113 protein-coding genes, 1 tRNA gene, 1 pseudogene and 1 riboswitch (1 of these 116 cut by a window edge) are annotated in these 111,790 nt (G+C 60.7%); of the genes and pseudogenes, 63 read left to right on the top strand and 52 right to left on the bottom strand.

The window, feature by feature from the left end; translation table 11 throughout:
- From K3759_RS11975 to K3759_RS11950, 6 genes are all read left to right on the top strand, one after another.
- Positions 1-181 carry the 3' portion of a hypothetical protein gene (locus tag K3759_RS11975; protein ID WP_259982086.1) on the top strand. Its footprint begins 59 nt before the window's first position, so only the last 181 of its 240 coding nucleotides appear in the window; its start codon lies beyond the left edge, outside the window; it ends in the stop codon at positions 179-181.
- 327 nt (positions 182-508) lie between these two features.
- Positions 509-1,258 carry a ChaN family lipoprotein gene (locus tag K3759_RS11970; RefSeq protein WP_259982084.1) on the top strand — a complete coding sequence of 250 codons (750 nt, stop codon included), beginning with the start codon at positions 509-511 and terminating at the stop codon, positions 1,256-1,258.
- A 10-nt stretch (positions 1,259-1,268) separates the two neighbouring features.
- On the top strand, positions 1,269-1,586 hold the full coding sequence (locus tag K3759_RS11965) for an antibiotic biosynthesis monooxygenase (RefSeq protein WP_259982082.1): 318 nt from the start codon (positions 1,269-1,271) through the stop codon (positions 1,584-1,586).
- 159 nt (positions 1,587-1,745) lie between these two features.
- On the top strand, positions 1,746-1,922 hold the full coding sequence (locus K3759_RS11960) for a hypothetical protein (RefSeq protein ID WP_259982080.1): 177 nt from the start codon (positions 1,746-1,748) through the stop codon (positions 1,920-1,922).
- A gap of 5 nt (positions 1,923-1,927) precedes the next feature.
- On the top strand, positions 1,928-2,092 hold the full coding sequence (locus K3759_RS11955) for a hemin uptake protein HemP (protein WP_259985632.1): 165 nt from the start codon (positions 1,928-1,930) through the stop codon (positions 2,090-2,092).
- A gap of 121 nt (positions 2,093-2,213) precedes the next feature.
- The gene (locus K3759_RS11950) at positions 2,214-2,642 is read left to right on the top strand and encodes a YqaA family protein (RefSeq protein ID WP_259982078.1); all 429 of its coding nucleotides are present in this window, start codon (positions 2,214-2,216) and stop codon (positions 2,640-2,642) included.
- Between the two features lie 3 nt (positions 2,643-2,645).
- Here K3759_RS11950 and K3759_RS11945 read toward each other — a convergent pair whose 3' ends face one another.
- Positions 2,646-3,167 carry a cell wall hydrolase gene (locus K3759_RS11945; RefSeq protein ID WP_259982077.1) on the bottom strand — a complete coding sequence of 174 codons (522 nt, stop codon included), beginning with the start codon at positions 3,165-3,167 and terminating at the stop codon, positions 2,646-2,648.
- A 184-nt stretch (positions 3,168-3,351) separates the two neighbouring features.
- Between K3759_RS11945 and K3759_RS11940 the strand changes: the two genes are divergently transcribed.
- Complete coding sequence (locus K3759_RS11940; protein WP_259982075.1) at positions 3,352-4,041, top strand: GntR family transcriptional regulator; 690 nt, start codon at positions 3,352-3,354, stop codon at positions 4,039-4,041.
- Between the two features lie 34 nt (positions 4,042-4,075).
- On the opposite strand, the gene hutU is transcribed toward K3759_RS11940, so the two are convergent.
- Genes hutU through hutI form a run of 4 tightly spaced genes read right to left on the bottom strand, consistent with a single transcriptional unit; the run spans position 4,076 to position 9,295 of the window.
- Positions 4,076-5,743, bottom strand: a complete 1,668-nt coding sequence (hutU, locus tag K3759_RS11935; RefSeq protein ID WP_259982072.1) for a urocanate hydratase — start codon at positions 5,741-5,743, stop codon at positions 4,076-4,078.
- Positions 5,740-6,540 carry an N-formylglutamate deformylase gene (gene hutG, locus K3759_RS11930; protein WP_259985631.1) on the bottom strand — a complete coding sequence of 267 codons (801 nt, stop codon included), beginning with the start codon at positions 6,538-6,540 and terminating at the stop codon, positions 5,740-5,742. Before hutG ends, hutU begins: the two co-directional genes overlap by 4 nt.
- A gap of 11 nt (positions 6,541-6,551) precedes the next feature.
- Complete coding sequence (gene hutH, locus K3759_RS11925; RefSeq protein WP_259982070.1) at positions 6,552-8,090, bottom strand: histidine ammonia-lyase; 1,539 nt, start codon at positions 8,088-8,090, stop codon at positions 6,552-6,554.
- Positions 8,087-9,295, bottom strand: a complete 1,209-nt coding sequence (hutI, locus tag K3759_RS11920) for an imidazolonepropionase (protein ID WP_259982067.1) — start codon at positions 9,293-9,295, stop codon at positions 8,087-8,089. The genes hutH and hutI overlap by 4 nt, the downstream gene beginning before the upstream one ends.
- Before the next feature lie 86 nt (positions 9,296-9,381).
- On the opposite strand from hutI, the gene K3759_RS11915 reads away from it, so the two are divergent.
- From K3759_RS11915 to K3759_RS11900, 4 genes are all read left to right on the top strand, one after another.
- Positions 9,382-10,740 carry a formimidoylglutamate deiminase gene (locus tag K3759_RS11915; protein WP_259982066.1) on the top strand — a complete coding sequence of 453 codons (1,359 nt, stop codon included), beginning with the start codon at positions 9,382-9,384 and terminating at the stop codon, positions 10,738-10,740.
- 115 nt (positions 10,741-10,855) lie between these two features.
- Positions 10,856-11,074 (top strand): hypothetical protein, encoded by a 219-nt coding sequence (locus K3759_RS11910; RefSeq protein WP_067935872.1) that lies wholly within the window; start codon positions 10,856-10,858, stop codon positions 11,072-11,074.
- Positions 11,075-11,196: 122 nt separating this feature from the next.
- The gene (locus K3759_RS11905; protein WP_259982063.1) at positions 11,197-12,186 is read left to right on the top strand and encodes a glucokinase; all 990 of its coding nucleotides are present in this window, start codon (positions 11,197-11,199) and stop codon (positions 12,184-12,186) included.
- 47 nt (positions 12,187-12,233) lie between these two features.
- On the top strand, positions 12,234-13,511 hold the full coding sequence (locus K3759_RS11900; RefSeq protein WP_259982061.1) for a glycerate kinase: 1,278 nt from the start codon (positions 12,234-12,236) through the stop codon (positions 13,509-13,511).
- Between the two features lies 1 nt (position 13,512).
- Here the strand turns inward: K3759_RS11900 and K3759_RS11895 are convergent, their stop codons facing one another.
- From K3759_RS11895 to K3759_RS11865, 7 genes are all read right to left on the bottom strand, one after another.
- Positions 13,513-14,601: a Zn-dependent alcohol dehydrogenase gene (locus K3759_RS11895; RefSeq protein ID WP_259982059.1), complete on the bottom strand. Its 1,089-nt coding sequence runs from the start codon at positions 14,599-14,601 to the stop codon at positions 13,513-13,515.
- A gap of 72 nt (positions 14,602-14,673) precedes the next feature.
- Positions 14,674-15,894, bottom strand: a complete 1,221-nt coding sequence (locus K3759_RS11890; protein WP_259985630.1) for a TCR/Tet family MFS transporter — start codon at positions 15,892-15,894, stop codon at positions 14,674-14,676.
- A gap of 4 nt (positions 15,895-15,898) precedes the next feature.
- A complete protein-coding gene (locus K3759_RS11885; RefSeq protein WP_259982058.1) occupies positions 15,899-17,224 on the bottom strand; it encodes a lyase family protein in 1,326 nt (441 codons plus the stop codon).
- Positions 17,225-17,226: 2 nt separating this feature from the next.
- Positions 17,227-18,030, bottom strand: a complete 804-nt coding sequence (pcaD, locus tag K3759_RS11880; RefSeq protein ID WP_259982057.1) for a 3-oxoadipate enol-lactonase — start codon at positions 18,028-18,030, stop codon at positions 17,227-17,229.
- A gap of 144 nt (positions 18,031-18,174) precedes the next feature.
- The gene (locus K3759_RS11875) at positions 18,175-19,146 is read right to left on the bottom strand and encodes a threonine/serine dehydratase (protein WP_259982055.1); all 972 of its coding nucleotides are present in this window, start codon (positions 19,144-19,146) and stop codon (positions 18,175-18,177) included.
- Positions 19,143-19,964 carry an alpha/beta fold hydrolase gene (locus K3759_RS11870; RefSeq protein WP_259982054.1) on the bottom strand — a complete coding sequence of 274 codons (822 nt, stop codon included), beginning with the start codon at positions 19,962-19,964 and terminating at the stop codon, positions 19,143-19,145. The genes K3759_RS11875 and K3759_RS11870 overlap by 4 nt, the downstream gene beginning before the upstream one ends.
- Positions 19,964-20,650 (bottom strand): haloacid dehalogenase type II, encoded by a 687-nt coding sequence (locus tag K3759_RS11865; protein WP_259982052.1) that lies wholly within the window; start codon positions 20,648-20,650, stop codon positions 19,964-19,966. The genes K3759_RS11870 and K3759_RS11865 overlap by 1 nt, the downstream gene beginning before the upstream one ends.
- Positions 20,651-20,843: 193 nt before the next feature.
- Here K3759_RS11865 and K3759_RS11860 point away from each other — a divergent pair, with 193 nt between their 5' ends.
- Both K3759_RS11860 and K3759_RS11855 read left to right on the top strand, forming a co-directional pair.
- Complete coding sequence (locus K3759_RS11860; RefSeq protein WP_259982050.1) at positions 20,844-21,272, top strand: peptidylprolyl isomerase; 429 nt, start codon at positions 20,844-20,846, stop codon at positions 21,270-21,272.
- A gap of 109 nt (positions 21,273-21,381) precedes the next feature.
- The gene (locus K3759_RS11855; RefSeq protein ID WP_259982048.1) at positions 21,382-22,497 is read left to right on the top strand and encodes a class I SAM-dependent RNA methyltransferase; all 1,116 of its coding nucleotides are present in this window, start codon (positions 21,382-21,384) and stop codon (positions 22,495-22,497) included.
- Positions 22,498-22,684: 187 nt separating this feature from the next.
- Here K3759_RS11855 and K3759_RS11850 read toward each other — a convergent pair whose 3' ends face one another.
- Together K3759_RS11850 and fabB are read right to left on the bottom strand one after the other, a co-directional pair.
- A complete protein-coding gene (locus K3759_RS11850; RefSeq protein ID WP_259982046.1) occupies positions 22,685-23,476 on the bottom strand; it encodes an enoyl-ACP reductase in 792 nt (263 codons plus the stop codon).
- 9 nt (positions 23,477-23,485) lie between these two features.
- The gene (gene fabB, locus K3759_RS11845; protein WP_259982044.1) at positions 23,486-24,715 is read right to left on the bottom strand and encodes a beta-ketoacyl-ACP synthase I; all 1,230 of its coding nucleotides are present in this window, start codon (positions 24,713-24,715) and stop codon (positions 23,486-23,488) included.
- Between the two features lie 163 nt (positions 24,716-24,878).
- Here fabB and K3759_RS11840 point away from each other — a divergent pair, with 163 nt between their 5' ends.
- Together K3759_RS11840 and K3759_RS11835 are read left to right on the top strand one after the other, a co-directional pair.
- Complete coding sequence (locus K3759_RS11840; RefSeq protein WP_259982042.1) at positions 24,879-26,258, top strand: NAD-dependent succinate-semialdehyde dehydrogenase; 1,380 nt, start codon at positions 24,879-24,881, stop codon at positions 26,256-26,258.
- Between the two features lie 66 nt (positions 26,259-26,324).
- Positions 26,325-26,927: an SDR family oxidoreductase gene (locus tag K3759_RS11835; RefSeq protein ID WP_259982040.1), complete on the top strand. Its 603-nt coding sequence runs from the start codon at positions 26,325-26,327 to the stop codon at positions 26,925-26,927.
- Between the two features lie 63 nt (positions 26,928-26,990).
- Here the strand turns inward: K3759_RS11835 and fabA are convergent, their stop codons facing one another.
- Entirely contained in the window at positions 26,991-27,500 is a 510-nt protein-coding gene (fabA, locus tag K3759_RS11830) for a bifunctional 3-hydroxydecanoyl-ACP dehydratase/trans-2-decenoyl-ACP isomerase (RefSeq protein ID WP_259982039.1), read from the bottom strand.
- Positions 27,501-27,663: 163 nt separating this feature from the next.
- On the opposite strand from fabA, the gene irrA reads away from it, so the two are divergent.
- Positions 27,664-28,083 carry an iron response transcriptional regulator IrrA gene (gene irrA / locus K3759_RS11825; protein WP_040701812.1) on the top strand — a complete coding sequence of 140 codons (420 nt, stop codon included), beginning with the start codon at positions 27,664-27,666 and terminating at the stop codon, positions 28,081-28,083.
- A 35-nt stretch (positions 28,084-28,118) separates the two neighbouring features.
- Here irrA and K3759_RS11820 read toward each other — a convergent pair whose 3' ends face one another.
- The 4 genes from K3759_RS11820 to K3759_RS11805 form a co-directional block, all read right to left on the bottom strand.
- A complete protein-coding gene (locus K3759_RS11820) occupies positions 28,119-28,736 on the bottom strand; it encodes a class I SAM-dependent methyltransferase (RefSeq protein ID WP_259982037.1) in 618 nt (205 codons plus the stop codon).
- A gap of 1 nt (position 28,737) precedes the next feature.
- Positions 28,738-29,517, bottom strand: a complete 780-nt coding sequence (gene pssA, locus K3759_RS11815) for a CDP-diacylglycerol--serine O-phosphatidyltransferase (RefSeq protein ID WP_259982035.1) — start codon at positions 29,515-29,517, stop codon at positions 28,738-28,740.
- A gap of 10 nt (positions 29,518-29,527) precedes the next feature.
- Positions 29,528-30,220 (bottom strand): phosphatidylserine decarboxylase, encoded by a 693-nt coding sequence (locus K3759_RS11810; RefSeq protein ID WP_259982034.1) that lies wholly within the window; start codon positions 30,218-30,220, stop codon positions 29,528-29,530.
- 270 nt (positions 30,221-30,490) lie between these two features.
- Positions 30,491-31,360 (bottom strand): hypothetical protein, encoded by an 870-nt coding sequence (locus K3759_RS11805; protein ID WP_259982032.1) that lies wholly within the window; start codon positions 31,358-31,360, stop codon positions 30,491-30,493.
- Positions 31,361-31,482: 122 nt separating this feature from the next.
- On the opposite strand from K3759_RS11805, the gene miaB reads away from it, so the two are divergent.
- Entirely contained in the window at positions 31,483-32,787 is a 1,305-nt protein-coding gene (gene miaB, locus K3759_RS11800) for a tRNA (N6-isopentenyl adenosine(37)-C2)-methylthiotransferase MiaB (RefSeq protein ID WP_259982031.1), read from the top strand.
- Between the two features lie 57 nt (positions 32,788-32,844).
- Here the strand turns inward: miaB and K3759_RS11795 are convergent, their stop codons facing one another.
- Positions 32,845-33,189, bottom strand: a complete 345-nt coding sequence (locus K3759_RS11795; RefSeq protein WP_259982029.1) for a hypothetical protein — start codon at positions 33,187-33,189, stop codon at positions 32,845-32,847.
- A gap of 465 nt (positions 33,190-33,654) precedes the next feature.
- On the opposite strand from K3759_RS11795, the gene K3759_RS11790 reads away from it, so the two are divergent.
- The 7 genes from K3759_RS11790 (at position 33,655) to metK (ending at position 39,868) form a co-directional block, all read left to right on the top strand.
- Positions 33,655-34,182, top strand: coding sequence for an OmpA family protein (locus tag K3759_RS11790; RefSeq protein ID WP_409202518.1), 528 nt, complete (start codon positions 33,655-33,657; stop codon positions 34,180-34,182).
- Between the two features lie 13 nt (positions 34,183-34,195).
- Positions 34,196-34,519: a hypothetical protein gene (locus tag K3759_RS11785; protein WP_259982026.1), complete on the top strand. Its 324-nt coding sequence runs from the start codon at positions 34,196-34,198 to the stop codon at positions 34,517-34,519.
- Positions 34,520-34,666: 147 nt separating this feature from the next.
- On the top strand, positions 34,667-35,656 hold the full coding sequence (locus K3759_RS11780; protein WP_067627305.1) for a PhoH family protein: 990 nt from the start codon (positions 34,667-34,669) through the stop codon (positions 35,654-35,656).
- A complete protein-coding gene (gene ybeY / locus K3759_RS11775; protein ID WP_259982024.1) occupies positions 35,631-36,176 on the top strand; it encodes an rRNA maturation RNase YbeY in 546 nt (181 codons plus the stop codon). The genes K3759_RS11780 and ybeY overlap by 26 nt, the downstream gene beginning before the upstream one ends.
- Positions 36,177-36,203: 27 nt before the next feature.
- On the top strand, positions 36,204-37,106 hold the full coding sequence (locus K3759_RS11770; protein ID WP_259982022.1) for a hemolysin family protein: 903 nt from the start codon (positions 36,204-36,206) through the stop codon (positions 37,104-37,106).
- On the top strand, positions 37,103-38,602 hold the full coding sequence (gene lnt, locus K3759_RS11765) for an apolipoprotein N-acyltransferase (RefSeq protein ID WP_259982021.1): 1,500 nt from the start codon (positions 37,103-37,105) through the stop codon (positions 38,600-38,602). Before K3759_RS11770 ends, lnt begins: the two co-directional genes overlap by 4 nt.
- A 31-nt stretch (positions 38,603-38,633) precedes the next feature.
- Positions 38,634-38,682, top strand: a riboswitch (SAM-SAH riboswitch).
- A 4-nt stretch (positions 38,683-38,686) separates the two neighbouring features.
- Positions 38,687-39,868: a methionine adenosyltransferase gene (gene metK, locus K3759_RS11760; RefSeq protein WP_259982020.1), complete on the top strand. Its 1,182-nt coding sequence runs from the start codon at positions 38,687-38,689 to the stop codon at positions 39,866-39,868.
- A gap of 164 nt (positions 39,869-40,032) precedes the next feature.
- Here metK and K3759_RS11755 read toward each other — a convergent pair whose 3' ends face one another.
- The 5 genes from K3759_RS11755 to trmB all read right to left on the bottom strand — a co-directional run bounded on the left by K3759_RS11755 (position 40,033) and on the right by trmB (position 44,153).
- Positions 40,033-40,659, bottom strand: a complete 627-nt coding sequence (locus K3759_RS11755) for a LysE family translocator (RefSeq protein ID WP_259982018.1) — start codon at positions 40,657-40,659, stop codon at positions 40,033-40,035.
- Between the two features lie 201 nt (positions 40,660-40,860).
- Complete coding sequence (locus tag K3759_RS11750; RefSeq protein ID WP_259982014.1) at positions 40,861-41,496, bottom strand: d(CMP) kinase; 636 nt, start codon at positions 41,494-41,496, stop codon at positions 40,861-40,863.
- Complete coding sequence (locus K3759_RS11745) at positions 41,493-41,996, bottom strand: hypothetical protein (RefSeq protein WP_259982012.1); 504 nt, start codon at positions 41,994-41,996, stop codon at positions 41,493-41,495. Before K3759_RS11745 ends, K3759_RS11750 begins: the two co-directional genes overlap by 4 nt.
- A complete protein-coding gene (gene aroA, locus K3759_RS11740) occupies positions 41,993-43,345 on the bottom strand; it encodes a 3-phosphoshikimate 1-carboxyvinyltransferase (protein ID WP_259982010.1) in 1,353 nt (450 codons plus the stop codon). The genes K3759_RS11745 and aroA overlap by 4 nt, the downstream gene beginning before the upstream one ends.
- A gap of 106 nt (positions 43,346-43,451) precedes the next feature.
- Complete coding sequence (trmB, locus tag K3759_RS11735; RefSeq protein ID WP_259982008.1) at positions 43,452-44,153, bottom strand: tRNA (guanosine(46)-N7)-methyltransferase TrmB; 702 nt, start codon at positions 44,151-44,153, stop codon at positions 43,452-43,454.
- A gap of 130 nt (positions 44,154-44,283) precedes the next feature.
- Here trmB and K3759_RS11730 point away from each other — a divergent pair, with 130 nt between their 5' ends.
- From K3759_RS11730 to K3759_RS11710, 5 genes are all read left to right on the top strand, one after another.
- Positions 44,284-45,045, top strand: a complete 762-nt coding sequence (locus K3759_RS11730; RefSeq protein WP_259982007.1) for a response regulator — start codon at positions 44,284-44,286, stop codon at positions 45,043-45,045.
- Positions 45,046-45,639: 594 nt separating this feature from the next.
- Positions 45,640-47,304 carry a 30S ribosomal protein S1 gene (gene rpsA, locus K3759_RS11725; protein ID WP_259985629.1) on the top strand — a complete coding sequence of 555 codons (1,665 nt, stop codon included), beginning with the start codon at positions 45,640-45,642 and terminating at the stop codon, positions 47,302-47,304.
- A gap of 285 nt (positions 47,305-47,589) precedes the next feature.
- Positions 47,590-47,874, top strand: a complete 285-nt coding sequence (gene ihfB / locus K3759_RS11720; RefSeq protein ID WP_067626061.1) for an integration host factor subunit beta — start codon at positions 47,590-47,592, stop codon at positions 47,872-47,874.
- Entirely contained in the window at positions 47,874-48,224 is a 351-nt protein-coding gene (locus K3759_RS11715; RefSeq protein WP_259982006.1) for a lipopolysaccharide assembly protein LapA domain-containing protein, read from the top strand. Before ihfB ends, K3759_RS11715 begins: the two co-directional genes overlap by 1 nt.
- Before the next feature lie 9 nt (positions 48,225-48,233).
- Positions 48,234-48,881: a phosphoribosylanthranilate isomerase gene (locus tag K3759_RS11710; protein WP_259982004.1), complete on the top strand. Its 648-nt coding sequence runs from the start codon at positions 48,234-48,236 to the stop codon at positions 48,879-48,881.
- 78 nt (positions 48,882-48,959) lie between these two features.
- Here K3759_RS11710 and K3759_RS11705 read toward each other — a convergent pair whose 3' ends face one another.
- The 5 genes from K3759_RS11705 to K3759_RS11685 all read right to left on the bottom strand — a co-directional run bounded on the left by K3759_RS11705 (position 48,960) and on the right by K3759_RS11685 (position 54,504).
- Positions 48,960-50,456: a phosphomannomutase/phosphoglucomutase gene (locus K3759_RS11705; RefSeq protein ID WP_259982001.1), complete on the bottom strand. Its 1,497-nt coding sequence runs from the start codon at positions 50,454-50,456 to the stop codon at positions 48,960-48,962.
- A gap of 27 nt (positions 50,457-50,483) precedes the next feature.
- A complete protein-coding gene (kdsA, locus tag K3759_RS11700) occupies positions 50,484-51,317 on the bottom strand; it encodes a 3-deoxy-8-phosphooctulonate synthase (protein ID WP_259982000.1) in 834 nt (277 codons plus the stop codon).
- Positions 51,314-53,050: a capsule biosynthesis protein gene (locus K3759_RS11695; protein WP_259981999.1), complete on the bottom strand. Its 1,737-nt coding sequence runs from the start codon at positions 53,048-53,050 to the stop codon at positions 51,314-51,316. Before K3759_RS11695 ends, kdsA begins: the two co-directional genes overlap by 4 nt.
- The gene (locus K3759_RS11690) at positions 53,028-53,687 is read right to left on the bottom strand and encodes an ABC transporter ATP-binding protein (protein WP_259981997.1); all 660 of its coding nucleotides are present in this window, start codon (positions 53,685-53,687) and stop codon (positions 53,028-53,030) included. Before K3759_RS11690 ends, K3759_RS11695 begins: the two co-directional genes overlap by 23 nt.
- Before the next feature lie 223 nt (positions 53,688-53,910).
- Entirely contained in the window at positions 53,911-54,504 is a 594-nt protein-coding gene (locus K3759_RS11685; protein ID WP_259985628.1) for an acyl-homoserine-lactone synthase, read from the bottom strand.
- Positions 54,505-54,929: 425 nt separating this feature from the next.
- On the opposite strand from K3759_RS11685, the gene K3759_RS11680 reads away from it, so the two are divergent.
- Positions 54,930-56,405 (top strand): cell wall metabolism sensor histidine kinase WalK, encoded by a 1,476-nt coding sequence (locus tag K3759_RS11680; RefSeq protein WP_259981996.1) that lies wholly within the window; start codon positions 54,930-54,932, stop codon positions 56,403-56,405.
- 23 nt (positions 56,406-56,428) lie between these two features.
- Here K3759_RS11680 and K3759_RS11675 read toward each other — a convergent pair whose 3' ends face one another.
- Genes K3759_RS11675 through K3759_RS11665 form a run of 3 tightly spaced genes read right to left on the bottom strand, consistent with a single transcriptional unit; the run spans position 56,429 to position 58,702 of the window.
- The gene (locus tag K3759_RS11675) at positions 56,429-57,337 is read right to left on the bottom strand and encodes a cation diffusion facilitator family transporter (protein ID WP_259981995.1); all 909 of its coding nucleotides are present in this window, start codon (positions 57,335-57,337) and stop codon (positions 56,429-56,431) included.
- Positions 57,337-58,368, bottom strand: coding sequence for a permease (locus K3759_RS11670; RefSeq protein WP_259981994.1), 1,032 nt, complete (start codon positions 58,366-58,368; stop codon positions 57,337-57,339). Before K3759_RS11670 ends, K3759_RS11675 begins: the two co-directional genes overlap by 1 nt.
- Positions 58,361-58,702: a helix-turn-helix transcriptional regulator gene (locus tag K3759_RS11665; RefSeq protein WP_259981992.1), complete on the bottom strand. Its 342-nt coding sequence runs from the start codon at positions 58,700-58,702 to the stop codon at positions 58,361-58,363. The genes K3759_RS11670 and K3759_RS11665 overlap by 8 nt, the downstream gene beginning before the upstream one ends.
- A gap of 110 nt (positions 58,703-58,812) precedes the next feature.
- On the opposite strand from K3759_RS11665, the gene K3759_RS11660 reads away from it, so the two are divergent.
- Positions 58,813-59,412 (top strand): uracil-DNA glycosylase family protein, encoded by a 600-nt coding sequence (locus tag K3759_RS11660; RefSeq protein ID WP_259981990.1) that lies wholly within the window; start codon positions 58,813-58,815, stop codon positions 59,410-59,412.
- Positions 59,413-59,428: 16 nt separating this feature from the next.
- Positions 59,429-60,211 (top strand): SseB family protein, encoded by a 783-nt coding sequence (locus tag K3759_RS11655; RefSeq protein WP_259985627.1) that lies wholly within the window; start codon positions 59,429-59,431, stop codon positions 60,209-60,211.
- A gap of 76 nt (positions 60,212-60,287) precedes the next feature.
- On the opposite strand, the gene K3759_RS11650 is transcribed toward K3759_RS11655, so the two are convergent.
- Positions 60,288-60,890 (bottom strand): GcrA family cell cycle regulator, encoded by a 603-nt coding sequence (locus K3759_RS11650; protein ID WP_259981989.1) that lies wholly within the window; start codon positions 60,888-60,890, stop codon positions 60,288-60,290.
- Positions 60,891-61,253: 363 nt separating this feature from the next.
- Here K3759_RS11650 and K3759_RS11645 point away from each other — a divergent pair, with 363 nt between their 5' ends.
- The 3 genes from K3759_RS11645 (at position 61,254) to K3759_RS11635 (ending at position 64,438) form a co-directional block, all read left to right on the top strand.
- A complete protein-coding gene (locus K3759_RS11645) occupies positions 61,254-62,429 on the top strand; it encodes an aspartate aminotransferase family protein (protein WP_259981987.1) in 1,176 nt (391 codons plus the stop codon).
- A gap of 72 nt (positions 62,430-62,501) precedes the next feature.
- Positions 62,502-63,407: an ornithine carbamoyltransferase gene (argF, locus tag K3759_RS11640; protein WP_259981986.1), complete on the top strand. Its 906-nt coding sequence runs from the start codon at positions 62,502-62,504 to the stop codon at positions 63,405-63,407.
- Positions 63,404-64,438: a 2-dehydropantoate 2-reductase gene (locus K3759_RS11635; protein ID WP_259981983.1), complete on the top strand. Its 1,035-nt coding sequence runs from the start codon at positions 63,404-63,406 to the stop codon at positions 64,436-64,438. Before argF ends, K3759_RS11635 begins: the two co-directional genes overlap by 4 nt.
- 19 nt (positions 64,439-64,457) lie before the next feature.
- Here the strand turns inward: K3759_RS11635 and K3759_RS11630 are convergent, their stop codons facing one another.
- Both K3759_RS11630 and K3759_RS11625 read right to left on the bottom strand, forming a co-directional pair.
- Positions 64,458-65,939, bottom strand: a complete 1,482-nt coding sequence (locus tag K3759_RS11630; RefSeq protein WP_259981982.1) for an inorganic phosphate transporter — start codon at positions 65,937-65,939, stop codon at positions 64,458-64,460.
- 165 nt (positions 65,940-66,104) lie between these two features.
- Positions 66,105-66,566, bottom strand: a complete 462-nt coding sequence (locus K3759_RS11625) for an NUDIX hydrolase (protein WP_259981980.1) — start codon at positions 66,564-66,566, stop codon at positions 66,105-66,107.
- A 136-nt stretch (positions 66,567-66,702) separates the two neighbouring features.
- On the opposite strand from K3759_RS11625, the gene gndA reads away from it, so the two are divergent.
- Positions 66,703-68,151 (top strand): NADP-dependent phosphogluconate dehydrogenase, encoded by a 1,449-nt coding sequence (gene gndA / locus K3759_RS11620; protein WP_259981978.1) that lies wholly within the window; start codon positions 66,703-66,705, stop codon positions 68,149-68,151.
- Positions 68,152-68,326: 175 nt separating this feature from the next.
- Here gndA and truA read toward each other — a convergent pair whose 3' ends face one another.
- Positions 68,327-69,100 carry a tRNA pseudouridine(38-40) synthase TruA gene (gene truA, locus K3759_RS11615; protein WP_259981976.1) on the bottom strand — a complete coding sequence of 258 codons (774 nt, stop codon included), beginning with the start codon at positions 69,098-69,100 and terminating at the stop codon, positions 68,327-68,329.
- 89 nt (positions 69,101-69,189) lie between these two features.
- Here truA and K3759_RS11610 point away from each other — a divergent pair, with 89 nt between their 5' ends.
- Genes K3759_RS11610 through K3759_RS11600 form a run of 3 tightly spaced genes read left to right on the top strand, consistent with a single transcriptional unit; the run spans position 69,190 to position 72,082 of the window.
- Positions 69,190-70,617, top strand: a complete 1,428-nt coding sequence (locus K3759_RS11610; RefSeq protein ID WP_259981975.1) for a YcjX family protein — start codon at positions 69,190-69,192, stop codon at positions 70,615-70,617.
- Positions 70,614-71,078, top strand: coding sequence for a GNAT family N-acetyltransferase (locus K3759_RS11605; RefSeq protein ID WP_259981973.1), 465 nt, complete (start codon positions 70,614-70,616; stop codon positions 71,076-71,078). Before K3759_RS11610 ends, K3759_RS11605 begins: the two co-directional genes overlap by 4 nt.
- Complete coding sequence (locus K3759_RS11600) at positions 71,078-72,082, top strand: YcjF family protein (protein WP_259981971.1); 1,005 nt, start codon at positions 71,078-71,080, stop codon at positions 72,080-72,082. Before K3759_RS11605 ends, K3759_RS11600 begins: the two co-directional genes overlap by 1 nt.
- A gap of 4 nt (positions 72,083-72,086) precedes the next feature.
- On the opposite strand, the gene K3759_RS11595 is transcribed toward K3759_RS11600, so the two are convergent.
- Complete coding sequence (locus tag K3759_RS11595) at positions 72,087-72,866, bottom strand: sulfotransferase (protein WP_259981970.1); 780 nt, start codon at positions 72,864-72,866, stop codon at positions 72,087-72,089.
- Positions 72,867-73,014: 148 nt separating this feature from the next.
- Between K3759_RS11595 and K3759_RS11590 the strand changes: the two genes are divergently transcribed.
- Genes K3759_RS11590 through K3759_RS11575 form a run of 4 tightly spaced genes read left to right on the top strand, consistent with a single transcriptional unit; the run spans position 73,015 to position 78,287 of the window.
- Positions 73,015-75,063 carry an HAD-IIB family hydrolase gene (locus K3759_RS11590; protein ID WP_259981969.1) on the top strand — a complete coding sequence of 683 codons (2,049 nt, stop codon included), beginning with the start codon at positions 73,015-73,017 and terminating at the stop codon, positions 75,061-75,063.
- Positions 75,060-76,217: a glycosyltransferase gene (locus K3759_RS11585; protein ID WP_259981967.1), complete on the top strand. Its 1,158-nt coding sequence runs from the start codon at positions 75,060-75,062 to the stop codon at positions 76,215-76,217. Before K3759_RS11590 ends, K3759_RS11585 begins: the two co-directional genes overlap by 4 nt.
- Positions 76,189-77,133 (top strand): glycosyltransferase family 2 protein, encoded by a 945-nt coding sequence (locus K3759_RS11580; protein ID WP_259981965.1) that lies wholly within the window; start codon positions 76,189-76,191, stop codon positions 77,131-77,133. Before K3759_RS11585 ends, K3759_RS11580 begins: the two co-directional genes overlap by 29 nt.
- Positions 77,130-78,287 carry a glycosyltransferase gene (locus tag K3759_RS11575; RefSeq protein ID WP_259981964.1) on the top strand — a complete coding sequence of 386 codons (1,158 nt, stop codon included), beginning with the start codon at positions 77,130-77,132 and terminating at the stop codon, positions 78,285-78,287. Before K3759_RS11580 ends, K3759_RS11575 begins: the two co-directional genes overlap by 4 nt.
- On the opposite strand, the gene K3759_RS11570 is transcribed toward K3759_RS11575, so the two are convergent.
- Complete coding sequence (locus K3759_RS11570; protein WP_259981963.1) at positions 78,284-78,970, bottom strand: Crp/Fnr family transcriptional regulator; 687 nt, start codon at positions 78,968-78,970, stop codon at positions 78,284-78,286. The two genes, K3759_RS11575 and K3759_RS11570, sit on opposite strands and share 4 nt — an antisense overlap.
- Positions 78,971-79,407: 437 nt before the next feature.
- On the opposite strand from K3759_RS11570, the gene ileS reads away from it, so the two are divergent.
- The 3 genes from ileS (at position 79,408) to K3759_RS11555 (ending at position 83,293) form a co-directional block, all read left to right on the top strand.
- Positions 79,408-82,335 (top strand): isoleucine--tRNA ligase, encoded by a 2,928-nt coding sequence (gene ileS, locus K3759_RS11565; protein WP_259981961.1) that lies wholly within the window; start codon positions 79,408-79,410, stop codon positions 82,333-82,335.
- A complete protein-coding gene (locus K3759_RS11560) occupies positions 82,332-82,469 on the top strand; it encodes a hypothetical protein (protein WP_259981960.1) in 138 nt (45 codons plus the stop codon). The genes ileS and K3759_RS11560 overlap by 4 nt, the downstream gene beginning before the upstream one ends.
- 368 nt (positions 82,470-82,837) lie before the next feature.
- A complete protein-coding gene (locus K3759_RS11555; RefSeq protein ID WP_259981958.1) occupies positions 82,838-83,293 on the top strand; it encodes a methylated-DNA--[protein]-cysteine S-methyltransferase in 456 nt (151 codons plus the stop codon).
- Positions 83,294-83,308: 15 nt separating this feature from the next.
- Here the strand turns inward: K3759_RS11555 and K3759_RS11550 are convergent, their stop codons facing one another.
- On the bottom strand, positions 83,309-84,004 hold the full coding sequence (locus K3759_RS11550; protein ID WP_259981956.1) for a phosphatidylcholine/phosphatidylserine synthase: 696 nt from the start codon (positions 84,002-84,004) through the stop codon (positions 83,309-83,311).
- A gap of 269 nt (positions 84,005-84,273) precedes the next feature.
- Between K3759_RS11550 and rpmB the strand changes: the two genes are divergently transcribed.
- Both rpmB and K3759_RS11540 read left to right on the top strand, forming a co-directional pair.
- Positions 84,274-84,573: a 50S ribosomal protein L28 gene (rpmB, locus tag K3759_RS11545; RefSeq protein WP_067268014.1), complete on the top strand. Its 300-nt coding sequence runs from the start codon at positions 84,274-84,276 to the stop codon at positions 84,571-84,573.
- Positions 84,574-84,831: 258 nt separating this feature from the next.
- Positions 84,832-86,445, top strand: a complete 1,614-nt coding sequence (locus K3759_RS11540) for a BCCT family transporter (RefSeq protein WP_259981954.1) — start codon at positions 84,832-84,834, stop codon at positions 86,443-86,445.
- Positions 86,446-86,466: 21 nt separating this feature from the next.
- Here K3759_RS11540 and K3759_RS11535 read toward each other — a convergent pair whose 3' ends face one another.
- Positions 86,467-87,165: an NAD-dependent deacylase gene (locus K3759_RS11535; RefSeq protein WP_259981952.1), complete on the bottom strand. Its 699-nt coding sequence runs from the start codon at positions 87,163-87,165 to the stop codon at positions 86,467-86,469.
- 5 nt (positions 87,166-87,170) lie between these two features.
- Positions 87,171-88,154 (bottom strand): LysR family transcriptional regulator, encoded by a 984-nt coding sequence (locus tag K3759_RS11530; RefSeq protein ID WP_259981951.1) that lies wholly within the window; start codon positions 88,152-88,154, stop codon positions 87,171-87,173.
- Between the two features lie 191 nt (positions 88,155-88,345).
- Here K3759_RS11530 and K3759_RS11525 point away from each other — a divergent pair, with 191 nt between their 5' ends.
- The 9 genes and pseudogenes from K3759_RS11525 to K3759_RS11485 all read left to right on the top strand — a co-directional run bounded on the left by K3759_RS11525 (position 88,346) and on the right by K3759_RS11485 (position 93,710).
- Positions 88,346-89,221 (top strand): carbon-nitrogen hydrolase family protein, encoded by an 876-nt coding sequence (locus K3759_RS11525; protein ID WP_259981949.1) that lies wholly within the window; start codon positions 88,346-88,348, stop codon positions 89,219-89,221.
- An 81-nt stretch (positions 89,222-89,302) separates the two neighbouring features.
- The gene (gene infA, locus K3759_RS11520) at positions 89,303-89,521 is read left to right on the top strand and encodes a translation initiation factor IF-1 (RefSeq protein ID WP_005978431.1); all 219 of its coding nucleotides are present in this window, start codon (positions 89,303-89,305) and stop codon (positions 89,519-89,521) included.
- A gap of 89 nt (positions 89,522-89,610) precedes the next feature.
- The gene (locus tag K3759_RS11515) at positions 89,611-90,189 is read left to right on the top strand and encodes a nucleoside triphosphate pyrophosphatase (protein WP_259981948.1); all 579 of its coding nucleotides are present in this window, start codon (positions 89,611-89,613) and stop codon (positions 90,187-90,189) included.
- Positions 90,186-91,220 (top strand): ribonuclease E/G, encoded by a 1,035-nt coding sequence (locus K3759_RS11510; RefSeq protein ID WP_259981946.1) that lies wholly within the window; start codon positions 90,186-90,188, stop codon positions 91,218-91,220. The genes K3759_RS11515 and K3759_RS11510 overlap by 4 nt, the downstream gene beginning before the upstream one ends.
- Complete coding sequence (locus K3759_RS11505) at positions 91,217-91,408, top strand: DNA gyrase inhibitor YacG (RefSeq protein WP_259981944.1); 192 nt, start codon at positions 91,217-91,219, stop codon at positions 91,406-91,408. The genes K3759_RS11510 and K3759_RS11505 overlap by 4 nt, the downstream gene beginning before the upstream one ends.
- A 115-nt stretch (positions 91,409-91,523) precedes the next feature.
- Positions 91,524-91,598 (top strand) — tRNA-Phe (locus tag K3759_RS11500).
- Between the two features lie 254 nt (positions 91,599-91,852).
- Positions 91,853-92,527 (top strand): hypothetical protein, encoded by a 675-nt coding sequence (locus K3759_RS11495; RefSeq protein WP_259981941.1) that lies wholly within the window; start codon positions 91,853-91,855, stop codon positions 92,525-92,527.
- 265 nt (positions 92,528-92,792) lie between these two features.
- A pseudogene (locus K3759_RS11490) lies at positions 92,793-93,063 on the top strand (transposase); the annotation flags it as partial.
- A 392-nt stretch (positions 93,064-93,455) separates the two neighbouring features.
- Complete coding sequence (locus K3759_RS11485; RefSeq protein ID WP_259981940.1) at positions 93,456-93,710, top strand: hypothetical protein; 255 nt, start codon at positions 93,456-93,458, stop codon at positions 93,708-93,710.
- Between the two features lie 485 nt (positions 93,711-94,195).
- On the opposite strand, the gene K3759_RS11480 is transcribed toward K3759_RS11485, so the two are convergent.
- Positions 94,196-94,768, bottom strand: coding sequence for a DUF6647 family protein (locus K3759_RS11480; protein ID WP_259981939.1), 573 nt, complete (start codon positions 94,766-94,768; stop codon positions 94,196-94,198).
- A 67-nt stretch (positions 94,769-94,835) separates the two neighbouring features.
- Between K3759_RS11480 and K3759_RS11475 the strand changes: the two genes are divergently transcribed.
- On the top strand, positions 94,836-96,059 hold the full coding sequence (locus tag K3759_RS11475) for a winged helix-turn-helix domain-containing protein (protein WP_259981938.1): 1,224 nt from the start codon (positions 94,836-94,838) through the stop codon (positions 96,057-96,059).
- A 6-nt stretch (positions 96,060-96,065) separates the two neighbouring features.
- Here the strand turns inward: K3759_RS11475 and K3759_RS11470 are convergent, their stop codons facing one another.
- The 3 genes from K3759_RS11470 to K3759_RS11460 all read right to left on the bottom strand — a co-directional run bounded on the left by K3759_RS11470 (position 96,066) and on the right by K3759_RS11460 (position 99,998).
- Positions 96,066-97,124 (bottom strand): TRAP transporter substrate-binding protein, encoded by a 1,059-nt coding sequence (locus K3759_RS11470; protein ID WP_259981936.1) that lies wholly within the window; start codon positions 97,122-97,124, stop codon positions 96,066-96,068.
- A gap of 233 nt (positions 97,125-97,357) precedes the next feature.
- Positions 97,358-97,858 carry a cupin domain-containing protein gene (locus K3759_RS11465; protein WP_259981935.1) on the bottom strand — a complete coding sequence of 167 codons (501 nt, stop codon included), beginning with the start codon at positions 97,856-97,858 and terminating at the stop codon, positions 97,358-97,360.
- A 127-nt stretch (positions 97,859-97,985) separates the two neighbouring features.
- A complete protein-coding gene (locus K3759_RS11460; protein WP_259981933.1) occupies positions 97,986-99,998 on the bottom strand; it encodes a hypothetical protein in 2,013 nt (670 codons plus the stop codon).
- A gap of 87 nt (positions 99,999-100,085) precedes the next feature.
- Between K3759_RS11460 and K3759_RS11455 the strand changes: the two genes are divergently transcribed.
- The 4 genes from K3759_RS11455 (at position 100,086) to K3759_RS11440 (ending at position 104,180) form a co-directional block, all read left to right on the top strand.
- The gene (locus K3759_RS11455; RefSeq protein ID WP_259981932.1) at positions 100,086-101,174 is read left to right on the top strand and encodes a PLP-dependent cysteine synthase family protein; all 1,089 of its coding nucleotides are present in this window, start codon (positions 100,086-100,088) and stop codon (positions 101,172-101,174) included.
- Positions 101,175-101,282: 108 nt separating this feature from the next.
- The gene (locus K3759_RS11450) at positions 101,283-101,924 is read left to right on the top strand and encodes a DUF1326 domain-containing protein (protein ID WP_259981930.1); all 642 of its coding nucleotides are present in this window, start codon (positions 101,283-101,285) and stop codon (positions 101,922-101,924) included.
- A gap of 1 nt (position 101,925) precedes the next feature.
- On the top strand, positions 101,926-102,708 hold the full coding sequence (locus tag K3759_RS11445; protein ID WP_259981929.1) for a DUF2182 domain-containing protein: 783 nt from the start codon (positions 101,926-101,928) through the stop codon (positions 102,706-102,708).
- Between the two features lie 8 nt (positions 102,709-102,716).
- Positions 102,717-104,180, top strand: coding sequence for a pyridoxal-dependent decarboxylase (locus K3759_RS11440; protein WP_259981927.1), 1,464 nt, complete (start codon positions 102,717-102,719; stop codon positions 104,178-104,180).
- 385 nt (positions 104,181-104,565) lie between these two features.
- On the opposite strand, the gene K3759_RS11435 is transcribed toward K3759_RS11440, so the two are convergent.
- From K3759_RS11435 to K3759_RS11410, 6 genes are all read right to left on the bottom strand, one after another.
- The gene (locus tag K3759_RS11435; protein ID WP_259981926.1) at positions 104,566-105,378 is read right to left on the bottom strand and encodes a class II aldolase/adducin family protein; all 813 of its coding nucleotides are present in this window, start codon (positions 105,376-105,378) and stop codon (positions 104,566-104,568) included.
- A 165-nt stretch (positions 105,379-105,543) separates the two neighbouring features.
- Positions 105,544-106,806, bottom strand: coding sequence for a TRAP transporter large permease (locus tag K3759_RS11430; RefSeq protein ID WP_259981924.1), 1,263 nt, complete (start codon positions 106,804-106,806; stop codon positions 105,544-105,546).
- Positions 106,803-107,258 (bottom strand): TRAP transporter small permease, encoded by a 456-nt coding sequence (locus K3759_RS11425; RefSeq protein ID WP_259981923.1) that lies wholly within the window; start codon positions 107,256-107,258, stop codon positions 106,803-106,805. The genes K3759_RS11430 and K3759_RS11425 overlap by 4 nt, the downstream gene beginning before the upstream one ends.
- 134 nt (positions 107,259-107,392) lie before the next feature.
- Positions 107,393-108,550 (bottom strand): TRAP transporter substrate-binding protein, encoded by a 1,158-nt coding sequence (locus K3759_RS11420; protein WP_259981921.1) that lies wholly within the window; start codon positions 108,548-108,550, stop codon positions 107,393-107,395.
- A 63-nt stretch (positions 108,551-108,613) separates the two neighbouring features.
- A complete protein-coding gene (locus tag K3759_RS11415) occupies positions 108,614-109,519 on the bottom strand; it encodes a LysR family transcriptional regulator (RefSeq protein ID WP_259981919.1) in 906 nt (301 codons plus the stop codon).
- A gap of 417 nt (positions 109,520-109,936) precedes the next feature.
- A complete protein-coding gene (locus K3759_RS11410; protein WP_259981918.1) occupies positions 109,937-110,095 on the bottom strand; it encodes a YqaE/Pmp3 family membrane protein in 159 nt (52 codons plus the stop codon).
- A gap of 164 nt (positions 110,096-110,259) precedes the next feature.
- Between K3759_RS11410 and K3759_RS11405 the strand changes: the two genes are divergently transcribed.
- Positions 110,260-111,144, top strand: coding sequence for a mechanosensitive ion channel family protein (locus tag K3759_RS11405; RefSeq protein ID WP_259981916.1), 885 nt, complete (start codon positions 110,260-110,262; stop codon positions 111,142-111,144).
- Positions 111,145-111,790 lie beyond the last annotated feature (646 nt).

Here is a 111,790-nt window from a genome sequence, read left to right as displayed (position 1 = left end):
CGCAGGCATCCACGAGTTTCGGCGCTTTAAAAGCGAGGGCAAAGCGAACTATGGTCTGGTGTTTGACGAGGAAAGCGGCACCACCCATGTCAGTGGTATTGCCGAACATGAAGACCCGTTTGACCCAGACGATTTCGATCCGAACGACTATAATGACCCTGAGTTGAAGACGGACGCTTAAGGGGTGAAGTCCTAAGCTGAACCGTGCAGCCGTCTGCCAATAATCCCGGCTGTTTGGGGTTATTAACTGTGCGGCTGCCCAAAGTGACATCCCGTCGGTAGGGCCGTCGCGCGACTTGCAGGCGCTGATGTCGGGGCCATGCGCGGATGGACCTTCGACCTGCCTGACCAAAACGACATAGAGGCGCCCTTTCTAAACGTCTGCCGCGCGCGAGAGGTTATAACCGACAAAACAGTGTCGCGGGCCGATGGATGCAGGCTACACTTATAAGCACGCCTGCGGGGTCCTATACCCTTCCGCATTTTGTTTTTGCCTGAAAGGACGCCCATGCGCCTGATCGCTTTCTTGCTTTGCCTCGCGCTCCCCGCCGGGGCCGACCCCGGTCCTGAGATCGTGATTTTGGGCGAGGTGCATGACAACCCCCAAGCGCACATCAAACAGGCCGCTGCGCTGGAGGCGCTGCGCCCGACCGCTGTGGTGTTCGAGATGCTCACCGCCGAGGAAGCCGCCAAGGCCGATGCTGACCGCAGCCAGATCGCGCAGGCGTGGGAGGCAAGCGGCTGGCAAAACTTCGACATCTACGCGCCGATATTTGACGCCTTGGGCAGGGCGCGGATCATTGGCGCTGCTGCCCCGCGAGATGCGGTGCAGAGGGTTTATAGGGACGGGGCGGCTGCAATCTTCGGGCTAGAGGCCCGGCGCTTTGGCCTTGACCAACTGCTTCCCGAAGCCCAACTGGCCGCCCGGATCGACTTGCAGTTCGCAGCCCATTGCGAAGCCATGCCGCGCGAGATGATGGGCGGCATGGTCGCCGTGCAACGCTACCGCGATGCCACATTCGCGCGGGCTGCACTTGCGGCGTTGGAGACCTACGGCCCGCCCGTGGCCGTGATCACCGGCAACGGCCATGCGCGGACCGATTGGGGTATTCCGGCGCTCATCGCCCAAGCGGCGCCCGAGGTGACCACTCACGCCATCGGCTTTGTTGAGGCAGAGACGGACACGCCTTTTGACGAGACCCATGTTATTGCACCAACTCCACGGGAAAACCCCTGTAACGGCCTGAACAAGAACTAAAGGACAGGCCATGTATCTTGCCATGAACCGTTTCACCGTACTGCCCGAGAATGCCGCCGCCTTCGAAGAGCTTTGGCTAAACCGCGAAAGCCACCTGAAAGAAACGCCCGGTTTCGTGTCCTTTCACATGCTTAAGGGGCCAGAGGAGGAAGGGGCGATCCTCTATGCGTCACATACCGTTTGGGAAAGCGAAGCACAGTTTCGCGCTTGGACCACCAGCGACGCCTTTCGTGCGTCCCATGCGCGGGCGGGCCAAACCCGCAAGCTGCATGAAGGCTCGCCCCGGTTTGAGGGCTTTCGCGCCATTCAGAAGATCGAAGCCCCGTAAAGCGGGCGGGTCGGGGTTTTCTATACTTGACTAAAATAATCAGATTAAGTAGCCATTAGGGGAGCCCGGTATTTTCTCCGGGGACAAAGACTTTACGCCGCAACCGTCCAAGCCACCGTGCGTCGGAAGCCCGGATGTCAAAGGAAAGGAGCCCGCCCCGTGAGGACACCCGTGACCACGCCCGAGCCAATGGCCCATGCCCGGCTACAGACCCAATCCAACAACAGCTGGCGCGATATCGCGCTCTGCAGCAATGATCCTGCACCCTGCGATGGCTTTGGCCTTGAACATCTCATCGATTTGCAGCGCGCTTGCCGGATAGGGGAAGCAGTATGAGCCTGATGCAAAAACTTCCCGATCCGTCGCCCGCCCGTCCTCCGGTCGAAGAGGCCGTGCATGATGCGCGTGCCTTGGTGCCCAATGGGTCAACGGCCAATATCGTGTTGGACGGCCAGACCTATACGCTGCGCATCACCCGGGCGGGGAAATTGATCCTGACGAAGTAAGCCGCCCGGCACTCCCAAGGCGGCGCTCCAAAGGTGCGGCTGTGGCTTGCCCTGACGCTACGGCGTCATTACTGACGCGCCATGCCCGACCTCTTCGCCCTCACTGTCCTGCGCCGCTGACATGCTGGCCCTGCTGAGCCTGTTTTTCGCCGCGCTGCTGGCGGCAACGCTGATCCCTGCGCAGTCCGAAGCGCTGCTTCTTTGGCTGATGTACTCCGGTGCCCATGCGACCGCGCTGCTGTGGCTGGTGGCGACGCTAGGCAATGTTCTGGGGTCGGTGGTGAACTGGCTGCTGGGGCGCTACCTCAGCCATTTTGCCGATCACCGCTGGTTTCCCTTTTCGGGCAAACAGATGGCCCGCGCCTCGAATTGGTATCGGCGTTGGGGCTATTGGAGCCTGCTGGCCAGTTGGGTGCCGATCATTGGTGACCCGCTGACCTTGGCCGCAGGCATGCTGCGCGAGCCGCTTTGGCGCTTTTTGCTGATCGTCACCCTTGCCAAAGGCGGGCGCTATCTTGTGCTGATCCTGCTCGCGCGCGGCTATATGTGAGCGTCAGAGCGGCGTGATACCTTCAAGCGGGGGCAGCGGGTTGGGCGTGGTCACGAGGGCCGGGCGGCGCTTTTCGTAGAAAGCATTGCCACCCGCCGTCACCACATAATGCATGTTGTTGTAGTTGGCGTTATACCACGCGGCGTGGAAGAACTTGGCGCGGGTGACCTTGGGATGACGCTCGCCCTGAAGCACCGCCAACGCCGTGGCGCGGGCAAGCGGAGCAGAGCGGTCGTTCATCGGTTTGGTCATAACGCCCGGTGCGAATTGGTTTGGCTGGCCGACCACGCCGCAGACCGTATTAGGGAAGGCTTCGGAGTGGACGCGGTTCAACACCACGGTCCCTACGGCGACCATCCCATCACGGCTGGAGCGGTTGGATTCGAAATACATCGCGCGGGCCATACACTCCAACTCATCCCCCTGAACCGTGACCGCCTCGGTCTGTTTCGCACCGCAGGCGGCGAGCAGGCCAAGGCCCAGCATCAGGGCGGCGGTGCGGATTTTCGGGGGCTGAACGCGCATGGGCGGCCTTTCTGGATCAGGGGGCAGGTGGCGCGTAATTTTCCAGCAAAGGCGGGGCGAGGCAAGACCCGCGCCCGCGCTCAGGCGGTTTCTCTCCGGGCGGGGCGCGCGGGGGCGCTTGGGCTGACGATTGATCTAGTGTAATGCTTAATAAAACAGTCATGAACCCAGCAAGGCCGTTCTTATGAAAGTCACCTACCGGGATGTTAAAAGCGACATCCTGTCAAAGATCACCAAGGGCGAATGGCCTCTGGGCAGCCTTGTGCCCAATGAGGTTGATCTAGCCGAGACCTATGGCTGTGCCCGCGCGACGGTCAACCGCGCCATGCGCGAATTGGCGGACGAGGGGTTTATCGAACGCCGTCGCAAGGCCGGGACACGCGTGCGGATGGCCCCGGTGCGGCAGGCGCGCTTCGACATTCCGCTGGTCCGGGCAGAGATCGAAGAGAAGGGCGCTGATTATCGCTATTCGCTGGTTAGCCACGCGGTTGAGCCTGCGCCGGACTGGCTCCGCGCGCGGCTGAAACTGGGCGCGGGTGGTGAGGTGTTGCATCTGGTCTGCATGCATTACGCCGATGGCGATCCCTATCAATATGAGGATCGTTTTATTAACCTCGCCTGTCTGCCTCAGGCACGGGGCGAGGCGTTTGCGGACGTGGGGCCAAACGAATGGCTGATCTCGGCGATACCCTTTTCGGATGTAGAGATCAGCCTTTCGGCGGGCCTCGCCGATCAGCCGCTCAGCGAATACCTCGGCTGCGCCTTGGGCGATCCGGTTTTCACCGTCGAGCGGTCGACATGGTGGGAGGGGCAGGCGGTGACCTATGTGCGGCTGTCCTATCGCCCCGGTCACCGTCTGACGACCCGTTATTGATGCGCCGCCGCCCGAGGGCAGCGGCACATGGCGTTCAAAGGATGCCCGGCAGGTTCAGTCCATGTTCGCGCGCGCAATCGAGCGCATCGTCATAGCCCGCATCCGCATGGCGCATCACGCCCGTCGCCGGGTCGTTCCACAGCACCCGCTCGATCCGGCGGTCGGCGTCTTCGGACCCGTCACAGCAGATCACCATGCCCGAGTGTTGCGAGAAGCCCATGCCAACCCCGCCGCCGTGGTGCAGCGACACCCATGTGGCGCCCGACGCGGTGTTCAAAAGCGCGTTCAGCAGCGGCCAATCCGACACAGCGTCAGAACCGTCCCTCATCGCCTCCGTCTCGCGGTTGGGCGAGGCGACAGACCCGCTGTCGAGATGGTCGCGGCCAATCACCACCGGCGCGCTCAGCTCGCCATTTCGGACCATCTCATTGAAGGCCAGCCCCAGCCTGTGGCGCACGCCCAGACCCACCCAGCAGATCCGTGCAGGCAGACCTTGGAACGAGATACGTTCGCGGGCCATGTCGAGCCAGTTGTGCAGATGGGTGTCTTCGGACAGGATTTCCTTCACCTTGGCGTCGGTCTTGTAGATATCCTCTGGATCGCCCGAGAGTGCCGCCCAGCGGAACGGCCCCACACCGCGACAGAACAACGGGCGAATGTAGGCGGGGACGAAGCCGGGGAAATTAAAAGCGTTCTCCAACCCTTCCTCCAGCGCCATCTGGCGGATGTTGTTGCCGTAGTCGACCGTGGGGATGCCCGCGGCATGGAAATCGACCATCGCCTTGACCTGCACCTTCATCGAAGCGCGGGCGGCTTTTTCAACCGCTTTGGGATCGCTCTCGCGTTTCTCGCGCCATTCGCCCATCGTCCAGCCCTGCGGCAGGTAGCCGTTCACCGGGTCGTGGGCCGAGGTCTGGTCGGTCACGATATCGGGGCGGACTCCGCGTTTCACCAGTTCGGGGAAGACATCGGCGGCATTGCCCAGGAGGGCCACGGATTTCGCCTCTCCCGCTGCGGTCCAGCGGTCGATCATCGCCAGCGCCTCATCAAGGCTGTCGGTCTTTTCGTCGACGTAGCGGGTGCGCAGGCGGAAATCGATGCTGTCGGGGTTACACTCGACCGCCAGACAGCAGGCCCCGGCCATCACGGCGGCCAAAGGCTGCGCGCCGCCCATGCCGCCCAAACCCCCGGTGAGGATCCATTTGCCCTTGAGGTCGCCGCCATAGTGTTGGCGCCCTGCTTCGACAAAGGTCTCATAGGTGCCCTGCACGATGCCTTGCGAGCCGATGTAGATCCACGATCCGGCGGTCATCTGGCCGTACATCGCCAGACCCTTTTTATCGAGCTCGTTAAAGTGATCCCAATTGGCCCAATGCGGCACGAGGTTGGAGTTGGCGATCAACACGCGGGGCGCGTCTTTATGGGTTTGGAAGACACCCACGGGTTTGCCCGATTGCACGAGCAGCGTCTGGTCGTCCTCCAGCGCGCGCAGCGAGGCGACGATCTGGTCATAGTCCTTCCACGTCCGCGCCGCGCGACCGATGCCGCCATAGACGACCAGCTCATGCGGGTTCTCGGCCACGTCGGGGTGCAGGTTGTTCATCAGCATCCGCAGGGGCGCTTCGGTGAGCCAGCTTTTCGCCGAAAGCTCGGTGCCGGTGGCGGGATAGACGTCACGGGTGTTCTTGCGCGGATTGCTCATGCTGTGCCTTTCAAAGTCGGGGCCAGGGCGGCCAGAGTTGTCAGAATGTCGGTCAGGTGGACGCGCAGTCGCGCGGCTTTGTCGGGATCATAGGGCCAAGGCGGCGCCTCGGCGCCGAGGTAGCTGTTTTGCGCCAGTTCCATCTGGATCGCGTGGACCCCTTCGGCGGGGCGGCCATAGTGGCGCGTGGTCCAGCCGCCTTTGAAGCGCCCGTTGGTGACCGAGGTATAACCGGGCGCGGCGGCGCAGATCTTTTCAACAGCCGCTTCGATTTCAGGCGCGCAGGTGGTGCCGAGGTTCGTCCCGATGTTGAAATCGGGCAGCGGGCCGACAAAGAGGAACGGGATCAGCGAGCGGATCGAGTGGCAGTCATAGAGGATTGCGACCCCATACAGGTCGCGGACGCGGGCCAGTTCCGCCTCAAGCGCCGCATGATAGGGGGCGTGGAATGCTCGGCGGCGGGCCTTAACTTCGGCTGCGTCGGGCGGGGTGGTCCAAATGTCTTGCCCGTCGAAATCCGTCAGCGGCACCAGCCCGGTGGTGTTTTGGCCGGGGTAGAGCGATGCGCCCGACGGATCGCGGTTGGCGTCGATCACATAGCGGTGGAAGGTCGCGCGCACGGTGGTCGCGCCGGGCAGTAACCCTTCGTAAAGGTGATGGATATGCCAATCGGTATCCGCCAGTTCGCGCCCGCGCGGGTTCAGGTCATGGCGCACCGTGTCGGGCAGATCGGTGCCGGTATGCGGCAGGCCAAGCACGATGGGGCTGTCGCCGCGGGTGATCTCGACGGGTGTGATCTCAGCAGAGGTCATGTGGAAAGCTCCGGCATGTCGAGGGAGGCCGCGCGGGTGATCTCGCCTTCGGCCACCATCCGCGCCGCGCGTTCCAGATCGGGGGCGAGGTAGCGGTCCTCGTTCAGCGTCGCCACATCCTTGCGTACCCGCGATACCACACGTTGCAACGTTGCGCTGGTGGCCAGCGGCGCACGGAAGTCGATGCCCTGCGCCGCGCAGAGCAGTTCCACCCCGAGGATGCGGTTCAGGTTCTTGATCATCTGCCCCAACCGCCGCGCGCCATGGGCGGCCATGCTAACGTGGTCCTCTTGGTTGGCCGAAGTCGGCGTGCTGTCGGTGACGCAAGGATTGGCGAGGTGTTTGTTCTCGCTCATCAGCGCGGCGGTGGTGACCTCGGCGATCATATAGCCGCTGTTAAGGCCGGGGTTCGGCGTCAGGAAGGGCGGCAGGTTGAAGCTGAGCACCGGGTCGACGATCAGCGCCACGCGGCGCTGCGCGATGGCGCCGATCTCGGCCACGGCCAGCGCGATCATATCGGCGGCAAAGCCCACCGGTTCGGCATGGAAATTCCCGCCAGAGACGATCAGGTCTGCGCCCACAAGCACCAGCGGGTTGTCGGTGGCGGCATTGGCTTCGACCTCAAGCGTGCGGGCGGCCATGCGCAGCACGTCCATCGCCGCCCCGGTCACCTGCGGCTGGCATCGGATGCAGTAAGGGTCTTGGACGCGGGCATCATTCGCCACATGGCTTTCGCGGATTTCCGAGCCGTCGAGAAGGGCGCGCATGGTCTCGCCCGCCTCAATCTGCCCCCGGTGACCGCGCAGGGCGTGGATCTCCGGTTGCAGTGGCGCGGTGGAGCCCATGATGGCATCGGTCGACAGGGCCGAGATCACCAGCGCTGAATTTGCCGCCCGCCATGCGTCAAATAGCCCCGCCAGCGCGAAGGCGGTCGAGAATTGCGTGCCGTTGATCAGCGCCAGCCCTTCTTTCGGCCCGAACTCTAGCGGGGTGAGACCAGCGGCGGCCAGCGCCTCGCCGCCCGTCATGACGCGGCCCTCAAACTCTGCCTCGCCGTGGCCCATCATCGCAGCGGCCATATGCGCCAAGGGGGCCAGATCGCCCGATGCGCCGACCGAGCCTTGCGCGGGGATCACCGGGGTCACGCCACAGTCCAGCATGGCTTCGATCAGGTCCACGACCTCAAGCCGCACGCCCGAGGCACCGCGCCCAAGGCTCAGCAGTTTCAGCGCCATCAGGAGCCGCGCATGGCCGCGCGGGATCGCCGGGCCGACGCCGCAGCAGTGCGACAGAATCAGGTTGCGTTGCAGCGTGGCCGTGTCTTCCGAGGCGATCTTGACCGAGGCGAGTTTGCCGAAGCCGGTGTTCACGCCGTAGACGGCATCCGCGCCCGCCACCGCTTTGGCGATGCGCGCATGGGCCAGTTCAATTGCCGGGCGGCAGGCGGGGTCTAGCTTTACCGAAGCCTCTTCGCGGTAGACGCGGGCCAGGTCGTCCAAAGTGGCGGCGCCGGGGGTGAGGGTCAAGGTGGTCACGATTGGCCTCCGAAAATGCGAGAATGTAGCGGGTTGAAGCCGATGCGATAGGCAAGCTCGGCCGGGTGTTTGATGTTCCAGACCGCGAGGTCGGCGCACAGGCCGGGGCGGATCATGGCGCAATCGTCCAGCCCAAGCGCGCGGGCGGCGTGCTGCGTGGCACCGCGCAGCGCCTCTTCGGGTGTCATGCGGAACAGGGTGCAGCCCATGTTGAGCGTCAGCAGCAGCGAGTTCAGCGGCGAAGACCCGGGGTTTATATCCGTCGCCAGCGCCATCGGCACTCTGTGTTTGCGCAGCAGGTCAATTGGGGGCGCTTGGGTTTCGCGTAAAGTGTAGAAAGCACCGGGCAGGATGACCGCGACGGTGCCCGCCTCAGCCATCGCTTTCACGCCGTCTTCGTCAAGGTATTCGATATGATCCGCCGAGAGCGCGCCATAGGAGGCCGCGAGTTTTGCGCCGCCGAGGTTTGACAGCTGCTCGGCATGGAGTTTGACGGGCAGGCCCAGTTCCTGCGCCACGTCAAAGACCCGCGCGATCTGGGCGGGCTGAAAGGCAATGCCCTCACAGAACCCATCGACCGCATCGACCAGCCCTTCGGCATGGGCGGCACGCAGGGCGGGGATGCAGACCTCGTCGATATAGGCGTCGTCACGTCCTGCGTATTCGGCAGGCGTGGCATGGGCGCCGAGGAAGGTGGTGCGCACCCGGATCGGGCGCTGGTGGCCCACGGCGCGGGCGCTGCGGAGCATGCGCAGCTCGGTGTCGATATCCAGACCGTAACCGGATTTGATCTCGATCCCCGTGACGCCTTCGGCAATCAGCACATCGACGCGGCGCAGGGCATCGGCCAGCAGGTCGGCCTCACTGGCGGCGCGGGTCGCGGTGACCGTTGAAACGATGCCGCCCCCGGCGCGGGCGATGTCTTCGTAGCTCGCCCCCTCAAGGCGCATTTCGAACTCGCGCGCGCGGTCGCCGCCGTGGACGATATGGGTGTGGCAGTCGATCAGACCGGGGGTGACGAGGCGGTGGCCGAGCGATTCTGTCGGCTGGTCTCGGTAGGCGCGTGGCAGGTCAGCGCGCGGGCCGACCCATGCGATCTTGCTACCGGCAATCGCAATCGCCGCGTCCTCAACCAATCCATAGGGTTCTGCGCCCTCTAACGTCACTGCGGTAAGGTCGATCAAGACCCGGTCATGCTCTGTCATCTCTATCGCCTCCTCCTAAGGTTTCACTTTCCTAACGCGTTTTTAATTGCTATATGTCTATACATAAAAAACCGAAAGGCCGTCAAATGATTTTCGCCAAACACGCAAAACTGCCGCAGGGCTGGGCCCGTGACGTTCGGATTACGGTTGCCGAGGGGCGGATCGCTCAGGTTGAAACGGCGCAGTCGCCGCGTCCTGATGACACTCGCGTCGATACCCTGCTGCCCGCGCTCGCCAACCTGCACAGCCATAGCTTTCAACGCGCCATGGCCGGGATGACCGAGACGCGCATGGCCGGCAAAGACAGTTTCTGGACGTGGCGCGATCTGATGTATCGCTTCACCGCCCATCTCACGCCCACGCATATCGAAGCCATTGCCGCTTTTGTTTTCCTTGAGATGCAAGAAGCGGGCTATGCCAGCGTGGGCGAGTTTCATTATCTCCACCACCAGCCCGACGGCACGCCCTATGACGATTTGGGGGAGCTTTCGGCCCGGATCGCGGCAGCGGCGGCGCAAACCGGGATCGGCCTGACCCATCTGCCAGTGCTCTATACCTATGGCGGCGCGGGGCAGGTGCCATTGCAGCCGGGGCAGGCGCGTTTTGGCAACGGAGTGGACCGGTTCAACGCGCTGGTTGAGCGGGCGCAGCATGCGGTGGGCAACCTGCCCAACGACTGCCGCGTGGGCATCGCGCCGCATTCGCTGCGGGCTACGGCTCCGGCGGAACTGGCAGACGTGATTCAGGCACATCCCGATGTGCCGACGCATATCCACATCGCCGAACAGCCTAAAGAGGTTGCCGACGTTTCCGACTGGCTAGGCGCGCGTCCGGTGGAATGGTTGCTGGCAAATGCCGAAGTGAAAGAGAGATGGTGTCTGATCCATGCGACCCATATGACCGAAGCCGAAACCAATGCTTTGGCCCGTTCCGGCGCGGTCGCGGGGTTGTGCCCGGTGACGGAGGCGAACTTGGGCGATGGGCCATTCAACGGGCCGGGCTACCTCGCCGCCGGGGGGCGGTTTGGCATCGGGTCGGATTCCAACGTGTTGATTTCTCTAACAGAAGAGATGCGGACCTTGGAATATTCACAAAGGCTGCGCGATCTGGCGCGCAATGTAATGGTGGCGGGCGAAGGCTCGGTCGGTGAGGCACTTTATACCGGAGCCGCCCGCGGCGGGGCGCAGGCACTTGGCCGGGGGCGTGGCGAGATTGCGGTGGGCGAATGGGCGGATCTTACGGCCATCGACAGCCAAGACCCGGCGCTTTGTGCTCTGCGTCCGGATCAACTGCTCGACGGTCTGGCCTTCGCCGCCAAAGACCGGGTGGTGACCGATCTATGGTCCGCCGGTCGCCACGTCGTGTCGGGCGGACGGCACCGGCAGCGCGATGAGATCGTAGCGGGCTATCGCCGGGCGATGGCGGAGTTGATGGCGCTTTTGTGAAACCTTCCAGGCTCCGGGAACTTTGGCACGGTCCGCCGGGTTGGCCCTGTAACAAGGGCCGCGCGCGGCGTGGTGTTGCGCGGCACAGCCCGAAGCCAGCGAAAGGGAGCGGATCATGAGTCCACCAGACACAAATCTGAAAAAGCAGGAAAGCCGTCACAAATGGCCGTTGATCGGCATGGCGATCGTCGTGATTTTCGGCATCGGCATCATTGTTTTCTGGACCGGCGAAGAAGTCGCGACCGCCCCCGGCACCGAAGACGAGGTGATCGTCGACGACGGTACCGCGATTGAGGGCGACGATACGGCCACTGTGCCGGTTGCGCCTGATTGACCGACATCGACAGCACGAGTTACCAAGACCCGGAAGCCTCGGCTTGCGGGTCTTTTGTTGTTTGACCTTGGTCGCGCAGGCGGGCCATCCTGCACCGAAATCAAACGGGTTGGGGCAGACATATGTGGTATCTTGTAGGTGACATCGGCGGCACCAACCTGCGTCTGGCTGCGATGGGTAGTACAGGCGCCGTATTGCGCCGAAGCGAGCACTCCACCGAAGGTCAAACGACCCTGCCCGATGCCTGTGCCGCGCTTTGTGCAGAAATGGGCAGCCCCCCCGACGGTATGGTTGTCGCGGTGGCCGGGGTGGTGGTCGACGACCAAGTTCGCATGACCAACGCCAACCGCACAATCTCGCGTGGTGATCTGGCGCGGGCCTGCAAGATCGCACGTTCCGACGTGCTGCTCCTCAACGACTTCGAGGCGGCGGCGTGGTCCTTGGCCACGCTGGACGCGGCAAAGGTGACCTTTCTTCAGGGCGGCCCCGCGCCGCAGCCGGGGGCGCGGGTGATCATCGGGCCGGGGACGGGCTTGGGCGTGGGATCTTTGGTTTGGCAAGGTACGCGGCCCACGGCGGTGCCGGGCGAGGGGGGGCATCTGCGGCTTACCCCTCATAGCGCCGAGGAAGTGGCCTACTTCGAGGCTCTGATCGCGCTTTGGCCTGAGGTGCAGATGGGCGAGGCCTTGGCAGTTGAGGCCGAGGCGATCCTGTCGGGTACCGGGATGCCTCATTGGTATCGCGCCATCGCGAATGTCAGGGGCGAAGCGGCCAGGCTTGACGGGGCGGCGGCCATTTTCGCGGCGGCCAAGGCCAAGGAGGACATGAGCGCCTCTTGCGCGGTTGCCTTGATGGCGCAGTATCTCGGCGGGGTTGCAGGGGATCTGGGCTTGATCTTGGGCGCGCGTGGCGGGGTTTTCGTGACCGGTGGCGTGGCACAGCAGAACGCGTGGATTTTTGACGATGCCTTTCTCGCCGCCTTCAACGCGGGCGGGCGGCACAGCAAATGGCGCGAGGCGCTGCCCTTGGGCCTGTGCAATGACCCCGACTTTGGCCTGCTGGGTGCGCGCAACTGTCTGTTTGTGCATCAAGACCGGTCCCTGCCGGATTGACAGCAGGATCCGCGCCGCCATGATCGCCGCAGCAGCCGGAGTGCCCTATGTCCAACCTCAATGATCCAAAACGCCAGTTCTTGGCCGAGCTGTTCGACACCGCCGTCGCTGCCGCCGATCCGCGGCAAATCTTGAAGGACAGGCTGCCGCCGCCGCCCAAGGGCCGCACGGTGGTGATCGGCGCAGGCAAAGGAGCGGCGCAATTGGCGCAGGCCTTTGAGGTGTTCTGGCCGCATCCCTATGAAGGTGTCGTGGTCACGCGCTATGGCTACGGCGCGATCTGTGAGCGGATCAAGGTGCTGGAAGCCGCCCATCCGGTGCCCGATCAGGCCGGGGTAGAGGCAGCGCGGGCCTTGCAGGACGCAGTGCAGGGGCTAGGGCCAGAGGATCAGGTAATCGCGCTGATTTGCGGCGGTGGCTCGTCGCTTCTGCCCGCCCCACCCGAGGGGCTGACGCTGGAGAATTTGCAGGCCCTGAACTCTGCGCTTCTAGCCTCCGGCGCGCCGATCTCTGTCATGAACGACATTCGCAAGCAGTTCAGCACGGTCAACGGCGGGCGGCTGGCGGAGCTGGCCTATCCTGCGCAGGTGGTGAGCCTTGTCGTCTCGGATGTGCCGGGGGATGATCCCGGTGCCGTCGCCTCTGGCCCCACGGTGCCGGGGCGGCGGTCTGCGGCACAGGTGTTGGAGGAGGTTGCGGCGCGTGGGCTGGAATTGCCGTCTCGTTGCATGGCGTTTTTACGGGAAGCCGCGCAGCAGCCTGCGCAAGACGCGCCCAGCAACACGACCACGCATATCATTGCCTCTGCGGGCCTATCGCTCGCCGCCGCTGCCGAGGCGGCCCGCGCGCGAGGGGTGAACGCGTGGGTTCTCTCAGACGCGATCGAGGGCGAGGCGCGGGAGGTGGCGCTGGTGCATGCCGCCCTTGCCCGGCAGGCGCAGGAAAGCGGCTTTCCCCATCCTGCGCCACTGGTGCTGCTCTCGGGCGGTGAGACGACGGTGACCCTGCGCCATAAGGGACGCGGCGGACGCAACAGCGAATTTGCGCTTTCCTTGGCGCTGGCTGTCGAGGGGCTGGACGTGCTCACCGCCCTAGCAGCAGACACCGATGGTATCGACGGGTCAGAGGACAATGCGGGCGCATTTGTCGACGGCAACACGGCAGCCGCGATGCGCGCGGCAGGGGTGGACCCGCGCAGCGCGTTGCAGTGCAACGATGCCTTCGGGGCGTTCGAGGCGATAGATGCCCTGTTTCACACCGGCCCCACCGGGACCAATGTGAATGATTTCCGCGCCATTCTGATTGGCGATCTGCCGGAACGCTGACCTAGGGTTGATTGAACAGGATCACATTGCGCCGCGCGGCACCGGTCTTGGTGTCGGCAATCGCCTCGTTGATCTGATCCAGCCGCCAGCGCCCGGAGATCAGGCTGTCGAGTTGCAGACGGCCCTGAAGATAGAGGTCAACCATCCACGGGATATCCCGCTGGATCACCACATCGCCCATTTTCGAGCCGACCATGCCTTGCCCCAGGGCCGCAAGGACCACCGGTTCATAGCTGGCGCTTGCACCGCTATGGGGCATGCCGACCATGATCACCCGGCCCCCGGCGGCAAGGTAGCGCGGCGCGGTTTCATAGGCGGGGATCGCGCCCACGGTGACGATCACGGCATCCGCCCCACGCCCCATGGCTTTGAGTGCCGCACGCCATGGCTTGGCCTCGGTCGCCAGCACCGTGTCGGTCGCGCCGAATTCGCGGGCGATGGCAAGTTTGTCTTCGGTCATATCGACCGCCACAATCCGTCGTGCGCCAGCGATGCGCGCGCCTTGGATAGCGTTCAACCCGACGCCGCCTGCGCCGATCACCACCACATCTTGGCCCGCGCGCAGCCCCGCTGCATTGACCACAGCGCCGACACCGGTGATCACACCACAGGCGATCAAGCAAGCGGCCTCTTTGGGGATGTCATGCGAGATTTTCACGACCTGCGAGCGGTCTACCACCACCTTTTCCGCAAAACCGCCGGTGCTCATCGCCTGATAAAGCGGTGCCCCGTCTACGGTTTGCAGCGGCCCTTCGGGGGGCTGCGGTGTTTCGCAGATCGTTGGCCGGCCCGAGGCGCAGTTGGGGCAGCTTCCGCAGGCGCGGATCAGGGTCACCACCACGCTGTCGCCCTCGGCAAGGCCCTGTACATTCGGCCCCACCGCGCTGACGCGGCCTGCGGCTTCGTGACCGTAGACGGCAGGCAGGGCGCCGCCCCATCCGCCCTCGGCGAAAGAAATGTCGGAGTGGCAGATCGCCACGGCATCCAAACTCACTTCGACCTCACCCGGTAGCGGTGCGCGCAGGCGGATGTCTTCGACGCTCAGTGGCTTCTCAAAGGCATGGCAGACGGCGGCTTTTATGGTTTGCAATGGCCTGTCCCTTTCACTTGATTTCCAGCAGCCTGACCCGGATGGGCCGGGGGTGCAAGCCGGGGAAGCCGCTCAACGCGGCGAAGTGCCGCCCTGTGACGTAGGGGTAGGACGGCTGACAAAGATCACCAGCCCGCCAAGGGTCAGCAAAAGCGCCAGCAGAAAGGGCGCACCGGGCAGGTAGAGGGCGGCGCCGGGTGCGGTGAAATAGGCGAAGACCGCCGTCATCGTCAGGGGAGAGATGATCATTGCCAAGGCGGTCGAAGAGCTTAGCGCGCCATGCAACTCGCCTTGGGCATCGGCGCTGACGCGGGCCGACATGATGCCCTGCAGCGCCGGGGGGATCACACCAGCCAGCGCGGCAAGCGGGGTCATGATCAGCGCCCAAGTGCCTGAGGTCAACAAGGTGAGCGCAGCAAAGGCGGCAAGGGCAAAGAGGTGGCCCAAGATCACCGTGCCCCGCGCGCCAAGGCGGCGGATCACCGGGCCGATTAACGCACCTTGGACCAGCGCCATCTGCACACCGAAAAGGCCAAGCGAGACGCCGATCATCGTGGGCGACCAGCCGAAACGCTCTACGCCGAAATAGGCCCAGACCGCCGGGTATGCGGCAAAGCCCACATGGTAGATGAAATAGACAATGAGCATGCGACCAATGCCCGGCAGACGTCCAAGGGCGCGCAACGCGCCCAGCGGGTTGGCGCGGCGCCAGTCGAAGGCGCGGCGCTGCTTTCGCGGCAGGGTCTCGCGCAGAACTGCCCAGCCGAGGGCGGCATTGCCTGCCGCCAGCATCGCCGCTGCCCAGAAGGGCGCGCGGGTACCATATTCGCCAAGTATACCGCCCATCAACGGCCCAAGAACAAAACCCGCACCAAAGGCCGCACCAATCAACCCAAACCGCGCAGCGCGGTCCTGTGTAGAAGAAATATCGGCCATATAGGCCGAGGCAGTGGCATGTGTTGCCGCCGTCACACCGCCCACCAGTCGTCCGATCAACAGCAACCAGATGCTGCCCGCCAACGCCATAACGCCATAATCCAAGGTCATCACCACCAGCGCCAGCAGCAAGACCGGGCGGCGGCCAAAGCGGTCGGAAAGCCCACCCAGAACAGGGCCGAATAGGAACTGCATCGCGGCAAAGCCGGTGGCCAGAACCCCGCCCCATAGGGCGGCATCGCTCAGCCCACCACCCCGCACTTCGCGGATCAGATCAGGCATCACCGGCAGGATCAGACCAACGCCCATGGCATCAATCATCACCGTCAGAAGAATAAAGATCAGCGGCAGCGGCATCCGGTCAGATGTGGTCCGCGCGGGTGGCAAAGGCAAGGGCGTCGGCGGGGGCTTGGCCAAGCTGGGCCTCCGCGCGGAAGAGGTCGGGCGGCAGATCGGGATAATCCGCACGCGCCAGATCGGCCAGCGGCACGCGTTTGTCCAGCGCGTCAAGGCAGAGCGCCTTGGTGACGCGCTGCGCCTCGCAGCGGGGCATCTTTTCGGCCAGCGCAAAGCTTAGTGCTTCGGCGTGGATCAGACCCAGACCGGCCTCAAGCGCGTGATGCATTTGCAGCGGATGCGGGGTGATCCCGGCGCTGAGCCTTTTGGCATGTTGCAACGCTGAGGCGGTCCCGAGGCAGATTTGCGGCAGCGCCAGCCATTCGGCAAACCACGCCCCGCCATCGCGCTGATGTTGATGCGCCGATGCTGCCTGCAACGTCGCACGCAGACCGCCGTGCTGGTGGTTCAATGCCACCAGCGCCGAAGGCGACACCGGGTTTTGTTTTTGGGGCATGGTGGATGAGGCACCTGTCACCCCAAGTGCCAGTTCCTGCGTGTCGCTGTTGGTCAGCCCCAACAGCGCGTAACCCAAATGCGCCAGTGCCGCCATGACACGGCCTTGCCAGTCGACGATGCGCAGGATCGGGCTGCGATCGCTATGCCAGCTGCGTTTGGGATCATTCAGCCCGAGTGCGCGGGCGAGGTCGGCACGGGTTTTCGCCGGGTCGGGGCCAAGGGCCGAAGCCGTGCCTGCCGCACCTGAGAGTGACACCCAAAGCGTTGACCTGCGCAGGTCAGGCAGCGCCTCAAGCGCATCCATCAGCGGCATGCCCCATTCCGCCAGTACCGCTCCGAAAGATGTGGGCGTGGCATGCTGGCCATAGGTGCGTGCGGGCATGGGCAAATGCGCGTGGTCCTTGGCGGCTTTGGCCAGCGTCTTGATAATCTCACGCAGATCCGTCTCGGCCAGTAACAGGGCTTGGCGCAGGCGCAACATCAGTGCGGTGTCGATGATATCCTGCGAGGTGGCGCCCCAGTGGACGTATTGCGCGTGTTCAGGCGCCTGCATTTCTGAGCGGAACTGGTCGAGCAGGGCGGGCACGCTGACGCCGTTTTGCCCCGTCGCCTCGGCCAGCGAACCGGGATCGACGCGGATCTCGAGGCTAGCGCGGTGGATCGCGGCGGCGCTGAGTTCGGGGATCACGCCTTGGGCCCCTTGCACCTTAGCCAGCGCCCCTTCGACCAGCAGCATAGCACGCACGGCGGCGCTGTCAGTGAAAAGCCGCCCAGCCTCGCCACAGTCGAAAAGGCGCGCGTAAAGGGTGCTGTCAAAAACACTGGCGGCCATGTTTAGCCCTTCTGCTTAGGGATATGGCCAGTACTGACGAGGAAATCGTTCAGTATCTCGGCGTATTCTTGCGGTTGCTCGACGCAAGGCAGGTGCCCGGCACGGCGGATCAGCTTGAACTTGGAGGCCGGGATCAGGTCCATCAGCTCGCGCACCAGATCGGGCGGGGTGGAGCCGTCCTCGGACCCTGCGATGCCAAGCGCGGGCAGGCGCAGGCCGGATGTCGGGGTCATGAAATCACTGTGCGAGATCGCCGCCGAACAGCCCGCATAGCCCGCGTCGGGCTGGCGGGTGAGCATGTTGCGCCACAGCGCCAGTTCCGGCGTGGCGCGGAAATGTGCCGAGAACCAGCGCTCCATTACCGCATCTGCAAGGCTCTCGATGCCGCCCTGTTCCACCGCCGCGATCCGCTCAGCCCAGATGTCCCGGTTGCCGATCTTGGTGGCGGTGTTGCTCAGCACCAGCGCGCGGATCATGTCGAGGCGTTTGACAGCCAGTCCCTGCGCAATCATGCCGCCAATCGACAGGCCGACAAAAACGCAGTCGCGAACGTTGAGGTGGTCGAGCAGGCGTTCGGTATCGGTGATCAGCGAGCCCATAGAATAGGGCGCAGGCGGGCAGGACGACAGACCGTGGCCGCGTTTGTCAAAGCGAATGATGCGCAGGCCGGGGGCGAGCAGCGGCAGGATCGGATCCCACAGGCGCAAGTCGGTGCCAAGCGAATTGGCAAAGACAACGGGCGCGCCATCTTCCGGTCCGTCAACGCGGTAGTGGAGTTGCACCTCGCCGCTGTCGAATATCTGCATGGGGTATCTCCTTATGGCGCGCTGATTGCCATCATATCGTGCGAAGATAGAAGGTCAAAGACAGGAGGCTTTAGAACAGTTCCGCCCCCATAGGTCGGGCCTCGCCGACCTGCCCCCTCTCCAGGGGCGGCGCTGCCCTCGCTCTTATCTCAGCGTCTGCAAGGCCCGCGCAAACATGTCCGCGTCAACATTCCCGCCAGAGATCGTGACGATCACGTCGTCCCCCTCAATCTCATCCCCACGGAACAACGCTGCCGCCAGCGCCACCGCGCCGCCCGGTTCAGTCACCAGTTTCAGCCGGTTGAAGGCCTGCGCCATCGCCTGCAAAGCCTCATCGTCACTCACCACCAATCCGGGGCCGGCGAGCCGCTGCATGATCGGAAAGGTAAGATCACCCGGCTGAGGCGTCACGATGGCATCGCAGATCGATCCGAGGGGCCGGTCGTTGCCCACGATCTTGCCTTGCGCCAGTGATCGCGTGGCATCGTCAAAGCCTTCCGGCTCCGCCGGGCGCACGCGGAGGGTGGGGGCCTCGGCCTCTAGCGCCAGCGCGATGCCGGAGGTCAGACCGCCACCGCCACAGCAGACAATCACATCAGCGTTCTCGATCCCGGCCTCGGCTGCCTGCTGCGCAATTTCCAGCCCCGTGGTGCCTTGGCCCGCGATCACCTGCGGCTCGTCATAGGGTTTGATCAGTGTCAGGCCGCGCTCCTCCGCCAGTTTCGCGCCAATCTCTTCGCGGCTTTCCCCCGCGCGGTCATAGAGTACGACCTCGGCCCCATAGGCTCGGGTGTTGGCGATCTTCAGGCGCGGGCTGTCTTTGGGCATGATAATTACGGCGGGTGCACCGTGCATTTTCGACGCCAGCGCCACGCCCTGCGCGTGGTTGCCGCTGGAATAGGCGATGACACCCTTGGCACGCGCCTCTGGTGCAAGTGCTGACAGCGCCGACCATGCACCGCGAAACTTGAAGCTGCCGGTATGTTGCAGGCACTCCGGTTTGATCCAGACGCGACGGCCTGCGATCTCATCCAAAAAATGCGAGTTCAGCAGGGGCGTGCGCCGCACATGGCCCTCTGCGCGGGCGGCAGAGGCGCGGATCATGTCGATGTTCATTGCAATTGTCCTATCCATTCGTGCAGCGCGGCCAGCGCCTCGGGTTCGTCGAGAAACGGCACGTGACCGCGATCCGGTACTTCGGCAGTGATCATGTCAGGCCGCCGCGCCTGCATTTGCATCAGCGTTTCGCGGCTCAGTAAGGTCGAGTTTGCGCCCCTGATCGCAGCCAGTGGCAGGCCTTGAAGGGCGTCGAAAAACGGCCATAGATCGGGCGTCGGCTGGCCTGCGGTGGCAACCGCGTCGCGCAGGTGCGGGTCGTAGGTGATCCTTAACCCGTCTTCGGTCGCCGTGTAATGACGTTGCACCTCTTCCAGCCAGCGGCTTTCTGGTACGCCGCGAAACTCGGGGAAGGCACGGGCCATCGCGGCGGCGGCCTCTTCATAGGTCTTGGCGGCGGGGTTGCGGCCCAGATAGCCCATGATGAACTCGATGCCCTTGGCGTCAAGCTCGGGCCCGACGTCATTCAGCGCCACGCCCAGCAGGTGGTCATGGGCGACCATCGCCAGCCCCATCGCGTTAAGCCCGCCGCGCGAGGTGCCGATGATGGCGACCTGCTCCAACTCCAGATGCGCCAGCAGTTCCAGCACGTCGCGGCATTCGACTGGCAGCGCGTAATTCTTCCAATTCTTGTCAAAGTCCGAGCGTCCTCGGCCCCGGTAATCCATGCGGATCAAGCGATGTTCGGACAGATGCGGGGCGAGGTAGTCGAAATCCGCCCCGGTGCGGGTGAGGCCCGCAAGGCAGAGGATCGGCAGCCCGTCTCCTTCATCCGTGTAATACAGCGACAGCCCGTCGGAGGTGGTGAAACGTGCCATCAGAGGCCCGCCAGTGCAGGGATGCCGCTGAGGTCTCGCAACTGATGCGCAGGTTTCCATGGCAGCCTGTCCACCGGATCGCCGCCCCGGTTCACCCATGCGGTGGTGAACCCATAGCCCGTCGCCGCCGCCGCGTCCCAACCGTTGGACGAGACGAACAGCACTTCATCCTTAGCGCAGCCGTAGTGCTCTCCGACCAAATCATAAACCGAAGCGTGCGGTTTGAAGACGCCAACGCTTTCGACCGAGAGCGACACATCCAAGAGATCACTGATTCCCGCCGATTGCACAGCGCCGTCCAACATCGCAGGCGAGCCGTTCGACAGGATCGCAGTGTTCAGGCCGCCGTCTTTCAGCGCGCGCAGCATGGCGGGGACTTCCGCGAAGGCCTGAAGTTCCCAATAAAGCGCCAGCAAACGCTCGCGTAGAGCAGGGTCATCGGCCACGCCCAATTTCTCCAGCGACCAGTCGAGTCCCTCTTGGGTGACCTGCCAAAAATCATCATGCGCCCCGGTTACGGCGCGGAGCCATGAATATTGCAACTGCTTGAGGCGCCAGTGTTCTGCCAGTTGCGGCCATGTGTCGGCGATGGCGTCAAAGGCTGGCTCTTTGGCCGCTTCGCGGGCGGCGGCGGCCACGTCGAACAGGGTCCCATAGGCGTCGAAAACGCAGGTGGTGATAGGCATCTGACTGGCTCTCCCTTTCCATGTCGCGGCACAGTTGCACGCAGGCGCAGCGGCGAAAAGGGGCGAATTCCCCAATCGGCCAGGACTGGGGGTTTACTCTCAGGCGCACAATCTTCATGCTGTCGCGGAATTTGGAGCACCCGCGCAGATACGCGGCCTCCTTCCCTTTTCCCCTGACAAATTGGAGACGACAATGGCTGAGGTCAAATCCGGCGACACAGTACAGATTCACTATACCGGCACGCTACAAGACGGCACCACTTTTGACAGTTCTGAGGGTCGTGACCCGCTGGAATTCGTTGTGGGTTCGGGTCAGATCATCCCCGGTCTCGACAGCGCGCTGCCCGGCATGACCGAAGGCGACAAGAAGGTCGTTCAGGTGCCCAGCGAAGAAGCCTACGGCCCGGTGAACCCTGAGATGCGCCAGTCGGTGCCGCGCGACGGTATCCCAGCGGACATCCCGCTTGATCCCGGTACGCAGTTGCAGATGCAGACGCCCGAAGGTCAGGCGCTGCCCGTGACCGTCGTGGAAGTGGACGAGACCACCGTGACGCTCGACGCCAACCACCCGCTGGCGGGCAAAGACCTGCAGTTCGATATCGAACTGGTCAAAATCGCCTGAGCGATCTGACATTGCCTGCCGGGGGGGATGCCTCCCCGGTGGGCCTAGAAGACGCGATGCGCGTCTTTTTCCCCTCGCACCGCGCCGCGCAGGCGCTTATGCAGGGGCCATGGATACCCCAGATACATTCGAGATTTTCCTTGTCTGCCCGCCCGGGCTTGAGGATTTGCTCTGCGCCGAGGCGCAGGAAAAAGGCTTTGCCAAAGCGCAGGCCCAGCCCGGTGGCGTGACCGTTCAGGGCAGTTGGCCCGAGGTCTGGCGCGCGAACCTAGAGCTGCGCGGCGCGGGCCGGGTGCTGGCGCGGATCGGCGGGTTTATGGCCTTCCATCTGGCGCAGTTGGACAAGCGCTGCCGCAAGTTTCCCTTTGGTGACGTGCTGCGTGCCGATGTGCCGGTGAAGGTGCAGGTGACGTGCAAGGCGTCGAAGATTTACCACGCCGGGGCGGCGCAGCAGCGGGTCGAGACAGCCCTGCGCGAAAGCCACGGGATCACGGTAGATGCCGAGGCGGCCTTGGTGTTGAAGGTGCGGATTGACGATAACGCCGTGATGTTCAGCATCGATACTTCTGGCGAGGCGCTCCACAAGCGCGGGCATAAGGAAGCCGTGGGCAAGGCGCCGATGCGCGAGAATATGACGGCGCTGATGCTGCGGTCGTGCGGCTATGCGCCGGGGGAGCCGGTTGTTGATCCGATGTGTGGCTCGGGGACGTTTTTGATCGAAGCAGCGGAGATTGCGGCGGGGTTGAAGCCGGGGCGCAGTCGGAGCTTTGCTTTCGAGGAATTGGCGAGCTTTAATGCCGGGGTTTGGGAGCAGTTGCGCAGCGGTGGGGATGTATCGCCCCCGTCGGCGCGGTTCTACGGCTCGGATCGGGACGCAGGCGCGATCCGAATGAGCACGGCCAACGCCGAGCGTGCGGGTGTGGGGGCGTGGTGTCATTTCGCCTGTCACGGGGCAGGGGAGGTGCAGCCGCCCGAAGGCCCGCCCGGTCTGGTGATCGTGAACCCGCCTTATGGCGGGCGGATCGGGAATAAGAAGCTGCTTTATCCGCTCTATGGGACGCTGGGTGAAACACTGAAAACGCGGTTCCGGGGTTGGCGTGTGGGGCTGGTGACGTCAGAGCCGCCCTTGGCGCGGGCGACAGGGCTGCCGTGGAAGCCGCAGGGGCCGGCGATAGCGCATGGGGGGATGAAAATCTGGCTCTGGCAGACGGATGTGCTGCGATAAAGGATACCACCCCAGCCCGGAATCAAGCCGCAGGCGCCGGGCCATCGCCTGCCCGTCCCGGCGGGCTGGCGATTTGGTGAGGCTGGGCGGGAGCCTTCGAAGTCGTCCAAAGGCTGCACCATAAGGTGGCACAAAGCCACGTTGCCATCGCCACCCCACGGGCAGGCGATGGCCCTTAGTTCTAGACTTACAGGTGATCCGCCTGCGGCATCCCCAACACGTGGAAACCACCATCAACGCGGACGATCTCCCCCGTCGTGCAAGCGCCCGCATCAGACGCCAGATAGACCGCCGTGCCACCAACGGCCTCCAACGTCGCATTCGACCGCAAAGGTGCATTCTGATCCGTATGCTTATACGTCTTGCGCGCCCCGCCAATTGCGGCCCCCGCAAGCGTCTTCATCGGCCCCGGCGAAATCGCGTTCACACGGATCCCCTCCGGCCCCAGATCATTCGCCAGATAGCGCGTCGCACTTTCCAACGCCGCCTTGGCCACGCCCATCACATTGTAATTCGGCGTCACTCGGTTCGAGCCCATATAAGTCAGGGTCAACAAGGTGCCGCCGTTCTCCACCATCAACGGATGCGCCCGGCGCGCCACGTCGATGAAGGAATAGGCCGAGATGTCCATCGAGTTCTTAAAGTTCGCCCGGCTGGTGTTCAGAAACCGCCCCGTCAACTCGGATTTGTCCGAGAAAGCAATGGCATGCACGACGAAGTCAATCGTCGGCCAGCGCGCGCCCAACTCCTCGAAGGCGCGGTCGAGCGAGGCGTCATCGGTTACATCGACATCGACCATGAAGTCGGACCCGACACTCTGCGCCAGCGGCTCAAGACGCTTGCCAAAGGCCTCGCCCTGATAGGTGAAGGCCAGTTCGGCCCCGGCCTCGGCCATCGCCTTGGCGATGCCCCAAGCGATGGAGCGTTCATTGGCCACACCCATGATGAGGCCGCGTTTTCCTGCAAGCAATCCTGACATAACGCGCCCTCAGCCTTTATACTTCGACAGGATCATCGATCCATTGGTGCCACCAAACCCGAAGGAGTTGGTCATGACGGAATCGAGCCCCGCATTATCCACCCGCTCAAGCGCGATTTCCGACGGATCAAGCGCCGGGTCGAGGTTTTGCACATTGATCGACCGTGCGATGAAATCATTGTCCAGCATCAGCAGCGAGAAGATCGCCTCCAGCGCCCCCGCAGCGCCCTGCGCGTGGCCGGTCATCGACTTGGTAGAACTCACCGGTGGCGTGCTGCCTTTGCCGAAGACCCGGCGCACCGCTTCGATCTCGCCCACGTCGCCGACGGGGGTCGAGGTGCCATGGGCGTTGATATAGCCCACCTTGCGGCCCTCGGGCAGAGTCTCCAGCGCCAGACGCATCGCACGCTCGCCGCCCTCACCGGACGGGGCCACCATGTCATGCCCGTCGCTGGTGGCGGCATAGCCGGTCACCTCGGCATAAATTTTCGCTCCGCGCGCCAGCGCATGCTCAAGGTCTTCAAGCACCAGCATGCCGCCGCCGCCGGAGATCACAAAACCATCGCGGTCCGCGTCAAAGGCGCGGCTCGCCGTCTCGGGCGCGTCGTTATATTTGGACGACATCGCGCCCATCGCGTCAAAGAGGCAGGACAGCGTCCAGTCCAGTTCTTCGCCGCCGCCCGCAAACATCACGTCCTGCTTGCCCAACATGATCTGTTCAGCCGCGTTGCCGATGCAATGCAGCGAAGTGGAGCAGGCCGAGGTGATGGAATAGTTGATGCCCTTGATCTTGAAAGCGGTCGAGAGGTTCGCGCTGACGGTCGAGGACATGCACTTCGGCACCGCAAAAGGCCCGATCCGCTTGGTGGCCCCGGTGTCCTTGACGATGTTATGCGCGGCGAACATGGCGCTTGTCGACGGCCCGCCCGAGCCTGCCACCAGACCGGTGCGCGGGTTGCTGATCTGCTCTCCACTCAATCCCGCATCCTTGATCGCCTGATCCATGGCGACATAGGCATAGCCCGCGCCCGGACCCATGAAACGCAGGGTGCGCTTGTCAATGTGATCGGCCAGATTGATCTTGAGCGTCCCGGCCACGCGGCTGCGGAACCCGTGCTCTGCCATCTCCGGGCTGGCTTCGATCCCGGATGTGCCGTTTCTCAGTGCTTCAAGCACTTCTTCGGCGTTATTTCCGATGGATGAGACAATCCCCAACCCTGTGACGACGACGCGGCGCATGGGCAGCACTCCTTTGATTTTGCAGCCCCGGTGTATGCTACCACGCCCATACGGCGCAAGCGGTTTGCCGGGCCTGCGGGCGTGAAGTTCGCGGTCAAGGTTCTGTGATGGAACAGCCCCGCGGCAGGGGGTGTTGGCTTGGTGAGACATAAAGGAGATCAGAATGCCCGAGATAAAAACTGTAAACCCCGCCACGGAAGAAGTGCTCGACACCTATACAGTGATGTCCGAAGCCGATGCGACCCAAGCGGTCGAGGCCACTCATGAAGCTTTCAAAGAGTGGCGCAAACTGACACACGCCGAACGCGCGCCCTATCTCAAAAAGATCGCCGAAAAGCTGCGCGAGAATAAAGAAAGCCTGTCAGAGCTGATGACCCGCGAAGTTGGCAAGCTCTACAAAGATGGGCTCACTGAAGTCGAACTCTGTGCGCAGATCTTTGAATATACGGCTGAGAACGGCCCTGAGATGCTAAAGGACGAAGAGCGCAAACACGAGGGCGGCAAAAAACGAGGGGTCGTGACCTACCAGCCCATTGGCGTGATCTATCAGATCCAGCCGTGGAACTTCCCGCTTTATCAGCCCGTGCGGGTGCTGGCAGCGAACCTGATGACCGGCAATGGCTGCGTGCTGAAACACGCGGAAATCTGCACCGGCAGCGGGCTGCGCCTGAAAGAGCTGTGCGAAGAGGCAGGTCTGCCGAAGGATCTGTTTAACGTGATCGTTATCGACCACGATACATCGGACAAGCTGATTGCTCATAAGTTGGTGCGTGGCGTTACGATGACCGGCTCGGACAGCGCAGGTAGCCACATCGGGGCCGAAGCCGCGAAACATTTGAAGAAATCCGTACTCGAACTGGGGTCCAATGACGCCTATCTCGTGCTAGAGGATGCCGACATCGAGACAGCGGTGAAATTTTCGACCATGGGACGGCTCTATAACAACGGTCAGACCTGTGTCTCGGCCAAGCGCTTTATCGTGACCGAGAAGAATTACGACGCATTTGTCAGCGCCTATGTAGAGGCGATGAAGGCGATCCCGATGGGCGATCCGATGGATGACGACACGAAACTCGGGCCGCTGTCGAGCCAAGAGCAGTTCGAAACCGTGCGCGATCAGGTAAAAGAGAGCGTTAAGAAGGGGGCCAAAGTCCTCTGCGGGGGCGAAGCGCCAGACCGGACCGGTGCCTATTATCCGGCGACGGTTCTGGCCGAGGTCACACCGGGCATGCCAGCCTATGACGATGAGATCTTCGGCCCCGTCGCTTCGGTCATCCGGGCGAAGGATGACGAAGACGCGATGCGTATCGCCAATGACAGCCGCTATGGTCTCGGCGGCGGTATCTTTTGTACCGACGAAGAGCACGCCTTGCGACTGGCACGCGACGAATTCGACACCGGCATGGTGCGGATCAACAACTTCGGCGCAGCCGATCCGAATATGCCCTTCGGTGGGGTGAAAAACTCCGGCTACGGCCGTGAACACGGTGGCTTTGGCATGAAAGAATTCGTCAACGCCAAGTCAATCTTCCTGCCGTCCTAAACGGCAACTGATGAGCGGCCTTTTCCGCCGTTCATCGGTTTTACAATCAATTCCAAGAGGTTCTGGATGACTATGAATGTACTCGTTGCCGGTGCGACTGGCAAAACTGGGCACTTGCTCATCAGTGAGTTGAAAGACCGTGGGGCCAATCCGATCGCGCTGGTACGCGACGGCTCTGACACCTCGGTGCTGCCCGAAGGCACCGCGCTGCGGAAGGGCGATCTAACCAATTTGCAGGCGGGCGTTTGTGATGATGTGGATGTGGTGGTCTTCGCCGCTGGCTCAGGCGGCAGCACTGGGCCGGAGATGACTGAAAAGGTCGACCGTGAAGGTGCGCAGCATCTGGTCGATCTGGCGCGTAAAGCCAATGTAGATCGCTTTGTTATGCTGAGTTCCGTGGGTGCGGATAACCCGCCCGAGGATACGGAGATGACCCATTACCTCAAAGCCAAACAGGCGGCGGATGAGCATCTGATCGCCTCGGGTCTGACCTATTCTATCCTGCGCCCGGTGGCGCTGACCGATGATCCTAAAACCAACGCGATAAATTTGGGTGAGGGTGTCGACCAAGAAGGCGAAGCGCGGCGCGCCGATGTGGCCGCCGTGCTGGCTGAAGCGGCGGTGACGGATCGTCACGATGGCAAGGTTCAGGAAATGCAGACCCTCTAAGGGCGCATCAAAACGCAAAAGGGGGCCGCGCGGCCCCCTTTGTATTCCAGAAAGTCGGTTGGCTCAGCTTTCGCTCAGCGCCACTTTCATGTCTTTTACCTGATAGATCACCTCGCCATCGGCTTCGACAATGCCATCGGCCACACCCATCGTCAGGCGGCGGGTTTGGATCGCTTTGGTGAAATCAATTTTATAGGTCAGCATCTTGCGGTCAGGGCGCACCATGCCGGTCAGTTTCACTTCGCCCACGCCGAGCGCATAGCCGCGCCCCTGCCAGCCACGCCAGCCGAGGTTGAAACCGGTCAGTTGCCACAGACCGTCAAGGCCCAGACAGCCGGGCATGATCGGATTGCCGGGGAAGTGGCATTCGAAAAACCACAGGTCCGGGGTGATGTCGAATTCGGCGGTGATATGGCCCTTGCCATGGGCACCACCGTCGGCCGAGACATCGGTGATCCGGTCCATCATGAGCATCGGCGGGGCGGGAAGCTGCGCGTTACCGGGGCCGAAAAGCTCGCCGCGGGCGCATTTCAGCAGATCATCCTTGTCGAAACTCGTGGGGTAGTCGGCCATCCTGCGGCTCTCCTGCTGCTCTGTTATAACACCGGCCCCGTTTAGCACCGCGTCACCGCGTGCTGCAAGGGCCGCGCAAGGGCAGCTGCGACGATTGGCGCGAGGTTTTCAATTGAAAACCGGGGATTTCATCCTTTATATGGCTCTGAAAGGCAGGAAACTGATGTCCGAACAGGAACAAGAGGTCGGGACGCGCTGGCTGGCGCAGGCCGGACTACGCCCCACACGCCAACGTGTCACGCTGGCAAGCCTGCTGGTGGGCGATGGTCAAGACCGTCATGTAACGGCCGAAAGCCTGTTTGAGGCGGCCAAGGGGCAGGGCGAAGCCGTGTCGCTTGCAACGGTCTACAACACGCTGCGGGCGTTCTGCGATGCCGGGCTGCTGCAGGAAGTGACCGTTGATGGCTCCAAAAGCTATTTCGACACCAACACCCACGACCACCCGCATTTTTTCTGGGAAGACGACAGCAAGCTGACAGACGCGCCCTCAGAGCAATTGGTGATCGCGCAGCTTCCCGACGCGCCTGAGGGGGCCGAGATTGCTTCGGTTGATGTGGTAATCCGCCTGCGCCGGAAGTCTTAGGCGGCGGGGCATTGCACCCCACCGCAGGGCGCGGCTTAGCCGCGTTTGCGCAGCACCAGAAATGTCATCATGCCCATCGGTGGCAAGGCGCGTTCGTCTTCAAGCTGCAGCGCATCTTGCTGCAATACGGTTTCCATCTCAAAATCCGAATGCCAGCCGAGCGTATTGGCAAAAGGGGCGGAGACCTTCTCTAGGAAACCGAGCACACCTGTGGTGCGCATGAAGTGGTTTGCGATCACCACCTGACCGCCTGGCTTTAACACGCGGGCAATCTCTTCCATGACACGTTCCGGCTCGGGCACGACCGAAAGGACATGCATGGCGGCAATGGTGTCAAAGCTGGCGTCGGGGAAGTCGAGGTTGCGGGCATCCATTTGGCGCAGGTCGGCCACATGCTTTAGCCCTTCGCGAGTGACCCGCTGACGGGCTTTGGCGAGCATCTCGTCACTGAAATCAATCCCGGTGACCGACAGATGCGGCGCGTAGTGAGGCAGGGACAGGCCAGTACCGACGCCCACTTCAAGGACCGATCCGCTGCCCTTGTTGATATGGGCAACGACATGACGGCGACCGCCGCTGGTCAGCGCGCCAAAGGTCTTGTCGTAAATTGGCGCCCAGCGGGCATAGGATGTCTCAACCGCCTTGATATCCATCTTAAATCCTTTTGGTTTTATTCGTTTTCCTTGCCCGCAGCAGGCCCCAGATCACCATGCCGATATAGGCCACGCAGAGCACGACAAGCGTGGTCCAAGCATAGGTCGCCAGCGCTGCGGCAAAAATCGCCACGCCCACCAGCAGGTACTTCACATGGCGGCGGGAGACTTTGGTGGTCTTGAAGGACCACGTGGGAATGCGGCTGATCATCAGAAAGCCGATGAGCACCATATGCAGGCAAATTAACCAATCCGGCACGATGGGCCGATTGTGAAAGGCAAAAGAGGCGGTCATCGGCAGCAGCACCAACAGCGCGCCCGCCGGGGAGGGGATGCCAGTGAAAAACGAGCCGCTCTCGCCCACAGCGTCGCCATTCTTGGCCTTCTCGGCCTCGGCCTTGTCGTTCACGTTGAAGCGCGCAAGCCGCACCACGCAACAGACCGCATAGATCAGCACGGAAATCCATGCCGCGCTGCGCATATCTTGCAGCGCCCAGAAATAGAGGATCAGCGGCGGGGCCACGCCGAAGTTCAGGAAATCGGCCAGTGAGTCCAACTCAGCGCCCATCGGGCTGGATGAGCGCAACAGCCGTGCCAGCCGCCCGTCCAAACCATCCAGCACGCAGGCCAGAAGGATCAGTTGCACGGCCAGCACATAATTGCCCTGCACCCCAAACCTGATCGCTGAAAGCCCTGCACAGATCGCAGTGATCGTCAGAGCATTGGGAAGCAACTGGATCAGCGCAAGGTCTGCGCCGGTCTTTTCAGAAGGGGGGCGCATGGGGTCTATCCTAGAGGGGGGCGGTGTCGATCACCGGCTGTTTCAACTCGGCCAGCACGGTTTCCCCGGCGACCATGGTTTGCCCGATGCTGACCATTGGGTCCACGCCTTCGGGCAGGTAAACATCTAGCCGCGAGCCGAAGCGGATCAAGCCAAAGCGTTCGCCGGTTTCCAGCGCGTCACCGGATTTTACGAAACAGACAATGCGCCGCGCGACGAGGCCAGCGATCTGCACCACCGCCAGATCACGCCCATCGTCCATACGGATGCACAGACTGTTACGCTCATTGTCGGCGCTGGCCTTGTCGAGCGAGGCGTTAAAGAATTTGCCTGGGCGGTAGGCCACGGCCTGCACCTTGCCCGCGACGGGGGCGCGGTTGATGTGGCAGTTGAACACGCTCATGAAGACGCTGACGCGGGTCAGCGGCACATCCGGCATGCCCAGTTCGGCAGGCGGCACGGCAGGTTCGATCAGCGAGACGATCCCATCGGCGGGACTGACGATGAGGTCGGGCCGGTCAGGGGTCACACGCTCAGGATCGCGGAAAAAATAGTAGCACCAAACGGTCAACCCGACGCCGATCCAGCCCAGCACTTCTTCGATGGCGAAGAGCACCAGCGTGATGGCGGCGAAGATTGCCACGAATTTGATGCCCTCGCGGTGCATCGGTTTGATGAATGTGTCGAGCATGTTGACGGCCATCGGACCCTCCCGTTGTGGCTGCCTTCCGTCATAGGAGTAAAGCGGGTGAGTGCAAGTGGGTTTTGGGAAAGGGGTTGGCATCGGCGGGTCAGTGCATGCGCAATGCAGAGGGTGTCGCCCTCTCTTTCGGGCGATCAATTGTCGCGGGGGGCGAAGCGGTCGCTCTAGGCTTTGGCGCCCGGCTGGTGAAGTGTTGCTAACTCGCCCTGCGGGGGGAGGGAGGGCGATGCCTCAGTTGTCTACCGGCGGAACAGTGGCGTGCTGGGTGGTTCAAAACCATTGGCCCGGCTCCATCAAACCCAGGTCCATCAACTGCCGGGAATGCCATTCGAACGGCTCTGAGTTGTGCCACTGGAATGTGGTTATATCATAGCGGCTGCCGGGATTGGACTTCAGTGCCTTGGCCGTGCGGAAAGAGCAGATAGCGGCGGTGACATTGTGATGCCATTTACAGGCGTAGGTGTTGTATTCCTCATCATTGAACGTGTGATCGCCGCGCAACACCAGCCCCGGCTTGGCGCGAAACAGCGGGATACGGTCGATCTTGCGGCTTTGCACGGGGACGTGCTCTTCGAACCGCCAACGCAGTCCGCCAAAGAAATCAAGCTGCCGTTCCTTAGGGTGCCCCTGCCGGGCCGCATCCTTGCGTGCCAGCGCGTAATAGCCCGAGCGGTCCAGATGCGCCTGATCCAATGACACTGCATTGGGGTGCCGCTTAAGGTCCAGCGCGTAGAGGTCGACCACATAGCCGAGCAGCGCATCGCGTCGCTCTTCGCTGTGAAACGCCAGCAGTTCCTTTATGTTGCGCGTCTCGCTGAAGGGGTGAAACAGATATTCGGCGTTGTAGCAGTAATAAAGCCACTGCCCCGGTACCGCCGCGATCATCCGGTTTACCGCCTGCTCCAACGCGCCTTCGGCGGTGGTGTCGTAGTCCACACGCAGCACGCTTTCTTGTAAATCGCGGGGCAGCTCAAAGGCGGCGGGCATCAGCGCCAATACACTGTCAAAGCCCGCTTGCAGGTGGTGGCGGAGGGTGGTGTCGATCTCTACCTCATCTTCGACCACGATCATGGCGATGGGACCTGCATTTAGCGCCGCCTGCGCCTCATTGATAAGATGATCGAGATCGCGATACCGCATAGGCCCCCGCTGGAATTTCCGTGGCGCAAGGTCGGTCAATTCCGGGTCCATTGCAAGACGCGGCTGCCACTGCTAGACGACGCCATCTACCCAAAATCTGCCAAAGCCCTTGGATGCCCGCCATGACACAACCGAAAAAGCTGTTCATCAAGACCTATGGTTGCCAGATGAACGTCTATGACAGCGAACGCATGGCCGAAAGCCTGGGCGGTCAGGGCTATGTCACGACCGACCGGGCCGATGATGCGGATATGATCCTGCTTAACACCTGCCACATCCGCGAGAAAGCGGCGGAGAAGGTTTATTCCGAACTGGGCCGTCTGAAGCCGTTGAAAGACGCGCGGCCCGATCTGAAGATCGGTGTGGCGGGCTGCGTGGCGCAGGCCGAGGGCGAAGAGATCATGCGCCGTCAGCCCGCCGTCGATCTGGTGGTTGGCCCGCAAAGCTATCACCGTCTGCCAGAAATGGAAGCGAAGGTGCGCAGCGGGCAAAGCGCGCTGGACACCGATTTCCCGGCGGAAGACAAATTCGACCACCTCAAGAGCCGTCCCAAAGCGAAACGCGCCCCCGCGGCTTTCCTGACCGTGCAAGAGGGCTGCGACAAGTTCTGCGCCTTCTGCGTTGTGCCCTATACCCGCGGGGCCGAAGTTTCCCGCCCCGCCGAAAAGGTGTTGGAGGAGGCCCGCGATCTGGTCGAGCGCGGCGTGCGCGAAGTCACTTTGCTGGGCCAGAACGTGAACGCCTACCACGGTGGCATGACGCTGGCCGGTCTGATCCGCGCGCTCGCCAAGATCGACGGGCTGGAACGTATTCGCTACACCACCAGCCACCCTAACGACATGGGTGACGATCTGATCGCGGCGCATGGTGAGGTGCCCGAACTGATGCCTTACCTGCACTTGCCGGTGCAGTCCGGCAGCGATCATATCCTGAAACGGATGAACCGCAGCCATACCGCCGAAAGCTATCTTAAACTGCTGGAACGCATCCGCGAAGCGCGGCCTGACATCGTGCTATCGGGCGATTTTATCGTCGGCTTCCCCGAGGAAAGCGATGCCGATTTTGAGGCCACGATGGAGCTCGTCCGGCAGGTGCGCTACGGCTATGCCTATTCGTTCAAATACTCCACCCGCCCCGGCACGCCTGCGGCAGAGCGTCCGCTGGTCGATCCAGCCGTGGCCGACGACCGGCTGCAACGGCTGCAAGGATTGATCACCCAGCACCAACGCGAAATCCAGCAGTCGATGGTGGGGCGCGAGGTGTCGGTTCTGGTTGAGAAGAAGGGCCGCTTGCCCGGTCAGATGCTCGGCAAGTCAGAGTATCTGCATGCAGTGCATATTGAGAACTGCACGGCGGCGATTGGTGATATCCAGCGCGTACGGGTGACAGAGGCCAAAACGAACTCATTGGCTGCTGTTCAGGTCTGACGGTCAGTTCTGGCCCGGAGCTTGCCGGGTGCGCGTTGCCGCGCACCCTTGCGCTTATCAGTAGTTGTGCTTGCGGTGCGACGCGGCATCCGCAAAGATCCGTGTCATCGTCGCTTTCAGCCCCTCGGGGTTACCCACCAGCGTGTGATCCCGGCAAACACGCTCGGCGACCGCATGGGCGGTCGAGAAATCGTAGCCCACGGCCACGAGGCTATCCACGAAGACCGAGTTTGGCCGGTCCCAGATCACGTCTTTCCACGGACCGCGGTAGCAGCTGACGTGGATCACGTTGCCTGTAGGATGTGCCGTGCCTTGGTTGTGATAGGCGTATTTTACCCCTCCGGCAAAAGCGGGCATTGCAAGCAGGCCAGTGACGGCGGTGGCGAGTATTGTTTTCATCATGAGTTGGTCCCCCAAATATCATTGCAGCGTCGTTCAAGATCGGCAAAGCCGCGCGAAGTCCCACCCTCGCGATCCGATGAATAGAGGCTTAGGCCCAAGCGTGTGTATTTCAAGAAGATTCGAAGGCACTGTCAGGCGAGGGAGGACAATCTCAGGGGCTTGCGGGGGATTGTCGCCAGAGTGCTGTTCAATCGGCGGTTTGGGCGTTTGGATGCGCAGGCCAGCACATCGGCTTCGACCACCATCTCTGTACGACTGTGACGATAGATTCGTTGTAACTCGAACGCTCTTAGCCACAAAATGTTGATTTCACAGCTTCACAGCAGGCGGAATTTTACCTAACCTAACCGTATATTATGTAGACGCGGGTCCGGGGAGGGGCCGCATTTGCCAGAAATTAGAATAAGGACAAAAGCTGTGGGACCCACTATTTCCAAAGCACTGCGCGCCGCGGCCTGCCTGACGATGGCAGCTGCGCTCACTGTGGTCAGCACTTCGGCCGATGCGCAGACACGCTCGCAACAGGGCCGCGACAAGGGCGTTTACACGCCAACCATCTGGGTTGACCCCGATGGCTGTGAGCATTGGGTCATGGATGACGGGGCCGAAGGGTATATGACCCCACATACGACCCGTCAGGGCATTCCGGTCTGCCGCCGGGGAGATGTCTGCGGTGTGATGGAGGCGGACCAGTTCTTTGCCACCGACAAATACAATATCTCCGCTCAGGGCCGTGCGCGTTTGGCGAATTTCTTCCAGTCGACCGGTGCGGTGTCCTACATCATCACCGGCCATACCGACAGCCGTGCCTCGGACGCCTATAACATGCGTCTTTCCTACAATCGCGCCAATGCCGTGGCGCATGTCGCCAATCAGGTTGGAGCGCGTATCGCTGATGTGCGTGGCTATGGCGAACGGATGCCTGCTGCGCCGAACAATTCCGCTGCGAACATGGCCAAAAACCGCCGTGTCGAAATTATCTGCATCCGCTGAAGGGACCGAAAAAGTGATTAAGACGAAACTTCTCATGGTCACCGCCTGCGCCGTCGGCCTGTCAGCCTGTACCGATTACGAAGGCGGTTTGGGCCGGGGTTACCCTTCGGACAAGACCTTTGACCGGGGCATCGACAAAAAGCATTTGAGCCAGCTTCAGGCGGGCATCTGGGTCGATCCCAACGGCTGCGACCACTGGATCATCGACGACGGGGTCGAGGGCTATCTGTCGGCACGGCTGGATAAATTCGGCAAGCCGGTCTGTTCGGGCGTGGCCCCTCCAACCCATACGGTCGGAGATTTCAAGGGCGGCTCCAACATCAAAGACCCGAACTGACCTTGGCGGGCCATATCAAACACCTCGGGCCGGAGCGCATTGCGCTTCGGCCCTTTTTGTCATTACGGGTTGGTAAATGCTGCCTGCCTGACTATCTCAATATTTAGTGCTTCACAAAGGATACGCGCATTGCCTTCAACTGATCTGATGACACCGGAAACCGCGGCCGAACGGGTGGTGGAGTTTCCCGATAACCGCCTTTTGATCGACCTCTGCGGGGCCTATGACGCGCATCTGGCCGCCATTGAGAAATCGCTCGAGGTGCAGATCATCCGGCGCGGCAATCACCTGCAGATCTTAGGTGAGGGCGAGGCCGTCGAGAAAGCAGAAAGCCTGCTGAACGCGCTTTATGTGCGGCTAGAAAGCGGGCGCTCGGTTGAGCCTGCGGATGTGGACGGCATGTTGCGCATGGGCAATTCCAGCGCGGGCACTGGCGTGCGTCAGGGCGACCAGTTGGAAATGCCGATGGGCGACGCGATCGAAATCCAGACCCGCAAGAAACGGGTGGAGCCGCGCACCGATGCGCAGAAGGCTTATGTGCAATCGCTGTTCGACAATGAATTGGCCTTTGGCATCGGCCCTGCGGGCACCGGCAAGACCTATTTGGCGGTGGCGGTGGGCGTGTCGATGTTCATCGGCGGCCATGTGGACCGGATCATTCTGTCGCGCCCCGCGGTCGAGGCAGGCGAGAAGCTGGGCTATCTGCCCGGTGACATGAAGGACAAGGTCGACCCCTACATGCAGCCGCTCTATGACGCGCTGAATGATTTCCTGCCGGGCAAGCAATTGGCGAAGCTGCTGGAAGAAAAGCGCATTGAGATCGCGCCGCTCGCCTTTATGAGGGGGCGGACGCTGTCGAATGCCTTCGTCGTGCTGGATGAGGCGCAAAACGCCACGTCGATGCAGATGAAAATGTTCCTGACACGTCTTGGCCAAAACTCGCGCATGGTCATTACAGGCGACCGGACGCAGATCGACCTGCCGCGTGGGGTGCAGTCGGGGCTTCAGGATGCAGAGCGTTTGCTGAAAACGATCCCCAGCATCAGCTTTAACTACTTCACCTCCAAAGACGTGGTGCGCCACCCGCTCGTGGCCGCGATTATTGAGGCTTATGAGGCGGATAGCGGTGCCGCTTGATGTGATGCTGGACGACTTCGACATCGTGATTGAGGACGACCGCTGGAACGCGGTCGACCTTGAACCGCTCGCTCATGCGGCGGCACAGGCCACTTTAACTCACCTCGATCTTGATGCCGAGGCGGCGGAGATGACCCTGCTGGCCTGTGATGACACACGTATCGCCGCGCTGAACGAAGACTTTCGCGGCAAGGCGCGAGCGACCAATGTGCTGAGCTGGCCCGCAGTGGAACGGGGTGCCGTCACCCCGGGCGGCGATCCGCTGCCTGTCGCCTCCGGCATTGACGGAATGCTCGAACTGGGCGACATCGCTTTGGCCTATGAGACCTGTGCCGCCGAAGCTAAAGCTGCAGACAAGCCTCTGGCCGCGCATGTAACCCATCTGATTGTACACGGGCTGTTGCATCTTCTGGGCTATGACCATGAAAATGACCCCGACGCGACGTTGATGGAAGGGTTGGAGCGCGAAATACTTGGCAAAATGGGTTATGATGACCCATATAAGGAAAATGGGCCTTAAGGGGCTTTGCAACACAGACGGGACCCAATGGGCGATACAGACGGATCATCTGAGGCGGCGCAGAGCGCGCTTGCGGATGAAGACAGACACGAGCTGCCGGACGATGGCGCGATGCGCACCGGCAATTTCTTTTCTCGGGTGTTCGAGGCGCTGAGCCCATCGGACAGCGAGGATGACACCCCCGAGGCATCGGCAGAGGCCGAGCGGCCCACGGGCCATGGCATGATCAACCTGCGTCGAATGCGGGTCGATGACGTGGCCGTGCCCAAGGCGGATATTACCGCCGTGCCGGTTAGCGCCACGCTGGATGAGCTGGTGGCGGTATTCAAGGAAAGCGGGATGACCCGCTTGCCGGTTTACGACGGCACCTTGGACACGCCCGTGGGCATGGTCCACCTGAAAGACCTCGCGCTAAACCACGGTTTTAACGGTAAAAACACCAAGTTCGATCTGCGCGCCATGCTGCGTCCCTTGGTCTATGTGCCGCCGTCTATGACCATCGGTGTGCTGCTGACCAAAATGCAGGCCGAGCGGCGGCATATGGCCTTGGTGATCGATGAATATGGTGGTGTTGATGGGCTGGTCACCATCGAAGACCTGATCGAACAGGTCATAGGTGAAATCGAAGACGAACATGACGTTGACGAGGGCACCTACTGGACGGTTGAAAAACCCGGCACCTATCTGGCGCTGGCCAAGACACCGCTGGGCGATTTTGAGGCTGAGATTGGCCATTCGTTGACCGACCATGAGACGGTGGATGAAGAGGAGATCGACACGCTTGGCGGGTTGGTCTTCATGCTGTCGGGCCGGGTTCCGGCGCGCGGCGAGGTGGTTTTGCACCCCGACGGCCCTGAGTTTGAGGTAATCGACGCCGATCCGCGTCGCATCAAACGCTTACGGGTCCGCACCCAAGGGGCCGGGGGATGATGCAGCAGCTGGCGATGCGGGGCCGGGTGTTGCTGGCTCCGATCGCCGGCGCCATCGCAGCCTTCGGGCAAGCGCCCTATGAACTGCCGCTTTTGCTCTTTGCCGGGCTGGTGGCGGCATTTTGGTTTTACCGTGCCCAATCGGGCAGCCCATTTCGAGCGGCGCTGTTGGGCTGGGGCTTTGGCTTTGGCTATTTCCTGCACGCGCTGCAATGGATCGTGTCGCCCTTTATGGTCGATGTGGAGCGTCATGGCTGGATGGCGCCCTTTGCGCTGATCTTGCTGGCGGCAGGCATGGCGCTGTTCTGGGGGCTGGCCTTCGGCCTCGCCCGTTGGATCGCGCCGAAGCGCGGACTCGCACTTGCGTTGACTTGGGCTGCGGTAGAGCTGCTGCGTGCCTATATTTTTACCGGCTTTCCATGGGCTATGCCCGCGCAGGCGCTGGTCGGCGTGATGGCCGGTCAGGGTTTGGCTTGGGTTGGCCCCTATGCGCTGAACCTCTGGCTCTTTGCCATCGCCGCGATCCTGTTGCTGCGGGGGCCTTTGGCGCTGCGTTTGGGGCAGGGGACATTGGCGCTGTCGACCGTTCTGCTCCTGCTGTTGCCGCCGCAAACGCCGCCTGCGGTGTTGACCGATCAGGTGGTGCGCTTGGTCCAGCCCAATGCGACGCAGCGGCAGAAATGGAACGCGGACACATTCGAATTCTTTTTCACACGGCAACTGGATTACACCGCCGCCGCGCCAAAAGACGAGAGCCTAGCGCCCGATCTGGTGATCTGGCCCGAAACCGCGATCCCATGGGCGTTGGATATGGCGGGCAGTGCGCTGGCCGACATCGGTGCGGCTTCTGACGTTCCGGTGGTGCTGGGTGTGCAGCGCCGGTCTAACATGCGCTATTACAATTCGCTGGTGGTGTTGGATGCCAATGGCGCTGTCGATCAGCTTTATGACAAACATCACCTCGTGCCCTTTGGGGAATATATGCCCATGGGCGATCTGATGGCGCGTTTCGGGATCCACGGGCTCGCCGCGCAGGAGGGCAACGGTTTTTCCAGCGGACCGGGCGCGCAGGTTTTGGATCTGGGGCCGCTCGGCTCCGCATTGCCGCTGATCTGCTATGAGGCCGTCTTTGCTCATGACGTGAACGCCGCCCCGGTGCGGCCTGCGTTCTTGATGCAGGTCACCAATGACGCGTGGTTCGGCAAGGCCGCAGGCCCGCGCCAGCATCTGGCCCAAGCGCGGATGCGCGCGATTGAGCAGGGGCTGCCTATGGCCCGTGCGGCCAATACCGGTATCTCGGCGATGATCGACCCGCAGGGACGGGTGACCGCATCACTGACATTGAACACCGAAGGGTTTATCGACGCGCCACTGCCCGCACCACTGCCGCCCACACTCTATAGCCGCAGCGGAGATTTGCCGCTTACTGTGCTCATTACGCTCTGTCTTGCGGGGCTTGCTGTGGCCCGCCGCCGCAGGCCCGGGAATGCCGATTGACCATCCACCAGCGGTTGTCTAAGCCGATGGCAGAGCATCACAACGGCTTCCTGACGTGGTGCGTAATTTTTATTGGAGCACTACATGTCCCGTCAGAACTATACTTTCACTTCGGAATCCGTTTCCGAGGGGCACCCGGATAAGGTCTGCGACCGGATTTCCGACGCCATCCTCGACGCTTTCATCAGCGAGGAACCCGAAGCACGGGTCGCCGCCGAGACCTTTGCCACCACCAACCGCGTCGTGATCGGCGGGGAGGTCGGCCTGGCCAACAAGACCAAGCTTGACGAGTATCTTAGCAAGGTCGAAGACATCGCCCGCGCCTGCATCAAAGACATCGGTTATGAGCAGGAAGAGTTCCACCACGCGACGTGTGAGATCACCAATCTGCTGCACCCGCAGTCGGCGCATATCGCCCAAGGTGTCGACGCGGCTGACGGCAAGGAAGAGGGCGCAGGCGACCAAGGGATCATGTTTGGTTTTGCTACCGACGAGACGCCTGAGCTGATGCCCGCACCGATCCACTACGCCCACGCGGTGCTGCGCCGTCTCGCCGAGGTCCGCAAGAATGGCACCGAGCCGACCCTGCGGCCCGACGCCAAGAGCCAGCTGTCGGTACGCTATGAGAATGGCAAACCCGTAGGGGTCAGTTCCATCGTGCTGTCGACCCAGCACGAAAGCGAGCGCCAGACCAGCGCCGACATCCGCGACATCGTCGAGCCCTACATCCGCGAAGTCCTACCTGAAGGGTGGATCGACGATGAGACCGTTTGGCACGTGAACCCCACCGGGGTTTTCGTCATCGGCGGGCCGGATGGCGACGCGGGCCTTACGGGCCGCAAGATCATCGTAGACACCTATGGCGGCGCGGCCCCGCACGGCGGCGGTGCGTTTTCGGGCAAAGACCCGACAAAAGTGGACCGCTCAGCGGCTTATGTGGCGCGCTATCTGGCAAAGAACGTCGTGGCGGCGGGGATGGCGCAAAAATGCACCATCCAGCTTAGCTATGCGATTGGCGTGAGCGAGCCTCTGTCGATCTATTGCGACACCCACGGCACCGGTGATGTGCATGACGCGGCGATTGAAAAGGCGATCCGCCAGATTATCGATCTGACCCCGCGCGGCATCCGTGAGCATCTGCAACTGAACAAACCGATCTACCAGCGCACCGCGGCCTATGGCCACTTTGGCCGGGCGCCGGATGCGGATGGCGGTTTTAGCTGGGAGCGCCGTGATCTGGTCGATCAGCTGAAGGCGGCAGTGTAGAGATAACGGGACGGTTGCGCCCTAGGCCGTTGCGGAGCGTGGTGCAACCCTTGGCCGGACTCCTTGTAGGGATGATACTATGTCCAGCTAAGCGCCTGAAGATATCTTCGGGCGCTTGGCTTGAGGGCGAACGGGTGGACAAATCCGACCTTAGATGAGGTTCATTACACTCGTTTGAATGCAGCCGTCGCGACACCCATTGCAATAAGGGCAGTGCCGCCGAGACGGGAAAACCAAGCCAACACCGATGGTCGTGCGATTTTGGCCCGCAGCTTGTCCGCTAGCAGCGCATAGGCAAGTGCATTAATTGCAGCGAGACCGACGAAGGTAACGACGAGTATGGCAAACTGAGGCAAGAGCGGGCTGTCCACGGCAACGAATTGTGGGACGAACGCGATGAAAAAAACAATGGATTTTGGATTAAGGGCGGTTACAGCTGTGACATGTCCAAAGACGCTCAATGCGCTGGTTTCAGATGACTCTTCCAGATCGCCGAGGGAGGCGGTAGATGCGCCTCGAAAGAGCTTAATGCCCAAATAAATGAGATATAAGGCCCCGACCCATTTCAGAACGGTAAAGAGTGTGGCGGACGCCAGAACCAAAGCTCCCAGACCAGCGAGCGAAGCTGACATTGCAATGAAGTCGCCAAGCGCCACGCCGCCTACCGTCGCAATAGCGACCCGTTTCCCCTGGCAGATAGCATAGCTGAGAACGAGCAATACTGTCGGCCCGGGAATGAGCAAAAGAGCGATCGAGGCCGCAACGAACGCCAACCAAATCTGAAAATCCATGAGAATACCTTTCCGATCTTTGGTCTAGGCAGCCACAGGCATTTCAGACTGTAAAGTGGTATCGTCTGACATGAGTATTGTGGTGCAGCCTGTGGTAGGGGAAGGCTCGAAGCTTACGCTGCACTTCGAGGCCTTAAACGCTTATCCGTACTGCAGAATACTGAGGCTGCAGTCGCGTCCTCTCTTTAGTATTGGCGGCATTTACCCCCGGTCGGCCAACTTGGCCTCGACCAAAGCCACTGCAGCGGCTACCGCATCTTCAATCGCCATTTCAGTCGTGTCGATCTGCTTGGCATCCGCTGCGGGTTTCAGTGGTGCTTGGTCGCGGCTCATGTCGCGCAGGTCGCGCTGTTTGACGTCTTCCAAGACGGTTTCATAAGAGATCTCAATTCCCTTGCTCGAAAGCTCGGCAAAGCGGCGCTCTGCGCGCACTTCGGGGCTAGCGGTGATGAAAAGTTTCACCGGCGCATCGGGGCAGATCACTGTGCCGATGTCGCGACCGTCCAGCACCGCACCGCCCGCGCGGGCGGCAAAGCTGCGTTGGAACCGCACGAGGGCGGCGCGCACCGCTGGGATCACGGCCACTTTGCTGGCTTCCTGCGCCACGTCCGGATTGCGCAGGCTGGGGTCTTCGAGATCGACAGGGGCGAGCGTCTGTGCGGCCTTTTCGGGGTCCATCCCCGTGAGGGTTTTCGCAGCCACCGCGCGGTACAAAAGCCCGGTGTCGAGATGCGCAAATCCGAAATGCGCTGCGACGGCCTTGGCGACCGTGCCTTTGCCCGCTGCCGCAGGGCCGTCGATGGCCACGGTCATGCCGCCATTTGTACTCTTCGTCATTGCACATTCCTTTCGTTGCGCGCCCGCAGGCCAAGTAACAGGGCTGCTCCGAAACAGGCGGCCAGTATTGTCCACTTTACCTGCGTAAACAGGCTGGCGGTCGCAACCGCTTGTTCAGTCAACCGTTCTGGCCCCAGTTCAACCAGCCGCGCGATCAGCATATTCTCGGTGTAATCCGCCCCGAGGTAGAGTGCGACAGCTAGCGTCAGCGCCAGCCGAAGCCCGCCTGCACACCAGCGCCGAAACCACAGCAGCAATGCCAGCGCCAGAAGCGCGGGGAAGGCCGTGTCAGCCAGTCGAAACTGGCCGAGGTAAAGTGCGGTTTGGCGCGGCCTGAGAGCGGCGAGATAGGCGCGTGCCTCGGCCAGATCATAGCCCCAAAGCCGCCCGTCCAAGACCCCCATGCCCGCCGCGCGCAACTGGGTTTCGGCAAAGCCCGCAAGGGCGGCAAAGGCCAACGCGGAACAAAAGCTGAGCCAAATGAGCCTTTCCCCTGTCACGCAGGCAGCCGTTCGACCTGTGCCCCCAAAGACGCCATTAGAGGCTCGAAAATCGGGAAAGACGTGGCGATGGGGCCGCCGTCATCCACCTTCACCGGCTGTTGCGCGACCATGCCGAGGATCAAGAACGACATGGCGATGCGGTGGTCGAGATGGCTTTGGCAGGTCGCACCCCCGGGGATATTGCCGTGGCCCAACCCTTTGACGATCCACCAATCCGGCCCGTCTTCGACCTCGACCCCATTGGCGCGCAGCCCGCTGGCCATGGCCTCGATCCGGTCGCTTTCCTTGACCCGCAATTCCTTGACGCCGCGCATCAAGGTGTCGCCCGTCGCACAGGCCGCCACGACCGAGAGCACGGGGTATTCGTCGATCATGCTTGCCGCGCGCGCGGGCGGAACTTCGATGCCATAAAGATTGGGGGAGAATTTCGCGCGCAGGTCAGCCACAGGCTCGCCGCCCTCGGTCCGCTCGTTTTCGTAGGTCAGATCCGCGCCCATCTCGCGCAGGGTTGTGAACAGCCCCGCCCGCGTGGGGTTCAGCCCGATGCCGGGGACAAGTACGTCCGATCCGGGGACGATCAGCGCCGCGCAAACGGGGAAGGCGGCAGAGGAGGGGTCGCGCGGCACGTCGATATGTTGCGGTTTCAACTCGGGCTGGCCGGTCAGGGTGATGACGCGGCCTTCGTCCGTTTCTTCGACCGTGATCTCGGCACCGAAGCCTGCCAGCATCCGCTCGGTATGATCGCGGGTGGCTTCGGCCTCGATCACCACGGTTTTGCCGGGGGCATTCAGCCCGGCTAGTAGCACGGCGGATTTAACCTGTGCGGAAGGGACCGGGACAGTATAGCGCACCGGCACAGGCTCAGCCGCGCCCACAAGGGTCATCGGCAAGCGGCCCCCGGCGCGGCCTACAGATTGCGTGCCAAATAACGCCAACGGGTCGGTTACCCGCGCCATCGGGCGGCTGTTGAGGCTGGCGTCGCCGGTGAAGGTGACCGAGATCGGAGAGGTGGCCATGGCCCCCATCAGCAGGCGCACGCCGGTACCGGAATTGCCGCAATCGATCACATTATCCGGCTCAGCAAAGCCGCCGACGCCAACGCCGTGCACGGAATAAGAGCCGCCGCCGTGGTCAATCACCTCGGCCCCGAAAGCCCGCATCGCCTTGGCGGTGTCGAGCACGTCTTGCCCTTCCAAAAGCCCGGTGATCGTGGTCTCGCCCACGGCCATGGCGCCAAGGATCAGGCTGCGGTGTGAGATCGACTTGTCGCCGGGCACCTCGGCGGTGCCGCTAAGCGGCCCGCAGGCGCGCGATAACATGGGAATGGGGCTGCCGTGACTGGACATGAGGTACCTCTAATCTGCTTGAGGCCCCTATTATCGCAGGCCGGCGGCAGCGTCCATCGCCGCGCGTGCAATGGATTGTAATCAGGGTGGTATCAGGCGTTCGGACTCAGCGTTTGCGGAAGGTCAGGTAATGCGGGGTGCGCCCCTCGCGCAGTGCTTTCTGCTCATAGCGGGTCGAAATCCAATCGTCCCACGGCGCGCGCCAGTCGTCCGGCCCTTCGGCCAGCCAGTCAAACCCGTGTTGTGGCACCTGTTCGAGGGTCTGGCGGACGTAGTCTTCGATATCGGTCGCCACGCGGAAGATCGCGCCGGGTTTCAACACGCGGGCCAGTGGCTCCAGATGCTCGGGCGTGACAAAGCGGCGGCGGTGGTGGCGGGTTTTTGGCCAAGGGTCGGGGTAGAGCAGGAACGCCCGGTCGATGGAGGCTTCGGGCAGCACATCGAACATATCGCGCACGTCACCGGGGTGGATCGCGAGGTTATCCACGCCCGCCCGCCGGATTTTCCCCAGCAACATGGCGACGCCGTTGATGTAGGGCTCGCAGCCGATGATGCCCACGTCGGGGTTCTGCCCCGCCTGATGCACCAAATGCTCACCACCGCCAAAGCCGATTTCGAGCCAGACCTTACGCCCGCCAAACAGCGTTTCGAGGTCCAGCGGTGTACGGTCGGGATTGCTCTCCCAATCAACGGCCCCCGGCGACAGCGCGTCGAGGTCTTCGTCGATATAGGTCTTTTGCGACTTCTTGAGGGATTTGCCTTTGAGGCGGCCATAGAAGTTGCGGCGGGGGCGTTCTGTTTCACTCATGGCGGCTCATGTAGCGGCCCCGCCGCGTCACCGCAACATTCCTCTGCAGGAGCGGCGGCGATTAGGTGGGGGTTAATCATTTGTTAGGCTCCATGCGCCTAGATGTCGGGGCAATGCAGGGGGACGGCTGATGAGCGTGGCAAGGCAAGAGACCGGCGCGAGCGATGCGGCAGACGGCAGGGCTGCGCCGGGCACTGCGGTGCGTATCCTGATCGTGGACGATCAGCGTTTTGACCGGATGCGGATCAAACGGCTTTGCGGTGGGCTCGACTTTCCCATCCGGATGTTTGAGGCAGAGAGCCTCGCCGCGCTCGCTCAGCAGTTGGATGAGGGGGCATTTGACCTGATCCTGTTGGATTACAACCTTCCCGATGGGGACGGGCTGCGTGGGCTGCAGATGATCCGGACCCATTCGCAGAACGGCGCCGTGGCAACCGTGATGGTCACCGGGACGGATCAAACCGATGTAGCAATCGAAGCGCTGCGAGGCGGGTGTAGTGATTACATCGCCAAGGATGAGCTTTCGCAAAGCACTTTGCGGCGCTCGGCCTTTAACGCCTTGCAAAAGACGGCGCTGCAACTTGGCATTACCACGCAGGAGCAGAAACGCTCTGAGGTTCAAAGTGTCCTGCGGCGGTTTTCCGAGGAATGCGCGCAGGAGATCAAGCCTATGGTTGGTGACTTAATGCGGGACTTACGCGCACTCGATCGGTCGAACCCGGCACTGGTGGCGGAAGAACTGGCCAAGGTCGACTATACTTTCTTGCGCCTGTGGGAGTTTGTCGAGGATCTGGCCAGCTTCCAAGGCAGCGAACTTGCCGAAGGCGATCTCGCTGATTTGCCCAAGCCGACACCGGGTCTGGGTGCCGGATGGGGCGGGTCGGTCGGCTGAAGTACAGGAGGTTCCGCGGCGGTCATGGGGGAAGTGTTTGCGCACTCTCGGGCGGCGCGGAGCAGGTTTGGTCGCACGTCGGTAGATGGCAGTCCCGTCTATTCGGTCAGGCGATCGGGTGAGGGCAGGGGGGGGCTGCGGCTGTCATGAGAGCTGTTCCCTCAAGGCGTCGTGGAGCGCGCTTGGTGACAAGCCGGGTGGAGCGTACCCTGTCAGTCTTGCCCGCTTCCGTGAACCGTTCCACGCACCCTCTATTTTCACCACATCCCGCATCAGTCGCAGCCAGCAGACCTCTGCATATCACCCGCCATACGCACGCATAGCCCTTGCAGGAGCGATAAAATTAGCCTATACGCGCCCTGTCTAAGGGGCGGTTACAGCTTCGGGCGCGATATAACGGGCAGGGTCGGTACCAACCGGCCCTCTTTTGTTTGCGTTCGGCTGCGGGTTCACCGCTGTGCCTTTGCTTCGGAGTTTCTCCGGCGCTTTCTGCACAGTGCCACCACGACGACCAATTGCAACTCCAGACCGGCGGAGACAACCGCACGGCCAGAAACATTTGATAAGGATACGAAAAGCTACATGACTAAAGCAATGGACGAATTCGAAGCGCTTCTGAACGAAAGCTTCGAAATGGACACGCCCCAAGAGGGCACAGTCGTCAAAGGCAAGGTGATCGCTGTCGAAGCGGGCCAAGCCATCATCGACGTCGGCTACAAAATGGAAGGCCGCGTTGAGCTCAAAGAATTTGCTGATCCCGGCGAATCCCCCAAAATCGAAGTTGGCGACGAAGTCGAAGTTTTCCTTCGCCAAGTCGAAAACGCGCGTGGCGAAGCTGTCATCAGCCGCGAAATGGCCCGCCGTGAGGAAGCCTGGGATCGTCTGGAAAAAGCCTATGCCGCAGAAGAGCGTGTCGAAGGCGCGATCTTTGGCCGTGTCAAAGGTGGCTTCACCGTCGACCTCGGCGGCGCAGTTGCGTTCCTGCCCGGCAGCCAAGTCGACGTCCGCCCCGTGCGCGACGCGGGCCCGCTCATGGGTCTCAAGCAGCCGTTCCAGATCCTCAAGATGGACCGCCGTCGTGGCAACATCGTGGTTTCGCGCCGTGCGATCCTCGAAGAGTCCCGCGCCGAACAGCGTGCCGAAGTCATTGGCAACCTGACCGAAGGTCAGACCGTCGATGGTGTGGTCAAGAACATCACCGAATACGGTGCGTTTGTTGACCTTGGCGGCGTTGACGGCCTCTTGCACGTCACCGACATGGCATGGCGTCGGGTCAACCACCCGTCCGAGATCTTGGCGATTGGCGAGACCATCAAGGTTCAGGTCATCAAGATCAACAAAGAGACCCACCGCATCAGCCTCGGCATGAAGCAGCTGCAGGAAGATCCGTGGGATCTGGTTGGCGCCAAGTACCCGCTCGAGTCGGTGCACACTGGCCGCGTGACCAACATCACCGACTACGGCGCGTTCGTCGAGCTGGAGCCGGGTGTCGAAGGTCTCGTTCACGTGTCCGAGATGTCTTGGACCAAAAAGAACGTGCACCCCGGCAAGATCGTGTCCACTTCGCAAGAAGTTGAAGTCATGGTGCTGGAAATCGACGGTGCCAAGCGCCGTGTTTCCCTTGGTCTCAAGCAGACCATGCGCAACCCATGGGAAGTGTTCGCTGAAACACACCCCGAGGGCACCGAAGTCGAGGGCGAAGTCAAGAACATCACCGAATTCGGTCTGTTCGTTGGCCTGCCGGGCGACATCGACGGCATGGTTCACCTCTCCGACCTCAGCTGGGACCAGCGCGGCGAAGAGGCGATCCAGGACTACCGCAAAGGTGACGTGGTTCAGGCCGTTGTCTCCGAAGTCGACGTTGAGAAAGAGCGTATCTCGCTCTCGATCAAGAACGTCGGCGGTGACAAGTTCGCTGAAGCGGTTGGCGGCGTGAAGCGCGGCTCGATCGTGACTGTGAACGTGACCTCCATCGAAGAAGGTGGCATCGAAGTCGAATACGAAGGCATGAAGAGCTTCATCCGTCGTTCCGACCTCAGCCGTGACCGTGCCGAACAGCGCCCTGAGCGTTTCTCGGTCGGTGACAAGGTCGACGTGCGCATCACCAATGTCGATGCCAAGGCACACCGTCTGGGCGTTTCGATCAAGGCGCGTGAGATCGCAGAAGAGAAAGAGGCGGTACAGCAGTACGGTTCCTCCGACTCCGGCGCGAGCTTGGGCGACATCCTTGGTGCGGCGCTGAAGGGCGACGACGAGTAAGCACATTCCACGTTGAATGTGTCACGTTAACGAAGGCCCCGCATTGCAACATGCGGGGCCTTTTGCTGTTCTCGGGGGCCGCTCGAATCGGGGCGGTGTCTTGAGGCGAAGGAGCCATTGCCTTGCGCCTTAAGGCTTTTCTGGGAGGGCAGCGGCGGAAAAAAGCCGATAAAACAGGGGTTTCGCTGCGAAAAATCTATCGCAGCGCAATCGGAACACCTTCCCGAGTGGAGCGTTATTTCCTATAGTCGCGTAAGACATCAATAAATTCTCGGGGGACGTGCCATGATCCGGTCGGAACTGATCCAGAAGATCGCTGACGACAATCCGCATCTTTATCAGCGTGATGTTGAGCGGATCGTAAACACCGTCTTCGATGAGATCACGGGCGCCATGTCGCGCGGTGATCGTGTCGAACTGCGCGGTTTCGGCGCGTTCTCAGTGAAAAAGCGCGATGCCCGGGTGGGCCGTAATCCACGCACCGGTGAGACAGTGAATGTCGAAGAAAAACATGTGCCCTTCTTTAAGACTGGCAAGCTGCTGCGCGACCGCCTGAACGGGAAAAGCTGATGCGTTATATCCGTTACGCCTGCATCGCGCTCTTCGCGGTGGCGCTGGTTTCTGTTGCCTTGGCAAACCGCAATATCGTAACGCTCCAGGTGCTTCCGACCGAAATCTCAGGGTGGTTCGCGGTAAACCCATCGGTGCAACTGCCGCTCTTTATCGTGATCCTTGGTGGGATCATCGTGGGCCTGCTGGTTGGCTTCGTTTGGGAATGGATCCGCGAGCATGGTCACCGCGCCGAACTGGCCCGTCAGGCCCGCGAGCGGCGCCGGTTGGAGCGGGAAGTCATCCGCCTCAAGGCAGAGAAGCATCAGGGCAAAGACGAGGTTCTGGCGCTGCTGGACGAAGCAGGCTAATCCCCTCATATGCCTGAGAATATCAATGTTAAAATCTGCGGTTTGACCGACCCCGCCGATGTGCCTGCGGCCCTTTTGGCCGGGGCGCGTACGTTGGGGTTCGTCTTTTTCGAGAAGTCGCCTCGGGATCTATCGCTGGAGGCGGCAGCGCATATGACAGAGGCGGTGCCGGATGGCATCTGCAAAGTTGCGCTGACCGTTAATGCGGATGATGCGGCGCTGGATACGTTGCTCGCAGCCGTACCCTTTCTCGACATGCTACAGCTTCACGGCAGCGAAAGCCCGGCCCGGGTGGCTGAGGTGAAGGCCCGCTATGGTTTGCCGGTGATGAAAGCCATTGGCGTTGCCGATCGGGACGACTTGGCCGCGCTGAACGACTATGTGACCGTGGCAGATCAGCTTCTAGTAGACGCCAAACCGCCTAAGGACGCAGTGCTGCCGGGCGGGAACGGGCTGGCCTTCGACTGGCGGCTGATCGCGGGTCGACGCTGGCCGAAGCCTTGGATGCTCGCAGGCGGCTTGAACGCGGACAATGTCGGAGAGGCGATTGCCCTCACCGGAGCGCGGCAGGTCGATGTTTCGTCAGGCGTGGAAAGCGCGCCGGGCGTGAAGGATCCGCAGCGGATGCGCGCCTTTTGCGAAGCGGCGTTGAAGTAACTCCTCCCCGCTCTCAACGAAAAAAGGCCCGGTGGCATTGCCCCGGACCTTTGTCTTTTTTGTCCTAGAATGGTGCGATCAGATAGACTGATCGTAATCGCCCACGCCCGGCTCGGTCCGGATCACGGCATCGATATCGGCGAAGATGGCGCGCATTTCAGCTTCAGAGTCGGGGCTTTCGCAGACGACCACCAAGTTAGGCGTGTTCGAAGAGGCCCGCACGAGGCCCCAGCCGCCATTGTCGAGCATAACCCGCGCACCGTTTACCGTAATCACCTCGGCGATCGCGCGCCCGCCGATTTTGTCTCCGGCCTCTGCCTTGGCGACCAGTTTTTGAACCAGACGATCAAGGATGTCGTATTTTTCGGTGTCCGAGGCATAGGGCGACATGGTGGGTGTGGCCCAGGTCTGGGGCAGGGCGCGGCGCAGGTCGGACATGGACATGTCGGGGTTGCGGTCCATCAGCTTGCAGATTTCCACCGCGACGCGCATGCCGCAGTCATAGCCGCGACCAATCGGCTCGGCGAGGAAGTAGTGGCCGGATTTCTCAAAGCCCGCCAGCGCGCCCAATTCTTTGACGCGGCGTTTCATGTGGCTGTGGCCTGTTTTCCAGTAGTCGGCTTTGGCCCCATGCTTTTGCAACTCAGGGTCAGAGGCGAAGAGGCCGGTCGATTTCACATCCGCGACGAAGGTGCTGTTAGGGTAGAGCTTCACCAGATCGCGGGCCATGATGACGCCCATCTTGTCCGCGAAGATCTCTTCGCCCTCATCGTCCACCACGCCGCAACGGTCGCCGTCACCGTCAAAGCCTAGCGCGAAATCAGCGCCAGAGGCCCGGACGCTGTCGGCCATGTCGTGCAGCATCTCCATGGCTTCAGGGTTCGGGTTGTAATGGGGGAAGGTGTAATCGAGCGTGTTGTGGCTATCGACGACTTCGACGCCCAGACGGCGGAACAGCTCGGGTGCGAAGGCCGAGGCGGTGCCGTTGCCAGTAGCGCAGACGACCTTCAGCTTGCGGGACATTTTGAAGTCTCCCACGAGGTCGTCAAGATAGGCCTCACGCACGCCGTCAACGAACTCATAGGCACCACCCGGACGCCGCTCTCCGCGGCCATTCAGCACGATGTCGCGCAGCTCGGCCATCTCATCTGGGCCATGGGTCAGGGGGCGCTCAAAACCCATCTTAACGCCGGTCCAGCCGTTCGGGTTATGGCTGGCGGTGACCATCGCAACGGCGGGCGCATTGAGATGGAATTGCGCGAAATAGGCCATGGGCGACAGGGCGGGGCCGATGTCTTTGACCGTGATCCCGGCCTGCATCAGCCCCAGCATCAGCGCGTTTTTGATCGACAGAGAATAGTCGCGATAATCATTACCCACGGCGATGACCGGCTCAATCCCGCGCGCGTGCATCTGCGTGCCCAACCCAAGGCCAAGTGCGGTGATGCCGGGCAGGTTAATGTCGTCGGGGTATTTCCAACGCGCGTCGTACTCCCGGAAACCTGTCGGAGTGATCATCGCATCACGGAGAAATTCCCAAGTGTTTGGGGTCACGGTGGAGGCCGGTTTGCTCACGTCAAATACTCGCTTTTTGGGATAAATTTAGAAAGTCAGCGGATGGCTTTTTGCCAGCGCATCAAATTGCATCAGCAGGTTGATCAGCCCCGGCATCTGGTCGAGGTAGATCATATTCGGCCCATCACTGGGCGCGGTGTCGGGGTCTTCATGCGTCTCCATAAAGATCGCGGCGACGCCGATGGAGGCTGCTGCACGGGCCATGACCGGGGCAAACTCGCGCTGGCCGCCTGAGGATCCACCCTTGCCGCCGGGTTGGGCGACTGAATGGGTTGCGTCCATGACCACCGGGTAGCCGGTCTGGGCCATCTGTGGCAGGCTGCGCATGTCGGCCACCAATGTGTTATAGCCGAATGTCGTGCCCCGCTCGGTCAGTAGGATGTTCTTGTTGCCGGTGCTTTCGATCTTGTCGACGATGTTCTGCATTTCCCAAGGGGCAAGGAACTGACCCTTTTTGACGTTGACGGCCTTGCCTGTTTCGCCCGCGGCCAGCAGGATGTCGGTTTGACGGCAGAGGAAGGCGGGGATTTGCAGCACATCGACCACTTTCCCGGCCTGCGCGCATTGCGCCTCGTTGTGCACATCCGTTAGCACTGGCACGTCATTGGCACGGGCCACAGATTGCAACACCTGAAGACCTTTTTCGATGCCCAAACCGCGCTTGCCCGAGAGGGAAGTGCGGTTGGCCTTGTCGTAGCTGGCTTTGAAGATGAACTGCGCGCCAGCCGCGTCACAGGCTTCCTTCAGCACGCCCGCGATCATCTGCGCGTGATCTTCGCTCTCTAACTGGCAGGGGCCAGCGATCACGGTGAGAGGGCGGTCGTTGCCGACTGTCAGATTTCCGATGCGCAGCTGGGTCATGAAGTTACCTGTTCTCTTAGAATGGACGCCGTCAGGGACAGCATCAGGTAGATGCCTGCAAAGATAAGGAAAGCCAATATCGTGTTTTCGAACTTGCGGGGGTAGGTGGCCTCATCCGGGGCCACGGGATTGACCGCCACAGTGAGGTAGCGGACCTGCCGCCCGGCCTCGGTTCGGGCTTGATCCATTGCGGTTTGCGCGCTTTGCAGCACCATGTCAGCGGCGGCCAAATCGGCCTGTGCAAGCTGCGCTGTGACCGCCTGCTGCGCCAGCGAGTTTTCGCCTTCATTGGCAGCGGTCATCCGCTCGCGCAGCTTGGTCAGCTGTTCGCGCAGCCGGCGCACGTCGCCCCGCGCGCCGTCGACCTTGGCTTGGTTCGGGCGTTGGTTGTCGAGCAGGGCGGCGAGTTCGAGTTCCTTCTCAATCAGCAGTGTTTCGTAATTGGTAATCTGAGTGCGGATCGAAGCGATCATCGCCTCGGGGTCGACGTTGTTGTCAACCTGCAGCTTGATCAAAGCCTCCTGTGCCGCGCGGCGGTTCGCCAGAGCGGTTTCATAGCCTTCACGCGCGTCACGCATGCCGTCTTCGCGCTTTTGCTTACTCAGGTCGTTGACCCGTTCCTCGGCATAGGTGAGCAGGCGTTTCGAAAATTCTTCCGAGATCTCCGGATCGGCGGCGATAACCTCCATCCGGATCACGCCTTCGGTTGGGTCATATCCGATTTTGACGTTTTTCTTGTAGGCTTTATAGGCCTCTTCGTTGGTCGGATTTTCGGTCAGGCGTTGGATCGGGTCAATCTCAGGGTCCGCAAAATGCGTGCGGAAACCGGCATCTTCATCAAGGCGTAGCATGGCATCCTTGGATTGCAGATAGGCCTGTGTGGCAATGCTGTCGGCGCTATTGGCGAATTGCGTGGGCAGCAGCCCGCCAAAGGGGCTGGAACCGCCGCCGCCTTCGTTCTGAATGATCAGGAACTGGCTGTCGGTGGCATACATCGGCGTGGCGATCTTGTAAAAGTAATAGCCCGCCGCAAAGGTCGGCAGCATGACGAAGAACGCCAACCGGACCAGCAGCATGGCCGCTTTGCGGCGGCGGCGGCGGGTGATGTCGCGCTGAATGTCGGAGATCTCGCGCTGGCGGCGCTCGGCGGGGCTGACATCGGTCGAGGGCAGGCCGCGAGGGTTGCGCGGGGTGGTCTGCGGCAGTTGCACCTTTGGGCCACCGGGCTCTCCACGGGTGGCGGGCAAACCGCTGCCGCCCTGATCGCCTGACTGCGGCACCACGAGTTCCAGCATGTTTGACCGTTGAAACGGGTCGATCCCCTTTGCGCGCAAAAGCCGCACTGCATCGAAGTCCGAAGTGGGCGCCAGCCCATGTTTTTGCGCCACCCGGCGCGCCATGCGCAATTGGCGACCTGTCAGCCCTTCGCGGCGGATCGCGTCGATGTCCTGCTCGGCGGAAACTTCATTGGCAGAAGACACTTCACCACTGCGCGCGCTCTCAGCATTGGGGGTCTTGCCGCTGCGCGCGGCATGTTCCAAGGCTTCCTTGCTGTGGGAAGGTTCCACCTGCGTCGCATCGGCCACAGCGCGCAGCTTGGCCGTTCTCTCGGCTTTTTCGGCCTCACGCGGGGCTGCCTGCGCTTTCGCAGTGCTACTCGGCAAAGCGCTGGAGGCCGAAGGCGGCGGCGCCTTGCGGATGCGGAATTTTCTAGCCTTGGGTTTCGTAGTCATAGAGCTGTTTCGCTTCTTCCAAGGTGTCGAACATATGTAACTTACCATCCAAAAGGACAGCGGCGGAGCGGGCGAACTTTTCGAGCGTATGGGCCTGATGCGAAACGATGATAATCGTCGTGGTCCGCAGCCGTTCTTTCAGAATATCGCCCGCCTTGCGGTTAAACTCCACGTCTGTCGTGCCCGGCATGCCTTCGTCAATCAGATAGATATCAAAATCCAGCGCCAACATCAGCGCGAAAGAGAACCGCGCCCGCATCCCGGCAGAATAAGTGCCAATCGGTTGATCGAAGTATTCTCCCAGACCACAAAGCCAACGGCAGAAGCTTTCGACGTAGTCCGGGTCCAACCCATAGAGCCGCGCGATATAGCGCGCGTTCTCCATAGCCGAGACCTTGTTGACCACGCCGCCCATAAAGCCCAATGGAAACGAGATGTTACAGCCGCGCCTGATCTCGCCCTCATCGGGTTTTTCAAGTCCGGCCATCATGTTGATCAGCGTCGTCTTGCCCGTCCCATTGGGGGCCAGAACGCCCAAAGAGTGGCCAAGTTCCACGCGAAAAGACACCCGGTCAAGAATGACCTTGTGCTGGGATCCCGTCCAAAAAGATTTGGACACATTTTCAAATTCCAGCATTCCCTGCTCCGGTTTCGCTGAGCGCGGCCTCTCGGCGCCTCTTGTATCAGAGGTATCTTAACCGTCTATTCACCGAATTTGACCACAATATGTCGAAATACAGGCAAAGCCCGCTGAGAAATATGGTTTGGGATAGGCTGCGGGCGCTTGAGATGCGGCCCAAGCAGGCCCTTGGAACGGGGGCCATAAGGGGCAAGCCCAGCTTGCGTCACCGCGCAGGAAGTTAGTGCAACGTGTGAGTGCTTTCGGTCGGGGCCATCTCTCCGATGTAGCTGACGTTCATCAAGGCGGCCTGCGTGCGGTCGCCGTCAATGCTTTGCACCGGTCCCACGGGCACGGCGCTCATCAGGCCAAGCCGTGTCATCCAGCGGCTAAAGGTGGCAGGCACGATGCCCAGAACGTGGCTCGCGCCCATGGCGTAGGCGGCACCGGCCATTTGGTTCATAAGCATACGCTGCACGGCTATGCGGCGCTGAGCAGGGACGGCGTTGGTGAGGAACAGGCGGGTGGCTTCCCAAATGTCACCGCGCACGGGTGCTTTGAAAAATAGCACGTCTTGCGGGATGTCGGGGAGCATACCCAGCTGCGCATCGCGCAGCATGTAGCTGTATTGCGCGCAGGTCGAGGTGGTGGGCATCAAGCGCACGCCGCCCATGACCTCGCCATACTCATGCAGGACGATCCAGCGGGCGCGGGGGGTGTCGTATTGATCGAACTCCATCCCATCAACCTGAGGGAGATCCCATTGCTTGTCATCAATGAAGATTCGCCGCCGGGCCCGTAAGAAATTTACGAATAATTCACCGTGCTGATGCATGTTCAAAAACGACAAAGTTGTGGCACGCATGTAGGGATTGGCCCGGGCGAGGGCCTCTGGGCTGTAAGGATCCGGTTCAGCGGCCTTTGGACCAAGGAGTTTGCGCGGAAAACGGTTATTCTTAATTTCTAATGCTTTAGCGTCCTGTGGTGTCAGTTCGGGGAGAACATCCTGCCAAGATTTACCGCTAAAGTTCCGTCCTTGCAGACTCATATCGGGCCTCAAAAATCGCTGTAAAAATACCTCTTGTCAGCAGGCTAACCTCCAGTTGCATGAAATGGCCACACTTATGTCCCATTTCCGTGTGTAGAATGGACGATGATCGCGTCTAACATGTGCTTCGATGCCGAAATGCAACATGTGAGGGCGTTCCACAGCGGCAGAACGCCGGGATTCGAGCAGCCGACCGAAGAAAAACGAGAGCGATGTCGCAGGAAAACGTAACATACGGGCCGACACATATGCCGCATCTGGCAGACGCCACTAAGGTGCAGCAGATGCGCGACTACTCCCAAGTCGGCGTCAGCCTGTTTTGGCAGCGGCAAATGATCTTTGCGGCGGCGATATGCCTGTCAGCTTTTTACTATGAGCTTTGGCTGTCGATCACGACCCTGATCCTGATCGCGATTTCTGAAGCCTTTGACTACCTTCTCTTCTTACGCATCACCCGTTGGCGCGGGCGCAGCCCCCGTTTGGCGCGGTTGTTCATGAACCGGATCTATATCGGGACAGTGCTCAGCGCCGGGGTGATCAGCTATTTCGCGCTTGGGATTGCGCTTCAGCAGGGGGCAACGACGCATTTCCTGCCGCTGTTCTTCCTCTTCGCGGCAGCGCTTTTCGCTTCGATGAACAACCATCACATTCTGCCGGTGCTGATGCTGCGGTTGGCAATCTATGGCGCGACCTTCCTGTTCATCCCGATCTGGGACATCGTACGCACCGGGGCCAGCATTGAATCCGAACTTTGGACCCAGTTGTTTACCGTTGTTTTCGTGCTCTACTTTATCGTCGATTGCTCGCGCATCTTCATGAAGATGTACCGCACCAACCTAAGGCAGTTAGAAGAACTGAAGGCCGAGCATGAGAAAACCAAGATCGCTTTCAAGGTAAAGACCGAGTTCGTCTCGACCATCAGTCACGAGCTGCGCACCCCGATGACATCGATCAAAGGGTCGCTTGATATGGCCTGCGCCGGGGTTTTGGGCGAAATGACCCCTCAGATGGAGAAGGTTCTGAAGATAGCACAGCGCAATTCGGCGCGGCTGACGTCGATCATCAATGAAATCCTCGACCTGCAAAAATTCGAGGCAGGTAAGGTGAGCTTCGACATCGAACCGCTTGAGGTGCAGACGATTATCGAAGACGCGATTGAGCTTAATCAATCCTTTGCGAGCAACCTCGGCGTGACGCTGCGCTATGCGAGGCCCTCGGATGCGGCGGGCATTGCCACGGATGAAAAGCGCCTGCAGCAGGTGATGTCCAACCTTCTGTCCAACGCGGCCAAATTCTCGCCCGCGGGGTCAACGGTGAAGGTCACCTCCGTCAAACATGATGACAAGGTGCGGATCAGCGTGATCGACGAGGGGATCGGCCTTGCGGAATCCGAACGGGAGAAGGTCTTTGACGAATTCTCGCAGATCGACTCGTCTGACCAGCGCGCCGTGGGTGGCACCGGTCTGGGCATGAACATCTCCAAGCGGATCATCGAAGCCTTGGGCGGTCAGATCGACTACTTCAAAAACGCGGGCCCCGGCACGACGTTTTATATCGATATGCCGTTGGGCAATGGGTCCGGGCGCGAGTTGGCGCATGGGATACATGTCAAAGATATGGTCAACGGGGATGGGCCGATTGGCGATGAAGAGCCCCAGAAACCCTCCGGGGATCGGGCCGCAGCCTAGGTTCGCGGCGGCCCGGCCCGTCATTAGTGCCCGATGACCTTCGCTTCCGCGCAGAACTGCTGTGCGTTTTCCATTTCCAGCGTGCTGTGGTGCAGGTGGTAGCGTTCTGCCAGCACCGCTTTGATCTGGTCCCGGGTCTCGGCAGGCGGAGCTTGAGTTTCTGCCGTCAGCACCACATGGGCATCCACCGCCGCGGCATGTTCATCCATCATCCAAAGATGAAGATGGTGAACAGAGGCGACGCCGGGAATGTCTTTGATCGTAGCGATCACCGCATGGGCATCGATGTCGGGCGGGCTGCCCAGCATCAGGATACGCACAACGCCCGGCATTTCGGTGAAGGATTGCCAGAGGATATAGCCCGCGATGAGCAGCGTCGCCGCCGGATCGACCCAATGCCAGCCAAAGAGAATCACGGCGCTGCCCGCCACGATCACGGCGACTGAGCCGAGCGCATCCGCCAGATTGTGCAAAAAGGCGGCCCGGATGTTCACGCTGGACTTCGACAGGCGGTAGGTCAGCGCCGCCGTGCCCAGATCGACCAGCAGCGCGATACCTGCGACGATAACAATAATCCACCCGGCGACGGGGGAGGGATCATAGAACCGCAGCACGGCTTCATAGACAAGATAGAGGCCGATCACGATCAGGGTCGTGTAATTGACCAATGCGGCCACCGCCTCGATCCTGCCATAGCCAAAGGTCATTTGCGCATCCGCCGGGCGGCGAGCGATCTTGCGCGCAGCAAAGGCGATGATCAGCGCGACGGCATCGCTGAAATTATGCAGGGCATCAGCAATGAGCGACAGGCTGCCCGCCACGATCCCGCCGATGACTTGGGCCACCGTCAGGATGATGTTGATCCCCACGGCGGCGGCGACCTTGCCGTCGCCGCTTTCGGGATCAACGTGGTGATGATGTCCGTGCCCCATTATGCCATCCATTGCCAAGCCATGCCCGCGAAGATGGCACCAACAAAGGCAAAACCGAGATAGGCCGCAAAAATATGCGGTTTGACCAGCGCCCAGACAGCGATGGCCGCCGGGATGCAGCTTACTCCGCCTGCGATGACAAAGGACATGGCCGCGCCTTGGGTCATGCCTTGGGCCAGCAGCGCGTCGATCAGTGGCACGGCGGCATAGCCGTTGAGATAGGCCGGCGCCCCCACCAAAGCGCCGAGGATGATCGGCATGACTCCGGTGCCTCCCAAGACGTTGGCGATCCATTCTGCGGGTACATAGGTCAGCATGAGGGCTTCGACCACATAGGCGAGGGTCAGCCATTTCACGAGGAACAGCGCATTGGTCAACGCTGTATCATTAAAACTCGCGCGGCGCTCGGGCTCTTGCCAAAATTTCCAGACCGGCGCGCCGGAAAAGGGTTTGGCCGACGAACAGCAGCTTCCTTTCGCGGGCTGGGCGCGCAGCGGATCGTTAAAAAGCGGGGTCCGCGATAGAGCCAATACGGTAAAGCCACCGAACATGCCGACGCCAAGTGCTGCGATGGTTTTCGCCACGGCGAAATCAAAGCCGAGCGTGCCAGAGGTAATCGCGAACATCGCCGGGTCCATCAGCGGGGAGGCCAGCCAAAAGGCCATGACCGCACCCAGCGGGGCCCCGACAGCGAGAAGGGCGGCAATAAAGGGGATCACTTCGCAGCTGCAAAAGGGAGACAGCCCGCCAAGTGCTGCTGCCATGACAACCATCCGTGCGGGGTTCCCCTCAAAGGCGCGGGCGAGCAGGCTCTCGGCGCCGCTGGCTTTCAGGTAGGCCACGGCCAGCACCGCGAAGGCGATAAAAGGGGCCGTGCCCAAAAGGGCTTCGGCGGCGAAGATGACGGTCGGCACGGCTTGCGGCGGATCCAACAGGGCAATGAGGGCCAAAATGGCCAGTGTGATGCCCCATGCGCTTTTGAAAAACGCCAATCGGTGTAGGGCGGGGAGGGATTGCGTAGTGTCAGCCATGGTCATGCTCCGTACATTCGTTGATCGCGTCCGCGCAGCATTCGGTGAGCAGAAAATTCGCCAGCGCCCGGACTTCTTCATAGGCGACGGCGGCGCAGATCGTGCTGCGGCCTTGTTTTTCCTGTTTCACCAGTCCGGCAGAGGCCAAAAGTTTCAAATGGTGCGTCAGGGTTGAGCCTGTGACGCCAGTGCGTTCGCCCAGCGTGCCGATGCTTAACCCCGCTGATCCGGCGCGCACCAGCGTGCGCAGCACCAACAGGCGTTGTTCTGATCCAAGCGCGGCAAAGCTGCTGGCGGCGAGGGTGAGGGCGGGGGTTGCAGATTCTTGTTTCATGATTCTAGAAATATCGAAATGTTAGCCCAATGCAAGATTTATTTCGATAGATGTTGAAGTGACCTGAGGCGCCCCCTTTATCTTTCGGCCCTTTTGCCTATCTCCTGCTTATGAAGGATATCCGAGATGATCTAGCGGCCTGCCGCCTTTGTGCCGAGCGGTTTGCCGTGACGGCGACACAGCATCGCCCGCGGCCCATTGTCTGGTTCAAACCCGGCGCGCGGCTGCTGATCGCCAGCCAAGCGCCTGGCAAACGCGTGCATGAGGCGGGCAAGCCGTTTTGGGACATGTCCGGCACCCGTCTGCGCGACTGGCTGGGGTTGGATGAGGCCACATTCTACGACCGCAGCCGGGTGGCGATCGTGCCGATGGGGTTTTGTTTTCCGGGCTATGACACCAAGGGCAGTGACCTGCCGCCGCCGCGCATTTGTGCGCAGACTTGGCGCGAACCGGTGTTGGAGATGCTGCCGGATTTGCGGCTTACGGTGTTGATCGGGGCCTATGCGATGAAATATCACCTGCCCGGATTTCGCAATGTGACCGAGGCCGTGGCGGGCTGGCGCGATCATCCGCAGGGGGTCTTTGCCTTGCCTCATCCGTCTTGGCGCAATACCGGATGGTTGAACAAGAATCCCTGGTTCGCGGAAGAGGTCCTCCCCCGTCTGCGCGCCGCCGTGTCCGAGGTGATGAATGACCGAGCCCCAAACTGACCCCAAGACAGCCCGGCTGATTGAGCCGACCCCGCTGGACCAAGCCCATGCCGCGATGATGGCCGCCCCCGAAGACGACGCCGCCCGCCTGCGCTTTTACGAGCGTATCGCGGATGTTGAGCTTTTCATGCTGTTGGAGGATGAGCCGCAGGGCGATCAGATCAGCCCGGTGTTGTTTGAAGAGAGCTATGTCATGGTCTTCGACCGCGCCGCGCGGCTTTCGGCCCATGTGGGGGAGGCGTCCCCGTATGTGGCGCTTTCAGGCCGGGCGATTGCCGCGATGTTGGAAGGGCAGCCCTTGGGCATGGCGGTGAACATCGGTGTGGCCCCGTCGGAAATCCTGTTGCCTGCCGAGGCGATGGACTGGCTGCGCAGCACCTTGGCCCATGCGCCGGGCGAGGTGGAGGCAAGCATCGACCGGGTGTTCCCGCCTCAGGGCCTGCCCGATACGCTGATCGCCGCGATTGATGCAAAATTGGCGACGGCCACCGGCATGGCGGCAGGCGCGTTCCTTGTGGGGGTCGAATATACCGGCGGCGGGCGCGGGCATCTTCTGGCCTTCGTCGGGGCGATCCCCCGCGCGCAGGATGCGCTTGTGCGGGCGGCGTCCGAGGCGTTGACCTTTTCGGGCATTGAGGCAGGCGCGATGGACGTAGGCTTTTTCGGCCCCAATGATGCGGTGGTGGAGAAACTTGCCCGCGTCGGTCTGCGCTTTGACCTGCCTCAGATGGAGCCCTTGCAGAATACGCCGCGTATGGCACCGGGGAGCGATCCGGCGAAACCGCCGAAACTGCGTTGATCTTTTCACTGGGCAAAGAAAAAGGCGGGCGGGGTTTTCACACCCACCCGCCTTTTCTCATTTCAAGAAGCCGGTCTTAGCGGCGGCGGTCGCGCCGCGCGCTCATCGGCTGGAACGCTACGCCGACATGGGCTTCGCAATAGGGTTTGCCCTGCTGCACGGGCAGACCACAGAACCAGAAATCATCTGTCGCCGGGTCACCCACGGGCCATTTGCAGGTCCGCTCGGTCAGTTCCATCAGGCCGATCTTCTTAGCCTTTTTTTCGACTTCGCTGACTTTGGCCAGCGCTTCGGGGCTGATCTCATTGGCCGAAGGCTGCGGCGGCAGTGGCTGGCCTGCGGGGATGATCTGCTTACGCGCGGGCAGGTTGGGCTTGGGCGCCGGGGCTGCGGCGGGCTCTTCTGCTTCGGGGGCAACCTCAGGCTCAGGCGCGGCTTTGGCAGCGGGCTTTGGCTTGGCCTCGGCCTTGGGGGCCGCAGGCTTGGCCTTAGGCTCCGGCTTGGCCGTTGCAGCAGCAGCGGGCGCACCGGCAGTGCGGTTCGACAGGCCCAGACGGTGCACCTTGCCGATCACGGCGTTGCGCGTCACCCCGCCCAGTTCTTTCGCGATCTGGCTGGCGGACTGGCCTTCGCCCCACATCTTTTTCAGTGTTTCTACGCGCTCATCAGTCCAGGACATACGGGGTTCCCCAGTTAAAAAGCGGCCCCATAGCCCGGACCGCTTTGTCAGTGTATCGGCCCCCATTTTATCTTCTGGGGCCGCAGGTGCAAGCGCCGATCCCGAAAGCGGGCGGCGCGCTGCGATTGGGGCTTTACGTGGGGGATGAAGGGCGGCTATGCAAGGGCCATGATCAAATGTGCCACATATTCCATCCGACGACGCTTCGTTCGATAAGCCCGCAGCCCTTCAGGGGGCGGCGTGATGGCCTGATCTGGCAGCAAGCATGCTGCACCCTTTCAAAAACAACCAAATCCCATTGACCCTGCGCTAACCCCATGCCCTTTTACCGGCGTGACATGGCCCTCTTTCAAGGACAAACAGATGATCGCTTCCGTTCTGCCGACCTATAACCGCGCCCCTTTGACCTTTGTCAAAGGCGAAGGCACTTGGCTGATCGAAGCGGATGGGCGACGTTTTCTCGACCTTGGGGCGGGGATCGCAGTGAACGCGCTTGGTCATGCGCATCCGGCGCTTGTTAAGGCGCTGACTGATCAGGCGCAGGCGCTCTGGCATACGTCCAACCTCTACCATATCCCGCAGCAAGAGGCGCTGGCGGATCGGTTGGTTGCTGAAACCTTTGCCGACACGGCGTTTTTCTGTAACTCGGGCACCGAGGCTTGCGAGTTGGCCGTGAAGATGGCGCGCAAGTATTTCTATGACGCGGGCCAACCTGAGCGGGTTGAAATCATCACCTTTAGCGGCTCGTTCCACGGACGCTCCTCTGCTGGGATCGCGGCGGCGGGGTCTGAGAAGATGACCAAGGGTTTCGGCCCGTTGCTGCCGGGTTTCGTGCATCTTGACCTAGGCGATAGCGAAGCACTGAATGCCGCTATCACCGACAAGACCGCCGCCATCATGGTCGAGCCGGTGCAGGGCGAGGGCGGTATCCGCGCTGTGCCTGACGCGGAATTGCAGCAGATGCGCGCGCTTTGTGATCAGCACGGGCTGCTTTTGATCTTTGACGAGGTGCAATGCGGCGTAGGCCGGACCGGACGGCTCTTTGCCCATGAATGGGCCGGGGTGACGCCCGATATCATGATGGTCGCCAAGGGCATTGGCGGGGGCTTCCCGCTGGGTGCTGTGTTGGCGACTGAGAAAGCCGCTTCAGGCATGACCGCAGGCACCCACGGATCGACCTATGGCGGCAACCCGCTGGGCTGCGCCGTGGGCTGTGCGGTGCTGGATGTGGTGGCGGATGATGCGTTTTTGGCCGAAGTGAACCGCAAGGCCAGGCTGATGCGTCAGCGCCTTGAGGGGTTGGTGGCGGAGCATCCCGAGGTCTTTGAAGAGGTGCGCGGCACGGGGCTGATGCTGGGGCTGAAGTGTAAGGTGGTGAACGCAGATGTGGTCGCTGCGGGCTATGCCAATGCGCTGATCACCGTGCCCGCCGCCGACAACGTAATCCGCCTGTTGCCGCCGCTGACCATTTCCGACGATGAGATTGCCGAGGCCGTGACCCGCCTTGACGCCATCGCGCGTGATCTCACCCCGGCCTAAGCGCCATTCGCCTAAAATATTCCTCGGGCATCGGGGCAAATGCTCCCGTTACCCGCAAGACAGAGACGACAGATGAACCATTTTCTTGATATCCACCAAACTGACCCCGCTGATTTGCGGCAGATCATCGACAATGCAGCCGCCATGAAAGCCGCGCGCAATGGCCGTCCGCGTGGTGCGCCGGATGAAGAACAGCCGCTAAAGGACCATATGGTCGCGCTGATTTTCGAAAAGCCGTCGACCCGGACGCGCGTGTCCTTTGACGTGGGCGTGCGGCAGATGGGCGGGCAGACAATGGTGCTCTCGGGAGCCGACATGCAGCTTGGCCATGGCGAGACCATCGCCGACACCGCCCGCGTGCTGTCACGTTATGTAGATATGATCATGATCCGCACTTTCGAAGAGCAGACCCTGCTGGAAATGGCCGAATACGCCACCGTGCCGGTGATCAACGGGCTGACCAACCGCACGCACCCCTGTCAGATCATGGCGGACATTCAGACTTTCGAGGAACATCGTGGCCCGATCAAGGGGCGCAAGGTGGTCTGGTCAGGCGACGGCAACAACGTCTTCGCGAGCTTTGCCCATGCGGCCAAACAGTTCGACTTCGAGCTGGTCTTTACCGGGCCGCAGACGCTGGACCCGGAAGCGGCGCTTGATGGCCTTTATACGATCGAGCGCGACCCACAGAAGGCTGTGGAGGGCGCCGATCTGGTGGTCACTGACACTTGGGTCAGCATGCATGATCCGCAATCGGCCCGCGAGCGGCGTCACAACCAGCTGCGCGGCTATCAGGTGAATGACGCGCTGATGTCGTTGGCCAAGCCTGACGCGCTCTTTATGCACTGCCTGCCCGCGCACCGCGATGATGAGGCGACAAGCTCGGTCATGGACGGGCCGCATTCGGTGATCTTTGACGAGGCCGAAAACCGTCTGCATGCACAGAAAGCCGTCATGCGCTGGTGTCTGGGCGCATGAGCGACGGCCCCCGCATCGTTGTCGCGGGCGCGGGGGCGATCGGCTGTTTCATCGGCGGGCTGCTGGCCGGGGCGGGGCATTCCGTGACCCTGCTGGCCCGACCCCGCATTCAGGCCGAAATCCGCACCCATGGGCTGACCCTGACGGACTTTGGCGGGATGGCCCGCAACCTGTCGCCGGATGATCTGACCCTCGCGAGTGATGAGACCTGCCTACGCGATGCCGATATCGTGCTGGTCACGGTCAAATCGCGCGATACCGAAAACATGGCCCGGCTTATCGCCCGCCACACGGCACAGGGCGTGCAGGTCATTAGCCTGCAAAACGGCATGGGCAACCGCGCGATCCTCGCCCAGCACCTGCCGCAGCATGATCTGCGGGCGGGGTTGGTGACTTTCAACGTCGTGGCGATGGGGCAGGGGTGCTACCACAGGGCAAGCTCGGGCGATCTGGTGATCGAAAGCGGGCCGGCTGATCTGGCGGCGCGGCTCTCGCTCCCCGAGCTGAAGATGACAGAACACGCGGATATCACGGCCCTGCAGTGGGGCAAGTTCCTGATGAACCTCAACAACGCGCTGAATGCGCTGAGCGGATTGCCGTTGCAGGCCCAGTTACAGGATCGGGCATGGCGGCGGCTGATGGCCGATCAATGGGCCGAGGCGCACGCCATTTTGCGGGCAGAGAAGATCCGCCCCGCCATGACCACGCCAATCCCGGCGCGTCTGGTTCCGGTGCTGTTGCGCCTGCCGACACCGCTGTTCACACGCATCGCCTCGGCCATGTTGCAGATTGATCCGCAGGCGCGCACCTCCATGGCGCAAGACCTTGCCGCACGCCGCCCGACCGAGATCGACGCGCTGCAGGGCGAGGTGCAGCGGCGCGGGCAGGCGCTTGGCCGGGCGACGCCAGTGACGGATATGGTGCTGCGGGTGTTGGGCTGGGCTGAGCTTGCGGGCGAAGGGCTGCCGCATTTGCCGGTCACCGCCCTGCGGGCCGAGATGGCAGCAGGGCAGGACCAGCGGAAAGGGTGAGGCGCAGGCGTGCCTGACCTTAGTTCACGAGGGTATTCAAGATCCAAAAGACGATGCCAGACAGCAGCGCCGCTGCAGGCACGGTAATCACCCACGCGGCGACGATGGTCATGAAATGCGACCGGCGCACCAGCTTGCGGCGACGGCGCTCTTCCTTGGCGATGCGTTTCACTTCGTTGGTTTGGCCGCCGATACGGCGCAAGCGCCGTTCCATATGCCATTCACGGTAGAACCCCACGCCAAAGACCCCGCCCACGGCGATATGCGTCGAGGAGACGGGTAGGCCCAGCCAGCTTGCCACGATCACGGTGATCGCCGCCGAAAGCGCCACACAATAGGCGCGCATCGGGTTCAGTTTGGTGATCTGGCTGCCGACCATACGGATCAGTTTCGGCCCGAACAGGAACAGACCAAAGGAGATGCCGAAGGCCCCGATGATCATCACCCATGTCGGGATGCTGACCTTATCCTCAAAGCCGCCGAACTCTGTCGCATGGACGATCGCCGCCAGCGGGCCAACCGCATTGGCCACGTCATTAGCACCATGGGCAAAGCTGAGAAGCGCTGCCGAGAGCACCAGCGGTAGACCGAAGAGCGTTTTGACCGAGCGGTTGCGGTTCTCCATCCCTTCCGAGGCACGGCGGATCAGCGGCGCGGAGATGGCATAGACCACCAAACCCGTCACAAGGCCGATGATCAGCGCCATCGGCATGTCGATGCTGACGATTTTCTTCAAACCCTTCAGCGCCAGATAGGCGGCAAAGACCCCTGCCATTATGCCCACCAGTACCGGCACCCATGTACGCGCAGCGGCGATCTTGTCGTCTTGATAAAGGATGCGCGCCTTGATGAAGGCCAAGAACATCGCCGCCACGGCACCACCCAGCACGGGCGAAATCACCCAGCTTGCGGCGATCATGCTCATGGAACTCCAGTTCACCGCGCTGAGGCCTGCGGCTGCGATGCCCGCGCCCATCACGCCGCCCACGACCGAATGCGTGGTCGACACCGGCGCGCCGACCCATGTGGCAAGGTTCACCCAAAGCGCGGAAGAGATCAGCGCGGCCATCATCGCCCAAATGAAGACCCGCGTGTCGGCCACACTGGCTGGATCAATGATCCCTTTAGAGATGGTCGAGACGACATCCCCTCCCGCCAAGAGCGCCCCCGCGGACTCGCAAAGGGCGGCGATCACGATCGCGCCGCCCATGGTCAGGGCATTGGCACCTACGGCGGGGCCCATATTGTTAGCCACGTCATTCGCGCCGATGTTCACCGCCATATAAGCGCCAAAGACCGCCGCGGCGATGACGACAAAGCTTGAGGGTTGATGCCCGAAGAAAACCGCCGCGACTGCGCCTGCCACCACGATAAAGGCGAGCGCGATGCCCGGCGCCACAAGGGGGCGGGCGACATAGGTCGCGGCCAGTTCAACTTGCGAAATACGGTTGAGGTCTTTGTCCAGTGTCTTCCACTGGCTGCCCTGCGGTTCCGTTGCCATTCCTAGATGATCTCCCAAAGATCCTTACATTCAGCGGGGGGTGACATAAGGCCATCAAGGAGGCAAGTCACCCTGTCACAAAATTGTAACATGCTGGATATGGGAGAATCTGCGAGCGGCAGGGAAGTAAATGGGCACCGAACAGCGGTCCGGTGCCAAATCCTATCAGTGGAACGCGGCCAAAATCGCTTTAAGATCAGGCTCATCGACAAGCTCTGAGGCCTCTTGCGGCGTGAACCACGCACGTTTGCGCATGTCCGCTTCGGGATATTCTTCGCTAAGATCGCGCACACGGGTCAAATAGACCTGTGTGGTTACGGGCACGGTCAAGCCTTCGCCAAGGCCTTTGTCATAGTCAAAAATGCCCATCGGATCGGATTCGATATCCGCTTCGGTGACCCCGGCTTCTTCCCAGGCCTCTTGCAGCGCGGCACCAGAGCCGTCCAGCCCGTCAATTGGCCAGCCTTTGGGCAGGATCCAGCGGCCCGTGTCACGGCTGGTAATCAGCAGCACCTTTTTGCCCGCCTCTGTGTCGCGATAGCAAAGGGCGGCAACTTGCACCCGGCGGGGGCGTTTGAAAATAGGAAGGACCATATCCTCCCATGCGCGTCTAAATACTTGTGTCATTACAGAACTATGCCTCGGTCGGGTGTTTTTCTTGTTATGAGCACATTATATAGTGTTCCCAATCGCAAATCAAACTGTGGCAAGCCGGATCGGCGGGCATGGCAGCCTGACCGGCTAAAGATGAGGCATAAACGATATGGCAACTGGCACGCAGGCGGACGGAAACGTGGCACGGGGGCCGGGCGCCGATATCGGGGTCTACGGACTGGGCACCATGGGTTCGGCCCTGGCGCTGAATCTGGCCGACAATCGATTTACCGTGGCGGTAAGCAACCGCGAGGCCGAATGGATCGCGCCCTTCCTTGATGAGGCGGGGCCATTGGCCGAGCGTCTGATCGGGGCAAAGCAGCTTGAAGCGTTCGTCGCCGCCATTGCCCGCCCGCGTAGCATCCTTTTTATGATCCCATCCGGTGCGCCTGTGGATGCGATGATCGAAGCGATCAAACCGCTGCTTGATGAGGGCGATACGCTGATCGATGGCGGCAATGCCGACTTTCACGACACCCGCCGCCGCAGTGCGGAACTGGAAGGCTCGGGGCTGCATTTTGTCGGCATGGGCGTATCAGGCGGTGAAGCCGGGGCACGCAACGGCCCGTCGATGATGGTCGGCGGCAGCGCACATTCTTGGCAGCAGTTCCAGCCGATGGCCGAAGCGATCGCCGCGCGGTTCGAAGGCTCGCCTTGCGTGGCCCACCTTGGCCCCGACGGGGCAGGGCATTTCGTCAAGACGGTGCACAATGGTATCGAATACGCCGACATGCAGATGATCGCCGAAGTCTACGGGTTGCTGCGCGATGCAGGCGGGCAGGGCGCGGTGGAGATCGGCAACCTCTTTGCCGATTGGCAGAAGGGGCCGCTGAGCTCTTACTTGATCGAGGTTTCGGCCGCAGCACTTTTGTCGGTCGACACGCAGACCGGCACGCCCATGGTCGATGTGATACGCGATCAGGCGGGGCAGAAGGGTACAGGCCGCTGGACGCTGATCGAAGCGCTTAAAATGGGGCAGTCGGCCAATACTATTGAGGCCGCCGTCGGCGCGCGCGGCTGGTCGAGCGAGAAGGCGGTGCGTGAGTTGGCCGAGCCGCTGTTGCCCGAGGGCGTGCAAGACGCCCCTCTGCCTGAGGCGGATGATCTGGAATTGGCGCTTTTGGCCGGGCGGATCATCGGCCACGCTCAGGGGTTCCGGATCCTCAGCGCGGGGTCAGAGGAGTTTGAATGGTCGCTCGATATGGCGCGTATTTCTGAAATTTGGCGTGCGGGCTGTATCATCCGCTCGGCGCTTTTGGATGAATTCGCCGATGCCTTCCGTGGCGACTTGCCGGGCGGGCATTTGATCCTCGCGCCCGCGATGCGCAAACGGCTGGAAGACAGTATACCGGCGCTGCGCCGTGTTGTGGCCGCAGGGGCTCTTTTGGGCGTCGCCTTGCCGGCACTTTCGGCGGCACTGGCTTGGTATGACAGCATGCGCCGAGCGCGCGGGACGGCGAATATGATCCAAGCGCAGCGGGATTTCTTTGGTGCACATGGGTTCGAGCGGGACGGCGAAGAGGGCAAGTTTCACGGGACGTGGAATCCGCTACCGTAAGGGCGCTGAAAGGTCCGGGCTCAAGCCGAAGGCACCGGACCATCGCCTGCCCGCCCGGACGGGAAGGCGATTTAGCAACGGGCGGAACACTATTAAGAGCTCACCTACGGCTGCACCATAAAGTGGCACGGATAGACGTTAAGGTTGCCACCCCGCGGGCAGGCGATGGTCCTCGTCACGTCTTGGCAAATGGGTCCACCGGATAGCTCACATGCGCCAAGTACAGCCCTTGCGGCGGGCAAACCGGCCCGCAGGCCGCACGGTCGCGCGCCGCAAGCGCCGCACCCATGTCCGCCACGCTCCATGACCCGGCCCCTACGCGCTCCAACGTGCCCACAAAGCTGCGCACTTGATTGTGCAAAAACGACCGCGCGCGCACGTCGAAGTGATACTCCTTGCCCGAAGCTGTCTCGACTTCGCTCACCGATAACCGGTCCAAGGTCTTTACCGGGCTCTCTGCCTGACAGATGGTCGAGCGGAACGTGGTAAAGTCGTGTTTGCCCACCAAGAGATCCGCCGCGGCCTGCATTGCTTCGACATCCAAGGGATGTTTGATCTGCCAAACCAACCCTGCCTGATGCACCGCCGGGGCGCGGCGCGAAAGGATGCGGAAGTGATAGCGCCGTTCCAGTGCCGAGAAGCGCGCGTGGAAATCCTCAGGGGCCAACACACAATCGGTGATCGCAATGGGATGCGGTTTCAGGTGGTAGTTCAGCGCCTCGCCCAGCCGAAACGGTGACCAGTCACGCTCCATATCGCAATGGGCGACTTGGCCCAGACCATGCACACCGGTATCGGTGCGCCCCGCAGCGGCAATGGAATGCACGCGCGGCTCCAATCGGGCCAAGGCGGCCTCAATGAACCCCTGTACCGTGGGCAGGTCCACCTGTCGCTGCCACCCGTTAAACGGCGCGCCGTGGTATTCGATTTTCAGAGCATATCTGGGCATGGACGGGGCATTAGCGCGGGCGGGCGCTTCTGGCAATCCCCGGCTGCCAGCCCTATGTTACCCCCAAAGACAAAGGGACGGGCGCAGCTTTGGGTATCACAGGCATTGCCGACGGCATTTGGCGGCAGTTTGAGAATGTCACCGACACGGTGGGCGAGACGTTTTTCGAGCCGGTGATCCGGCTTGGGGTCACGGGGCTTGCGCGGTCGGGCAAGACGGTTTTCATCACGTCTCTGGTGGCGAACCTGCTGGACCGGGGGCGGATGCCGGGGCTGCTCGCGGCCTCTGAAGGGCGGATTGAGGCAGCGTTTTTGCAGCCCCAGCCCGACGATACCGTGCCGCGTTTTGACTATGAGAACCACCTTGCCGCGCTGACCGGCAAGACGCCGCATTGGCCAGAAAGCACGCGGGCGATTTCGGAACTGCGGCTGTCGCTCAAAGTGCGGCCCAATGGGTTGCTGGCTGGGCTGCAAGGGCCGCGCACGCTGCATCTGGATATCGTGGATTACCCCGGCGAATGGCTGCTCGATCTGGCGTTGATGGATGTCACCTACGCTGAATGGTCTGCACAGGTGATTGAGCGTATCGCCTCGCGTGAGGAGGCGGCGGGCTACCGCGCGCTGGCCGAGCAGACCGATCCCCATGCCGAGCTAGAAGAAACCACCGCTCGCAGGCTTGCCGACAGCTTTGCCGTCTACCTGCAAACTGCCCGCGCCAATGGCTATTCCGACTGCACGCCGGGGCGGTTTCTGCTGCCCGGTGATCTGGCCGGATCGCCGGTGTTGACCTTCGCGCCGCTGCCGGGCTTCGACGGGGCACCGCGTAAATCGCTGATCCGCGAGATGGCGCGGCGGTTCGAGGCCTATAAGAAACAGGTGGTGCAGCCCTTCTTCCGGGATCATTTCTCTCGGATTGATCGACAGGTGGTGCTGGTCGACGCGCTTGGCGCGATCCATCAAGGGCCGCGCGCGGTCGAAGACCTGCGGGGCGCCATGGCCGATATCTTGGGCGCGTTCCGGCCGGGGACAAACAACTTCCTGACCAGCTTGCTGCGGGGCAAACGTGTTGAGAAAATTCTGTTTGCGGCCACCAAGGCCGATCATCTGCACCACAGCCAGCATCCCCGGCTGAGCGGCATCATGCAGGCGCTGATCCGCGACGCGCGGGACCGGGCGCAATATGCGGGCGCGGGCACGCGGGCGATGGCCATTGCCAGCCTGCGGGCCACGACCGAAGACGTGATGACGCATGGTGGAGAGCAACTTGACGTGGTGCGCGGCACGCTGCTGAACGATGATGAAACGCGCGGGCGGCAGGCGGCTTTTTACCCCGGTGAACTGCCCGAAGACCCGGCGCATTTGCTGACCCCCGCCCGGCAGGGCGCGCAGGAATGGCTGGGGGCGGATTACCAGATCATGCGTTTTGCGCCGGCGGTGTTGGACCTGCGCCCCGGCGACGGGCCACCGCATATCCGGCTCGACCGCGCGGCGGAGTTTCTGATCGGGGACCGACTATGAGCGAAGTGTTGACCCGCCCCGCTACTCTGCGTCCAGCGCAGCCCTTGGACGCGGGCGCTGTAGGCGGCATCATGAGCGATTTTGCGCGCGATACCAATTGGTTGCCGCGCATTCATACAGCGGCAGAGGACATCGCCCATGCAGATGCTATGATCGCGCGGGGCTGGGTCACCGTAGCCGAGCAAGCAGGCAAAATCACCGGTTTTGCCGCTTGTGAGGGGGGCGAGTTGGACGCGCTCTATGTGTCCTATGCGGCGCGAGGGCAAGGCATCGGCTCGGCCCTGTTGATCGCGTTAAAGTCGCGCCATAAGTCGCTGACCTGCTGGACCTTTCAAGCCAACGCGCGGGCCATTGCCTTCTACCGCCAACATGGTTTTGCCGAAACCGCGCGCGGCGATGGCAGCGCCAATGACGAAGGGCTGCCCGATTTGACATTGCACTGGCAGAGGGAGGCCGCCTGATGGCCCGCGGACCGATCCTGTTCGATCTTGAGGAAGATAGCAAACCTCAGCCCTCGGTCGCCGATGCGCCCGCGGTGCCGGAGTTTGACACCGATGTTCCCCCGCCCAAGGGCCAAGCGATGCAGATCGCCGCGCGGCTTGCGGCACGCAAACCTTCGCGGCTGGTGCGGTTGTTCTGGGCGCTGGCGGGAGCGCTGGTGACGGCGCTGGTGTCGATCGCGGCTTGGACATTTGTAACCGATCTGATGGCACGTTACCCGCTGATGGGCTGGGCGATGACGCTGCTGATTGGGGCGTTCTTGCTGGTCTTGCTGTTACTGTCGTTGCGGGAGATGGCGGCCTTTGGGCGGCTCGCGCGGCTGGACGGGCTGCGCCATGATGCGGGCGAGGCGCTGGCGCAGGAAGATTTGTCCGCCGCCCGCAGCGTGACGGATCGGCTTGAGACGCTTTATAAACATCGCGAAGACACACGCTGGGGCCGCGATCGGCTGACCGAACTGCGGGGCGATCAATTCGATGCAGAAGCGTTGCTGGGTCTGGCCGAGAGCGAGGTTCTGGCCCCGCTAGACCGCGCCGCCACCCGCGAGGTTGAGGCCGCCGCCCGGCAGGTCGCCGCCGTGACGGCGCTGGTGCCCTTAGCTTTGGCCGATGTGGCCGCAGCACTCAGCAGCAACCTACGGATGATCCGACGGATTGCGGAGATCTACGGTGGGCGCTCGGGGTTCTTTGGCTCATGGCGGCTGACCCGCGCGGTGCTGTCGCATCTGGTGGCGACGGGGGCTGTGGCGGTGGGTGATGACCTGATCGAGCCGCTGTTGGGCGGGTCCATCGTCGCCAAGCTGAGCCGTCGTTTCGGCGAAGGGCTGGTGAATGGCGCGCTGACCGCGCGGGTGGGCGTGGCCGCGATTGAAGTCTGCCGCCCACTGCCCTTTGCCCGCGAGAAACGTCCCGGCGTGCGGGGCATCGTCAAACGTGCGTTGACTGGTGTGTTTGGGAACGATTAGGGCATCAAGCTGCCGCAACGGCATCACGCACCGCCCTGAGCGGGTGTTGCAACAGTCCCGGCCATGGGGCGACCTCAAGCCCCGGCGTATAGCCCCAGTGGGCGGCGTCACGCGCCTGTGAAGCTGTCATCCGGGTGGCTCCGACATAGCTCTGGTTGCCGTCCGCGATCCCCTCGGGGAGGGCCGCCTCCGGCAAATCGAGGAAACGCGCGATCTGGCGCAGCGAGCGGGGGGCGTCGGCGACGATATCCTCGTAACGCAGCACCATTGCCGCATGGAGGTAAGGCAGGTCGCCCAACAGCTGCGCTTGCGCTGCGATCCAATGGTCAATCAACTTCTGCGCCGGAGCATCGACCCATGACGCGACCGAGGCGGCGACGGCCTCGGGGTGGCGCAAGACGACGATGAATTGCGACATGGGAAAGAGTTGCTGCATCAACCGCATGCGGGTCAGGTTCACTGGTGACTTCTCAACCCGCCAGCGCAGGTCAGGGGCGAACCACGCAGACCAGTCACTCTCCAGCCGTTCTTTGGTCTCCAGAGTGTTCAGCGGGTGCGCTTCGGTGAGATGCTCAGCCGGATTGGTTGCGAAATGCATGGGCCGTCCGGACTGCGCAGTATGGGCGATGGCACCTTGCAGATAGACGCCTTCATTCTCTGGCGCTGCCGATCCGGTGATCCCACCCGCGCCGGGCAGGGCATTTGCAAGCCGATTGACCAGCGACGTTCCAGAGCGGTGCAGCCCGCCGATAAACAGATAGCGTGATGGGATTTTTGCGGTCATCGGCCTGCTCAAACGGGGCGTGCGCAGATGCACGGTGGAAGGCCAGCTAGCGCCGCCCGGACCCCTTTCCAGAAATATATGCGTTAATATTTGTTATCGGAACGGAAGGGCCATTAATGGGGTCCCCCCTCCATAAGGAGGCCCATTCATGTTCATTTGTCACATTGCCCTTGGGGGCTGCCTCACGGCTCCGACTGTCAATTACGGCGTGACCGAGGATACCGGCGGTCACATCGCCTACATCCTCGGGGCCGCCCGCGCGCAGGCCGCGCGGAGCGATGTGGACGCAGTGCAGATCGTGACCCGGGCATTCGATGAGCCGACCCTTGGGGCAGTTCACGCCCAGACCGATCAGCAAGTGGGCCGTGGCCTGTCGATCCGGCGGCTTTGGACGGGGCAGCGGGGATATCTCAGCAAAGAGAATCTGGCCGCCGAGATCCCTGCTTTGGTGGAAGCGTTTTTGGAGGATTTGGCACAGGCGAAGCGACTTCCGGATGTTATCCACGCGCATTTTTCCGATGCGGCGCAACTGGCGCTGGCAGCGCGGGAACGGTTCGGCATTCCGGTGATCTATACGCCGCATTCTCTGGCGCTGAGCAAATCGGGCGCAGTGGTTGACGGTGCGCGGGTAGAGGCGGAGCGGCGGACTTTGGTCGATGCAGATGCCGTCGTGCTGTCTTCGCGGGATGAGGCGGAGGTGCAGGTGGCGGCCTATGGGCCCGGTGCGCAGGCGCGGGTGCACCGCGTCTCTCCCGGTGTGTCATTGCGCCGTCCGGCAAAGATCGGGGCGGGGCGCGCGCTTTTGGCAGGTACCCTTGATGGTCCCGACCGCCCGATGCTGCTTGCCGTGGCCCGCCCCGTCGCCCGCAAAAACCTTGCGACCCTGGCGCGGGTATACGCGGACAGCCCGGAGCTACAGGCGCGGGCGAACCTTGTGATCCTTGCTGGTCAGCACGGTGATGCCCTGCAAGCGAACCCCGAGGCGCGGGCGGAACTCGGCAAGCTGCGTGAAATTTTAGAGACTTCTGACCTGCGCGGCAAAGTGGCCTTTCCACCGCGCCACACACAGGGGGATGTGGCGGCCCTTTATGAGGCTGCGGCCCAGAGTGGCGGCGTCTTTGTTAATCTCGCTTTGCATGAACCCTTTGGTCTGACCATGTTAGAGGCGGCCTCTCATGGGCTGCCGGTTGTGGCCACACAAGAGGGCGGCCCTGCCGATATCGTGGCCGACCTTGGCCATGGCATCTGCGTGCCGCCGCGTGACCGCGAGGCAATTGAAGCGGCCCTTCTCAGCCTTTTGGATGACCGCGTGCGTTGGTCAGACGCTTCGGAGGCCGGGCGCACCCATGTCGGACGCTATGACTGGTCGAAATGGGCCGAGGAGGTCCAGCTTATCTGCGAGGATATTTGCCACGCCGTTCCCCTTGAAGGCGCGCGGGTCATGCTGGCCAGCGATATTGACAACACCCTTACCGGCTGCGCGCCATCGGCGGCGCTGTTCAATGCTTGGATCACGCGCGACCGTCCGATCTTTGCCGTGGCGACCGGGCGTAGCCTTCCGGAGGCGCGGCGCATCCTGCGCGATTGGAACCTGCCGATGCCGCGTGTTTTCATCACCTCGGTCGGCACGGAGGTCTATCTGCCCAACGATCAGGGGCGACTTTGTCTGGATGAGCGCTTTGCCCGGAAACTTGATGCGGGTTGGGAACGCAACCGTGTGGAGCGGGCGCTGATGGCGTTCGGGTTCAACTGGCAGGCACGTGTCGAACAGCGGCGCTGGAAGCTCAGCGGGTTCGGCGACATGCGCACCGCGCGGCGGTTGGAGCGCTATCTGGCACGGCGTGATGTGGCGGCGCAGGTCGTGGCCTCGCATGATCGGCTGATTGACGTTCTGCCATTGGCTGCGGGCAAGGGGGCTGCGGTTTGCGCGGCGGCGCGGCGATTGGGCATGCCGATGGAACGAGTCGTGGTGGCCGGGGACAGCGGCAATGATTTCGACATGTTACAGGCGGTACAGGACGGGCCGGGCCGTGGCATTCTGGTGGGCAACGCGATGGACGGGTTGCGCGACCGTTTGGGGGGCGGGCGTCTTTACCAAGCCCGCGCTGCTCATGCTGCCGGGGTTTTGGAGGGGCTGGAAACCTTCGGTCTTGCGATCAACACGATGGAGCCACCTGTCAAGATGGTGGCGCAATGACGCGGCCCATCGGTTATTTCGTTCACCATCAGGGCCGGGGCCACGCAGAGCGCTGCGCTGCGGTGGTCAATGCATTGCCTGCCAGCCAACCGGTGACCGTCTTTTGTGCGAAGCCCGACATTTTCCCCGCCTTTACCCGACAGGTTGAGGTTATCGCTCTGCCGTCGCTTTTCGAGCCCAACGGCGCGGAGGACATCAACGACACCACAACCGCGCCAGACACGGTGCATTGCGCGCCGCTCGGCTGGCCGGGTATTCGGCAGGCGATGGCGCAATTGACCGGGTGGTTCGCCAGTGCCAACCCGGTGCTGATGATCAGCGATGTCTCGGCGGAGGTGGCCCAGCTTGCGCGGATCTGCTCGGTCCCGCATGTGAAAGTGCTGCAACACGGGCGGCGGAGTGATCCGGGGCATCAGGCTGCCTATGACGGGGCGGTCGGACTGCTTTGCCCCGGTGCGAAGGCGCTGGCGCAGCCTGATTGGCCCGCAAGCCATATGGAAAAGACGCATTTCGCCGGGGGATTGGGGGTCGACGTGAAGCGCCCCGATCCAGCGCGGCGCGCCATGTTGCGCGAAAAGCTTGGCGTCGGGCCGAAGCAGCGCATGGTGCTTGTCATGTCAGGCGGGGGCGGCACCGGCTTTGCCTCTGCTCCTTTTGGCATCGCGGCGCGGGCCATGCCTGACACAGCATTCATCACCATCGGTCAGATGGCACGCGACTGGCATGCGACGGAGCCTGCGAACCTGCAGCATCACGGCTGGGTCGACAACGCGGCGGAGTATCTGGCGGCGGCGGATATGGTCGTGGCCTCAACCGGCAACACCACCTGCCATCAGATCCTTGCGGCTGAGACGCCGTGGCTAGCCGTGCCGGAGTGGCGGTATTTTGATGAACAGATCGAGAAGGCTGCAGCGCTGCACCGCGCGGGAGCGGCGCATCATCTCCCACATTTCCCGTCGTCGGCAGAGGCGTGGCGCGAAGCAATCCAATGCACGCTTAATAGCCATGACCCGGCCGTGCAGCGGGCCTTGGTCAATGAGGATGCCGCAGCCGAGACGGCCGTGTGGTTGACCGGCCTAACAGAACAGTTGCTTTTAGACACATCCAAAGAAACCGGAGTTACACATGACGTCGTTCACCCCATCCGCGCCTAAGGGCACCACTGTCAGTGCATTAACGCTCGCACGGGGGCGCGCGGCACATCTGCGCAATGTGATCCTTGGCCTGACCCGTCAGACCCGGCAACCGGATGAACTGGTGATCGGAGTCATGCAAGATACGCTCTATGACAACCTGCCCCAGACCGATTTCCCGATCCGTCAGGTGCAGGTCACGGGCCGCGAACTGCCGCTGTCCCGCGCCCGCAATACCGTTGCGGCAGAGGCCGCAGGGGAATGTCTCGTCTTTCTCGATGTAGATTGCATTCCGGCACCAGAACTTATTGCCGATTACATGGGCTATGCGGTTCCGGGCAATGGGCTGATCATGGGCGAGGTCAACTACCTTCCCGCTGGCACCGCAACAGACGGATGGAGCTATCCCAAGCTTGAAGCCGTAGCCGTGCGCCATTCGGATCGCCAAGGGCCGCCCGCCGAAGGGTTGAAACGTTGCAATGACTACCGCTGTTTCTGGTCGCTGAACTTTGCCATTCATCGTGAGGATTGGGTTAAATCCGGCGGTTTTGACGAACGCTTCACCGGATATGGGGGCGAGGATACCGACTTTGGCCGTGAGTTGGACGAGCGCGGTGTGCCGATCCATTGGGCGAAGGGGGCAAAGGTCTTTCACCAGCATCATCCCCATTGCATGCCGCCGATCCACCACATCCCGTCGATCCTGCGCAATACCGAGATTTTCGCGGATAAATGGGGTCATCGCACCATGAACCACTGGCTCACCGCCTTTCGTCTGATGGGGCTGGTGGGGACGGATGGCGATGCGCTGGTGCAGCTGCGCGAACCGGACGCGGATGACTTCGCGCTCTGTGAGCAGCAGTCCGACCAGCCCTATGCCAATACCGCGCGCGTGCTGCGCTATCTGCGCGGCGAAGAGCGGATCGCGGCGGAATGACCCTGCGCATCGCCATCGTCGGCCATATTCGGCACCCCATTGCCCCACCGTTCAAGGGGGGCATGGAGGCCTTCACCCATGGTCTCGCCCGGATGTTGGCGGAGCGGGGCCATGACGTGACGCTATTGGCCAGCGGCGACAGTGCAACAGGGCTGCCTCCGGGGGTCAAATTGCTGCCGATCTGTGAGGCGCATTACGACGCGCGCTACCCTTGGCATGATTTCCACGGCACCGATGCGCTGAACGAACACCTTGACGCTTGCTATGCCCGCGCGGCGCGGCTGTTGCTGGAAGGGGGCTTTGATGTGGTGCATAATAACGCGTTGCACCGCTATCTGCCGCGCCTGTCACGGGCGGAGCAGCTGACGATGGTGAGCTCGCTGCATATTCCGCCGTTTAAAGTCTTGCGCGGCGCGCTGATGGATGGGGCAGCGCCGTGGCACCTGTCCTCCGTCGTTTCTGCCCGCCAGCGGGATATCTGGTGGCCTGAAGGCGCACCTGAGACGGCACATGTGGTGCACAACGGGATCGATTTGACCGAATGGTCCCAAGGCGGGCCGGGGGACGGCAGTGCCGTCTGGGCAGGGCGGATCACCCCGACCAAGGGGACGCATCTGGCGGCGGCGGCCGCGCAGATCGCCGGGGTGCCGCTGCGCATCTACGGCGTGGTGGAACATCAGGACTATTTTAACGAATTGGTAATTCCCCATCTTTATGGCGACGTAACATATGATGGGCATCTGGACACAAAGGCGCTTGGGCAAGCTTACGGCCGGGCGTCTGTGGCGCTTTTCACCCCGCAATGGGAGGAACCTTTTGGCCTTGCGGCGGTAGAGGCGATGGCTACGGGACTGCCGGTTGCGGCAACCCCACATGGGGCCGTGGACGAAGTGCTGGGCGAAGCGGGGGTGATTGCGCAAAACGACAGCCCCGAAGCCTTGGCAAAGGCCTTGCAATTGGCGTCTGCAATCCCTGCGGAGGTGCCGCGCGCCCGTGTGGCGCGGCTGTTCGATGCGCGGGCGATGGTATCAAAGTTTGAACGGCTCTATTTGGCCGCCCTTGCGCAGGGCGACGTCGCAATGCCCCGCAGAACCTATCCGTTGCTCGCTTTGCAGGTGGAAGGCGCCTCTCAGCCTCTGGCAGAAGCAGGTTAAAGCGCCGCCTCGGACTGGGGCATATAGAGATAGGCCGGCTCAAACGTGCCGACCTTGTGCAGCCCCGCGCGGTCGTGGATCAGCAGTTTGCCCCCCGACACGGTGCAGCAACCATGTTCGCGCAACTCACGCAGGGTGCGGCTAACGTGTACCGAGGTAAGACCGGTGGCATCGGCGATATCGGTCTGGCGCAGGCTAAAGGGCAGGCACTGACGCTCCATGCCGTATGCGCCAGTCATGCGAGCGTCAAACTCGCTAAGGAAATTCGCCACCCGCGCGAGCGCGCGCATGGCACTGTTGCGCATCACCCAATGTCGGTGAATGGACGCATCCACCAAGGTCATAAGCCAAAGTTTCCGCGCCAATTCGACGTCACCATTGAGCAGTTCACGCAGCGGCTGATGCGAGATCATGGCGACCCGTGTGTCGGTCAGCGATATCACGTCGTGGTCCAGCCGCTTGAGCGGGAAAGCGTGGAGATCGACAAATTCGCCGGGGAACTGCAGGGCGACAAAAGTGCTGCGCCCGCGCTGACCGTGGGGAACACTGCGCGCAATTAGGCCATCCAGAAGCAGCAGGCTGTGGTCCAGTAAATCACCCCTTTGGCTGACAACGGTGCCGGGCGTGAAATGCTTGTGCTGGGTCAGCAAAGGCGCAAGCTTTGCCCACTGTGCATCACTCAAGTGATCCACCATGCCCGAGGGTTTGACAGACATATCGTGATAAAGGGGCTGTTCCGTGGTCAAATGAAGGCCTTTCTGCCCATCCAAAGTGGCGCGACTGTCCCAAGGACAAAGATCGCGCGCTCCAAAATCTATCGAAAAGCGTATGATGCTGTTTTTGCCGAAAAAATCAAGGAAAGTCCGGGATTCATAAAAAATGTTAAGATTTCGTGGGGGTCTGTTTGATGCGGCATTCGTGGCAATCCTCGCCTCTTTCGGCAGGGCTTGTCGGGGCAGGGGGGGCTGTTTATAAGCAGCCTTATGACACGCCTCACCGCGATCATTATTCGAATTATATCCCCGGCGCTCTGACCAACTGAGACGCCGGGCCGAGGTGTTTGAGCCGCTCGCACCGAACCAGATTGAACAACACCCCAAATGCCTAAAGGACGCCCCCCATGTGCGCCGAGACCCCCGACTACAAAGCCACGCTGAACCTGCCCAAGACTGATTTCCCCATGCGCGCCGGACTGCCCAAGCGCGAGCCCGGCTGGCTGGAGCGCTGGGAGAAGATCGGCGTCTATGACCGTCTGCGCGAGAAAGAGGGGCGTCAGCCCTTCACGCTGCATGACGGCCCGCCCTACGCCAACGGCAACCTGCACATCGGTCACGCGCTGAACAAGACGATCAAGGACATGATCGTGCGCAGCCACCAGATGATGGGCTATGATGCGCGCTACATCCCCGGCTGGGACTGCCACGGTCTGCCGATCGAGTGGAAGATCGAAGAGCAGTACCGCAAGAAGGGCCGCGACAAGGATCAGGTGCCGATCAACGAATTTCGCGCCGAATGCCGCGAGTTTGCGCGTGGCTGGGTTGACGTGCAGCGCGAGGAGTTTAAGCGGCTGGGGATCACCGGCAATTGGGAAAATCCGTACCTCACAATGGATTTCCACGCCGAGCGTGTGATCGCCGAGGAATTCATGAAGTTCCTGATGAACGGCACGCTCTATCAAGGCTCCAAGCCCGTGATGTGGTCGCCGGTCGAAAAGACCGCGCTTGCCGAGGCCGAGGTCGAGTATCACGACAAGGAAAGCCACACCGTCTGGGTGAAGTTCAAGGTGGTCGGGACCGAGGGCGATCTGGACGGGGCGCAGGTGGTGATCTGGACCACGACGCCTTGGACCATGCCGTCGAACAAGGCCGTGGTTTACGGCGAGGGCATCTCCTACGGCCTTTATGAAGTAACCGCGACGCCCGAGGAATGCTGGGCCAATGTAGGCGACCGCTATCTGCTGGCCGATGACTTGGCGGCGGATGTGTTCGCACGGGCGCGTCTGGAAGACGGCATGTGGCAGCGTGTCCGCAGCGTTGAGAATGACGAACTGGCCAAAATCTCGCTTTTACACCCGCTGGCCGGGGCCGAAGGAGCCAACGGCGAATGGGACGATCTGCGCGATTTCCGTGCGGCGGATTTCGTGACCTCGGACGAGGGCACCGGCTTTGTGCACTGCGCGCCGTCGCACGGTCTGGAGGAATACGAGCTGTATCGTGACCTCGGCATGCTGCCGCAGGTCATCACCTATAACGTTATGGAAGACGGTCGTTTCCGCGACGATCTGCCGTTCTTTGGCGGCAAGGCGATCCTCAAGCCGAACGGCAAGGAGGGCAACGCCAACAGCGCCATTATCGATAAGCTGGTTGAGGTCGGCGGTCTGCTGGCGCGTGGCAAGATCAAGCACAGCTATCCGCACAGCTGGCGCTCCAAGGCGCCGGTGATTTATCGCAACACGCCGCAGTGGTTTGCCGCCATCGACAAGGAGGTCGGCGACGGACTGGACCAGAACGGCAAGACGATCCGCGAACGCGCGCTGACGTGTATCGACAAGGTCAATTGGGTGCCGAAATCCGGCCGCAACCGTCTGCATTCGATGATGGAGGCGCGGCCCGACTGGGTGCTGAGCCGCCAGCGCGCGTGGGGCGTGCCGCTGACTTGTTTCGTGCGCAAGGGCGTTGCCCCAACGGATGAGAACTTCCTGCTGCGCAACGAAGCAGTGAACCAGCGTATCACCGAGGCTTTCGAGACCGAAGGCGCGGATGCGTGGTATGCGGAAGGCGCGAAGGAACGGTTCCTCGAAGGCATCGTCGATCCGGCGGAGTTCGATCAGGTGACCGACATTCTCGACGTCTGGTTCGACAGCGGCTCGACCCATGCCTTCACCCTGCGCGACCGCGCAGATGGCACCGAGGATGGCATCGCAGACGTTTACATGGAAGGCACCGACCAGCACCGCGGGTGGTTCCATTCGTCGCTGTTGCAGTCTGTGGGCACTACAGGCCGCGCGCCTTACCGCAACGTGGTGACGCACGGCTTTACGCTGGACGCCAAGGGCATGAAAATGTCCAAGTCCATCGGCAACACCATCGTGCCCGAGAAGATCGTGCAGCAGTATGGCGCGGATATCCTGCGGCTTTGGGTGGCGCAGACCGATTACACCGCTGACCAGCGCATCGGGGATGAGATCCTCAAAGGTGTGGCCGACAGCTACCGCCGCCTGCGCAACACCATGCGCTATATGCTCGGCGCGTTGAATGATTTCAGCGAGGCGGACCGCGTTGATCCGGCAGACATGCCCGAGTTGGAGCAGTGGGTGCTGCACCGGGTGGCAGAGCTCGACAAGGTTGTGCGCGACGGCTTTGCGCGCTTTGATTTTCAGGGCGTGTTCCAGGCGGTCTTTACCTTTGCCACGGTCGATCTTTCGGCCTTCTACTTTGATATCCGCAAGGATGCGCTGTATTGCGACGGCGACACCCTGCGCCGCCGTGCCGCGCGCACGGTGCTGGATATCCTTTTCCACCGTCTGACTACATGGCTGGCCCCGGTGCTGGTCTTTACCATGGAAGAAGTCTGGCTGGAGCGGTTCCCCGGCGAGGAGTCTTCGGTGCATCTGGTGGATATGCCGGAAACGCCCGAGGCATGGCTGAACCCGGAACTGGCGGCGAAATGGGCCAAGGTCCGTGCGGCGCGGCGCGTGGTGACAGCGGCGTTGGAGGTACAGCGGACCGAGAAGGTCATCGGGGCCTCGCTTGAGGCCGCCCCCGTGGTACATGTCGATGATGCGGCGCAGCGCGAGGCATTGCAGAGCGTGTCCTTTGAGGACGTGGCGATCACCTCAGACATCACCGTGACCGGCGATGCGGCCCCGGCTGAGGCTTTCCGCATGCCCGAGACGCAAGGCGTGGCCGTGGTGTTCGAAAAGGCTGAAGGCGAGAAATGCGAGCGCTGCTGGAAGGTGCTGCCGGATGTCGGCACCCATGAACATCCCGGCGTTTGCGGGCGCTGTGATGAAGCGGTGCGTGAGGCATTGGCGGAGGAAACAGCATGAAAACTATCAATGAGGCTTTCGAAACGGCACAGGGGGCGCTGGCGGCATTGAAGGCAGCAGTAAGAACTGTCCTTGAAAATGGCCCTGAAGAAGGGCTGAGAAATGTGGATGTCGGAAAATGTTTGGGTATCTAAGGCGGACATGTCGAACATGTGGGTCACATTTCTAGAACGGTCCTTGCAATGCTTGAGAGTGACGGCGTTGCAGAACAGTTCGGCCCAGAGAAACGTTGGCGGCTAGTTCGCCACGTTCAGTAAGGGGGCTGCGGGCGTCGGGATAACCGGCGCCCGTTTTTCTTTGTCTGGTCACCAATGCCCCGCCCGTGGGAACCACGGGCATCGCGCTCCCTCCCCCCGGAGGGCGATTTTGCAGCGTTTCTACAAATTGCACCGTTAGCGTCTCTTCCAAGTCCGTGCTTGCCGGAAAAGCAGGGACGCCTTCCAGAGAGGGCGATGCCCTCAGCGCTCTTTCGCAGGCGCGATTTCTGGCGCAGAGTGGGGCGATGATACAGGCCTCACTCTCCACGCCCTTCGGCGATTTGATCGTCACCGAAGAAGACGGTGCGATCACGGCGCTTGGCTGGGGGCAGGCGGCACGGCAAGACCGCTCGGACCTGCTCGATGCCGCGCTGAGACAAATTAACGAATACGCGACAGGTGAGCGCCAGCGCTTTGACCTGCCGCTTCGGGTCAAGGGGAGCGATTTCCAGCGCACAGTCTGCGCCGCGATTCTGGCGATTCCGTTCGGCGATACCCGCACCTATGGCGAGATTGCCCGCGACCTCGGCGTACCTGCGCAAGCGGTGGGTGGGGCCTGTGGCGGCAATCCGATCCCGATTATCGTCCCTTGCCACCGGGTGATGGGGGCCAAGGGGCTGACCGGTTTTAGCGGGGCGGGCGGGGTTGAGACCAAGGTCGCACTGCTGCGCCATGAGGGCGCGGCGGGGCTGTTGATTTAAGCCCTTGAGGCAAGCTCAGTCTTCGGCAAGGGGGATCAACTGCTGCGCAGCACCGGCACAGATGAGGTAGATCGAGGTGATTACAAGACCCCAATGCGCCCAGCTTTCGGGGTGAAAGTTCACCCAAGCGGACCAACCCGCAAAGAAGGTCCATGCCAGCGCCATTGGTAGGGTGACAGGGCGCCAGCGTTCTGTCCGGACGGGGTGCACGAACTTGATCGGGAGAAACATCGCCGCGGCAAGGATCGTCACCACGATCAGGCTGACCCACCACTCGGGCTTCAGTGCAAAGAGCACCAGCACCAGCATGTTCCAGCAACCAGGGAAGCCTTTGAATGAATTATCCTTCGTTTTCATCCGCGTATCGGAGAAATACATGACGCTGGCAAAGGTGATGATTATGATCATCGCCCAACCGCTCCAGCCATCCATGAGGCCCGATGTGAATAGCGCGAAGGCCGGGATGAACACATAGGTGAGATAGTCGATGATCAGGTCCATCAAGACGCCGTCAAACTCCGGCGCGTTGGTCTTCACATCGAATTTGCGTGCCAGTGGCCCGTCAATGCCATCGACGAAAAAGGCGATCACTAACCAGAGGAACATCAGGTCCCATTTTTCCTCAACGGCGGCGAGCATGGCGAGCATCGCCAGCACCGCACCCGTGGCGGTAAAGAGGTGAACGAAGAGGGCGCGCATCTGTATGGTCATGCGTCTGCATCGCAAATCCATCGGGGGGATGCAAAGGAAACTCTATTTCAGGTGGCAAAAACCAGCGTAATAGAAGCGGGGTAGATGGGACGGACCTTGACGTAACCGCCAGACCCGCGGGAAAAGCGCTCAAGTCCTGCGCTTCGGGTTGACGGCTACCGCGATTCCCCTTAAAGCCAGCGAACCAATTCAGGGTCGGCTCTGCGCGGCCCCCACGTTATGTGTTTTTCCGGATCGCTGGAAGGACACAACAGCAAAAGGATGAACCCATGTCGCGCCGTTGCGAATTGACCGGAAAAGGCCCGATGACGGGCAACAACGTAAGCCACGCTAACAACCGTACACGCCGTCGGTTCCTGCCGAACCTCAACGACGTGTCGTTGCAGTCCGAAGCATTGGGCCGCGCGTTCAAGCTGCGCATCTCTGCCGCAGCTCTGCGCAGCGTCGACCACCGCGGTGGTCTGGACAAGTTCCTGGCGAAAGCCAAGGACGTCGAACTGTCCGACAATGCGTTGAAAATAAAAAAGGCCATCGCGAAATCCAGCGCGACTGCCGATGTGCTGAGCTAAGGCTTACCACTAATGAGATTGGGGCCTCGATCCGAAAGGATCGGGGCCTTTTTCGTTTTTGGCTGAGGGAAAACTAATCAATCGACGGTTCCACAGGGGCGGCAACTTTGGCGGTCGCTGGCAACTTTGTTGCACAGGTTGATGTTTTTGTTCGGGAAATCTCGGAAGGCAGAGCTATTTGACCCTCTGACATTTGTTGTTCTGGCCGGGCTTTTTGCCAAGCGGGGCCAAGACCGTGCAATCAAGATCGGAGACATCATGACTGAGCCTGCCCCCCACGATAGTGAGATCGAAACCGATTTCGAGGTCGGCCAAGACAATATCGACGGCACCCTCGGCCCGCTTGGCTTTGACATCCACAACCCGGTTTTCATGGTATCGGGATTGACGGCGGTGGCCTTCGTGGTGCTCACGATGCTGTTTCCGGATCAGGCTGGGGAGATCTTTCTCGCTGTTCGGGATTTTGCCACCAGCAAGCTCGATTGGCTTTTCATGATCATCGTGAATATCTTCGTTATCTTCTGTATCGCGTTGATCTTCTTGCCTGTCGCTAAAGTCAGGCTCGGCGGTCGAGATGCTGTGCCGGAATATTCCTACCCCGCGTGGTTTGCCATGCTTTTCGCAGCTGGCATGGGCATCGGTCTGTTGTTCTTTGGTGTGCTCGAGCCGGTCTATCATATGAACGTTTCTGGCCCGCTGGGGGTGCCGCTGCCGATTGCAGAAGATGGTTCGATCATTCCGGAAAACGTTGAGGCAGCGCGTGCCATGGGACTTGCCGCGACATTCTATCACTGGGGTCTGCACGGCTGGGCTGTTTATGCAATCATGGCGCTGGCACTGGCTTTGTTCACCTATAACAAGGGTCTGCCCTTCTCGATCCGGTCGTGTTTCTATCCGATTTTGGGTGATCGTGTCTGGGGCTGGCCGGGGCACTTCATTGATATTCTCGCCGTATTTGCGACGCTTTTTGGTCTGGCAACATCGCTGGGCTTAGGTGCACAGCAGGCCAATGCAGGGTTCAACTTCGCCTTCGGGCTTGAGATTTCAACCAACGTGCAGGTGATCATCATCTTCTTGGTGACTGCCGTGGCGCTGGTGTCGGTCTGGCGGGGTTTGGACGGCGGGGTGAAGATCCTGTCGGAGGTAAACATGGTCGTGGCGATCCTGTTTTTCCTCTTCGTGCTCTTCGTCGGCCCGACGCTGGTGGGGCTGGATGGTTTCTGGACCGGTCTGGTGGCCTATTCGCAAGAGATCATTCCGCTTTCCAACCCCTTTGGCCGCGATGACGACGCCTACCGCGAAGGGTGGACGGCGTTCTATTGGGCGTGGTGGGTTTCCTGGGCGCCTTTCGTGGGCATGTTCATTGCGCGGGTCTCGCGCGGGCGCACGGTTCGGGAATTCATCATCTGCGTGCTGCTGATCCCCTCGTTGATCATCTTTATCTGGATGGGGGTCTTTGGCGGGATCGCGATTGACCAGATCCTCACCAGCCCTGAAACCTCGCTGGTGAAGGCCAATGTGATCGACAGCTATTCGCCTGAACTGTCGCTTTTCGGGATGTTGAATGAGCTGCCCTTTACCAAGACCGCATCGACCATAGCAATTCTTCTGGCGCTGGTGTTTTTTGTCACCTCGTCGGATTCAGGATCGCTTGTCGTCGATACGATCACGGCAGGTGGCAAGATCGACGCGCCGGTGCCGCAACGGATCTTCTGGTGCATCGTCGAGGGGTTGATCGCCATCGTGCTTTTGATCGGCGGTGGGCTGTCGGCCCTGCAAGCCGGGGTCACGGCAACGGGGGTACCTTTCGCCATTCTGATGCTAGTGATGTGCTACACGATCTACAAAGGGCTGCGCAGCGAACCGCGCTGAGCCGCTCCCGCGCGCCGTGGTCTATCGGTGCGCGCCCAAGACCTCTTCTACCCATTCGGGCACCGTCTGACTGGCAGGACCGATGCGATGTTCCGCGAACTGATTGCCGACGGCGGAGCGTTCGAGATTGAATTCAATCGTATGCGCCCCGGCGCGGCGGGCTTCGGCGACAAATCCGGCGGCGGGGTAAACATTGCCTGAGGTGCCGATGGCAGCAAAGACATCCGCCTCGGCCAGATGATCGAAGAGCACATCCATCTCATAGGGCATCTCGCCGAACCAGACGATATCTGGCCGCGCGGCAGAGGCGCTGCAGGCGGGGCAGGCATCGCCCGGTGCCATCACCATGGGCGCAGGCCAGCGGTGATCACAAGCGGCGCAGAGCGCGCCTTTGAGCGCGCCATGCATGTGCATTACTTTTTGCGAGCCGCCCTGTTCGTGCAGGTCATCGACATTCTGGGTAATAACCACGACCTCCCCGTTAAGCTCGGCCTCCAAACGCGCCAGTGCTTGATGTGCGGCGTTGGGCGAAACCTCAGCTGCCTGCGCGCGGCGGGCATTGTAAAAATCGACCACCAGTTTGGGATTGCGGGCAAAGCCTTCGGGCGTGGCGACGTCTTCGACCCGGTGCTGCGCCCAAAGGCCATCGGAGGCGCGGAAGGTCTCAATCCCACTTTCGGCAGAGATGCCCGCGCCGGTAAGGATCACGATCTTGGTCATGGCTGTTATTCTCCGATCCGGTTGTGGTCTTCAAGCAGGTGAAACCCCTCAGCCAGCCACGGCAGTTCTGCAATGGCGGGGGCGATCATATGGGTCTGCATCAGTTGCCGCACGGTCTGTGCGATGTCGCGCGGTACCGGGCCGGACCATTCGGCTCCGGCGAAAAGTGAGATGGTCCGCGCAGGCACCGGGGCAGGCAGGGGGTGCGCGGCGAGCTTCGCATGAAAGCGCACCGCACGCATGTAGCCCAAGGGCGTGGTGATGGCCCAGCCGATTCCCCGTGCCACCATAGCCATCAGCGCAAGATGGCTGCCGATCTCGAACCGTGCGGGCAGGCTGTGGCCTTGGGCGGTGAGATGGGCTTCGATTTGACGCGCAATTAACTGGTCGGCGGCATAGCGCAGGAACGGCAGGTCGGTGTCGCCTGCCAGCAGGGCAACGGGGGCATGGGGCACTTCGGCAGGGGTTACGAGGATGAAGGGGTCGCGGGCCAGCGGATACTCTAGGACCGCGTCGAGGGCGCTGTCGATCTGCGCCGATAGCGCCATATGCAGGCTTTTGTCGCGCAGGGCTGCGGCCATTTCGTTGCTGCCTGCGGTAATCATGCGAAAGCGGCATCCGGTCAGGCTGTCGCCAAGGATGGTGGCAAGGCGTGGGGTTAGATCATCGTCGAAATCATCGATCACGCCGAGATTTAGCGCCTCAAGGTGGGCCAGATCCATCACCGTGACTTCGCTCTGTGCCTGTCGCAACTCCGACAGCGCCTGTTCGGCGCGGCGTAGGAACATCTGCCCGGCTTGGGTCAGACGCATCGGGCGGCGCGAGTGATCGACCAGTTCCGCGCCGATGGCGGCTTCAAGGTTGCGCATCTGTTGGCTGACGGCGGGTTGGCTGAGCCCCGTGGCCTGTGCGGCCTGCGCCACCGATCCGCTGCGCGCCAGCGCCTCAAACACTTCGATGCCCCGAAGGGTGATCCCTTTGTTCAGCATGTGGTCCCATCTCTTTCGGAACTTGTGAAACCATGGGCGGCTTAGGTCAAGCATTTGCCCGTGAAAGTGGCACCTCAGAATTCGCGATGGCGAAACTATGCAAGCCGCCATCTGATCCATTTAGCCTCCCCTTGAAGCCTCCGAAAAAGCCGCGCAGACTGCGCAGAAAGCAGCCCCCCGGAGCCCTTCAGATGAAAATCGCTACAGCCGCCTATCCGCTCGATGTTTTGACGTCTTGGGGGCAATACGAAGACAAACTGGCCCGTTGGGTCGCCGATGCGGCAGTGCAGGGGGCGGAACTGCTGGTTTTCCCCGAATATGCCGCAATGGAATTGGCCACACTGGACGGGCCAGAGGTTGCTGCCAATTTGGAGCGGTCGCTATTTTCGGTTTCCGAAAAGCTGGATGAGGCGGACCGGCTGCATGTAAGGCTCGCGGCTGAGCATAACGTGCATATTGTGGCAGGCTCTGGTCCTGCGGCGACCGACAGTCGTTCGGTCAACCGCGCGCGGCTGATCACGCCCTCGGGGCAGGTGGGGATGCAGGACAAGCAGATCATGACCCGTTTTGAGCGTGAAGAGTGGGGTGTGATTGGAGGCAATGCGCTTCAGGTTTTCGAGACGGCCATCGGCAAGATCGGCATTTTGATCTGTTATGACAGCGAATTCCCCCTGCTGGGCCGCGCGCTGGCGGATTGCGACGTGATCTGCGTGCCAAGCGTGACCGAAACGCTGGCGGGGTATTGGCGCGTGCGCATCGGCTCCATGGCCCGCGCGCTGGAGAATCAGTGCATCACCGCGATGTCATCAGTCGTTGGCGCGGCGGATTGGTCCGATGCTTTGGGTCAATCCTACGGCGCAGGCGGGATTTTCTGCCCGCCCGACCGAGGCTTTCCGCCCACGGGTATCTTGGGCGTGCGAGAGGTCAATGCCCCCGGCTGGACCGTGGCAGAAGCCGATATGGCACAGGTCGCTGAGGTGCGCGCCGATGGCATCGTGCTGAACCGCAGGGACTGGCAGGATCAGCTTGGCCGCGACGGAACGGCGATAAACGTCGCTTTGCGCTGAATCCCCCTTGAAAAAGCGGCAAAATGCGCCCATTTAAGCCTGCGCCCTCAAATTGGAGGGTATTGTGCTCAAGGAGAGACCATGGCCAAGGAAGATACGCTCGAATTTCCCGGTGTCGTGAAGGAACTCCTGCCTAACGCGACGTTTCGGGTCGAGCTGGAAAACGGCCATGAGATCATCGCGCATACGGCAGGCAAGATGCGGAAAAACCGCATCCGTGTTCTGGCTGGCGACAAAGTTCAGGTGGAAATGACACCCTATGATTTGACCAAGGGTCGGATCAACTATCGCTTCAAGTAAGCGGCACCGCGTACGCGCGTTGCGCGGCGCAGGCGGGGCCGTGCGCGGCCCCGACCGGGCTGCCGGCCTCAGGCAAAGAGGCCTATAAGATGCAGTTCATTCTCGGATCAGGATCACCGCGCCGGTTGGAGCTTTTGGCCCAGATCGGTGTGGTCCCCGATGCCATCCGCGCCCCCGACATTGACGAGACCCCCCACAAGGCCGAACTGCCGCGCCCCTATTGCGCCCGCATGGCCCGTGAGAAGGTGGCGGCTGTGCCTGCTGAGACGGATGATATCGTGCTCTGCGCCGATACCACCGTGGCGCTTGGGCGGCGTATCTTGGGCAAGCCTGAGAATGAGGCCGAGGCAGAGGCGTTCTTGCGGCTCATGTCCGGCCGCCGTCATAAGGTCGTAACGGCCGTCGCCGTAAAGCGCGGCGAAAAGCTTTGGCAACGCGATGTCCAAAGCACCGTAAAGATGAAACCCCTTTCCGAGCCGGAAATCCGCCGCTACCTCGCCACCGGCGATTGGCGCGGCAAAGCGGGTGGCTATGGGATCCAAGGCCCCGCTGGCGCGCTTATCCCATGGATCAGCGGCTCATTCACTGCAATCGTCGGCCTGCCTTTGGCCGAGGCTGCGAACCTGCTGCAAGCGGCAGGCTACCCATTTGACGGAGGTGCCGCATGAAGGGCCGAACGATCATTCTCGACCATCTTGGCGATGTTGAAGCCGCTGCACTCATGGTGGACGGCAAGCTCGATGACTTTCTTGTAGACAGCGACGCGCCGCGCGTTGGCACCGTTTATCGCGCCATTGCGGATCGTCCGGTGAAGGGGCAGGGGGGCATGTTCCTCAAGACCCCAGACGGCGCGGCATTCTTGCGACAGATCAAAGGTCTCGCGCCCGGTCAGACGATCCTTGTGCAGGTCTCGGGCCATGCCGAGCCGGGCAAGGCGATCCCGGTGACCAACAAGCTGCTGTTCAAATCGCGCTATGCCATCGTGACGCCCGATGCACCGGGGCTGAACATCTCGCGCTCCATCAAAGACGAGGAAGAACGCGACCGGCTGCTTGAAATCGCCCATGAAGCCGCAGGCGGGGCCGATTTGGGGCTGATCCTGCGCTCCTCCTGCGCCGGGGCCGATGCCGATGATATTGCCGAGGATATCGCAAATATGCTGGCGCTTGCGGATACCGTCGCCAGTGATGACGGGCAGGAGATGGAAGTGCTGAGCGAAGGTGATGGCCCGCATCTGTTGGCATGGCGTGATTGGACTGCACCGGCCGAGGTCGTGACCGAAGCCGGGGGCTTCAGCGACCATGGTGTTTTGGAAGAGCTTGACCGCCTGTCCTCGCCGCAAGTGCCGCTTGGCAACGGAGCGTCGATCTTTGTTGAGCCGACCCGCGCGCTTGTGGCTGTGGACGTTAACACCGGAAGTGATGCATCGCTCGCTGCTGGCGTGAAGGCCAATATGGCCTGCGCCCGCGCTCTGCCCCGCGCTCTGCGTCTGCGCGGTCTTGGCGGGCAGATCACCCTCGATCTCGCTCCCATGCCCAAGAAGGATCGTCGTACCTTTGAAAGCGCGCTACGTGCCGCTTTCCGCGCCGATGATGTGGACACGACGCTGGTCGGTTGGACACCGCTGGGCCATTACGAATTGCAGCGCAAACGCGCCCGCCCGGTGCTGGCGGAGGTTCTTGCAGGGGGTGGCGAATGAGCTGCCCGATCTGCAAAGCTGAGACCGTCAAAGCGCACCGCCCCTTCTGCTCGCGCCGCTGCGCCGACATCGATCTGGGCCGCTGGTTTAACGGCAGCTATGCCGTCCCGTCACGCGATCCCGATGATGTCGAGGCGGCCAATGTGGCCGCCGAAGCAGTACAAGACAGCCCCGTAAAGCCCCATTAACGCAAGATAATTTGCCCTTCTCGAAAAGAAGTGAATTTCAGGGTAAAATGGGGCTGGACACCCCGCGCCTCAGGTCCTAGAACCCGCTCACCCGACCTCGAAAGAGGTGACCCGTGCCCGGGTAGCTCAGGGGTAGAGCAGTGGATTGAAAATCCTCGTGTCGGTGGTTCGATTCCGCCCCCGGGCACCACTACAGCTATCCAAGATAGTCCGCCTTTGTCCTATAGGTCTGATATCTTTCAGGTTTCAGTTTTAGGTTGTCCAACGTGTTCCACGTTTGTCCCGCTCAAGCCAGAAAATTTAGGGGTGGAATCAGGGGTGTTAAAATGCATATGATTTCCTATGCCTTTGACCGATATAGCCTTGAAGAAACTGCCAATTTTGGAGCGTCCGTAGTGTGAACAAGCATGCAATTTTGACCTCGTAGAAGCTGACGCGACATCGATGGACGATCCTTCGGCGGCGCGCGAGACGGAATATGGCACGCTGATCGCGCCCAATCTGGTGGCGGCGAACCATGACCACTACTTCAACTTCCGGCTCGATTTCGACATCGACCAGCCCAGCAACCGCTTCATGACGATGGACATCGTACCCGCTGAAGTGGCCGAGGACAGTCGCCGCCGGACCCTTTGGAAGGTCGAGCATAACATGCCCAAATCCGAGGCCGACGCGACCTATCAGGTGTCTTCGTTCAAGCCGCGTTACTTCATGCTGCAATACCCCGACCGCAAAGGGCCGTTGGGGCACAAGCCGGGCTACATGATCCACCACGGCAGCGTCGCCTATGGGCCTTTCGACTTTGAGAACGACCCGCCGATGATCCGCAGCGCCTATATCGAGAACTTGGTTTGGAACACGGTGCATGAGCCTGAGGAACGTTATGCTGGCGGCAAGTTCGCTTTGCAAAGCGACGGCTCCGACACGCTGGCGCAATGGGTCAAGGAAGACGCGCCGCTACAGGATCAGTGCATCGTTACGTGGTTCACCGCGGGCTTCCACCATGTGCCCCGCACCGAAGACTGGCCTGTTATGTCGACCGAATGGAAGACCGTGCATATCATGCCGCATAACTTCTTCCCGATGAACCCGGCGATCACCATCCGCGATCCTGAATAAGGACGCGTAAGAAGAGGGAAAGATGAGCAGCGCGGGCTGTTCGTCTTTCCCGAGCACAAAGCAACTCTGTCTCATGCTTTAAAACAGCATAATAGAAAAGGATCCGGGAACTAACGCTCCGCCGCAGCGCTCGGCAGCGAGGCGAACGGCAGTTTAAGGCCACAAGCGGGAAGGATTCAGGAAGGACGAATTTCGTTGAAAAACTCTTCTTGATTTGGCGGGCTTGACACTGATTCAATTGCTTGTGAATGCAAGGGAATTGACGATGCGAGGATCAAAGCAAGAGGCGCAAGGCGCGCTTTTTTGGTGAGGTTTTCATCAACAATCATGTATCTCAAGGCCACTTGCTGCGGTCGATTGACCGGTTTGTGGATCGAAGTGGCATCCGTCCAAATCTTGCAGAATCTTACAGCCACACCGGGCGTCCCTCAATCGATCCAGAGCTGCTGATTCGAATGCTGTTCATTGGATATTGCCTTGGTATCCGTTCTGAACGCAGGCTCTGCGAGGAGGTTCATCTGAACCTCGTCTATCGCGGTTCTGCATTCACCAACAGAAATTTTGTCAGCGTTCGAGATTTCTAAGCGTTTTCGAATGGAATTGCTTTCGACAAGGTAACCCCTAAACTCGTTGGGACTCATTGCGATCGCCTGCTGCGGCTCGCCAACCTACCGAAAGAGCAGGGCGGCCTCAGCAATTCAACTTTACGCCATAGGGCCGCGCACCCGAACCTGTTCTTCAAATGGCTCCGTGGGCAAAGCGAGAACGGGGACCTGGTGCAGACACCCCAGACTACTTTGCCTTATCTCGAAGCGCGACGGCGAACCAAACTCGCAAGGGACCTAGAGTCTAGCTCTCACACGACGATGCGTGGCGGATAGTAGAGGCGGTTCCCTGTACAATCTTGGTCGAACGGAGAGATCGTGCAATGGTCGAGTTTGCCTATGTCAGCGGTCTCTGGGCCGGAGCTCTCACATCTCTTCGTTTCAAGCATCTCGATCTAGAGAAGAAAACCTCGGAGCAGGACGCTAAAGATATGTGGGCCGAACAGCAGCAGGTATTGCGCGATGTAGTTTCCGAGAACGGAAAACTTTCAGGACGTATTCCAAGCGTGGATTTGAGAACTGAATACGCTAGGCTTTCTGCTGCAGTATGGTGCGTTTCTCGCTGTCAACGACCTTGAACTTCGCCCAAGCGACGCGAAGAGCATCGAACCATTGGAGACCAGCAGACCATTGAAGGTTCCCTTCTCGCGAGCATCAGATGCCGCTGAACCGCCTTGCTCGCAACATTCTGGGCGCACGCAACTTTCGCACGTAAACAATGCGCCAAGCGTGGTAAATGAACCTCCGCCACGACGATGAGCAAAATTACTGAACGGCGCTATGGCAAGATGTCTTCAAACTAAAGCGGCATGCTAATAGAAGCGATGGATTCAGATGAAGCATTCACTGACGACGAGAACAACATGATCCTCGACCACCACGATAACCGTTTCAGGCGCGGAACGCAGAATATCCTGACGCCAGCAGATTTGCTGAAAAGCGCGCGGTTAGCGTATCGACGACCAACGGTAAGGGATATTTTCGCATAAAGCGAGAAGGGGGCATGTCGGGTTCTGGGTGACGTTAAACGATCATCGCGTTTCGACGAAGACAGTTTACAAGGTCAGTAGGTGCATACTGTGCTCACGAGGATCTTCGCCGCATCGATATTGAACGCACTTTCGAGCGTCTCGTCAAATAGCGTGAGCCATTCGCCTTGGGCGCGATAGGCAACGCGCTCTCGCTCCGCGGGACACGCGAATCTTAGATTTGCAGCAGATTGAAGGTGATGGACGACTTCATGAACCAGCACCGAAAGTTCTGCTGGCGTGCGTCCAGTCCAGCCTTGGAACAGGTAAATTGTCTCCTCGGCATCGTCATAGACGGCCGCAACATGGCCCGATGGGACCTTAGCCTCTGGTCCGTAGCGCATTATCACCAGATCGGCCTCCGGCAATGTTGCGATACGAGGAGGTCGGTCAGGGACTGGAAGATCAAAGTTGGCCGAAAGCCAAAGGACAATTGTCTCCAAGAGAGAAGGTGTATCGATTGGCTGGGCAGCATCAGGGGCCGATGCAACCGGCTGAGATGCAGCCAAGCAGACCGCCAAGCTGGCGGCACGTAGGGCGTTGCAAGTCATGATGACCTCCGTGACAGGAATGCTTTCAAGCCTTGAGGAGGAACAGCCAAATGTCATGAAACCTCCCTGAAAGAAGGTTGAAATTGTGCTACAATTTCGGCCATCCAGCATTGGGACGCCTCTCATGGAAGCTCCGCAGAACATTAAGGTTGGCGGTTTCGTTCTGAACCGTGCGCGTGGTCGTCTCGAAGACGGGACGGGCGCTGAGTGTTTTCTGCGACCCAAATCCTACCGGGTGCTTGAGATTCTGTTCGAGCGACGGGGACAGTTGGTAAGCAAGGACGATCTTGTCAGCGCGGCCTGGCCGGATGTGACTGTCTCGGACGATTCCCTTGCCCACTGCGTTAGTGAAATACGCCGTGCGCTCGGTGCCAGCGGTGCGGAATTGCTGCGCACCGTGCCGCGGCGGGGCTACATGCTTGCCGGGGACGTGACCCCACCGGAAATCCTCTTTAGGGGGCGGCGGTTGGCATGGATAGGCGGCCTTACAATGGCCATCACCGCAGCAATTTTGGCTATTTGGTGGGGAAGCGGCCTCGAAGGCCCGATCTCCGAACCTGTGACCACCAGCCCGGCGATGTTGCAGGCAGACGTACTGCTCGATGCTCGGGACTGGCAGAGCCGGGTGGACAATCAGCACGCGCGGATGCTGCTCACGGAAATAGTGGAAAGTGATCCTGCAAATGCCGAAGCTTGGGCCAGCCTCGGGTTAACCTACTGGCTCGAGGTCCAGCACCTCTCTTGGGGCGGTGGGCGACGTGAGATGGCTCTGGCGAGCGAGATGGTAGAACGCGCAACCGCACTCGGCGGTGGTGCCCGCGCCCATCGTCTGCTTGCTGAAATGCGGCTACTCGCACCCTTTCCGGAAATGCGCTCGCCGGTCGACGCGATGGCCAACGCAAGAGCAGCCGCGACGATTAACCCCGATGAGCCCGATAATCTTGCTGTTCTCGCGCATGTTTTGGCTCTGACCGGTTACGATTCAGAGGCCGTGCAGGCGATTGAACGCGCGATGCGCCTCAACCCTAACCCGCCTGACTGGTATCGGCATGTCGCCGGGATGAGTTACTTGATCACTGGTGAGCCGGCCCGGGCCGCGGAGGCCTTCGGGCCGCTTTACGGAGCGGGCACTTTCACTGGCACGCGCTGGTGGCCCGGATGGCTCTTCGCCGCGAGCCTCGCGCAGACCGGCCGCATTAAGGAGGCAACAGCGATTGTGGACGCCGCCGCAGGCCGAAGGCCGGAACAAAGCATAGCGGCCGTTCAGCTATCTCTTGGCGGATGGTCTGACCGCACAAGCCTTGAAAGGTTTCTCGATAGCCTGAGGCTTGCAGGATTGCCGGACTGACCCGCTCTATTCGGCGTAACCTTGCAGTGGTGGAGCTCCGTGTTTGTCCTGAAAGAGCCGGTAGCTGTTCCAAGCTTCAGCAAGCATTGGGTTGTGCTTGGTTTCCTCGGTGATCACTTCCTCCCAAGCCTTCCGCAGTGCGGCAAGAACTTCCTCAGGCCAATCATGCAATTCCACACCCTCTTTGCGAAACTGAAGAATTGTCCTTTCCTGTTGCTTCGGTACTGCTGCGAGGGTCCATGACAACGTCTCATCACAAGCGCTTTTGATCGCCGCCTTGTGGCCGGCGGAAAGCGCTAACCAGCTTTTGAGTGGCATGAGAATTTCAAGTGCGGTAGCCGGTTGCTGCCATCCCGGCTGATAGAGGTGCCGCGCAACCTCGGACAGGCCAAGGTCAGCGTCGATTGATGGCAATGAGAATTCGGCGGCATCAATTAGTCCAGTCGCCATTGCCGGGCGAATGTCCGTTGCAGGTAGCTCGTAGGTGACAACGCCCAATTTCATGAGCGTGCGCGCGCCATATCCAAAGCTCCGCATTCTCAGCCCGTTGAGGTTCTTCAGATGTTCGACCGGCGCACGAAACCAGCCGCCCCCCTCGATAGGAAGGGCACCGCAATAGTGACCTTTCAAATCATGCTTTGCATAGATCCTGTCGAGCACCTCGGTGCCGCCCCCATCACGCATCCAAGCAGTGAAACCCTCAGGGTCCGGGCCGAAGGGAAATCCGCTGAAAATCGCCAGGGCAGCATCTTCGCGGTGATGATGACCGGCAGAACCCCACACCGCGTCAATTAAACCGGAGTTGAGAGCACCGAAGCTGTCTTGGTCAAGAACCAGTCGGTCATGCACTTCGATAATGAAGCTGCCGTTCGTCCTTCGCCGTACACCTTCGGCAAAGTGCTCGCCAGCCTCTCCGAAGAGTTTTGGATAAAGCAGGCTGTTCATGCGCCAGTGCAGAACATCCTCATCGGCGGCGACGTCGGTGCTCAGGCCGATCACAAGGGAAAGCGAGGCAGCCAGCAATGCATTGGCGGGGTTTTGACAAGCGTCCAACAAAGAAGTCATGTTCATATCGCCGTTTGGAAATCCGCAATACTCATATTCTCATCAATTGCTCCTGAGATTATGCTCCGATAGTGAGATTGAGGCAAAGACCGGATCAATTCAAAAGATGTCTTGCTTTAGCAGATTGCCTGAACGCCTCGCCCATCAGACATTTTTGCGCTCGGAGTAGGCATTACCTTAGCATGGCAACACCTACCTGATAATACCTATAGAACGCGCCAATGGTTTGCAGTTCAGTTCATACGCGGATCGTCACCGCCCTGTAGATAGGTAATCTTTAACGGCCCCATGCTGTTCAGTTGAATAACCGTTTCTTCCTCTGCCCATGCAAAATGTGCCATGCCTGAGGGCAGCACAACGAGACTGCCTGCGTCCAACAGTGGTGCTGCGGACTGGTCAAGGACGTCACCCGCTGCAAGCCCCAGTTTTCCGGATATTACTGTAACAATTTCATCATTTGGATGGGTATGCGGGGGGACTGTGTAGCCTGCGGGGAATTTGAGCCGCAGGGCGAACAGACCTTCTTCGGCAGGGTTTCCATAAAGGACAGCGATCTGAGCGCCCTCTGGAAGCGAGGGCGGGCCTTGCTTGAACTCCATCTCACCGGGGGTGACGACCGTATGATGAGGTTCCTGAGCATTTGCCGGATGCGTGAAGGAAGTCAGCGATGCCGCCACGGTGAGCGCTGCGGCAAGCGCACATGGCCTATTGAAAGCGAATTTAGAATTGAACATTTCTCTCTCCTACGAATGGGTTAGGGGGCATCTGATGCCCCTTAGGGCCCTACCATGGCGGGCAAACGTGGAAATGGACGCGGTAACCCGCATGGAAGTTTGCGTGGAAAACACCGTGGTTTAATAGTTAGTCGAGAAAAATTCGGGCTGCCGCTGATTGTAGACGTCTTGCGTGGTCAGGTTCAAAGTGAAACGCCTTCAGAAAGTCTTTGATCCCGTATCCTGACTGCATGGTCTGGATAGAGGCGGTCAGCGCGCGCCCTTCGGACACCCTGCCGGCGACGGAAAGGCATAGTGCTGCCAGCCCATAAATATTCACATGCGCATTAGGCCGCGCTGCCGCGCGTTTGGCCCAGACTGCAGCCTCTTCGAATTCGCCCAGCCGAAAGTGTGAGATTGCCCGACTGCCCAAAATGCCGAACATAAGCGGATCATATGGACTGAGTGAACGGGAGAGGTCTGACGACCGGATTGCCGCATGGGGGTCTCCGGTCTGGGATTCAACAAACGCCAGTGAATAGTGGCCCAAGGCAAAGTTGGGACTAAGGTCGACGGACTTGCGCAATGAAACACTGGCCGCATCGTGTTGTTTGCGCAGCCAACGGGCCCGTCCCATCGCCCAATGCGCGGCTGGGTCCTTTTCGTCGGCCAAAAGGCTGCGCGCGGCCGCCGCATAGGCAAGATCGGCTTCCACCGCAGGGTCGGACCAGTTTTGAAATGCGCTTTGCCAATGGGTGAAGGACAGCCCGGCAAATGCACGGGAGAACGTAGGATCAAGCTTTGACGCGCGTTCGAAATAGAGTTGCGCTTGGGCATTGTCGTCCTTGGTAAAGCGATACATGTGCCATAGCCCGCGATGATGAGACCCCCAAGCATCAAGCGAGGACGGCGGGCGGAGGATGGCACGGTTGCGCTCAGATTGCTCTATCTCGCCCATTAACGCCGAAGCGATCCAGTTCCCCAAATCGTTCAACGCTTCCATAAGATCCGGATTGGCTATCTCGCAGACGTCGGTCCAAACGATACTGCCGCATGAAGTTTCGACGAGTTCAAGCTCGAACCGCAATCGAGACGGTTGCTGCTGTAAGATCCCCGTTGCAACGTAGTCGACACCTAGTTTGAGGCCAGCTTCAGCCGGACCAAGCCCGTGGTTCTGTAGCGCTTGAACCGATGCGCGGGCAATGATCGAGATACATCTGAGTTTTGCTAAACGGACGATAACATCATGCGTCAACCCGTTGGCGATGCCGATACTTGGCGGATCATTCTGCTCGGCAAAGAATGGCATAACTGCCAGTGAAGAGCGTCTATTGCGGAAACCCGTGTCAGTGTTTGAATCGTCAGGAGTTTGAATGACTTCGGCAAGTTGAACAGTTTGTGCCATTGCCACGTCGCCCAATGATAGGGCGTTTTTTGCTGCTTTGCGCAGCTCGGTCACTGGCAGACCCTCGTCAGAGAGAAGTTCCTCGGTGGTTTTTAAATGCGTGTCTGCTTCGGCGAACCGACCATGACGGGTGAGATATGAAAGGAGCATGCGATGCGCTTCAATTTCAAACGGCGCGAGATCGAGCCATTGCTCGAGTGCTGTCAAATACAGCGGATCCTCTGGCGGTGTCACCCTCGCAAGAGCCTCTGCCACTGCGCATGATGCAGAAGAAAAGCGGCGCCTTTGGGCCGCAAGCCAGACCGAGGTGGCGGTGCCGGAAAGCATCATGTCGCCGAGAAAGGTCTCCCGATAACGATTTGCAAATACCGAAAGTTGCGGCAGCGTTTCCGGCAAACCCTCCGCTATCACCAATAATTCGAGCGCATCTACGGTGCATCCCGCAAGATCAATACCAATGGCATCGTCGTGAATGATGATGCGGGGGCGATCGGGCGTGTCGACGCATTTTCGCAGCTTACTCAAATGCCAGCGCAGTTCGGCTCTGGGATCATTCGGCAATTCCCAAAGCAGATCGCATAGGCGCGCGCGCCCGACGGGGTGGTTTTCGGTGATGAGGATTGCAAGCAGGGCACGGAGTTTTCGCGACTTCGGCAAAGGCACAGCTACGCCGTTACGCGCCACGCATACTGTTCCGAGCAGCCGAATATCGAGCGTGTCCGTCACACTCGAGTTTATTTTGGGGTCAGTTTCCACGGAAGTTTCCACGGTGCATCCCACTCAGGAGTGATGCAACGGTGATACCATGAATTCCAAGACATCCATATTAAAAAGGAGCGCGGCATGTCCCTCGATAGGCAAATCCGGATGACCCAAGGGCGCGGCCGCCGGTATAATTCGATCCTTGATACGATCGGCGATACGCCGACTGTTCGTATTAACCACCTCGGTCCGGCCCATACGACACTCTACGTCAAAGTAGAGGCGTTTAATCCCGGGGCTTCAGTTAAGGACCGGCTTGCAATAGGAATTATCGAGGCAGCGGAACGGTCCGGGGCGCTTAAACCCGGTCAAACGGTTGTCGAAGCCTCTAGCGGTAATACCGGCATCGGCCTTGCCATGGTCTGTGCGCAGAAGGGATACCCTCTTGTCGTGACGATGGCCGACAGTTTCTCCATCGAGCGACGCAAGCTGATGCGTATTTTCGGGGCTAAGGTTGTCCTGACACCCCGCGCGGAGAAAGGCTTTGGCATGTATCGCAAGGCCGTTGAACTTGCACAGGCGCACGGTTGGTTTCTTGCCAGCCAGTTTGAGACCCCGGCAAATGCCGCGATCCACGAGGCAACCACGGCACGCGAGATTGTTGCAGATTTCGAGGGGTCGCAGCTTGATGCTTTTGTCACCGGCTATGGAACGGGAGGCACCTTTGCTGGCGTGTCGGCACATTTGCGACGCGAGCGGCCCGACACCCGGATCATCCTGACCGAACCTGCCAATGCGCAGCTTCTCGGCAGCGGCAGTCAACAGAAGCGGGAGGGCGGTGGGGCTCCCGCCGCCAGTCACCCAGCATTTGAGCCGCATCCCATCCAAGGCTGGACCCCGGACTTTATTCCGCAGGTGCTGCAAACTGCGCTCACCAAAAATAGCTATGACGAACTGCTGCCGGTCACGGGTGCGGACGCGGTAGCCTGGGCTCTTGAACTGGCCAGCAAGGAGGGCATCCTGACGGGCATTTCTGGCGGGGGAACTTTTGCTGTGGCTGTCAAAGTGGCCGAAGCTGCGCCGCAAGGTTCGGTCATCCTGTGCATGCTACCGGACACCGGCGAGCGCTACATGACGACCCCGCTTTTCGAGAATATCGCCGACGACATGGACGACGAAGAATTGGCGCTCTCGCAATCCACCCCCTGTGCTCAATTCGCCGCGGAATGACAGAGAAGACGCTGCATTTCGCTTGAACCACGCGCACCGTAAAAATGCTCCGCCCAAAACTGAAGGAAAGTTTAACGATCACATTTCACCTCATCAGGAGAAACGACCATGACACAATGGCAAATACACGGCTCCGAGTTGACCAACTGCAATTGCGCCTATGGCTGCCCTTGCCAGTTCAATGCACTGCCAACCCATGGCACATGCGAAGCGGCACTGAGCTTTCATGTGGACAAAGGTCACTACGGGGAAGTCACACTCGACGGGCTGAACATGGCCATGGTCGTGAAATGGCCCGGCCCTATTCATAAGGGTGAAGGGCGCATGCAGATGATCATCGACGAACGTGCCTCGCCCGAGCAGCGCGACGCGCTGGAAAAGATCATGCGCGGCGATGACACCGACGAGATGGCGACCATGTGGTGGGTCTTCTCGATGATGTCTCCGCATAAGGAGGAAACTCTTTATAAGAAGATCTCTTACACCTCAGACATCAAGGCCCGGACCGGGAAGGTCCATGTCGATGACGTCTTCGATCTGGAGGCGGGACCGATCCTCAACCCGGTGACCGGTAATCCCCACCGGGTGCGGATCGACACAATCGGCGGCTTTGGCTACCGGGTCGCCGAGATGGGCAACGGGACGACACGCACCCACGGCCTGATCGACCTGCCCAACAACACCGACACCTACGCCCAGTTTAATGAGCTGCACCTTTCGAACAGCGGCATCATCGAAGCAGTCCACTAAGGTGGCCGGTCAGACCAGCCCGCTAGAACGGCTGCTGCACCGGGATCAGGTGTGGGTGGCCTTCGGCCTTGCAACGGTGACTCTGCTTTCCTGGGGCTACCTGTTGACCGGCGCCGGCATGGAGATGCCCTCCATGTCGGCGCGCATGGAAACAGCGCAGGCGCCGGGGTGGTCCCCGGCGCAGGCCGTGCTGATGTTCATCATGTGGTGGGTGATGATGGTGGCGATGATGCTGCCTTCGGCCGCGCCGATGATCCTGCTGTTCTCCTCAGTCGCCAAACGGGCAAGCAAGCCGGGGAGCACCTCGATCTTTGTTTCGGGATATCTGCTTATCTGGGGCGGATTCAGCGTGGTGGCGACCCTTATGCAATGGCAATTGGCCCAGACCGGGCTTCTTACCGGCATGCGGGCCAATTCTCAGATGCTGGCGGGGCTGCTGCTGTTGGTGGCCGGGTTCTATCAGCTTACGCCCGCCAAACACGCCTGCCTCAAACACTGCCAATCGCCGCTTCAGTTCGTGACCGAGCATTGGCGGTCGGGGCCACACGGCGCCCTCTTGATGGGTCTGCAACACGGTAGCTACTGCCTTGGATGCTGCTGGGCGCTGATGGCCCTTCTGTTCGTGGGCGGCGTGATGAACCTCGCGTGGATCGGCGGGCTTGCCGCCTATGTGCTGATCGAAAAGCTGATCCCTAAGTGGCGCTATCTTAATCTGCTTTCTGCCTGTCTGCTGATCACCGCAGGCGTGATCCTACTCGGCGTCTCGGTCTCACAAGGGAGGTAGTCTGAACCATGCCCGAAATATCGGAAACGCTTGATCCCGCTGACTGGGATACGCACCGCGCGGTTGCGCATCAGATGGTCGATGACGCCATCGATTACCTCTGTGATGTCCGTTCTCGCCCCGTCTGGCAGGAGATGCCGCCACAGGTGCGTAGGCAGTTTCGTGAGGGCGTGCCTCAGGACGGCACGCCGCTGCCCAAGGTCTACCAACAGGTGATGGCAGAGGTGTTCCCTTACCCAATGGGCAATATCCATCCGCGGTTCTGGATGTGGTATATGGGAGCAAGCAACTTCACCGGGGCGATGGGCGATTTCCTTGCGGCCATCCTTGGGTCCAACCTCGGCGGTGGTGATCATGCGGCTGCTGAAATCGACAAGCAGGTTGTCGGCTGGATGAAGGAAATGATCGGCTTTCCGGCGGAGGCCAGCGGCACGCTGGTTTCGGGCGGTTCAATGGCGAACCTGATCGGGCTGACAGTCGCGCGCAACGTCATGTCCGGGATTGACCTGCGGGCTGAGGGCGTCGGTGCGCTCTGCGCACCGATGCGATTCTACGGCTCGGATCAGGTCCACTCCTGCCACCGCACCGCGGTTGAGGCGATGGGGCTTGGCGACATCGCGCTGCATCGCGTTCCGTCCGATGCAGACTGCCGAATGGAGCTTCCCGCCCTGCGCAGGGCTATCACCGAAGACCGCGCATCTGGCCTGCATCCGGCCTGCATAATTGCAACAGCGGGGACCGTGAACACCGGGGCTATCGACGACCTTGAAGCCATCGCTGACCTCTGCGCCGAGGAAGGTCTCTGGATGCACGTGGACGGTTGCATTGGCGGACTTCTGGCCATCGCCCCGAAGGGCCGTGCGCTGGTAAAAGGGATCGCGCGGGCCGACTCGATCGCCATTGATCCACATAAGTGGCTGCACGCGCCCTTTGAAGTTGGCTGTGCCTTGGTGAGAGACGCCGAGGCACATCGTGGTGCATTCACGGTCACGCCCGAATATCTCGAGGCCACACCGCGGGGCATTGCTTCGGGGACTTGGCTGCACGATTTCGGGTTCCAGACGTCACGCGGGTTCCGGGCGCTTAAGGTGTGGATGGCATTAAAGGAACAAGGAGTTGCAAAGTTCGGGCGGCTGATCGATCAGGATCTCGCCCACGCCCGTCATCTGTCCGACCGGATTGTTGCGACACCAAACTTAGAGCTATGTTTTCCGGGCGTCATCAACATCGTCTGCTTTCGCTACAATCCCGGCGGCCTGTCTGAAGCGGCCCTCAAGCGACTGAACACCGAGATCATGGTGCTGATGCAGGAGGGCGGCATCGCTGCAGTCTCGGATACGACCGTAAGAGGCCGACACTGCCTGCGGGCTGCGATAAATAATCATCGGACCCTCCCGTGCGATCTAGATATGTTAACTGTTGAAGCCGTTCGGCTGGGTGAGATACTGGCTCAACGCGTGACTTCGGCCTGAAGAATTGCCGGTGATGTCGCGCGCGCTGTCCGATCTTTCCTATGTGCTGGCGGCCTTAGGAGAGCCAAAGACTGGGCGTTAAGCGGCTCTATCAAAGTCCATATTTGCGCACCTTGGACCTCATTTAGAAACCGTCAGCGACCATTCCGCCGCATAACCGCGATATGAGGGCTGTCATAGAAATTCACGGGGGCGCAAAGGCGATATTGTTTCGTCGCATCGACGATCATCTAAAGGTGCTGATCGAAGCGGTTGGAGCAAAGGCTCTGTCGGGCGGGGACGTTTGCCCATGGATGCGTTAAATGCCTGCCCACACATTTTAGTTCCAGCGTGATGGAATTGAGCCACCCGCACGTTCGGGTGGCTCTAAGAGTCATAGTTTGAATTAGTCGAACATATCAGGCTGGGTTTTTACCAAATCTTCCCAGATTGGCTGAAAGTGTAGCCAGCCGATGTAGTCGCTGCCCACATGCTCACGGCTATAGCGGGCACGGTCGGGCTTCACGAGGGTCTGCGTGTGACCGGCAGCGTCAAGCAGCAGTTGTTGCTGGCAGCAGCGTTCAAGCGCGATGAACCAGAATGCCGCGGATTCGATGCTGTGGCGACTGGCAGTCAGCAGGCCGTGGTTCTGGTGGATCGCCGCTTTGACGCCTTTAAAGGCTTTCGCGACGTTGGAGCCGGCGTGATTTTCCACTGCAACAGCTCCGGCCTCGTCACCGATGATCACATGATCCTCGAAGAATGCGCAGGCGTCTTGCGTGACTGGCTTCAATGGGCGGCCGAGGGCGGCGAATGCCGTGCCGTAGACAGTATGGGCGTGGCACATTGCGACGATGTCGGCGTGCTCTTCATGAACGCCCGCATGCAGTACGAATCCGGCCCGGTTGACGGCGTAGTTGCCCTCGACAACATTGCCTTCGTGATCGACCAGAATGAGGTTTGATACTTTTACCTGATTGAAATGGACGGCCATCGGGTTGGTCCAGTACAACTCTGGGCGCTCGGGGTCACGGATCGTCAGGTGGCCGGCAAAGCCATAGTCAAAGCCCTGCAGAGCAAAGGCGCGGCAGGCGCCAACGAGACGCTCTTTCAGGTGCTGACGCTCGTCCGCGACAGAGTTGAATGTGGGCTGTTCAGGAAAAATCAGGCCTTCCTGTTCAGGCTGATAGATCGAAACGCGGTTACCTAGGTCGAGCATGGAATATCCTTTCGATTGGAGATCGGGAACTATTTCCCGTCTGTGTGGGCCGCCCCCGCACAGTGCAGGAGCGGATGGGGTAAAACTACGGTACTAGTGGCGAGGAGTTGCGAGTATCCGGCTTGGCCGAATAACTGCTATTGTGGTCGGCTATCGGTGCATGTCTCAGCCAAACACGGAAAGGGCGCCTGGAATTGCGATGAACACCACCAATAACACACCATAGAGTATGAAGTAGGGGGTCGAACTTCGGACAACGTCCTCGAAACGCCGATTGGTAAGATTTGTTGCGATGAAGAGATTGAGCCCTACGGGCGGGGTAATCTGCCCGACAGCGACCGCGATGACCATGTAGACGCCAAAGAAGATTGGATCAATCTCTAGAGCGGTAACAACAGGCATCAGGGTTGGTGTTACCAGTATGATCGCGGCTACGTTGTCGAGGAATGTCCCTAAGATCAGCAACATGCCGAGGATCAGCACCATGATCACATAGGGATTAGACGAAAACTCTATCAGAGAGGCGGCCAGTTTCTGTGGCACGCTCTGCGCAGATAGAACATAGGTAAAGATGTTGGATGCTGCGATCAAAAACAGGATCGTGGCCGTTACCTCTACCGTCCGCTTCGAGATCGCAAAGACGCTTCTGAGGCTTAAGTTGCGGTACCATGCAAACCCCACGATTAGCCCGTAGAGGCTGGCCACTGCTGCTGATTCCGTGGGTGTGAAGGCGCCGGAATAGATGCCGCCCAGAATAATGACCGGCATTAACAGTGCCACCAGGCTGTCACGAATGATGTGGATTGAAGCGTGCAAGCCGATGGGCGCGTCGCCCTTATAACCTTTGCGCAGGGCGACCCAGTAGTTCACCGCCATCAGCCCCGCTGCGATGATGATCGCTGGAACGATGCCTGAAAGGAATAAATCCCCAATGGAGACACCCGCTACGACACCATAGAGCACCATGGTGATTGATGGCGGCACGATCAGCCCTAAAATCCCCGATGCCGCGACCACTGCGGCGGCATCCGCCTGATCATACCCGCGCCGGGCCATGGTCGGGATCATCACAGAGCCGATGGCTGCGGTCGTGGCATTGGCCGAGCCGGAAATTGCACCGAAAATAGCCGATGCGCTGGTGGCAACCAGTGACAGTCCCCCGCGATACCGTCCCAAAAAGATAGAGGCGAGAGCGACGAGTTTCTCTGAGATTTTCACCTCGGTCATCAAGTTGCCCGCGAAAAGAAATAGCGGAATTGCCATCAGCACAAAGACATCGAGCCCGCTGTACATCCGCTGGATCACCAACAAGAGCGGCGTGTCGGTGAAGAAATAGATCACTGCCGTTGAGGAGAGCGCCAATGCGAAGGCAATAGGCACCCCGACGAAAATCAGAAAGAAGAACAGGATAAAGAGGGTGAGGATCATGAGCGTGCCTCCGCGATGGCCGCAGCCGCGTGGTCGACCTGTACAATCAGAGTTTCGCTATTGAGCCAAGCGCGCAAGGGTACTGCCACCGCGTAGAAGATCATCAGCACACCGCTGATGGGAAAGGCCGTCACAATGTAACCTTTCGAGATGCGTAACGCGGGCGTGGTCTGGAACATGGCGCGGCCCGCAAATTCAGAACCTTTGACGATAAGCAGCAATCCGACAGCGAGCACACAGGCGAGACTCAGCAATACGGCCGCCTGGCGGAGCAGGGGGGGGAGGCGCTCTTGGAAGTAATCGATCGCCATATGGGCGCGGGTCTTCAGAGCCACGGCGGCGCCGAGCATTGAGACGAAAATCAGCAAAATGCGTGCGCCTTCCTCAGAGCCAGTCAGCGGACTATTGAGAAGGTAACGGAAGATTACCTGAAGACACACCAGGCCGGTCATTGTCAAAAACATGATGGCGCAGAAAGTCAGCACAAGCCAAGTTACACCATCAATCGCATAACCCAGCCAAGCGCCAAGGCGCTGAGCTGGGTTGGCAGGGACGTGGTTCGCCCCTGCAGAGTGTCTAAATGCGCTCACTTTTTCGCAGCCTGTTCGATCGCATCAATGATCTCAGGGCCGAACTGCTCACGGTACTTTTCAATGACCGAGCGTGTTGCCTCAACAAATGGGGCTTTTTCCACATCGTTGATCTTCATGCCTTTGGCCTCAATCTCCGCCCATTGCGCGTCCTCTGCGGCCAGCACCATTTGAGTGTGCTCGGCAGCCAGCTCGCGTCCTGTGTCGAGTATAACCTGACGGTAGTTTTCCGGCAGTTTATCAAAGGCCGCACGGCTGATCAGTACGGGTGAAGACAGGTAGATATGGCCAGTCCGCGAGACATAGTCCTGCACCTCATAAAACTTTTGAGTAAGGATATGCGCGGGTGGGTTTTCCTGCCCGTCGACGACCCCAAGCTGGAGCGCGGAATAAAGCTCGGTAAAAGCAATCGGTGTGGCGTTTGCGCCCAGTGTTGTAAAGGTATCGACAAAGATCGGGCCTTCGGGAACGCGCAATTTAACGCCTGACAGGTCTGCTGGCTTTTCGATGGGCTTTTTGGAATTGGTGATGTGACGGAAGCCATTTTCCCACCAGCCGACGAGAACAGCGCCTTGCTCTTCGATCTTCCTGCCCAGTTGGTTCCCGATTTCGCCATCTAGCACGTTGCGTACGTGGTCGCTGTCGGGGAAGATAAACGGGAGGTTGATGATGCCGACTTCGGGCACAAAGTTGGACAAAACCGCGTCAGAGGTCAGAACCATATCGGTGGTGCCGAAGAATGCGCCTTCAACAAGTTCCATCTGTTTGCCCAGAGAGTCGGACGGGAAAACTTCGATTTTCACATTGTTGTTGGTGCGCTCGGCAACCAGTGCCGCAAATTTCTCGGAGATCTTCTGGAAATGGTGGTCCGGCGCGCCAGTATGGCCGAATTTCAGCGCATAGGTTTCCTGTGCAAATATCGGAGTTGCAGCCAGTGCGGTGAACGCGGCCAGTGCAAGATGGGCGAATGTACGTCGGGTCAGCGTCATATAGGGAATCTCCTCCTCAAGAGTCCAAAAAATTGCCTTGCGGCAGGAAAGATCGGGGATCCCATAATGCACCGGATGTACCGAATGCGTTCCTCGTGTGACCTCCCGGCACGGCGAGTGGCCCGATCTGAACTTTTGATACGAAGCAGGAGGATGCAGCGTCAATCGCGCGGTCCGAATAACATATATTGCTTGGTGTAATAGCGGTATGTGGTGGTCTCTGGCGCCTCACCAAGGGGGCGTGCGATACTTGTCTACAAGGTAATCTACGAACACGCGAATGCGGGGCAGCAAGTCCCGTTCAGGAAGAAAAACGGCATAGAAAGCGCTGTCATCCACCGCCTGATATTCTTCAAGCAGGGGCACCAGCTCTCCGCGCGCAATTGCAGGCCGAGCGAGATGCTCTGCCAAGCGCATTATGCCTGATCCGGCCAGACACATTGAATAGAGCGACATTCCGTTGTTGGAACGGAATGCGCCAGAGACCGGGATGTTGAGCGTGGCACCGTCAATTTTAAAGGGCCAACGGTTAAGGTGATCCCGCGCGCCCTCCCAAAGCAGGCAATTGTAGTTAGAAAGCTGCATCGGCTCGATGGGTGCGCCGTATCTTTTGATAAAGTCGGGAGAGGCCACGACGATCCGCTGAAGACTGCACAACCTACGGCTCATCAAGCTTGAATCGCGCAGTTTCCCCATCCGAATTGCGACATCAATCTGATCTTCGATCAGATTGGCGCTGCTGTCGTCCAGCGAGAGGTTCAGTTTAATAGACGGATACGCTAGTTGGAATTCAGGCAGAATGTTCACCAACTGGTCTAATCCGAAGGCAAGGGGGGCCGTCACCCGCAGATCGCCCGAAACCTTGCCGCGCAGGCCTTGTATCTCGGCCTCAGCAGCATCCACGGCGTCAATGGCGCGACGGCAGGCGCCGATGAACCTTTGCCCCTCCTGTGTGAGGCGTTGACCGCGGGTTGAACGGTGTAAAAGCTGGGCGCCCAATCGGCCTTCAAGACGGCTGATGGTTTGGCTTACAAAAGGCTGACTAACCTCAAGGACGTGTGCTGCAGAAGTAAAGCCCCCAGTCTCTACCACGGTTAAAAATACCCGCATCGCCAACAGACGATCGTCTTTCATACTGAAGGCTCCTGCCATAGCTTCATGGTGGGAGTTTAGGTTACGACCTTTGACTTCGCCAGAGATTGAGTTCGTGATGGACGAGGCTTGTGCTTGGCTTCACCTCACAGTCACCGGACTGTTAGCGCTCGAAAGCCGTTTCCCGACATTGTAACTATTTCTGAGCTGTTCGAAGCTGAAGACAAGGGTTTTGCGATTAGCTGGCGATCCGACCTATCAGTTTCGTGAAAGGATATATCTTTGTGCGTGACGTTGGAACAGGAAGTGCTGGTCACTTTATATGGCGTATAGGTGGTTCGATTCCGCCGCGAGCACCACTTCTCTCCTGATAATCGGCTTTGGCCTAAAAGATACTGTGATCGGATTAAGCCGCCCTATCCGATCTCCAACAGCCCGCGCCCGAGTCAATTGGGCCTTCTACCTCTTTATGATAATATACAGCGCGTGGATGATCCCGGGCAGGTAGCCGAGCAGCGTTAGTATAATGTTAATCCAGAAGTGCTTTCCTAAACCTTCCTGTAGGAAGACGCCCAGTGGGGGCAGGAGGATCGCAACTATAACTCGAATGATATCCATATGCTCACCCCGTAGTGCCCGGGTTCCTTGTAAGTTGTCTGCTGGCTAGAGCTAGCCCGCCTCTGTGGCGCGTCCAGCTATACTGTGCCGGGCAACTGGGGAGAAAACAGTCGCCGCGGTGTCAGAATTAATGCAAGCTGGCTGAAATTCACGGGAGGGTATCAATGGAGCCAGTCAGGATCATATGGCGTCAGGTGATGGAAATGGCGCGGGATACCATCGCTCTTTTGCCGCAAATCGCCGTCGCCCTCGTCGTTCTCATCTTAACTTGGGCCATCGCCGCGCTCGGCCGGTCTCTGGTCAGCAGAACACTCGCGCGCACCAAGCTGCGCCCAAGCCTCAAAGACCTTTTTACCCTACTGACCTCTATCCTCATTTGGGTCCTGGGGATCATGATTGCCGCCGTGATCGTATTTCCGGGGCTCACACCCGCCAGCATCCTCGCCGGGCTGGGGATTGGATCGGTTGCGATCGGTTTCGCCTTTAAAGATGTCTTTGAGAACTTCCTCGCGGGGATCATCATCCTCTTTCGCCGCGAGATGCGGATGGGGGATCATATAGAATGTGAGGGGATTGAGGGTAAAGTCGCCCAAATCGCCATCCGGGAGAGCCACATCCGCCAGACGGACGGCCAGTTGGTGATCGTGCCCAATGCAATGCTTTTCAAAAACCCGGTCTATGTCCGCACGGATCAAAAGCATCGTCGCCAAACCGTCATCTGTGGCGTGGCTTATGATGTAGATGTGGATGAAGCGCGGACCGTCATGACCAAAGCCGTCGAAGGCTGTAAAACGGTAGAGCAGGGGGAGCGCCCGATCCAAGTCTTCGCGCAAGAGTTTGCGGACTCCTCTATCAACTTCGAAATTACCTGGTGGGCTGGCTCCACCCCGGTCGAGCAGCGACGCTCACGAGATGAGGTTGTGACGGCGGTGAAGCAGGCATTGGATCAGGCAGGGCTGGAAATCCCCTTCCCCTACCGAACGCTCACCTTCAAAGAGCCGCTGCCGCTCACGCGTTCGCGCGATGGAGAGGAGGATACAGAGGCCTGAGGGCCGAAGAACTGCAGCGGAAGGGCAGGGCGCTATCGGCGCCTCCCCGATTCACTGGAAGCGCCAGTGGAATCCGATGAATCGCAGCCGATTCACGGCCGAAACTTTCCTCTGACACGATCAGGAAGGCGCGCTTGGCCTAACTCTATTGATCTTCGTCCCGTGAAATGTATTATATTTCAGAGACTTACCACTAAGTTCCCAAAAACCTCGCCTTTTCTCAAATTTCTGCTTGCGGCTTTGGCGTACTAACCTTAGAACCCCCTCTACCGGCGGCGCAGAGATGCACCAACGGGGCGCCAGACGGGGCGGACGGAAGCGGAGACGCGGAGGTTCGGATCGGAAAGCGGATAAAAATTCGAGGTAGGAGAGGCGGGGCGCGCCAAGAAGTTAGGGCGCATCTCAGTTTCTTTTGTCTCAACGCTGTTTGAAAATTTGATATCTGAAGAGATATGTGGGCGGTTTGGTTCATTCGATGGATCAACGTCTGTATATCGCGCTCTTAGGGTTTAGGCCCGATGATAGAGTGTCAGCTTCACTGTTTGGACGGCTTTCGCTACTTTGTAGCTGAAGCACAACAAACAGAGAATGGCTTGTATCTTTCAGTAAGGGATACAGGTCGATGTGCAGAGGTTCGACGTCAAGG

The organism is Sulfitobacter sp. W027 (assembly GCF_025143985.1).
GTDB lineage: Bacteria > Pseudomonadota > Alphaproteobacteria > Rhodobacterales > Rhodobacteraceae > Sulfitobacter.
The sequence above is the reverse complement of the archived record's forward strand: the minus strand, read 5'-3'. Positions and strand labels throughout refer to the sequence as shown.

Coding starts and splice junctions, on each gene's coding strand:
- K3759_RS11970 (WP_259982084.1), top strand. CDS start 509: ATGCGCCTGATCGCTTTCTTGCTTTGCCTCGCGCTCCCCGCCGGGGCC.
- K3759_RS11965 (WP_259982082.1), top strand. CDS start 1,269: ATGTATCTTGCCATGAACCGTTTCACCGTACTGCCCGAGAATGCCGCC.
- K3759_RS11955 (WP_259985632.1), top strand. CDS start 1,928: ATGCAAAAACTTCCCGATCCGTCGCCCGCCCGTCCTCCGGTCGAAGAG.
- K3759_RS11950 (WP_259982078.1), top strand. CDS start 2,214: ATGCTGGCCCTGCTGAGCCTGTTTTTCGCCGCGCTGCTGGCGGCAACG.
- K3759_RS11945 (WP_259982077.1), bottom strand. CDS start 3,167: ATGCGCGTTCAGCCCCCGAAAATCCGCACCGCCGCCCTGATGCTGGGC.
- K3759_RS11940 (WP_259982075.1), top strand. CDS start 3,352: ATGAAAGTCACCTACCGGGATGTTAAAAGCGACATCCTGTCAAAGATC.
- hutU (WP_259982072.1), bottom strand. CDS start 5,743: ATGAGCAATCCGCGCAAGAACACCCGTGACGTCTATCCCGCCACCGGC.
- hutI (WP_259982067.1), bottom strand. CDS start 9,295: ATGACAGAGCATGACCGGGTCTTGATCGACCTTACCGCAGTGACGTTA.
- K3759_RS11915 (WP_259982066.1), top strand. CDS start 9,382: ATGATTTTCGCCAAACACGCAAAACTGCCGCAGGGCTGGGCCCGTGAC.
- K3759_RS11910 (WP_067935872.1), top strand. CDS start 10,856: ATGAGTCCACCAGACACAAATCTGAAAAAGCAGGAAAGCCGTCACAAA.
- K3759_RS11905 (WP_259982063.1), top strand. CDS start 11,197: ATGTGGTATCTTGTAGGTGACATCGGCGGCACCAACCTGCGTCTGGCT.
- K3759_RS11900 (WP_259982061.1), top strand. CDS start 12,234: ATGTCCAACCTCAATGATCCAAAACGCCAGTTCTTGGCCGAGCTGTTC.
- K3759_RS11890 (WP_259985630.1), bottom strand. CDS start 15,894: ATGCCGCTGCCGCTGATCTTTATTCTTCTGACGGTGATGATTGATGCC.
- K3759_RS11885 (WP_259982058.1), bottom strand. CDS start 17,224: ATGGCCGCCAGTGTTTTTGACAGCACCCTTTACGCGCGCCTTTTCGAC.
- pcaD (WP_259982057.1), bottom strand. CDS start 18,030: ATGCAGATATTCGACAGCGGCGAGGTGCAACTCCACTACCGCGTTGAC.
- K3759_RS11875 (WP_259982055.1), bottom strand. CDS start 19,146: ATGAACATCGACATGATCCGCGCCTCTGCCGCCCGCGCAGAGGGCCAT.
- K3759_RS11870 (WP_259982054.1), bottom strand. CDS start 19,964: ATGGCACGTTTCACCACCTCCGACGGGCTGTCGCTGTATTACACGGAT.
- K3759_RS11865 (WP_259982052.1), bottom strand. CDS start 20,650: ATGCCTATCACCACCTGCGTTTTCGACGCCTATGGGACCCTGTTCGAC.
- K3759_RS11860 (WP_259982050.1), top strand. CDS start 20,844: ATGGCTGAGGTCAAATCCGGCGACACAGTACAGATTCACTATACCGGC.
- K3759_RS11855 (WP_259982048.1), top strand. CDS start 21,382: ATGGATACCCCAGATACATTCGAGATTTTCCTTGTCTGCCCGCCCGGG.
- K3759_RS11850 (WP_259982046.1), bottom strand. CDS start 23,476: ATGTCAGGATTGCTTGCAGGAAAACGCGGCCTCATCATGGGTGTGGCC.
- fabB (WP_259982044.1), bottom strand. CDS start 24,715: ATGCGCCGCGTCGTCGTCACAGGGTTGGGGATTGTCTCATCCATCGGA.
- K3759_RS11840 (WP_259982042.1), top strand. CDS start 24,879: ATGCCCGAGATAAAAACTGTAAACCCCGCCACGGAAGAAGTGCTCGAC.
- K3759_RS11835 (WP_259982040.1), top strand. CDS start 26,325: ATGACTATGAATGTACTCGTTGCCGGTGCGACTGGCAAAACTGGGCAC.
- fabA (WP_259982039.1), bottom strand. CDS start 27,500: ATGGCCGACTACCCCACGAGTTTCGACAAGGATGATCTGCTGAAATGC.
- irrA (WP_040701812.1), top strand. CDS start 27,664: ATGTCCGAACAGGAACAAGAGGTCGGGACGCGCTGGCTGGCGCAGGCC.
- K3759_RS11820 (WP_259982037.1), bottom strand. CDS start 28,736: ATGGATATCAAGGCGGTTGAGACATCCTATGCCCGCTGGGCGCCAATT.
- pssA (WP_259982035.1), bottom strand. CDS start 29,517: ATGCGCCCCCCTTCTGAAAAGACCGGCGCAGACCTTGCGCTGATCCAG.
- K3759_RS11810 (WP_259982034.1), bottom strand. CDS start 30,220: ATGGCCGTCAACATGCTCGACACATTCATCAAACCGATGCACCGCGAG.
- K3759_RS11805 (WP_259982032.1), bottom strand. CDS start 31,360: ATGCGGTATCGCGATCTCGATCATCTTATCAATGAGGCGCAGGCGGCG.
- miaB (WP_259982031.1), top strand. CDS start 31,483: ATGACACAACCGAAAAAGCTGTTCATCAAGACCTATGGTTGCCAGATG.
- K3759_RS11795 (WP_259982029.1), bottom strand. CDS start 33,189: ATGATGAAAACAATACTCGCCACCGCCGTCACTGGCCTGCTTGCAATG.
- K3759_RS11790 (WP_409202518.1), top strand. CDS start 33,655: ATGGCAGCTGCGCTCACTGTGGTCAGCACTTCGGCCGATGCGCAGACA.
- K3759_RS11780 (WP_067627305.1), top strand. CDS start 34,667: ATGACACCGGAAACCGCGGCCGAACGGGTGGTGGAGTTTCCCGATAAC.
- ybeY (WP_259982024.1), top strand. CDS start 35,631: ATGAGGCGGATAGCGGTGCCGCTTGATGTGATGCTGGACGACTTCGAC.
- K3759_RS11770 (WP_259982022.1), top strand. CDS start 36,204: ATGGGCGATACAGACGGATCATCTGAGGCGGCGCAGAGCGCGCTTGCG.
- lnt (WP_259982021.1), top strand. CDS start 37,103: ATGATGCAGCAGCTGGCGATGCGGGGCCGGGTGTTGCTGGCTCCGATC.
- metK (WP_259982020.1), top strand. CDS start 38,687: ATGTCCCGTCAGAACTATACTTTCACTTCGGAATCCGTTTCCGAGGGG.
- K3759_RS11755 (WP_259982018.1), bottom strand. CDS start 40,659: ATGGATTTTCAGATTTGGTTGGCGTTCGTTGCGGCCTCGATCGCTCTT.
- K3759_RS11750 (WP_259982014.1), bottom strand. CDS start 41,496: ATGACGAAGAGTACAAATGGCGGCATGACCGTGGCCATCGACGGCCCT.
- aroA (WP_259982010.1), bottom strand. CDS start 43,345: ATGTCCAGTCACGGCAGCCCCATTCCCATGTTATCGCGCGCCTGCGGG.
- trmB (WP_259982008.1), bottom strand. CDS start 44,153: ATGAGTGAAACAGAACGCCCCCGCCGCAACTTCTATGGCCGCCTCAAA.
- K3759_RS11730 (WP_259982007.1), top strand. CDS start 44,284: ATGAGCGTGGCAAGGCAAGAGACCGGCGCGAGCGATGCGGCAGACGGC.
- rpsA (WP_259985629.1), top strand. CDS start 45,640: ATGGACGAATTCGAAGCGCTTCTGAACGAAAGCTTCGAAATGGACACG.
- ihfB (WP_067626061.1), top strand. CDS start 47,590: ATGATCCGGTCGGAACTGATCCAGAAGATCGCTGACGACAATCCGCAT.
- K3759_RS11715 (WP_259982006.1), top strand. CDS start 47,874: ATGCGTTATATCCGTTACGCCTGCATCGCGCTCTTCGCGGTGGCGCTG.
- K3759_RS11710 (WP_259982004.1), top strand. CDS start 48,234: ATGCCTGAGAATATCAATGTTAAAATCTGCGGTTTGACCGACCCCGCC.
- kdsA (WP_259982000.1), bottom strand. CDS start 51,317: ATGACCCAGCTGCGCATCGGAAATCTGACAGTCGGCAACGACCGCCCT.
- K3759_RS11695 (WP_259981999.1), bottom strand. CDS start 53,050: ATGACTACGAAACCCAAGGCTAGAAAATTCCGCATCCGCAAGGCGCCG.
- K3759_RS11690 (WP_259981997.1), bottom strand. CDS start 53,687: ATGCTGGAATTTGAAAATGTGTCCAAATCTTTTTGGACGGGATCCCAG.
- K3759_RS11685 (WP_259985628.1), bottom strand. CDS start 54,504: ATGCATCAGCACGGTGAATTATTCGTAAATTTCTTACGGGCCCGGCGG.
- K3759_RS11680 (WP_259981996.1), top strand. CDS start 54,930: ATGTCGCAGGAAAACGTAACATACGGGCCGACACATATGCCGCATCTG.
- K3759_RS11675 (WP_259981995.1), bottom strand. CDS start 57,337: ATGGGGCACGGACATCATCACCACGTTGATCCCGAAAGCGGCGACGGC.
- K3759_RS11670 (WP_259981994.1), bottom strand. CDS start 58,368: ATGGCTGACACTACGCAATCCCTCCCCGCCCTACACCGATTGGCGTTT.
- K3759_RS11665 (WP_259981992.1), bottom strand. CDS start 58,702: ATGAAACAAGAATCTGCAACCCCCGCCCTCACCCTCGCCGCCAGCAGC.
- K3759_RS11660 (WP_259981990.1), top strand. CDS start 58,813: ATGAAGGATATCCGAGATGATCTAGCGGCCTGCCGCCTTTGTGCCGAG.
- K3759_RS11650 (WP_259981989.1), bottom strand. CDS start 60,890: ATGTCCTGGACTGATGAGCGCGTAGAAACACTGAAAAAGATGTGGGGC.
- K3759_RS11645 (WP_259981987.1), top strand. CDS start 61,254: ATGATCGCTTCCGTTCTGCCGACCTATAACCGCGCCCCTTTGACCTTT.
- argF (WP_259981986.1), top strand. CDS start 62,502: ATGAACCATTTTCTTGATATCCACCAAACTGACCCCGCTGATTTGCGG.
- K3759_RS11635 (WP_259981983.1), top strand. CDS start 63,404: ATGAGCGACGGCCCCCGCATCGTTGTCGCGGGCGCGGGGGCGATCGGC.
- K3759_RS11630 (WP_259981982.1), bottom strand. CDS start 65,939: ATGGCAACGGAACCGCAGGGCAGCCAGTGGAAGACACTGGACAAAGAC.
- K3759_RS11625 (WP_259981980.1), bottom strand. CDS start 66,566: ATGACACAAGTATTTAGACGCGCATGGGAGGATATGGTCCTTCCTATT.
- gndA (WP_259981978.1), top strand. CDS start 66,703: ATGGCAACTGGCACGCAGGCGGACGGAAACGTGGCACGGGGGCCGGGC.
- truA (WP_259981976.1), bottom strand. CDS start 69,100: ATGCCCAGATATGCTCTGAAAATCGAATACCACGGCGCGCCGTTTAAC.
- K3759_RS11605 (WP_259981973.1), top strand. CDS start 70,614: ATGAGCGAAGTGTTGACCCGCCCCGCTACTCTGCGTCCAGCGCAGCCC.
- K3759_RS11600 (WP_259981971.1), top strand. CDS start 71,078: ATGGCCCGCGGACCGATCCTGTTCGATCTTGAGGAAGATAGCAAACCT.
- K3759_RS11595 (WP_259981970.1), bottom strand. CDS start 72,866: ATGACCGCAAAAATCCCATCACGCTATCTGTTTATCGGCGGGCTGCAC.
- K3759_RS11590 (WP_259981969.1), top strand. CDS start 73,015: ATGTTCATTTGTCACATTGCCCTTGGGGGCTGCCTCACGGCTCCGACT.
- K3759_RS11585 (WP_259981967.1), top strand. CDS start 75,060: ATGACGCGGCCCATCGGTTATTTCGTTCACCATCAGGGCCGGGGCCAC.
- K3759_RS11580 (WP_259981965.1), top strand. CDS start 76,189: ATGACGTCGTTCACCCCATCCGCGCCTAAGGGCACCACTGTCAGTGCA.
- K3759_RS11575 (WP_259981964.1), top strand. CDS start 77,130: ATGACCCTGCGCATCGCCATCGTCGGCCATATTCGGCACCCCATTGCC.
- ileS (WP_259981961.1), top strand. CDS start 79,408: ATGTGCGCCGAGACCCCCGACTACAAAGCCACGCTGAACCTGCCCAAG.
- K3759_RS11560 (WP_259981960.1), top strand. CDS start 82,332: ATGAAAACTATCAATGAGGCTTTCGAAACGGCACAGGGGGCGCTGGCG.
- K3759_RS11555 (WP_259981958.1), top strand. CDS start 82,838: ATGATACAGGCCTCACTCTCCACGCCCTTCGGCGATTTGATCGTCACC.
- K3759_RS11550 (WP_259981956.1), bottom strand. CDS start 84,004: ATGACCATACAGATGCGCGCCCTCTTCGTTCACCTCTTTACCGCCACG.
- rpmB (WP_067268014.1), top strand. CDS start 84,274: ATGTCGCGCCGTTGCGAATTGACCGGAAAAGGCCCGATGACGGGCAAC.
- K3759_RS11540 (WP_259981954.1), top strand. CDS start 84,832: ATGACTGAGCCTGCCCCCCACGATAGTGAGATCGAAACCGATTTCGAG.
- K3759_RS11535 (WP_259981952.1), bottom strand. CDS start 87,165: ATGACCAAGATCGTGATCCTTACCGGCGCGGGCATCTCTGCCGAAAGT.
- K3759_RS11530 (WP_259981951.1), bottom strand. CDS start 88,154: ATGCTGAACAAAGGGATCACCCTTCGGGGCATCGAAGTGTTTGAGGCG.
- K3759_RS11525 (WP_259981949.1), top strand. CDS start 88,346: ATGAAAATCGCTACAGCCGCCTATCCGCTCGATGTTTTGACGTCTTGG.
- infA (WP_005978431.1), top strand. CDS start 89,303: ATGGCCAAGGAAGATACGCTCGAATTTCCCGGTGTCGTGAAGGAACTC.
- K3759_RS11515 (WP_259981948.1), top strand. CDS start 89,611: ATGCAGTTCATTCTCGGATCAGGATCACCGCGCCGGTTGGAGCTTTTG.
- K3759_RS11510 (WP_259981946.1), top strand. CDS start 90,186: ATGAAGGGCCGAACGATCATTCTCGACCATCTTGGCGATGTTGAAGCC.
- K3759_RS11505 (WP_259981944.1), top strand. CDS start 91,217: ATGAGCTGCCCGATCTGCAAAGCTGAGACCGTCAAAGCGCACCGCCCC.
- K3759_RS11495 (WP_259981941.1), top strand. CDS start 91,853: ATGGACGATCCTTCGGCGGCGCGCGAGACGGAATATGGCACGCTGATC.
- K3759_RS11485 (WP_259981940.1), top strand. CDS start 93,456: ATGGTCGAGTTTGCCTATGTCAGCGGTCTCTGGGCCGGAGCTCTCACA.
- K3759_RS11480 (WP_259981939.1), bottom strand. CDS start 94,768: ATGACATTTGGCTGTTCCTCCTCAAGGCTTGAAAGCATTCCTGTCACG.
- K3759_RS11475 (WP_259981938.1), top strand. CDS start 94,836: ATGGAAGCTCCGCAGAACATTAAGGTTGGCGGTTTCGTTCTGAACCGT.
- K3759_RS11470 (WP_259981936.1), bottom strand. CDS start 97,124: ATGACTTCTTTGTTGGACGCTTGTCAAAACCCCGCCAATGCATTGCTG.
- K3759_RS11465 (WP_259981935.1), bottom strand. CDS start 97,858: ATGTTCAATTCTAAATTCGCTTTCAATAGGCCATGTGCGCTTGCCGCA.
- K3759_RS11455 (WP_259981932.1), top strand. CDS start 100,086: ATGTCCCTCGATAGGCAAATCCGGATGACCCAAGGGCGCGGCCGCCGG.
- K3759_RS11450 (WP_259981930.1), top strand. CDS start 101,283: ATGACACAATGGCAAATACACGGCTCCGAGTTGACCAACTGCAATTGC.
- K3759_RS11440 (WP_259981927.1), top strand. CDS start 102,717: ATGCCCGAAATATCGGAAACGCTTGATCCCGCTGACTGGGATACGCAC.
- K3759_RS11435 (WP_259981926.1), bottom strand. CDS start 105,378: ATGCTCGACCTAGGTAACCGCGTTTCGATCTATCAGCCTGAACAGGAA.
- K3759_RS11430 (WP_259981924.1), bottom strand. CDS start 106,806: ATGATCCTCACCCTCTTTATCCTGTTCTTCTTTCTGATTTTCGTCGGG.
- K3759_RS11425 (WP_259981923.1), bottom strand. CDS start 107,258: ATGACCGGCCTGGTGTGTCTTCAGGTAATCTTCCGTTACCTTCTCAAT.
- K3759_RS11415 (WP_259981919.1), bottom strand. CDS start 109,519: ATGAAAGACGATCGTCTGTTGGCGATGCGGGTATTTTTAACCGTGGTA.
- K3759_RS11410 (WP_259981918.1), bottom strand. CDS start 110,095: ATGGATATCATTCGAGTTATAGTTGCGATCCTCCTGCCCCCACTGGGC.
- K3759_RS11405 (WP_259981916.1), top strand. CDS start 110,260: ATGGAGCCAGTCAGGATCATATGGCGTCAGGTGATGGAAATGGCGCGG.